87 protein-coding genes, 2 tRNA genes, 18 pseudogenes and 2 riboswitches (2 of these 109 only partly in view) are annotated in these 115,343 nt (G+C 62.7%); of the genes and pseudogenes, 44 read left to right on the forward strand and 63 right to left on the reverse strand.

Translation table 11 applies throughout. From position 1 onward, the window contains the following. From ACHMW6_RS18825 to rpsB, 6 genes and pseudogenes are all read right to left on the reverse strand, one after another. A pseudogene (locus tag ACHMW6_RS18825) lies at window positions 1–549 on the reverse strand (phosphatidate cytidylyltransferase) (it extends 286 nt beyond the left edge of the window). A 9-nt stretch (window positions 550–558) separates the two neighbouring features. Beyond that, window positions 559–1,305 carry a polyprenyl diphosphate synthase gene (gene uppS, locus ACHMW6_RS18830; RefSeq protein WP_395398880.1) on the reverse strand — a complete coding sequence of 249 codons (747 nt, stop codon included), beginning with the start codon at window positions 1,303–1,305 and terminating at the stop codon, window positions 559–561. Between the two features lie 69 nt (window positions 1,306–1,374). Continuing rightward, window positions 1,375–1,936, reverse strand: a pseudogene (gene frr / locus ACHMW6_RS18835) (ribosome recycling factor). A 37-nt stretch (window positions 1,937–1,973) separates the two neighbouring features. Further along, a complete protein-coding gene (pyrH, locus tag ACHMW6_RS18840) occupies window positions 1,974–2,690 on the reverse strand; it encodes a UMP kinase (protein WP_395398882.1) in 717 nt (238 codons plus the stop codon). A 213-nt stretch (window positions 2,691–2,903) separates the two neighbouring features. Beyond that, the gene (gene tsf, locus ACHMW6_RS18845; protein ID WP_395398884.1) at window positions 2,904–3,818 is read right to left on the reverse strand and encodes a translation elongation factor Ts; all 915 of its coding nucleotides are present in this window, start codon (window positions 3,816–3,818) and stop codon (window positions 2,904–2,906) included. 143 nt (window positions 3,819–3,961) lie between these two features. Further along, window positions 3,962–4,714: a 30S ribosomal protein S2 gene (gene rpsB, locus ACHMW6_RS18850; RefSeq protein ID WP_395398886.1), complete on the reverse strand. Its 753-nt coding sequence runs from the start codon at window positions 4,712–4,714 to the stop codon at window positions 3,962–3,964. A gap of 826 nt (window positions 4,715–5,540) precedes the next feature. Here rpsB and ACHMW6_RS18855 point away from each other — a divergent pair. Together ACHMW6_RS18855 and ACHMW6_RS18860 are read left to right on the forward strand one after the other, a co-directional pair. Beyond that, a pseudogene (locus tag ACHMW6_RS18855) lies at window positions 5,541–5,988 on the forward strand (SRPBCC family protein). A 227-nt stretch (window positions 5,989–6,215) separates the two neighbouring features. After that, window positions 6,216–6,485, forward strand: coding sequence for a hypothetical protein (locus ACHMW6_RS18860; RefSeq protein ID WP_395398888.1), 270 nt, complete (start codon window positions 6,216–6,218; stop codon window positions 6,483–6,485). Window positions 6,486–6,589: 104 nt separating this feature from the next. Here ACHMW6_RS18860 and ACHMW6_RS18865 read toward each other — a convergent pair whose 3' ends face one another. Beyond that, a complete protein-coding gene (locus tag ACHMW6_RS18865) occupies window positions 6,590–6,760 on the reverse strand; it encodes a hypothetical protein (protein WP_395408794.1) in 171 nt (56 codons plus the stop codon). Here ACHMW6_RS18865 and map point away from each other — a divergent pair. The 5 genes and pseudogenes from map to ACHMW6_RS18890 all read left to right on the forward strand — a co-directional run bounded on the left by map (window position 6,692) and on the right by ACHMW6_RS18890 (window position 11,637). Further along, window positions 6,692–7,248 (forward strand): annotated as a pseudogene (gene map / locus ACHMW6_RS18870) (type I methionyl aminopeptidase). The gene ACHMW6_RS18865 and the pseudogene map sit on opposite strands and share 69 nt — an antisense overlap. Beyond that, window positions 7,232–7,441, forward strand: a complete 210-nt coding sequence (locus ACHMW6_RS18875) for a hypothetical protein (RefSeq protein WP_395398890.1) — start codon at window positions 7,232–7,234, stop codon at window positions 7,439–7,441. The pseudogene map and the gene ACHMW6_RS18875 overlap by 17 nt, the downstream one beginning before the upstream one ends. A 30-nt stretch (window positions 7,442–7,471) precedes the next feature. Continuing rightward, the gene (locus tag ACHMW6_RS18880; protein WP_395398892.1) at window positions 7,472–10,039 is read left to right on the forward strand and encodes a [protein-PII] uridylyltransferase; all 2,568 of its coding nucleotides are present in this window, start codon (window positions 7,472–7,474) and stop codon (window positions 10,037–10,039) included. Further along, on the forward strand, window positions 10,039–10,788 hold the full coding sequence (locus ACHMW6_RS18885; protein WP_395398894.1) for a pseudouridine synthase: 750 nt from the start codon (window positions 10,039–10,041) through the stop codon (window positions 10,786–10,788). The genes ACHMW6_RS18880 and ACHMW6_RS18885 overlap by 1 nt, the downstream gene beginning before the upstream one ends. 93 nt (window positions 10,789–10,881) lie before the next feature. Then, window positions 10,882–11,637 carry a flagellar brake protein gene (locus ACHMW6_RS18890; protein WP_395398896.1) on the forward strand — a complete coding sequence of 252 codons (756 nt, stop codon included), beginning with the start codon at window positions 10,882–10,884 and terminating at the stop codon, window positions 11,635–11,637. Here the strand turns inward: ACHMW6_RS18890 and ACHMW6_RS18895 are convergent. The 3 genes from ACHMW6_RS18895 to ACHMW6_RS18905 are packed head-to-tail and all read right to left on the reverse strand — an operon-like array spanning window position 11,634 to window position 13,709. Next, complete coding sequence (locus ACHMW6_RS18895; RefSeq protein WP_395408652.1) at window positions 11,634–12,365, reverse strand: sensor histidine kinase; 732 nt, start codon at window positions 12,363–12,365, stop codon at window positions 11,634–11,636. The two genes, ACHMW6_RS18890 and ACHMW6_RS18895, sit on opposite strands and share 4 nt — an antisense overlap. Continuing rightward, the gene (locus ACHMW6_RS18900) at window positions 12,310–13,041 is read right to left on the reverse strand and encodes a hypothetical protein (RefSeq protein WP_395398898.1); all 732 of its coding nucleotides are present in this window, start codon (window positions 13,039–13,041) and stop codon (window positions 12,310–12,312) included. Before ACHMW6_RS18900 ends, ACHMW6_RS18895 begins: the two co-directional genes overlap by 56 nt. Next, complete coding sequence (locus ACHMW6_RS18905; RefSeq protein ID WP_395398900.1) at window positions 13,038–13,709, reverse strand: response regulator; 672 nt, start codon at window positions 13,707–13,709, stop codon at window positions 13,038–13,040. Before ACHMW6_RS18905 ends, ACHMW6_RS18900 begins: the two co-directional genes overlap by 4 nt. Before the next feature lie 132 nt (window positions 13,710–13,841). Between ACHMW6_RS18905 and ACHMW6_RS18910 the strand changes: the two genes are divergently transcribed. After that, window positions 13,842–14,609, forward strand: coding sequence for a MipA/OmpV family protein (locus tag ACHMW6_RS18910; protein ID WP_395398902.1), 768 nt, complete (start codon window positions 13,842–13,844; stop codon window positions 14,607–14,609). Between the two features lie 3 nt (window positions 14,610–14,612). On the opposite strand, the pseudogene ACHMW6_RS18915 reads toward ACHMW6_RS18910, so the two are convergent. From ACHMW6_RS18915 to ACHMW6_RS18960, 10 genes and pseudogenes are all read right to left on the reverse strand, one after another. Next, a pseudogene (locus ACHMW6_RS18915) lies at window positions 14,613–15,435 on the reverse strand (aldo/keto reductase). 11 nt (window positions 15,436–15,446) lie between these two features. Further along, a complete protein-coding gene (locus ACHMW6_RS18920) occupies window positions 15,447–16,154 on the reverse strand; it encodes a hypothetical protein (protein ID WP_395398904.1) in 708 nt (235 codons plus the stop codon). 13 nt (window positions 16,155–16,167) lie between these two features. Continuing rightward, window positions 16,168–18,153 carry an OPT family oligopeptide transporter gene (locus ACHMW6_RS18925; protein WP_395398906.1) on the reverse strand — a complete coding sequence of 662 codons (1,986 nt, stop codon included), beginning with the start codon at window positions 18,151–18,153 and terminating at the stop codon, window positions 16,168–16,170. A 64-nt stretch (window positions 18,154–18,217) separates the two neighbouring features. Beyond that, window positions 18,218–18,754 (reverse strand): peptide deformylase, encoded by a 537-nt coding sequence (def, locus tag ACHMW6_RS18930; RefSeq protein WP_395398908.1) that lies wholly within the window; start codon window positions 18,752–18,754, stop codon window positions 18,218–18,220. Continuing rightward, window positions 18,751–19,626: a UTP--glucose-1-phosphate uridylyltransferase GalU gene (galU, locus tag ACHMW6_RS18935; protein WP_395398910.1), complete on the reverse strand. Its 876-nt coding sequence runs from the start codon at window positions 19,624–19,626 to the stop codon at window positions 18,751–18,753. Before galU ends, def begins: the two co-directional genes overlap by 4 nt. Beyond that, complete coding sequence (ligA, locus tag ACHMW6_RS18940) at window positions 19,623–21,965, reverse strand: NAD-dependent DNA ligase LigA (RefSeq protein ID WP_395398912.1); 2,343 nt, start codon at window positions 21,963–21,965, stop codon at window positions 19,623–19,625. Before ligA ends, galU begins: the two co-directional genes overlap by 4 nt. A gap of 6 nt (window positions 21,966–21,971) precedes the next feature. Continuing rightward, window positions 21,972–23,093: a cell division protein ZipA C-terminal FtsZ-binding domain-containing protein gene (locus tag ACHMW6_RS18945; RefSeq protein ID WP_395398914.1), complete on the reverse strand. Its 1,122-nt coding sequence runs from the start codon at window positions 23,091–23,093 to the stop codon at window positions 21,972–21,974. A gap of 11 nt (window positions 23,094–23,104) precedes the next feature. Then, a pseudogene (gene smc / locus ACHMW6_RS18950) lies at window positions 23,105–26,640 on the reverse strand (chromosome segregation protein SMC). A gap of 59 nt (window positions 26,641–26,699) precedes the next feature. Beyond that, window positions 26,700–27,131, reverse strand: coding sequence for a phosphatase PAP2 family protein (locus ACHMW6_RS18955; RefSeq protein WP_395398916.1), 432 nt, complete (start codon window positions 27,129–27,131; stop codon window positions 26,700–26,702). Continuing rightward, the gene (locus ACHMW6_RS18960; RefSeq protein ID WP_395398918.1) at window positions 27,098–27,280 is read right to left on the reverse strand and encodes a hypothetical protein; all 183 of its coding nucleotides are present in this window, start codon (window positions 27,278–27,280) and stop codon (window positions 27,098–27,100) included. The genes ACHMW6_RS18955 and ACHMW6_RS18960 overlap by 34 nt, the downstream gene beginning before the upstream one ends. Before the next feature lie 86 nt (window positions 27,281–27,366). Between ACHMW6_RS18960 and ACHMW6_RS18965 the strand changes: the two genes are divergently transcribed. Beyond that, the gene (locus tag ACHMW6_RS18965; protein ID WP_395398920.1) at window positions 27,367–27,849 is read left to right on the forward strand and encodes a low molecular weight protein-tyrosine-phosphatase; all 483 of its coding nucleotides are present in this window, start codon (window positions 27,367–27,369) and stop codon (window positions 27,847–27,849) included. Here the strand turns inward: ACHMW6_RS18965 and ACHMW6_RS18970 are convergent. Then, window positions 27,831–30,584, reverse strand: a complete 2,754-nt coding sequence (locus ACHMW6_RS18970) for a DUF1631 family protein (RefSeq protein WP_395398922.1) — start codon at window positions 30,582–30,584, stop codon at window positions 27,831–27,833. The genes ACHMW6_RS18965 and ACHMW6_RS18970 overlap by 19 nt on opposite strands. A 257-nt stretch (window positions 30,585–30,841) precedes the next feature. Here ACHMW6_RS18970 and ACHMW6_RS18975 point away from each other — a divergent pair, with 257 nt between their 5' ends. Beyond that, window positions 30,842–31,021: a hypothetical protein gene (locus ACHMW6_RS18975; RefSeq protein ID WP_395398923.1), complete on the forward strand. Its 180-nt coding sequence runs from the start codon at window positions 30,842–30,844 to the stop codon at window positions 31,019–31,021. A gap of 88 nt (window positions 31,022–31,109) precedes the next feature. On the opposite strand, the gene ACHMW6_RS18980 is transcribed toward ACHMW6_RS18975, so the two are convergent. Next, a complete protein-coding gene (locus tag ACHMW6_RS18980) occupies window positions 31,110–31,670 on the reverse strand; it encodes an ATP-dependent Clp protease proteolytic subunit (RefSeq protein WP_395398925.1) in 561 nt (186 codons plus the stop codon). Between the two features lie 169 nt (window positions 31,671–31,839). Next, window positions 31,840–31,925, forward strand: a riboswitch (glycine riboswitch). 7 nt (window positions 31,926–31,932) lie between these two features. Continuing rightward, window positions 31,933–32,036, forward strand: a riboswitch (glycine riboswitch). A gap of 45 nt (window positions 32,037–32,081) precedes the next feature. Here ACHMW6_RS18980 and gcvT point away from each other — a divergent pair. From gcvT to ACHMW6_RS19000, 4 genes are all read left to right on the forward strand, one after another. Then, on the forward strand, window positions 32,082–33,200 hold the full coding sequence (gene gcvT, locus ACHMW6_RS18985; RefSeq protein ID WP_395398927.1) for a glycine cleavage system aminomethyltransferase GcvT: 1,119 nt from the start codon (window positions 32,082–32,084) through the stop codon (window positions 33,198–33,200). Window positions 33,201–33,230: 30 nt separating this feature from the next. Further along, window positions 33,231–33,614, forward strand: coding sequence for a glycine cleavage system protein GcvH (gcvH, locus tag ACHMW6_RS18990; protein ID WP_395398929.1), 384 nt, complete (start codon window positions 33,231–33,233; stop codon window positions 33,612–33,614). Window positions 33,615–33,757: 143 nt separating this feature from the next. Then, window positions 33,758–36,637 (forward strand): aminomethyl-transferring glycine dehydrogenase, encoded by a 2,880-nt coding sequence (gcvP, locus tag ACHMW6_RS18995; RefSeq protein WP_395398931.1) that lies wholly within the window; start codon window positions 33,758–33,760, stop codon window positions 36,635–36,637. A gap of 74 nt (window positions 36,638–36,711) precedes the next feature. Then, window positions 36,712–37,032 carry a hypothetical protein gene (locus ACHMW6_RS19000; protein WP_395398933.1) on the forward strand — a complete coding sequence of 107 codons (321 nt, stop codon included), beginning with the start codon at window positions 36,712–36,714 and terminating at the stop codon, window positions 37,030–37,032. An 82-nt stretch (window positions 37,033–37,114) separates the two neighbouring features. Here ACHMW6_RS19000 and ACHMW6_RS19005 read toward each other — a convergent pair whose 3' ends face one another. Both ACHMW6_RS19005 and ACHMW6_RS19010 read right to left on the reverse strand, forming a co-directional pair. Next, on the reverse strand, window positions 37,115–38,635 hold the full coding sequence (locus ACHMW6_RS19005) for a hypothetical protein (RefSeq protein WP_395398935.1): 1,521 nt from the start codon (window positions 38,633–38,635) through the stop codon (window positions 37,115–37,117). Between the two features lie 3 nt (window positions 38,636–38,638). Further along, entirely contained in the window at window positions 38,639–39,874 is a 1,236-nt protein-coding gene (locus ACHMW6_RS19010) for a hypothetical protein (protein ID WP_395398936.1), read from the reverse strand. 279 nt (window positions 39,875–40,153) lie between these two features. Between ACHMW6_RS19010 and ACHMW6_RS19015 the strand changes: the two genes are divergently transcribed. The 4 genes from ACHMW6_RS19015 to ACHMW6_RS19030 are packed head-to-tail and all read left to right on the forward strand — an operon-like array spanning window position 40,154 to window position 44,196. Continuing rightward, on the forward strand, window positions 40,154–42,367 hold the full coding sequence (locus ACHMW6_RS19015) for a transcriptional regulator (RefSeq protein WP_395398938.1): 2,214 nt from the start codon (window positions 40,154–40,156) through the stop codon (window positions 42,365–42,367). Beyond that, on the forward strand, window positions 42,351–43,397 hold the full coding sequence (locus tag ACHMW6_RS19020) for a hypothetical protein (RefSeq protein WP_395398940.1): 1,047 nt from the start codon (window positions 42,351–42,353) through the stop codon (window positions 43,395–43,397). Before ACHMW6_RS19015 ends, ACHMW6_RS19020 begins: the two co-directional genes overlap by 17 nt. Window positions 43,398–43,407: 10 nt before the next feature. Further along, window positions 43,408–43,800 carry a hypothetical protein gene (locus ACHMW6_RS19025; RefSeq protein WP_395398942.1) on the forward strand — a complete coding sequence of 131 codons (393 nt, stop codon included), beginning with the start codon at window positions 43,408–43,410 and terminating at the stop codon, window positions 43,798–43,800. Between the two features lie 6 nt (window positions 43,801–43,806). Then, on the forward strand, window positions 43,807–44,196 hold the full coding sequence (locus ACHMW6_RS19030; RefSeq protein ID WP_395398944.1) for a cupin domain-containing protein: 390 nt from the start codon (window positions 43,807–43,809) through the stop codon (window positions 44,194–44,196). A 65-nt stretch (window positions 44,197–44,261) separates the two neighbouring features. Here the strand turns inward: ACHMW6_RS19030 and ACHMW6_RS19035 are convergent, their stop codons facing one another. From ACHMW6_RS19035 to ACHMW6_RS19075, 9 genes are all read right to left on the reverse strand, one after another. Further along, entirely contained in the window at window positions 44,262–45,914 is a 1,653-nt protein-coding gene (locus ACHMW6_RS19035) for a peptide chain release factor 3 (protein ID WP_395398946.1), read from the reverse strand. A gap of 41 nt (window positions 45,915–45,955) precedes the next feature. Continuing rightward, entirely contained in the window at window positions 45,956–50,581 is a 4,626-nt protein-coding gene (locus ACHMW6_RS19040; RefSeq protein ID WP_395398948.1) for a PilC/PilY family type IV pilus protein, read from the reverse strand. 27 nt (window positions 50,582–50,608) lie between these two features. Next, window positions 50,609–51,193, reverse strand: a complete 585-nt coding sequence (locus ACHMW6_RS19045; protein WP_395398950.1) for a hypothetical protein — start codon at window positions 51,191–51,193, stop codon at window positions 50,609–50,611. Continuing rightward, window positions 51,190–52,359, reverse strand: coding sequence for a PilW family protein (locus ACHMW6_RS19050; RefSeq protein ID WP_395398952.1), 1,170 nt, complete (start codon window positions 52,357–52,359; stop codon window positions 51,190–51,192). Before ACHMW6_RS19050 ends, ACHMW6_RS19045 begins: the two co-directional genes overlap by 4 nt. A gap of 5 nt (window positions 52,360–52,364) precedes the next feature. Then, window positions 52,365–52,784 (reverse strand): prepilin-type N-terminal cleavage/methylation domain-containing protein, encoded by a 420-nt coding sequence (locus tag ACHMW6_RS19055; protein WP_395398954.1) that lies wholly within the window; start codon window positions 52,782–52,784, stop codon window positions 52,365–52,367. Next, entirely contained in the window at window positions 52,781–53,407 is a 627-nt protein-coding gene (locus ACHMW6_RS19060) for a Tfp pilus assembly protein FimT/FimU (protein ID WP_395398956.1), read from the reverse strand. The genes ACHMW6_RS19055 and ACHMW6_RS19060 overlap by 4 nt, the downstream gene beginning before the upstream one ends. Continuing rightward, window positions 53,395–53,820, reverse strand: coding sequence for a type IV pilin protein (locus tag ACHMW6_RS19065; RefSeq protein ID WP_395398958.1), 426 nt, complete (start codon window positions 53,818–53,820; stop codon window positions 53,395–53,397). The genes ACHMW6_RS19060 and ACHMW6_RS19065 overlap by 13 nt, the downstream gene beginning before the upstream one ends. 164 nt (window positions 53,821–53,984) lie before the next feature. Then, window positions 53,985–55,325: a sensor histidine kinase gene (locus tag ACHMW6_RS19070; protein WP_395398960.1), complete on the reverse strand. Its 1,341-nt coding sequence runs from the start codon at window positions 55,323–55,325 to the stop codon at window positions 53,985–53,987. Next, a complete protein-coding gene (locus ACHMW6_RS19075) occupies window positions 55,318–55,992 on the reverse strand; it encodes a response regulator transcription factor (RefSeq protein WP_395398962.1) in 675 nt (224 codons plus the stop codon). The genes ACHMW6_RS19070 and ACHMW6_RS19075 overlap by 8 nt, the downstream gene beginning before the upstream one ends. A gap of 299 nt (window positions 55,993–56,291) precedes the next feature. On the opposite strand from ACHMW6_RS19075, the gene ACHMW6_RS19080 reads away from it, so the two are divergent. Continuing rightward, window positions 56,292–57,101, forward strand: coding sequence for a Crp/Fnr family transcriptional regulator (locus tag ACHMW6_RS19080; protein WP_395398964.1), 810 nt, complete (start codon window positions 56,292–56,294; stop codon window positions 57,099–57,101). Here the strand turns inward: ACHMW6_RS19080 and ACHMW6_RS19085 are convergent. From ACHMW6_RS19085 to ACHMW6_RS19145, 13 genes and pseudogenes are all read right to left on the reverse strand, one after another. After that, window positions 56,998–58,503, reverse strand: a complete 1,506-nt coding sequence (locus ACHMW6_RS19085) for a CHASE3 domain-containing protein (protein WP_395398966.1) — start codon at window positions 58,501–58,503, stop codon at window positions 56,998–57,000. The genes ACHMW6_RS19080 and ACHMW6_RS19085 overlap by 104 nt on opposite strands. A gap of 81 nt (window positions 58,504–58,584) precedes the next feature. Further along, a complete protein-coding gene (locus tag ACHMW6_RS19090) occupies window positions 58,585–59,217 on the reverse strand; it encodes a response regulator (protein WP_395398968.1) in 633 nt (210 codons plus the stop codon). A gap of 143 nt (window positions 59,218–59,360) precedes the next feature. Beyond that, window positions 59,361–59,771, reverse strand: a complete 411-nt coding sequence (locus tag ACHMW6_RS19095; RefSeq protein ID WP_395398969.1) for a MerR family transcriptional regulator — start codon at window positions 59,769–59,771, stop codon at window positions 59,361–59,363. A gap of 15 nt (window positions 59,772–59,786) precedes the next feature. Then, entirely contained in the window at window positions 59,787–60,200 is a 414-nt protein-coding gene (locus ACHMW6_RS19100; protein WP_395408653.1) for an integration host factor subunit alpha, read from the reverse strand. 149 nt (window positions 60,201–60,349) lie between these two features. Next, window positions 60,350–62,777: pseudogene (gene pheT, locus ACHMW6_RS19105) on the reverse strand (phenylalanine--tRNA ligase subunit beta). Between the two features lie 94 nt (window positions 62,778–62,871). Further along, window positions 62,872–63,888 (reverse strand): phenylalanine--tRNA ligase subunit alpha, encoded by a 1,017-nt coding sequence (gene pheS, locus ACHMW6_RS19110; RefSeq protein ID WP_395398971.1) that lies wholly within the window; start codon window positions 63,886–63,888, stop codon window positions 62,872–62,874. Window positions 63,889–63,988: 100 nt separating this feature from the next. After that, entirely contained in the window at window positions 63,989–64,348 is a 360-nt protein-coding gene (gene rplT, locus ACHMW6_RS19115; protein ID WP_050407402.1) for a 50S ribosomal protein L20, read from the reverse strand. A 25-nt stretch (window positions 64,349–64,373) separates the two neighbouring features. Then, on the reverse strand, window positions 64,374–64,571 hold the full coding sequence (rpmI, locus tag ACHMW6_RS19120; protein ID WP_026354218.1) for a 50S ribosomal protein L35: 198 nt from the start codon (window positions 64,569–64,571) through the stop codon (window positions 64,374–64,376). A gap of 289 nt (window positions 64,572–64,860) precedes the next feature. Continuing rightward, entirely contained in the window at window positions 64,861–65,184 is a 324-nt protein-coding gene (locus tag ACHMW6_RS19125) for a hypothetical protein (RefSeq protein WP_395398974.1), read from the reverse strand. A gap of 567 nt (window positions 65,185–65,751) precedes the next feature. After that, window positions 65,752–66,273 carry a translation initiation factor IF-3 gene (gene infC, locus ACHMW6_RS19130; RefSeq protein ID WP_395408654.1) on the reverse strand — a complete coding sequence of 174 codons (522 nt, stop codon included), beginning with the start codon at window positions 66,271–66,273 and terminating at the stop codon, window positions 65,752–65,754. A 51-nt stretch (window positions 66,274–66,324) separates the two neighbouring features. After that, window positions 66,325–68,232, reverse strand: a complete 1,908-nt coding sequence (gene thrS / locus ACHMW6_RS19135) for a threonine--tRNA ligase (RefSeq protein ID WP_395408655.1) — start codon at window positions 68,230–68,232, stop codon at window positions 66,325–66,327. Window positions 68,233–68,414: 182 nt separating this feature from the next. Beyond that, window positions 68,415–68,491, reverse strand: a tRNA-Val gene (locus ACHMW6_RS19140). A 29-nt stretch (window positions 68,492–68,520) separates the two neighbouring features. Further along, window positions 68,521–68,597 (reverse strand) — tRNA-Val (locus ACHMW6_RS19145). 92 nt (window positions 68,598–68,689) lie between these two features. Between ACHMW6_RS19145 and ACHMW6_RS19150 the strand changes: the two genes are divergently transcribed. Beyond that, window positions 68,690–69,607: a cation diffusion facilitator family transporter gene (locus ACHMW6_RS19150; protein ID WP_395398976.1), complete on the forward strand. Its 918-nt coding sequence runs from the start codon at window positions 68,690–68,692 to the stop codon at window positions 69,605–69,607. A gap of 1 nt (window position 69,608) precedes the next feature. After that, a complete protein-coding gene (locus ACHMW6_RS19155; protein WP_395398978.1) occupies window positions 69,609–70,277 on the forward strand; it encodes a hypothetical protein in 669 nt (222 codons plus the stop codon). Here the strand turns inward: ACHMW6_RS19155 and ACHMW6_RS19160 are convergent. From ACHMW6_RS19160 to ACHMW6_RS19180, 5 genes and pseudogenes are all read right to left on the reverse strand, one after another. Continuing rightward, a complete protein-coding gene (locus ACHMW6_RS19160) occupies window positions 70,274–70,810 on the reverse strand; it encodes a porin (RefSeq protein ID WP_395398980.1) in 537 nt (178 codons plus the stop codon). The genes ACHMW6_RS19155 and ACHMW6_RS19160 overlap by 4 nt on opposite strands. Continuing rightward, window positions 70,794–71,291: a porin gene (locus ACHMW6_RS19165; RefSeq protein WP_395398982.1), complete on the reverse strand. Its 498-nt coding sequence runs from the start codon at window positions 71,289–71,291 to the stop codon at window positions 70,794–70,796. The genes ACHMW6_RS19160 and ACHMW6_RS19165 overlap by 17 nt, the downstream gene beginning before the upstream one ends. A 41-nt stretch (window positions 71,292–71,332) precedes the next feature. Next, window positions 71,333–74,948 (reverse strand): annotated as a pseudogene (locus tag ACHMW6_RS19170) (hydantoinase B/oxoprolinase family protein). Window positions 74,949–74,979: 31 nt separating this feature from the next. Continuing rightward, window positions 74,980–76,254, reverse strand: a complete 1,275-nt coding sequence (locus tag ACHMW6_RS19175) for an MFS transporter (RefSeq protein WP_395398984.1) — start codon at window positions 76,252–76,254, stop codon at window positions 74,980–74,982. An 82-nt stretch (window positions 76,255–76,336) separates the two neighbouring features. Then, window positions 76,337–77,128 carry a putative hydro-lyase gene (locus ACHMW6_RS19180; RefSeq protein ID WP_395408656.1) on the reverse strand — a complete coding sequence of 264 codons (792 nt, stop codon included), beginning with the start codon at window positions 77,126–77,128 and terminating at the stop codon, window positions 76,337–76,339. Between the two features lie 121 nt (window positions 77,129–77,249). Here ACHMW6_RS19180 and ACHMW6_RS19185 point away from each other — a divergent pair, with 121 nt between their 5' ends. Continuing rightward, complete coding sequence (locus ACHMW6_RS19185) at window positions 77,250–78,185, forward strand: LysR family transcriptional regulator (RefSeq protein WP_395398986.1); 936 nt, start codon at window positions 77,250–77,252, stop codon at window positions 78,183–78,185. Here the strand turns inward: ACHMW6_RS19185 and ACHMW6_RS19190 are convergent. From ACHMW6_RS19190 to ACHMW6_RS19200, 3 genes and pseudogenes are all read right to left on the reverse strand, one after another. Then, window positions 78,186–80,434 (reverse strand): annotated as a pseudogene (locus tag ACHMW6_RS19190) (RelA/SpoT family protein). It abuts the gene before it with no gap. A gap of 32 nt (window positions 80,435–80,466) precedes the next feature. Then, window positions 80,467–80,817 (reverse strand): RidA family protein, encoded by a 351-nt coding sequence (locus ACHMW6_RS19195; protein WP_395398988.1) that lies wholly within the window; start codon window positions 80,815–80,817, stop codon window positions 80,467–80,469. 9 nt (window positions 80,818–80,826) lie between these two features. Beyond that, a pseudogene (locus ACHMW6_RS19200) lies at window positions 80,827–81,710 on the reverse strand (alpha/beta fold hydrolase). Between the two features lie 109 nt (window positions 81,711–81,819). On the opposite strand from ACHMW6_RS19200, the gene ACHMW6_RS19205 reads away from it, so the two are divergent. The 5 genes from ACHMW6_RS19205 to ACHMW6_RS19225 all read left to right on the forward strand — a co-directional run bounded on the left by ACHMW6_RS19205 (window position 81,820) and on the right by ACHMW6_RS19225 (window position 85,393). Then, window positions 81,820–82,614, forward strand: a complete 795-nt coding sequence (locus ACHMW6_RS19205) for a 3-hydroxybutyrate dehydrogenase (RefSeq protein WP_395398990.1) — start codon at window positions 81,820–81,822, stop codon at window positions 82,612–82,614. A 2-nt stretch (window positions 82,615–82,616) separates the two neighbouring features. After that, entirely contained in the window at window positions 82,617–83,150 is a 534-nt protein-coding gene (locus ACHMW6_RS19210) for a hypothetical protein (protein ID WP_395398992.1), read from the forward strand. Continuing rightward, the gene (locus ACHMW6_RS19215) at window positions 83,134–83,496 is read left to right on the forward strand and encodes a hypothetical protein (protein WP_395398994.1); all 363 of its coding nucleotides are present in this window, start codon (window positions 83,134–83,136) and stop codon (window positions 83,494–83,496) included. Before ACHMW6_RS19210 ends, ACHMW6_RS19215 begins: the two co-directional genes overlap by 17 nt. A 329-nt stretch (window positions 83,497–83,825) precedes the next feature. Beyond that, the gene (locus tag ACHMW6_RS19220) at window positions 83,826–84,515 is read left to right on the forward strand and encodes an MCP four helix bundle domain-containing protein (protein WP_395398996.1); all 690 of its coding nucleotides are present in this window, start codon (window positions 83,826–83,828) and stop codon (window positions 84,513–84,515) included. A gap of 5 nt (window positions 84,516–84,520) precedes the next feature. Then, window positions 84,521–85,393 carry a methyl-accepting chemotaxis protein gene (locus ACHMW6_RS19225; protein ID WP_395398998.1) on the forward strand — a complete coding sequence of 291 codons (873 nt, stop codon included), beginning with the start codon at window positions 84,521–84,523 and terminating at the stop codon, window positions 85,391–85,393. Window positions 85,394–85,425: 32 nt separating this feature from the next. Here ACHMW6_RS19225 and ACHMW6_RS19230 read toward each other — a convergent pair. Further along, window positions 85,426–85,952, reverse strand: a pseudogene (locus tag ACHMW6_RS19230) (gamma carbonic anhydrase family protein). Window positions 85,953–86,053: 101 nt separating this feature from the next. On the opposite strand from ACHMW6_RS19230, the pseudogene ACHMW6_RS19235 reads away from it, so the two are divergent. After that, window positions 86,054–87,375 (forward strand): annotated as a pseudogene (locus ACHMW6_RS19235) (dicarboxylate/amino acid:cation symporter). Between the two features lie 143 nt (window positions 87,376–87,518). Here ACHMW6_RS19235 and ACHMW6_RS19240 read toward each other — a convergent pair. Together ACHMW6_RS19240 and ACHMW6_RS19245 are read right to left on the reverse strand one after the other, a co-directional pair. Then, window positions 87,519–88,169: a 3-oxoacid CoA-transferase subunit B gene (locus tag ACHMW6_RS19240; protein ID WP_395399000.1), complete on the reverse strand. Its 651-nt coding sequence runs from the start codon at window positions 88,167–88,169 to the stop codon at window positions 87,519–87,521. Window positions 88,170–88,179: 10 nt separating this feature from the next. Further along, entirely contained in the window at window positions 88,180–88,878 is a 699-nt protein-coding gene (locus ACHMW6_RS19245) for a CoA transferase subunit A (protein WP_395399002.1), read from the reverse strand. Window positions 88,879–88,990: 112 nt separating this feature from the next. On the opposite strand from ACHMW6_RS19245, the gene ACHMW6_RS19250 reads away from it, so the two are divergent. Continuing rightward, complete coding sequence (locus ACHMW6_RS19250; RefSeq protein ID WP_395399004.1) at window positions 88,991–89,557, forward strand: LuxR C-terminal-related transcriptional regulator; 567 nt, start codon at window positions 88,991–88,993, stop codon at window positions 89,555–89,557. 95 nt (window positions 89,558–89,652) lie between these two features. Here the strand turns inward: ACHMW6_RS19250 and ACHMW6_RS19255 are convergent. Next, window positions 89,653–90,430 (reverse strand): annotated as a pseudogene (locus ACHMW6_RS19255) (SDR family oxidoreductase). 201 nt (window positions 90,431–90,631) lie between these two features. Between ACHMW6_RS19255 and ACHMW6_RS19260 the strand changes: the two are divergent. The 3 genes and pseudogenes from ACHMW6_RS19260 (at window position 90,632) to ACHMW6_RS19270 (ending at window position 94,396) form a co-directional block, all read left to right on the forward strand. After that, window positions 90,632–92,249: pseudogene (locus ACHMW6_RS19260) on the forward strand (electron transfer flavoprotein-ubiquinone oxidoreductase). A gap of 219 nt (window positions 92,250–92,468) precedes the next feature. Continuing rightward, window positions 92,469–93,338, forward strand: coding sequence for a flagellin (locus tag ACHMW6_RS19265; protein ID WP_395399006.1), 870 nt, complete (start codon window positions 92,469–92,471; stop codon window positions 93,336–93,338). A 101-nt stretch (window positions 93,339–93,439) separates the two neighbouring features. Next, a complete protein-coding gene (locus ACHMW6_RS19270) occupies window positions 93,440–94,396 on the forward strand; it encodes a hypothetical protein (RefSeq protein WP_395399008.1) in 957 nt (318 codons plus the stop codon). A gap of 178 nt (window positions 94,397–94,574) precedes the next feature. On the opposite strand, the gene ACHMW6_RS19275 is transcribed toward ACHMW6_RS19270, so the two are convergent. Next, window positions 94,575–95,483 carry a LysR substrate-binding domain-containing protein gene (locus ACHMW6_RS19275; protein ID WP_395399010.1) on the reverse strand — a complete coding sequence of 303 codons (909 nt, stop codon included), beginning with the start codon at window positions 95,481–95,483 and terminating at the stop codon, window positions 94,575–94,577. 116 nt (window positions 95,484–95,599) lie between these two features. Here ACHMW6_RS19275 and gcl point away from each other — a divergent pair, with 116 nt between their 5' ends. The 5 genes and pseudogenes from gcl (at window position 95,600) to pyk (ending at window position 101,764) form a co-directional block, all read left to right on the forward strand. Continuing rightward, window positions 95,600–97,342 carry a glyoxylate carboligase gene (gene gcl / locus ACHMW6_RS19280; protein WP_395399012.1) on the forward strand — a complete coding sequence of 581 codons (1,743 nt, stop codon included), beginning with the start codon at window positions 95,600–95,602 and terminating at the stop codon, window positions 97,340–97,342. Between the two features lie 11 nt (window positions 97,343–97,353). Next, window positions 97,354–98,134, forward strand: a pseudogene (gene hyi / locus ACHMW6_RS19285) (hydroxypyruvate isomerase). A gap of 28 nt (window positions 98,135–98,162) precedes the next feature. Then, window positions 98,163–99,050, forward strand: a complete 888-nt coding sequence (gene glxR, locus ACHMW6_RS19290) for a 2-hydroxy-3-oxopropionate reductase (RefSeq protein WP_395399014.1) — start codon at window positions 98,163–98,165, stop codon at window positions 99,048–99,050. Window positions 99,051–99,055: 5 nt separating this feature from the next. Further along, a complete protein-coding gene (locus tag ACHMW6_RS19295; protein WP_395399016.1) occupies window positions 99,056–100,324 on the forward strand; it encodes a glycerate kinase in 1,269 nt (422 codons plus the stop codon). Window positions 100,325–100,342: 18 nt separating this feature from the next. Further along, window positions 100,343–101,764 (forward strand): pyruvate kinase, encoded by a 1,422-nt coding sequence (gene pyk / locus ACHMW6_RS19300; RefSeq protein ID WP_395399018.1) that lies wholly within the window; start codon window positions 100,343–100,345, stop codon window positions 101,762–101,764. A gap of 174 nt (window positions 101,765–101,938) precedes the next feature. On the opposite strand, the gene guaD is transcribed toward pyk, so the two are convergent. Together guaD and uraH are read right to left on the reverse strand one after the other, a co-directional pair. Further along, a complete protein-coding gene (gene guaD, locus ACHMW6_RS19305; protein WP_395399020.1) occupies window positions 101,939–103,249 on the reverse strand; it encodes a guanine deaminase in 1,311 nt (436 codons plus the stop codon). Between the two features lie 2 nt (window positions 103,250–103,251). Continuing rightward, window positions 103,252–103,605: a hydroxyisourate hydrolase gene (uraH, locus tag ACHMW6_RS19310; protein ID WP_395399022.1), complete on the reverse strand. Its 354-nt coding sequence runs from the start codon at window positions 103,603–103,605 to the stop codon at window positions 103,252–103,254. A gap of 129 nt (window positions 103,606–103,734) precedes the next feature. Here uraH and ACHMW6_RS19315 point away from each other — a divergent pair, with 129 nt between their 5' ends. After that, window positions 103,735–104,532: an outer envelope protein gene (locus tag ACHMW6_RS19315; RefSeq protein ID WP_395399024.1), complete on the forward strand. Its 798-nt coding sequence runs from the start codon at window positions 103,735–103,737 to the stop codon at window positions 104,530–104,532. Between the two features lie 182 nt (window positions 104,533–104,714). Here the strand turns inward: ACHMW6_RS19315 and hutH are convergent. Both hutH and ACHMW6_RS19325 read right to left on the reverse strand, forming a co-directional pair. After that, window positions 104,715–106,336: pseudogene (gene hutH, locus ACHMW6_RS19320) on the reverse strand (histidine ammonia-lyase). A gap of 18 nt (window positions 106,337–106,354) precedes the next feature. Continuing rightward, entirely contained in the window at window positions 106,355–107,620 is a 1,266-nt protein-coding gene (locus tag ACHMW6_RS19325) for a urate hydroxylase PuuD (RefSeq protein WP_395399026.1), read from the reverse strand. 273 nt (window positions 107,621–107,893) lie between these two features. Between ACHMW6_RS19325 and ACHMW6_RS19330 the strand changes: the two genes are divergently transcribed. From ACHMW6_RS19330 to xdhA, 6 genes and pseudogenes are all read left to right on the forward strand, one after another. After that, window positions 107,894–108,829, forward strand: a complete 936-nt coding sequence (locus ACHMW6_RS19330) for a LysR substrate-binding domain-containing protein (protein ID WP_395408657.1) — start codon at window positions 107,894–107,896, stop codon at window positions 108,827–108,829. Between the two features lie 130 nt (window positions 108,830–108,959). Continuing rightward, window positions 108,960–110,776, forward strand: a pseudogene (locus ACHMW6_RS19335) (allantoate amidohydrolase). Window positions 110,777–110,858: 82 nt separating this feature from the next. Next, window positions 110,859–112,160 carry an NCS2 family permease gene (locus tag ACHMW6_RS19340; RefSeq protein ID WP_395399028.1) on the forward strand — a complete coding sequence of 434 codons (1,302 nt, stop codon included), beginning with the start codon at window positions 110,859–110,861 and terminating at the stop codon, window positions 112,158–112,160. A gap of 31 nt (window positions 112,161–112,191) precedes the next feature. After that, on the forward strand, window positions 112,192–113,550 hold the full coding sequence (locus ACHMW6_RS19345; RefSeq protein ID WP_395399030.1) for a nucleobase:cation symporter-2 family protein: 1,359 nt from the start codon (window positions 112,192–112,194) through the stop codon (window positions 113,548–113,550). 8 nt (window positions 113,551–113,558) lie between these two features. Then, a complete protein-coding gene (locus ACHMW6_RS19350; protein ID WP_395399031.1) occupies window positions 113,559–114,947 on the forward strand; it encodes an 8-oxoguanine deaminase in 1,389 nt (462 codons plus the stop codon). Between the two features lie 14 nt (window positions 114,948–114,961). Next, window positions 114,962–115,343, forward strand: a pseudogene (gene xdhA, locus ACHMW6_RS19355) (xanthine dehydrogenase small subunit); its annotated part runs 1,085 nt beyond the window's last position; the annotation flags it as partial.

Here is a 115,343-nt window from a genome sequence, read left to right on the forward strand (position 1 = left end):
CAGCACGGCGATCCAGCCGCCGATCGCGCCCTCCCAGGACTTGCCCGGAGAAATCGAGGGCGCCAGCTTGCGCTTGCCGAAAGCCTTCCCTGCAAAGTATGCGCCTATATCGGCGATCCACACCAGCGCCATCGCCGAGATCAGGTAGACCGGCGAGCGCTGGTACAGCACCAGGATGGCGACGAAGCAGGACACCAGGGTCACCACATACACCATGCTCAGCATCAGGTTGCCCACGCCTTCCAGCGGCGGCAGTCCCAGCTTCAGCGACGGCGCAAAGCGCAGCAGCCAGATGGCGGCGCCGATGGAGACCCAGAAGCGGGCCTGCTCCAGGCCATTATTGAAGAAGAAGGTGTAGGCGAAGGCGCCCGCCCAGAACAGGGCAATGACGATGGCGGCGCGGTTCTTAAAGAGGCGGAATGCCTCCCAGGCCGCGGCGCCGAAGAACAGCGTGACCACCACGGCCACGGCCGGGTAGTAGTTGGCGAAGAGTACTGGCAGCAGCACCGCCAGCAGCAGTACGGCCGTGATGACTCGGGTCTTCAGCATAGTTTTTTATTATTTCTTTGCTACTTGGTCGCCGGTGCGGCCGAAGCGGCGCTCGCGGTTCTGGTAGGACTCGATGGCCGCGTCCAGGCGGTCGGCATCGAAATCGGGCCAGTAGGTATCCGTGAAATACAGCTCCGTATAGGCGAGCTGCCACAGCAGGAAATTCGAGATGCGCTCTTCGCCGCCGGTGCGGATGAACAGGTCCGGCTCCGGTGCATAGGCCATGGAGAGGTAAGGCGCCAGCTGTTCTTCGGAGAAATCGGACTGCCCCGGATGCTCCTTCACCATCTTGCCGATGGCTTGCATGATATCCCAGCGTCCGCCATAGTTGGCGCACACGGTGACCGTCATGCGGGTGTTGGCGGCGGTCTTGCGTTCGGCGGAGGCAATCATGTCCTGCAGCTTGCTGTCGAAGCGGCTCAGGTCGCCCACCACCTTGAGGCGGATATTGTTGGCATGCATCTTCGCCACTTCGCGCTCCAGCGCGGTGACGAACAGTTTCATCAGCAGGGAAACTTCCTCTTCCGGACGGCGCCAGTTCTCGGAACTGAAGGCAAACACCGTCAGGTACTCGATACCGCGCGTGGCGCAGGCTTCCACCACCGTCCGCACGGCTTCCACGCCTTTGACGTGGCCGGCAACGCGCGGCAGGAAGCGCTTGGTTGCCCAGCGTCCATTGCCGTCCATGATGACCGCCACATGGCGAGGCACCTTGGGCGCTTCTGGAACCGCAGTCGTCGAACTCGAATATTTCATAGATTCGTATACTTAAAAAACCGGGGACGGCGGGGGCAATGCCCTCGCCTGTCCCCGGTTTCGCAACCTTTAGACGGTCAGGACTTCCTTTTCTTTTTCAGCGACGACCTTGTCGATATCGGCGATGAACTTGCTCGGTCAGCTTCTGCACTTCGTCACCGGTGCGGCGCTCTTCGTCTTCCGAGATGGCCTTGTCCTTCACCAGTTTCTTCAGGCCTTCGTTGGCGTCGCGGCGGATGTTGCGCACGGCAACCTTGGCGTCCTCGCCCTCGCCCTTGCACAGCTTGACCATTTCCTTGCGGCGCTCTTCGGTCAGCGGCGGGGTCGGCACGCGGATGGTGTCCCCCATGGCGGACGGGTTCAGGCCCAGGTCGGCATCACGGATGGCCTTCTCGATCGCGGCGCCCATCTTCTTCTCGAACGGGGTCACGCCGATGGTGCGCGCGTCCAGCAGGGTCAGGTTGGCGACCTGGTTGATCGCGGTCGGGTTGCCGTAATAATCGACCATTACGTGGTCCAGGATGCCGGTGTGGGCACGGCCGGTACGTACCTTGGCCAGATCGCTCTTCAGCGTCTCCAGCGATTTACCCATCTTATCCTGTGCGTTTTTCTTGATGTCAGCGGTAGACATTGCTGCTCTCCTGTTACTTGGATTTGCTTAATATTGTTTATACGTGAACAAGTGTACCCTCTTCCGCACCCATGATCACGTTCATCAACGCGCCAGGCTTGGTAATGGAAAACACTTTGATCGGCAATTTCTGGTCGCGGCACAGCGCGAAGGCGGTGGCGTCCATCACTTGCAGGTGCTTGGCGATGGCTTCGTCAAAGCTGATCTTGTGATACAGGGTGGCGTTCGGGTCTTTCTTCGGATCGGCGGTGTACACGCCGTCCACCTTGGTGGCCTTCAGCACGATTTCCGCGCTCATTTCCGAACCGCGCAGCGCTGCGGCGGTGTCGGTGGTGAAGAACGGATTGCCGGTACCGGCGGCGAAGATCACGACCTTGCCTTCTTCCAGGTACTGCAGTGCCTTCGGGCGCACGTACGGCTCGACCACCTGCTCGATGCTGATCGCGGACATCACGCGCGCAGTCACGCCGATATGGCGCATCGCATCGGCCAGGGCCAGTGCGTTCATCACGGTGGCCAGCATGCCCATGTAGTCCGCGGTGGCACGGTCCATGCCTTGGGCGCCAGGCGCCACGCCGCGGAAGATGTTGCCGCCGCCGATCACGACAGCGACTTCCACGCCCAGTTTCGCGACCTCGGCCACATCAGCCACCATCCGCTCGATCGTACCCCGGTTGATGCCGTAGGGATCGTCACCCATCAGGGCTTCGCCAGACAATTTGAGGAGGACGCGCTTGTAGGCAGGTTTAGACATGAGCTGGGGCTCCTTTTCAATGTATTCGGTGAGGCTACGGCGGCAATGATAACGGAAATACCACAAACCGCCGGGAAATTCCGGTTTGCAAGGCTTAAAAAAGGCTTAACAAACCTAAAACCCGAGGCTTAAACCTGGTGTCTGCCACGATGTGGCAGACACCCGCTTCTGCCCTGGGTTAAAAAAAACGGGCCTTGCGGCCCGTTTTCTTGATTAAGCGCCTTTGGAGGCAGCCATCTGGGCTGCAACTTCTGCTGCGAAATCGTCTACTTTCTTTTCGATACCTTCGCCAACCACGTACATGGTGAAGCCCTTGACGGTGGTGTCGGCGGCTTTCAGCATCTGCTCAACGGACTGCTTGTCGTTCTTCACGAAAGCCTGGTTCATCAGCGACACTTCTTTCAGGTACTTGGCCACGGCGCCATCGATGCGCTTGGCAACGATGTCGGCGGACTGGGCTGGCTTGCCTTCGGCAGCAGCCTTAGCCGCATCTTCGTCGGACTTGGCCTGGGCAACCGAACGCTCCTTGGCGATCAGGTCAGCAGGAACTTGCTCGGAGGACAGAGCGACCGGCTTCATTGCAGCGATGTGCATGGCCACGTCCTTGCCAACTTGCTCGTCGCCGCCGTCGAACTCAACGATCACGCCGATCTTGGTGCCGTGCAGGTAGGAAGCCAGCTTGCCGGTGGTTTCGAAACGCTGGAAGCGACGGATGGACATGTTCTCGCCAATCTTGCCAACCAGGGCGGAGCGCACTTCTTCCAGGGTCTGGCCGTTGCCGGACTGCAGGGCGCCCAGGGCAGCCACGTCAGCCGGGTTGTTTTCGGCAACCAGCTTGGCAGCCAGGTTAGCCATCGACAGGAAGTCGTCGTTCTTTGCCACGAAGTCGGTTTCGGAGTTCACTTCGACCAGCGCGCCAACGTTGCCGGCGATGTAAGCTGCGACCACGCCTTCGGCGGTGATACGTGCGGATGCCTTGGCAGCCTTGCCGCCCAGCTTAACGCGCAGAATCTCTTCTGCCTTGTTCATGTCGCCGTCGGCTTCGGTCAGTGCCTTCTTGCACTCCATCATTGGCGCGTCGGTCTTTGCGCGCAGTTCGCCAACCATTGCTGCAGTAATTGCTGCCATGTGTTTCTCCTGTATTCGGTGGGTACTGTTTTTGCCGCGCTGCCCGCTTTTGGCTGCAGCGCGGCGGAATCTCGTTTAAAAAAAAGGGGAGCTGTCGGGCCACCCCTTTTCAAGCTGTTATCCGCCTTGCGGCGGATGGACAATTACGCCTGCTCGTTCACTTCCACGAACTCGTCGCCGGCTGCAGCCTTGATGGACTCCAGCACTTCGGTCGACGCGTTTGCACGGCCTTCCAGGATCGCATCTGCCACGCCGCGGGCGTACAGGGTGATCGCTTTGGAGGAGTCGTCGTTACCAGGGATGACGTAGGTCACGCCTTCTGGGGAGTGGTTGGTGTCGACCACGCCGATCACCGGGATGCCCAGCTTGGCAGCTTCGGTGATTGCGCCCTTGTGGTAGCCAACGTCCACCACGAAGATCGCGTCAGGAACACCGCCCATGTCCTTGATACCGCCGATGGACTTTTGCAGTTTTTCCAGTTCGCGACGGAACAGCAGCGCGTCTTTCTTGGTCAGCTTTTCCACGGAACCGTCTTCGATCGCGGCTTCCATGTCTTTCAGGCGCTTGATCGAGGTCTTGATGGTCTTGAAGTTGGTCAGCATGCCGCCCAGCCAACGCTGGTCAACAAACGGAACACCAGCGCGCTGTGCTTCAGCGGCGATGATGTCGCGGGCCTGACGCTTGGTGCCCACCATCAGGATGGTGCCACGGCTGGCAGCGATTTGACGCACGGTCTTCATCGCTTCCTGGTACATGGCCAGGGTCTTTTCCAGGTTGATGATGTGAATCTTGTTGCGGTGGCCGAAGATAACGGAGCCATCTTTGGGTTCCAGAAAACGGGTTTGGTGACCGAAGTGGACGCCGGCTTCCAGCATTTCGCGCATCGTTACAGACATTTTTTACTCCAGGGTTGGGTCTCGAATCCTCCCAGTCACCCTTGCGGGCACCCTTTTTGGGGGGATTCGGGTTTATAAATGAGAAATTTTACAACATTGCAAGACACGAGGTCAGGCAACCATAGATTTCTACTCTGGAATTACCCTCCCGGGCAAGTTCGGCGACCGTTGATGCCGCTCACGATGCCCTCGCTCTGCCCGGCGCAAAATGGACTTCCAACCCGTCGCGCGCTGCCATGAGCTTGCTTGACAGAGACAATCCGGACGCCGAGGATTCCAGCATGAGTCCCGAGGACAAGAACGCGTGTCGCTCCAGATCGCCGCCACCGAGGCGCGAACGGAGGCGCACATGGCCGAGATTCGCGGCACTCTGCCGTTATCGACCAGCGCCTGGCCGACCGCGACCATGCCTACGACACGCGCTTCGCCGCCATCGATGCGCGCTTCGCAACCATCGAACAAGCGATTCGAGATCTGGTGCAAGCCATGGCGCGCCTGCGGGCGACCGTTATCGTCACGGCAATTACCGCCGCGCTGACGACGATCTTTGGTGTCGCGGCATTCGACGCGACTTTGTTGTGCCGGCATGGTCACATCTTTCGACTCGGGACGCGACATTGGCGGCACGCACGCCGAACTGCAGCGCCGGATTGCGGGACATCAACGCCACCCTGAAGCGGCTCGAAGCGCGCCAGACGGCCGAGGCGCCGCCGACTGCGCCCCCACCAGGCGGCCGGCGATAATATTTTTACATTTCGTGTCGATTTCCAGTATTCTGCCTCGTCGTGGAGTTACAAACCCCTCAACTTTCACGAAAGGTTCCGCCATGTCCACGAATACCATCCGCCTGCACCGCGTACTGCGCACGACTCCGGACAAGGTCTACAAGGCCTGGACCACGGCCGCCGCCTGAACAAGTGGCTGCCGCCGTTCGGCTATGTCGGCGAAGTCCATGAACTGGACCTGAAGGTCGGCGGCAGATACCGCATGTCCTTCACCGACATCGGCACCGGCTTCACCCACTCCTTCGGCGGCGAATACAAGGAACTCAATCAGAACGAGCGCCTCAGCTACACGGCCGTGTTCGACGACCCGAACCTGCCGGGCGAAATGCGCACCACCGTCGAGCTGAAGGCCGTTTCCTGCGGCACCGAGATCCACATCGTGCAGGAAGGCGTCCGGCCGTGATCCCGGCCGAGCAGTGCTACCTGGGCTGGCACCAGTCCCTCATCCAGCTGGGCCTGCTGGTCGAGAACCAGTTGAAACGGCCCTGATCCACCGCAACCTTCCGCCCGCGGCCGCTTGAACTTGCGGACCGACAGGCGGAAGATGGTACACATGGATCCTGGCGCCGAAGACTATATCGACTCCCGCGACGGCGCCGTTGAGTGCGCGCCTGGGCATCTTCGCAGGACAACAAAGCCCATCTCGAGGCGATGGAAAAGTGGTTTGCCGCGTCCCAGGCGGAATTCATACGGGTCAACCGGAGCATCGAGCGCGAATGGACAATATTGAACGCGAAATGACATCGGTAAAAAGAACGGTGGTCATTTCCTGCATTACCGCCACGCTCAGCACAGTCTTCGGCGTCGCAGCGTTCAACGCCGCCCTGCTGTCAATCTGCAATCCGCATTCGAGTCTGGCCGGCTCGTTTCAGCCGTGCAGGCCGACATTCAACGCCAGGTCCGCGAAACCGACAGTGCGCTTAAAACCCTCGGGCGAGGGTCGAGGACACAAACAAGGCCGTGATTTCAATGCAAGGACAAATTGAAAACCTGAACGGACAGTTTGCGCCGCGGCCTCAGAAAAAATAGCCCTGCCGGGCGGCACCACCCTCTGCGCCCGATGTTTGCCGGTCGTTTATAATCGTGTACTTCAAAGAGCAGCATTACCGGCAAAGCATAAAAAATGACCATTTCCATCAAAACGCCCGAAGACATCGAAGGCATGCGCCTGGCAGGCCGCCTTGGGTCCGAGGTGCTCGATTACATCACCCCCTTCGTCAAGGCCGGCGTCACTACCGGCGAACTGGACCGGCTGTGCCATGAGTACATGGTCAATGTCCAGGGCACCATCCCGGCGCCGTTGAACTACTGCCCGCCGGGCTACACGCCCTACCCCAAAGCCATCTGCACTTCTGTCAACGACGTGATCTGCCACGGCATCCCGGGCGACAAGGTGCTGAGAACGGTGACGTGGTCAACCTGGACATCACCGTCATCACCAAGGACGGCTACCACGGCGACAACAGCCGCATGTTCTTCATCGGCGCCCCGTCCATCCTGGCCAAGCGCCTGTCCGACGTGACCTATGAGTGCATGTGGCTGGGCATCGAGCAGGTGAAGCCGGGCGCCACCCTGGGCGACATCGGCCACGCCATCCAGGTGCACGCCGAAAAAGCCGGCTACAGCGTGGTGCGCGAATTCTGCGGCCACGGTATCGGCAAGGGCTTCCATGAAGAGCCGCAAATCCTCCACTACGGCAAGCCGGGGCACCGGTCCAAAGCTGGAAGCGGGCATGATCTTCACCATTGAGCCGATGATCAACGCCGGCCGCCGCGAAATCAAGGAAATGCCGGACGGCTGGACCATCAAGACCAAGGACCGCAGCCTGTCCGCCCAATGGGAGCACACCGTGCTGGTCACCGAAACGGGCTATGAAGTACTGACCCTGTCGGCCGGCAGCCCGCCGCCGCCGGCTTTCGTCACCGAAAAAGCAGCAGCTTAATTCCCCATTACGCGCATGCCCCACGCCTCGATGAAGAAGGACCTTCGGGAATCGCTGAAGACACGGCTGAAGGCCGACCGCCAGCGCATCATTGCCACCTTCCACGAAGACGGCAAGCCCGAAAAGCTCTTGCGCTGCCTGCGCCAGAGCGTAGACGACGTGCTGATCTCGGCGTGGGAAAACGCCGACCTGCCTCCGCAATCCTCGCTGGTGGCGGTGGGCGGCTACGGCCGCGGCGAACTGTTCCCGTATTCGGACGTCGACGTGCTGATCCTGCTGCATCAAGCGCCGGACCAGCAAACCCGCGCCCGGCTGGAGGAATTCGTCCAGCTGCTGTGGGACCTGGGCCTGGACGTCGGCCACAGCATCCGCACCGTGGACGAATGCATCACCGAATCGAAGGCCGACATCACGGTGCAAACCAGCCTGCTGGAAGCGCGCCTCATCACCGGCAATATGGTCCTCTTCGGCCAGCTGGAGGAAGCCTACGACAAGGCAATGGATCCGCGCGCCTTCTTCGAGGCCAAGACCATCGAGATGCGCCAGCGCCACGCCAAGTACGAGGACACGCCTTTCAGCCTGGAGCCCAACGTCAAGGAAAGCCCGGGCGGCCTGCGCGACCTGCATGTGATCCTGTGGCTGGCCAAGGCGGCCGGCCTGGCCAATTCCTGGCGCACCCTGGCCGTGCGCGGCCTGATCACCCAGACCGAGGCGCGCCAGCTGATGGAAAAGGAACGCGCCTTCAAGGACATCCGCGTGCGCCTGCACCTGGTGGCCGGCCGCCGCGAAGACCGCCTGGTGTTCGACGTGCAGACCGCCGTCGCCGAAACCCTGGGACTGAAGGCGACCGGCAGCGGCGTCCACATGCGCCGCGCCAGCGAATACCTGATGCAGCGCTATTACTGGGCCGCAAAGACGGTGGTGCAGCTGAACACCATCCTGCTGCAGAACATCGAAGGCCAGCTGTTCCCGCACGACGAAGAACCGGCGCCGATCAACGCCCGCTTCTGCGAAGTGAATGGCTTCATCGACATGAATGCGGACGACACCTTCATCCGCACGCCGTCCGCCATCATGGAAATCTTCGTGCTGCTGTGCGAGCGCCCTGCCCTGAAAGGCATGACGGCGCGCACCATGCGCGCCCTGTGGCATGAGCGCTTCAAGATCGACGCCGCCTTCCGCGCCGATCCCGTGAACAAGGCTTACTTCCTGCGCATCCTGCAAGCGCCCCAAGGCATCATCCACAATATGCGGCGCATGAACGAGCTGTCCATCCTGGGCCGCTACCTGCCAAGCTTCCGCAAGATCGTGGGCCAGATGCAGCACGACCTGTTCCACGTCTACACGGTGGACCAGCACATCATGATGGTGCTGCGGAATATGCGCCGCTTCACGATGACGGAGCATGCCCACGAATATCCCTTCTGCTCGCAGCTGATGGCGAACTACCCGCAGCACTGGCTGCTGTATGTCGCGGCACTGTTCCACGACATCGCCAAGGGCCGCGGCGGCGACCACTCCAAGCTGGGCGTGGGCGACGTAACCCAGTTCTGCCAGGAGCATGGCATGAGCGCCGAGGAGACCGAACTGGTCGCCTTCCTCGTCGAGCACCACCTGACCATGTCCCAGGTGGCGCAGAAGCAGGACCTCTCCGATCCGGACGTGATCAAGGCCTTCGCCACCACCGTGCGCGACGAGCGCCACCTGACCGGCCTCTACCTGCTGACTGTGTCCGATATCCGCGGCACCAGCCCCAAGGTGTGGAACGCCTGGAAGGCCAAGCTGCTGGAAGACCTGTACAAGATGACCCTGCGCGTGCTGGGCGGCGAGCCGCATTCCGCCGACCGCGAGCTGAAGAACCGCCAGCAGGAAGCGCTGGCCACGCTGCGCCTGTATGGCCTGCCGCCGGACGCCCACGAGGCGCTGTGGAAGCAGCTCGACATGGCCTACTTCCTGCGCCACGACGCCAGCGACATCGCCTGGCAGACGCGCGCCCTGTGGGACCGCCTGAACAGCGAACAGCCCGTGGTCAAGTGCCGCCTGGCGCCGATCGGCGAAGGCTTGCAGATCGCCGTCTATATCAAGGACCAGCCCGACCTGTTCGCCCGCATCTGCTCCTACTTCGACCGCAAGAACTTCAGCATCCTGGATGCGAAGATCCATACGACGAAGCACGGCTATGCGCTGGATACCTTCCTGGTCACCGAGCAGAGTTTCGCCAAGAGCTACCGCGACATCATCAGCCTGATCGAGCACGAGCTGTGCGAGCTGCTGCAGTCGCAGGCGCCGCTGCAGGCGCCGACCAAGGGACGCCTGTCGCGCCTGTCGCGCACCTTCCCGATGCAACCCATCGTGGACCTGCGTCCGGACGAAAAAGGCCAGTACTACCTGCTGTCGGTGGCGGCCAACGACCGCACCGGCCTGCTGTATTCGATCGCGACGGTGCTCACCAAATACAAGATCAACCTGCACACCGCAAAAATCATGACGCTGGGCGAGCGCGTGGAAGACGTGTTCATCATCGATGGCGCTCCGCTGGCCAATACGCGTGTGCAGCTGCAACTCGAAACCGAATTACTGGAAGCTTTGAAAGTCTGATGTCTGAAGAATTGTTACGCCTGTCCAAGCGCATGTCCGAACTGGGCCTGTGCTCCCGCCGTGAGGCCGATGAATGGATTGCCAAGGGCTGGGTGCGCGTGGACGGCCAGGTCGTGTCCGAACTGGGAGTGAAGGTCTACCCCAGCCAGAAAATCACCGTGGAGCGCCAGGCCGCAGCCGAGCAGTCCAAGCGCGTGACCATCCTGATCAACAAGCCGGTCGGCTATGTCAGCGGTCAGGCGGAGGACGGCTACAAGCCCGCCGTGGTGCTGGTGACGCCGGAAAACCACTGGGAAGAGGACACCTCGACCGAAATCTTCCACCCCAAGCAGCTGCGCAGCCTGGTGCCGGCCGGCCGCCTGGACATCGACTCCGTCGGCCTGCTGGTGCTGACCCAGGATGGCCGCGTGGCCAAGCAGCTGATCGGCGAAGATACGAATGTGGACAAGGAATACCTCGTCCGCGTGCAGTACACCAAACCCGGCACGCTGCCGGACGAATCGCTGAAAAAGCTGAACCACGGGCTGTGGATGGATGGTAAACCGCTGCTGCCGGCGAAAGTCCGCTGGCAAAATGATGATCAGTTGAGCTTTACCCTGCGCGAAGGCAAGAAGCGCCAGATCCGCCGCATGTGCGAAATGGTGGGCCTGAAGGTGATCGGCCTGAAGCGTGTACGAATTGGCAAGGTTAAGCTGGGGGAACTACCACAAGGAAAGTGGCGTTACCTTCTCCCAACAGAACGCTTTTAAGTAGTGCAATTTACAACAAGAATATAGATTTTTCTTGCTGCAGGGCAAACACTGGCCGAGTAAACACGGTAAAGTACGCGCATGAATAAACCTATGCCTATCGACACCCGCAAAGGTCCGCCCCGTATCGAGGAGGCTGTCGAGCCGATGCTGGGCAATGCCCAGCCGCACGACATCGTCGATCCCGAAGCAATCGCCGACGCCCTGAGCCAGCTGGCCGAGCGCGGCGATGCTGTATCCGTCTATCCGGAGTCGACGCGCGAGGTGGTGATGGCCCGTATCCTGTCCGTCGATCCGGAACTGCCCCATTTCGTCATCCAGCTGAATGAGGGCGGCGAGCTGCCGCCCGGCGAGTGCACTTTCGTCTGCTGGCTGAATAATGCCAAATTCCAGTTCCGCCTGAACGACCCGCACTGGAACGCCCTGCCCGAACACCCCACGCTGATTCCGGCCCAGTTTCCAGAGCGCGCCCAGGTGCTGAACCGCCGTTCCGCGCCGCGCCTGGAAACACCGCTCGGCACCTATTACACGGCGTCATTCGTCCTGAACGGCAAGCCTTTCGAGCTCCAGCTCTACGATTTTTCCGTCGGCGGCGTGGGCATGCGTTGCGCACCGCGCGAGGCCCAGGGCCTGCATGTGGGACGCAGGCTGCAGCGTGTGCGCCTTGAGTTGGGCCAGGACACCGTGGTCATCTGCGACCTGGATATCCGCCTGGTGCGCCAGTACCGCTCCTTCCTGCTGGGCGAACAGGTGCAGATCGGCTGCCAGTTCCAGAACATGCCCGCCAATACCCAGGAACAGCTGCGCAAGGCGCTGGACCAGTTGAACGCCACGCGCATCACGCGCTAAGCGCCGCCCGGCGCGTGCTGCGCCAGCGGCAGGCGCACGGCCACCAGCAGGCCGGCGCCGCCATCCACCGAATCCAGGACGATTTCCCCGCCGTACTGCACGGCCACCGCGCGTGCGATCGCCAGTCCAAGACCGCTGCCGCTCTGCGTCTGGCGCGGATCGCGGAAGAAGCGGTCGAACACCCGCTCCCTCAGCTCCGGCGCGATGCCCGGCCCCTGATCGGCGATGCGCAGCACGGCGCCGCTTCCCTCGCGCCGCAAGTCCACATGCACGGCGCCCTGGTCGCGACTGTACTTGATGGCGTTATCCAGCAGATTATCGACCAGCGACACCAGGCTTTCCTTGTGGCCGGCCACAGTCAGCCCGCTGTCGCCACTCAGCTCAAGTTCGACGCCGCGTGCATCGGCAATGCCGGACAGCGCCGCCATGCGCTCCTGCACCAGCCCATCGAAGGATAGCGCCTCTTCCATCTCACCGGCCGTGGCGTCGCTGCGCATCAGCCGCAGCAACTGGCTCACCAGCCGGGTGGCGCGCGTAGCGCTGCTGATGATGCCGTCCAACAGCTGCTGCTGGCGCGGATCGGCGGCCTGCCGCTGCAGCGCTTCCACGTTGACCCGCATGGCGGCCAGCGGCGTACGCAGTTCGTGCGCCGCGTCCGCGATGAAGGCGCGCTCACGCTCCGCGCTTTCGCTCACGCGCAGCAGCAAAGCATTGATGGTCTTCAGCATGCCTTTCAGCTCGCGCTGGCGGTCGTGCAGCACCAGCGGCGTCAGGTTGTTCGGCCCGCGCGTGCCCAGTTCCGCCATGGCGCGGCTCCACGGCCCCTGTGCGACCCGTGCCGCCACCCCAGGCCGGCAGGATGAGGAACGGCAGGCTGACCAGCAGCGGCAGGAGCAGCGTGCCGCGCGAGCCCAGTGTCAGGAAGATATTCATGCCGTCGGCCGGCACGATCATGGTCACCCGCACGCCGGAACGGGGCGATTCCAGCGCGCGGGTGCGCCAGCGCCGCCCGTCCACATTCCGGGTTTCGATGCGGTCCAGGCTTTCGGCAGCCACACCGGCCGGCGCACCCTGCGAGCGGTACAGGGCCTGCCCGGCGCGCTCGACAACCAGCGTCGGACCCAGCGCCGGATCGGCCTCCGTGCCGGTCGCAGTGCGCATGGCGCGCTCCATGGCGGCCATCGTCGCGTGCATCTTCTCCGGTTGCCCCTCCAGATTCTCCGCCGCCGAGAACATGGCCTCATAGAGGGCGTTTTGCCGCAGGGTGGTTACGTCCTTGCTTGCGTCGTACACCAGGAAGACCACCAGCAGCAGCCAAAGAAGGCAGAGCACAGCCATCTGGGCCAGCATCGATCGCCGCATCATGCTTGGCTCGGCCACAGCGGCCCACATTCGGCGGATCATCTGGACGGCTCCTTCTGGTCGATCACGTAGCCTACGCCGCGCACCGTGCGCACATAGCCCTCGCCGATCTTGCGGCGCAGGTTGGCCATGTGCACGTCCAGCGAATTGCTGGCGATGGCTTGCGAGCCGGGAAGCGCCTGTTCTTCCAGGCTGCGGCGCGTCACGACCCGGTCGGCGCGCATCAACAGGGTTTTCAGCAGCTCGTACTCGCTGGCGGTCAGGTCCACGGGCTTGCCGTGCACCGTCACGCGCCGCGTGGGCACGTGCAGCACGATGCCGCGCAGTTCCAGCGTTTCGCCGTCGAAGCCATAACTGCGGCGGGCCAGTGCCCGCACCCGGGACAGCAGCTCGGCCAGCTCGAATGGCTTGACCAGGTAATCGTCCGCGCCCGTGTCGAGGCCGCGCAGGCGGTCGTTCAGCGCGTCGCGCGCACTCAGGATCAGCACCGGCAGCGACTGCCGTTCGCGGCGCAGGCGGGCCAGCAGCTGCAAGCCATCGCCGTCGGGCAGGTTCAGGTCCAGCAGCACCAGGTCGCAGCCGCCCGTCAGCAGGTGGGCTTCGGCATCGGTGAGCTGGCGCACCCAGACCACGTCCATGCCCTGGTCGCTCAGGGCAATGCGCACGCCGTTCCCCAGATCCAGATCGTCTTCTATCAACAGGATTTTCATGGGCTCTATTTAACCACCCTTGCCTGAAGATCAGCTAAAGACCGGCCTTCATCCAATCTTCATCAAGGGATCAGATTTCCTTCATCCAGCCTGACGATACTTGCGGCTCCAACAACTCTTTAGTACCTGATCATGAAATACGCACTGCTTTCCCTGCTGCTGGCCGCTGGAGCGGCTTCCGCTGCCGACGATAACTTACTCACCCTGGGTGGCGGGGTGGCCGCCGTGGCCCGCTACTCCGGTTCGGACGAACTGCAGGCCGCCCCCATCATCGCCATCGACTACCAGATGGCCAACGGCTTCTACGCCAGCACCATGCGCGGCCTGGGCTATGGCCGGCAATTCGGCAAGCTCAGTGTGAACGCCGCCATCGGCTACCGCGGCGAGCGCACGGACAAGGAGGAAACCACCTTCGGCGCCCGCCGCGGCAGCGATAAGCTGAAAGGCATGGGCGTGGTGAAGGGCAGCGCCACCGGCCTGCTGGGCGCCGGCTACAGCATTGTCGATGGGCTGGTCTTGAGCGGCCAGGTGGAAATGCCGCTGTCCCACCGCGAAAACGGCCGCAGCGGCGGCATTGCGCTGACCGGCACCCTGATCGAAGACAAGACCGACCAGGTAACCATCAGCCTGGGAGCAAATTTCTCGGACCGCAAATACGCCCAGACCTATTATGGCGTGTCCGCTACTCAAGCCGCGCGTACCGCGTTCAAGCAGTTCACGCCCAAGGCGGGCATGCATGAAGCCACGTTCAATATGAGCTGGCGCCACAAGCTGGACGAGCGCTGGTCCGTGACCGCCATGGCGGGTTTCAGCACCCTGGTGCGCGATGCGGCCAAAAGCCCGATCACCCCGCGCGACCATTCGCCGACCGCCGCGGTGTATGCCAGTTACAGCTATTGAGCGCTATATCACATCCAGCGGCGTCGCGCGGCGTGGTGGCGGGAAGGACTTGTCCAAGGTGGCAAAGTCTTCCTGCCGCAGCGTGATCGCCATCGCGCCCGCGTTTTCCTTCACATGCTCCTCGCTGGCCGCCTTCGGGATCGGCACCACTATGGGATCGCGCATCAGCCAGGCGAGCGCGATCTGGGCCGGCGTGGCCTTGTGGTGCGCGGCCACCGCCAGCAGCGCCGGATCGTTTCAGCAGCGCGCGCTGCTCGTTGCGGTCCGATTCCAGCGGCGAATAGGCCATCAGCGGGATATCGCGCTCGCGGCACCAAGGCAGCAAATCCCATTCGATGCCGCGCCGGCGCAGGTTGTACAGCACCTGGTTCGCAGCCATCTCGTCGCCGCCGCGCAGCTGCGCCGCATCGCGCATATCGTGCGCATCGAAATTACTGACGCCGAATTCGCGGATCTTGCCGGCCTTTTTCAGCTCCAGGAAACCCGACAGGGTATCCTGCAGCGGGTGCGATCCCTGCCAGTGCAGCAGGTACAGGTCAATGTGGTCGACCTTCATCCGCTGCAAGCTGCGCTCGCAGGCCGCGATCACCCCCTTGCGGCTGGCGTTCTGCGGCAGCACCTTGCTGACCAGGTAAATCTCGCTGCGCCGTCCGGCAATCGCTTCGCCGACCACGCGCTCCGAACCGCCATCGGCATACATTTCTGCGGTGTCGATCACCGTCATGCCCAGATCCGCCCCCAGCTGCAGCGCCCTCACCTCCTGCGCCTTGTTCGCGGGAACTTCGCCCATATTCCATGTGCCCTGCCCCAGTACCGAATTCATCATCCGCTCCCGTTTCAAAGGCCGAAGGCCCGGATACTTAGTGTATAGGTAAATGCGAAAAGAAAGTCCATGAACAGCACCAGCAAGGGGATGGACAGCGTGGCCGCTACCTTGCGCGGCAGGACTGCCGGCAGGCGCCCCATCATGAACTCGAAGGCGGCCGACAGCAGCATGATTGCCAGCAGCGAGGGCCAGTACAGCAGCCCGGCGACCAATCCCTGTTCCAGCGCGTTGCCGCCGATCTGGCCCTTCAGCACCATGGCCGGCGCTACATAAGTGAAGGGCACAGCGCCGAGCAGCATGATGATCTTGAAGATGAGGAAGTGCTTCGCCTCGGGCGGCTTGGTGCGGAACACATTGCCGAAGAAGAAGCGGAAACCGTCCGCCCGGCGCGTCAGCGCGAAATAGGAAAGGCCGATGAAGAAAGGCAGCAGCGCGCAGCCGAACAGCACCAGCATGGACGATGGCGGCAGGTACACCGCTTCGGCCAGGATGCGCAGCTTGGGCACTTCGCCCATGGCCGCCACACGCAGCACCACCAGCATCTGCGCGGCCAGCAGGCTGGCCACGCAGAACTTGAGGATGAAGCCCACGCGGGGAATCAGCATCAGCGCCTCGGACACCATGATGAACACGATGGTGGCCAGCAGCAGGCGCAGGGGGAACGCGGCCAGGAGCCCGAAGGCTTCAGCCGCGCTGCGGAAGATGTCGAGGGCGCTCATGGGCCCTCCCCGCTCAGGCCTCGATGGCGCGGGCCGAATTGGCCGACCAGCGGTACAGGCCCACCACCACGGCAGCGCCGACGGCAATGGCGATCAGCATGCCGGCAGCCTCGCTGAGGTTATTGGCAATGGCCAGCGGCTCGCCTTTGTTGGTCAGCACGATCAGGCCGGCCAGCGCCACATTGAACAGGCTTTCGCCCACGATGAAGCCGGACATGATCAGCACACCGAGGCGCGAAGCCGCTTCGCCGTGCTTCTTGCCGTGCATGGCCTTCTCGAAGAAGTAGCCGGCTACGGCGCCCACCACCACCGGCGCCGTCACGGCCGACGGCAGGTAGATCGCCAGGCCCACGCCCAGCGGGGGCAGGCTGTATTTCTTGTTGCTGACCGTCTTCAGCAGGAAATCGATGGCCACCAGGCCCAGGCCGATCAGGGCGCCATAACCGATCAGGTGCCACTGCAGGTCGCCGCCTACCACCCCCTTGGCCAGCGTGGAAATCAGCGTGGCCTGCGGCGCAGCCAGCGGCTGGTCCGAAATCGCATTCACGTTTGGCGCGCCGGCAAAACCGTTCGCATGATTCAGCAGTTCCAGCACTTGCGGCACCACGCAGGAACCGGCAAACACGCCGATGATCAGCGCGACCTGCTGCTTCCACGGCGTTGCGCCCACCAGCTGGCCGGTCTTCAGGTCCTGCAGGTTGTCGTTACCGATCACGGCCACCGCCAGCACGACGGTAGTGACGAACAGCGCGTACGCGATCAGGGCGTTCGCAGTGTCCGGCCCCATCACGTGGCGGCCCACCATGCCTACGGTGGTTGCGGCACCGAGGATGGTCAGGATAGCCAGGCCGGAAACCGGCGAATTGGAAGAACCGATCAGGCCCGCCATATAGCCGCAGACGGCGGCAGCCAGCAGGCCCGCTATCAGCACGTAGCCGATACCGACGGCCACCAGCGGCGTAGAGATGGAACCGAGAGGGCCGCCTTCCAGGAAGGAGGCCAGCAGCCAGCCCGCAGGCACCATGGAAACCAGGGTCACCAGGCCGACAACGAAGAGCGGCAAGTCCTGGTCTTCGCGCGGCACTTCGGCGCCGCCATGCCTGGCGCGCTTCGAAGCTTCCAGCGCCGACTTCAGGCCGCCCACCACCGGCTTGACCAGTGTAGCCAGCGTGACGATGGCGGCAGCGCCGATGGTGCCCGCGCCGATCATGCGCACATCGGTGCGCCAGATCTTGGTCGCGAACGCGCCCACTTCAGCGCCGGCCGGCATGCCGGCCCAGTTGGTCAGCAGCGGCACCAGCACGCCCCAGGCGATGACCAGGCCCACCAGCATGGCGATGCCGACGGTGATGCCCATCAGGTGGCCGGCGCCGACCAGGGCCAGCGAGCTGGAAGCACCGATGCCGGTGGCGCCATTGCCGACTCGGACAAAGGCCGCCACTTCCGCTGCAATCAGCTTGGCGGCGGCGAGGAATGCGAACAATGCGGAAGCGACCGAGCCCCAGATCACGGCCCACAGGCCAGCCTTGCCTTCCTGGGCGCCGGAGCGCGTTGCGGTGCCGACCTTCAGCACTTCCGCAGCGGCCACCCCTTCAGGATAGGGCAGGTCCGATTGGGAAACGAGGGCGCGGCGCAGCGGCATGGTGTACATCACGCCCAGCACGCCGCCCACGGCGCAGGCGCCGAAGGTAGGCCAGAACGGGATCTTGGACCACCAGCCGATCATCAGCAGGCCTGGCAGCACGAAGATCACCGAGGCCAGCGTGCCCGCTGCCGATGCGATGGTCTGGACGATATTGTTTTCCTGGATCGTCGCATCCTTGAATGCGCTCAGCAGGGCCATGGAAATCACGGCGGCGGGAATGGAAGTAGCGAAAGTGAGACCGACTTTCAGGCCGAGGTAGACCTGGGCGGCAGTGAAGACCAGTGTGATCAGCACGCCAAGCACGATGCCACGGACAGTAAATTCCACCGGGTTGTTGCGGTTTGTTTTGTCCATATTAGTTCTTGGGTAATTAAACTTGCACGGATATTACGCCAGAATCGGACCGCCGCCAACGCTCTCAGTCGTCCTCGTTCGGATCGAGGTCGGGGAACAACACCGAGGTGTAGCCGAACTTGCTGAAGTCGCGGATGCGCATCGGGTAGAGGATGCCCAGCAGGTGGTCAACCTCGTGCTGCACCACGCGCGCGTGGAACTCTTCCGCATCGCGCACGATGCGATTGCCGAACTGGTCGAAGCCCTCGTAATGCAGGCGCGCGTGACGCGGCACCACGCCGCGCAGGCCGGGCACCGAGAGGCAGCCTTCCCAGCCATCCTCCATCGCCTCGCCCACCGGCGTGAGGACGGGATTGATCAATACTGTTTCCGGCACCTGGGGCGCGTCCGGATAACGCGTGTTCGACTTGAAGCCGAATATCACGACCTGGAGATCGACGCCGATCTGCGGCGCGGCCAGACCGGCGCCGTTGGCGGCGTGCATGGTATCGAACATGTCGTGGACCAGCGCATGCAGCTCGGGCGTGTTGAACTCCGCAACCGGCTGCGCCACGCGCAGCAGGCGCGGATCGCCCATCTTCAGGATTTCGCGTACCGTCATTTGCAGACCTCAAGTTCGCTCAGGTATTGGCGGAAGCCTTCGCCAGTTTCCGGATGCTTCATGCCCATCGCCACGGTGGCCTTCAGGTAACCGAGCTTGGAACCACAATCATAACGCTGTCCTTCATAACGGTAGGCCAGCACGCGTTCCGCCTTGAGCAGCGCGGCAATGCCATCGGTCAGCTGGATCTCGCCGCCAGCGCCGGCGCCCAGGTTTTCCAGGAATTCGAAGATGCGGTTGGACAGCACATAGCGGCCCACCACCGCCAGCGTGGACGGCGCCACCTCGGGGTTCGGCTTTTCCACGATGCCGTTCACGATCTCCATCTGCTCGCGATAAGGCGCGGCGCTGACGATGCCATACTGCCGCGTGTGTTCGCGCGGGACGTCCTGCACGGCCAGCAGGCTGGCGCGCTCGTAGTCGTAGCGTTCCGTCATCTGCGCCAGCACCGGCTTGCTCGCATCCATGAAATCGTCCGCCAGCACCACCGCGAAGGGCTCGTTGCCCACGATCGAACGCGCACACAGCACGGCATGGCCAAGGCCCAGCGCCGCAGGCTGGCGCGTGTAGATGCAGTTCACATTTTTCGGGATCACGTTGCGCACGATCTCCAGCAACTGCTGCTTGTTCGACGCCTCCAGCTCGGATTCCAGCTCGTAGGCCTTGTCGAAATGGTCCTCGATGGCGCGCTTGTTGCGGCCCGTGACAAAGATCAGCTCCGTGATGCCGGCTGCAACGGCTTCTTCAACGGCATACTGGATCAGCGGCCGGTCGACGATGGGCAGCATCTCCTTCGGCTGCGCCTTGGTCGCGGGGAGGAAGCGGCTGCCGAGGCCTGCGACGGGGAATACGGCTTTGCGAATGCGCGTCATATTTTCAGTAGAGCGAGCAAGCCCGCTTCATCAAGGATCGTAATGCCCAATTCTTCCGCCTTGGCCAGCTTGCTGCCGGCTTCGGCGCCCGCTACGACATAAGAAGTCTTCTTCGATACGGAACCGGAAACCTTGCCGCCCGCAGCCTCGATCATGGCCTGCGCTTCGTCGCGGCCCATGTTCGGCAGCGTGCCGGTCAGCACGAAGGTCTTGCCGCTCATCGCGCCTTCCGTATCTTCCACTTCAGGCAGCTGCGCCAGCAGCTCGGCGCGCAGTTCCTCCAACGCTTCCAGCTTGGCAGCGTTGCCCGGCGTGCGCACCCACTGCTCCAGCGACTCCGCCACATTGGCGGGCAGGCCGAAGACATTGAATACGCCGAGGTGCGCGATCGCCGCCAGCGTCAACCCTTCCTGGATCAGCTGCCTGGCGCGCGGTTCGGTGAGCTTCGGGATGTCCAGCGCGGCCAGCAGCTTCACCAGCTCCAGCTTCTCACGCAGCTGGGCTTTCGGCGCGTGTTCGCCCTTGGGCGACACATGCTGCAGCAGCGCATCGATCGCCTGCTGGTTCTTCGGCTCGGCAAAGAAGTCGGCAATCGACTCGGCCACCGTGCCGCCGATATCCGGCAGCACGCGCAGCAGCGCGGCCGGCGCCTTGCGGATCAGCTCAAGCTTGCCCAGCCAGTCGGCCAGGGTTTTCGCGGTGGACTCGCCAACGTGGCGGATACCCAGCGCGAACAGCAGGCGCTCCAGTGGCGGATTCTTGCTGGCACCGATGGCTTCCAACAGGTTATCGGCCCACTTGGTGGCGACCTTGCCCTGCGCGACCGTTTCCGGCGTTGTGCCATCGCGCTCGTCGGCCAGGCGCTTCATTTTCAGCAAGTCGTCCAGCGTGAGCTTGTAGAGGTCCGCCACGCCGTGCACCAGGTTGCACTCGACCAGATTGTCGATATAGCGGTCGCCTAAGCCTTCGATATCCATCATGCGGCGGCCGGAGAAGTGGCGGATCGCTTCCTTGCGCTGGGCGGAGCAGAACAGGCCGCCCGAGCAGCGTGCCACGGCTTCATCTTCCTCGCGCACCACATGCGAGCCGCAGACGGGACAAGTCTTGGGCAGCGACCATGCCATCGGTTCCGGCGCGGGGCGGCGCTCCAGCACCACGGACAGCACTTCCGGAATCACATCGCCAGCGCGGCGCACGATCACCGTATCGCCCACGCGCACATCCTTGCGGCGCACCTCGTCCTCATTGTGCAGCGTGGCGTTGGTGACGGTCACGCCGCCCACGAACACCGGCTGCAGGCGCGCCACCGGCGTGATGGCGCCGGTGCGGCCCACCTGCACTTCGATGGCCTGCACCGTGGTTGTCGCTTCCTCGGCGGGGAACTTGTGGGCCAGCGCAAAGCGCGGCGCCCGCGACACGAAGCCCAGCGTGCGCTGGTCTTCCACATTATTGGTCTTGTACACCACGCCGTCGATCTCGAAGGGCAGCGTGGGACGGGCCTTGCCGATGTTTTCGTAATAGCCCAGCAGGCCGTCCCTGCCGCGCACTACGGCGCGCAGGTCGTTCACGGGCAAGCCTAGCTGCTCGTACCAGTCCAGCAGCGCGGAATGGGACTCGGGCATATCCGCGCCAACCAGCTCGCCGATGCCGTAGGCAAAAAAGCTCAGCTTGCGCTGCGCCGTGATGCGCGAATCCAGTTGGCGCAGGCTGCCCGCCGCCGCATTGCGCGGATTGACGAATTCCTTCTGCCCCTGCTCGCGCTGGCGCGCATTCATGGCCGCGAAATCAGCCTTGAACATCAATACTTCCCCGCGCACTTCGAGTACGGATGGATGGTTCTTGCCTTTCAGGCGCAGCGGGATGGCCTTGATGGTGCGGATATTGGTGCTGACATCCTCACCGGTATAGCCGTCGCCGCGGGTGGCTGCCTGCACGAACACGCCGTCTTCGTAGCGCAGGTTGATGGCCAGGCCATCGAACTTCACTTCGGCCGCGTATTCGACCTGCACTTCATCAAGGCCTTCGCGCACGCGGCGGTCGAAGTTGTCGATGTCCTCATCGGTGAAGCCGTTATTCAGGGACAGCATCGGCACCGCATGGGTAACCGCATCGAAGGCGGCCAGCGGGGGCGCGCCGACGCGGAAGGTCGGCGAGTCCGGCGCCACCAGTTCAGGGTGGGCCGCTTCGATTTGCTGCAGTTCGGCGAAGAGCTTGTCGTACTCCGCGTCCGGAATGGTTGGTGCGTCCAGCACATGGTAGGCGTGCAGGTGGCGATTCAGTTCTGCCGTCAGCCAGGCGGCGCGTTCGGCTGGGGTTTGTTGTTGTTCTTTGTTGCTCATTACTGCTTAGCTGAACAGGCGCAGTGCGCGGGTGGAACCGGCAGGAATATCGGAGGCTTCCATGTCGGCGTAAAAATCCTTGACCTGGTCGGCGATGCTGGCCAGCGCTTCGTCGGACAGCGGCTGGTTGTAATCGTCGACGATGGTCGCATCCAGGCGGCCCATCAGCGACTTGGCGCAGCCGATCATGGAACCGAAACCGTCACGCGCCGGCGAGACGCAGGGCACATCCAGCAACAGCGTCAGGCGCGACGTGGTTTCCTCGGCCAGGGTGACGTTGGTGGACAGCGTGAACAGATAGCCGCCCTCGCCGTCCGGCATCGCGTAGCGGCCATCGGGACGCACATCGAAGCCCAGCTTTTCCAGTGCCCCGAGCAGGGTCGAAATCGCCCAGGGAGCGCCATTGCTGGCCAGGTTCACGCCCAGCTGGGCGTCGTGGTTGGCGACGAAGCGGTGCAGGTTTTTCGCTTCCTGCATGACTTCGATCATGTCCGGAATTTGCGGTTCGGCGGCGATTTCATCTGCCACCGCGCGCAGGCGGGTGATCAGCTCCGAGTATTCAAGTTCGTTCAGCGCCGTCGTGCGGCTGGCCAGCTGCACGCCGCCCTGCAGCTTGGTGTAAACGGTGCCGTGGCGGATTGGTTCCCAGTCGCCGCTGACGGCCAGGCCGATGAAGTGCACCGGCTTGCTGCCCACAAAGCGCAGCTTTTGCAGCACGGGCAGCAGCTTATCGCCGCGGATCGGGGCTTCCAGTTCCAGCGGCAACAGGCAATCGATCAGGGGATCGACCAGGCAAGTCGCCAGTTCGGCCGGCGGCACCGAAGCGTCGGCGCTGCGCACAGGGACGGGCGGCGTGTCATCGTCGGGGGTTACGCTTGGCCCGGGCACGGCGCCGGCCGGATGGTCGGGCGCAGCGTAGGCGCCGGAGCCGGCGTCGGGCATCGGCACGTCGCCCAGGTGGAAGCTTGGCTCGGCGCGTTCCGCGGGTACATCGCCCTGGCGCATCAGCACATCGTCATGTTCGACGCCGAACACGCGCTCCATGCTCTTGCGGGCCTTGTACTCCTGCCATTTGTTGTAGGTGAAAACGCCGGCGATAAACACGCCGCCGGCGGCGATCAAGCTCATTTGAAAATCTGTCATGCTGCTTGGGCCTCAGTAGCAAAAGATGCGGCGGCTTCCATGTCCACCGCCACGATGCGCGATACGCCCTGCTCCTGCATCGTCACACCGATCAGTTGATTGGCCATCTCCATCGCAATCTTGTTGTGCGAGATGAAGAGGAATTGGGTCTGGTCGGACATGCGCTTCACCATGCGGCAGAAGCGCTCCGTGTTGGCGTCGTCCAGTGGCGCGTCCACCTCGTCCAGCAGGCAGAATGGCGCCGGGTTCAGGCGGAACATCGAGAACACCAGGGCCGTTGCGGTCAGCGCTTTTTCGCCGCCGGACAACAGGTGGATGGTGGCGTTCTTCTTGCCCGGCGGCTGGGCCATGACCTGCACGCCGGAGTCGAGGATTTCCTCGCCCGTCATGGTCAGCTTGGCCTGGCCGCCGCCGAACAGGATCGGGAACAGCTCGGAGAAGCTCTGGTTGACGCGGTCGAAGGTATCCTGCAGCAGGTCGCGGGTTTCCTTGTCGATCTTGGCGATCGCGTCTTCCAGCGTGTTGATGGCTTCCGTCAGGTCCTTGTTCTGCGCGTCGAGGAAGTTCTTGCGCTCGGAGGCCGTCGCCAATTCGTCCAGCGCGGCCAGGTTGACCGCGCCCAGGGCGGAGATGGCGTTGGTGAGGCGCGTGACTTCGCCCTGCAGGTAGGACGCTTTCATGTCCGGGTGCAGCTTCTCGGCCAGCGCGGCTTCGTCGGCCTGCACTTCCGCCAGCTGCTGCGCGAACTGTTCCTGGTTCAGGCGCGCAGCCTGTTCCTTCAGCTGCATTTCCGTGATCCTGTCGCGCTGCGGCTGCAGGCTGCGTTCGGCCGACATGCGGCCTTCTTCGTGATGGCGCAGCTGCTGCGTGATCTGGTCGAGTTCGTGGCGGGCGTCGGCCAGGGCGCGCTCCTGCTGCGTGCGACGGTCCAGCAGGTCCTGCAAACCTTCGTTGGCCGTGCCGGACTCCAGGCCCGCCAGTTCCGCCTCGCCGGCCCTCAGGCTTTCCGTCACCTGCGCGACTTGCGCGGTGGCGGTGGCGATGCTGCGCCGCAGTTCGTCGATGCGGTTGCGCGCGGACTTTTCGGCGAATTCCGCTTCCTGGGCCTTGCGTTCCAGTTCGCGCAGGGCTTCGCGGGCGTCGGCCAGGCGCTGTTCCTTGAGCAGGAAGGCGGTCTGACCCTCTTCGTGCTCGCCTTGCAGGTTGCCCAGTTCCATGTCCAGCTGCTCGAACTTTTCTTCCGACTCGAGCTTGACCTGCATCTGCTCCGCTTCCTGCGCGGCGATTTCGGCGAGGTCGGTCTCGATCTGGTTGCTGCGCTGGTTGAAGCGCGCCTGCACTTCGGACAGCTTGACCACTTCCAGCTGCAGCGTATGCACGCTGGCGGTCAGGCTCTGGACCTTCTGGCGCAGTTCCGCGACCTGGCGCGTGTGGTTCGACACCGCCGCATCGGCACGCACCGCGCGCGCCCTTGCCTCCTCGGCCAGCATCGATTGCGCGCGCAGCTGCTTGGTGATGTTGTCGATTTCGTGCTGACGTCCCAGCATGCCGGCTTGCTCGTCATCTGCTGCGTAGAAGCGCACGCTGGACTGGCTGATGATGTGGCCTTGTTTCGTGACGAAGCAGCCGCCGGCGGGAAGCTGGGCCCGTGCTGCGAAGGCCGCGGCGTTGTCGTCGGCGTAGAAGGCGTTGTGCAGCCAGTCCTGCAGCACGCCGCGCAGGCCGGGGTCGTTCAGCTTCAGCAGGTCGATGAAGGGGCGCAGCGCGGCGCCGGGACCGGCGGGTGCGGTCGACACGGCAGCGGCGGTCATCGGCGCGAACAGCGCCAGCTTGGCCGGCGGCGCGTCGCTGAAAAAGTGCTTCGCCCACTCGATATTGGACACCTGCAGCGCCGACGTGCGCTCGCGCAGGATGGCTTCGAGCGCCGTTTCCCAGCCCTGCTCGATATCCAGCTTCTGCCACAGGCGCGGCAGCTCGTTCAGTTCATGCTTCTGCAGCCACGGCGTGATCTTGCCCTCGGTCTGCACGCGTTCCTGCAGCTGGCGCAGCGCGTTCAGGCGCGCTTCCAGCTGGTGGTTGGCGGCCGTTTCGGCCTGCACGGCAGCCTGCGCCGCCTGGCGTTCCTCTTCCAGGCGAGGCTGGAGCTCATTGGCCTCTTCGAGCATGAAATTCTGCTCTTCCAGCGTGTGCTGCTTCTCCTCCAGCTGCATCTTGAGGTTATCGAGATGCGTGGAATCCGGCATGGACAAGCCGTTCTTCTCCTGCTGCAGGCGTTCGCGGCGCGTCGCCAGTCCGGAAAGGATGTTCGACGCGTTGCGCTGGTGGGCCGACTCCAGCTCCAGCTGCTGCTGCGCCTGCATGATGCGCGCACGCGATTCGGTGGACTTGGTCTGCGCCTCGCGCCACTCGGCTTCCAGCACCGGCAGCAGCTCGGACTTCTGCTCCGCGACCATCCTGGCTTCTTCCACCTTGGCGGACAGCTCCTCCAGATTGATCTCGGCTTCCTCGACCTGCGAGGAATAGTCCTCCGCCTGCTGCGCCCACTGGTCGCGCTGTGCGCCCAGCGCCGTCAACTGGTTCTGCAGGCGGGTGCGGGACTCGATGACGAACTTGATCTGCGCCTCCAGGCTGCCGATCTCGGAGTTGGTCTGGTACAGGTGACCCTGTGCCTGGTGCAGGCGGTCGCCGACGGCAAAGTGAGCCTGGCGCATCTGCTCCAGCGACAACTCCACGTTGCGCAGCTTGGCGGTCTGCTCTTCCAGGTCGTTCTGCGCCTGTTCCATCTCGCGGAAGTACTTGGCCTGCTCGTTCTGGGCCTCGGTCTTGCGCAGCAGCCAGAGCAGCTTCTGCTTCTCGTCCTGGTCCGACTGCAGCTGGTGGAACTTGTTGGCGACAACGGCCTGCGCCTCCAGCTTTTCCAGGTTGGTATTCAGCTCGCGCAGGATGTCTTCCACGCGCAGCAGGTTTTCGCGCGTATCCTGTAGGCGGTTTTCCGTTTCGCGGCGGCGTTCCTTGTACTGGACACGCCCGCTGCCTCTTCCAGGAACACGCGCAGTTCTTCCGGGCGGGATTCGATGATGCGGGCGATCATGCCCTGGCCGATGATTGCGTAGGCGCGCGGACCGAGGCCGGTGCCGAGGAAGATGTCCTGGATGTCGCGGCGGCGCACCGGCTGGCCGTTGATGTAGTAGGTCGACGTGCCGTCGCGCGTCAGCGTGCGCTTGACGGCGATTTCGGCGTACTGACCCCACTGGCCGGAAGCGCGGCCTTCGTGGTTGTCGAACACCAGCTCAACGGAGGCGCGGCCGGCGGGCTTGCGCAGCGTGGAACCGTTGAAGATCACGTCCTGCATGGACTCGCCGCGCAGCTCCGAAGCCTTGGACTCGCCCAGCACCCAGCGCACGGCGTCGATGATGTTCGACTTTCCGCAGCCGTTGGGCCCTACCACGCCGACCAACTGGCCGGGCACCTGGAAATTGGTTGGATCGACGAACGACTTAAATCCCGACAATTTAATGGAAGATAGACGCACGTTGTATCAGTTCTTCGCCCGCACAGGCATAGTTTCAAAAGTGGCTAATCATAACATTTCTACCAGCGGCGCTCGAAGGGTTTTTCGTGGCCGGACAGATAGAGCGCCAGCCGTGTCATCCAGCGTTCCGTGGGCAGCGGCTCGGCGTGCGGCACGACCAGCAGCACCGGCAGCACCACCCCGGCCAGCACCCGGCCGAACTGCAACGGACGTGGGCTGTGGGCGATCGAAATGAAGGCCGCGGACACCGCCAGCCCCACCACGGCGCCCAGCACCACCTCCGACCAGGAATGGGCCAGCACCGGCACGCGCGACGCGCTGACCAGCAGGGCCAGGACCACGCCGCCGACTGTGGCGAGGCGCCGGGTGGACTCCTCGGCGGCATGAAAAGCCAGGTAAAACGCGACCGGGAAAACGGCGCAGGCCCGCATGGAATGGCCGCTCAGACCACCGAACTTCATTTCCGGCACACCCACGCCCAGCCTATCCAAGCCACCTTGGTGGCGACTACCAGCAGCATGCCCAGCCCAAACAGCAGGCACCAGCTCAGGCTCAGTCGCCAGGAACGTCCCGCCAGCAGCCAGGCGGCGATGGCGACGCCGATCGGGCCCGTTACGGGCAGGCTGCCAAGCATGCTCAAGCCGTTCCACCAACTCATCATCCGTGAGCGCTCCCAGGGTTATCGATGCTATATTGAAACACAAACCCCGACTTTTACCGAACCAAATGCCGCAAAGTAAAACTTCCATACTCTTCGTTTGCATGGGCAATATCTGCCGTTCCCCCACCGCAGAAGGCGTTTTCCGGCACCGCGCCGAGGCCGCGGGCCTGGAGCTGCATATCGATTCGGCGGGCACCCACGCCTACCACATCGGCGAGGCGCCGGACGCCCGCTCCACCCGCCATGCCGCCCAGCGCGGCTATGACCTGAGCACGCAACGGGCGCGCAAGGTCGCCGCCGCCGATTTCGAGCGCTTCGACCATGTGCTGGCCATGGATCATGAAAACCTGGAGATCCTGCTGCGTTCCTGCCCGCCACAGTACCGGCACAAGGTGGGCCTGTTCATGCGCTACGCCACGCGCTCTTCTTCGGAAATCGTGCCCGATCCCTATTACGGCGGCGCGCAGGGGTTTGATATGGTGCTGGACTATATCGAGGATGCGGCGGACGGGCTGATTGCCGTCCTCCGTCAGGCCACGCCGGCCTGATCGTGGCTTGGGTCGTTGACGGCGGCCATGGCGCCCATGGCTACGGACAGCGCCTGCGCCACCACTCCCTCAGCGCGGATCAGCCGCACGGTCCCGTCGCGGAACTGCTGCGCCAGCGCCTCGCCGGATATGGAGAACGCTTCCTGGCGTGAACTGGTGGAGAAGATATACAGGGTCTTGAGTGGGCTGATCCAGGCCAGCTTGACCTTGCGCGAGCCCTCTTCCTGGTCGAATTCCAGCCACATGCCGCGCGCCAGCGAATCCACTTCGATGGATGCGTCGTCATCCTCCGGCAGCGGCGCATCGGATTCGGCTTTGGCCTGCAATTCCAGGCGGCGTTCGGCGTCCTTGCGCGCCACTTCCATCGCGATTTCAACCTGGCGTTCCGGCGAGATCTCCAGCGGCGCGCGCACGATGGACGCGTGGCATTCTGCCAGTTCGGCGAAGAATTGCAGGCGGTCGGCGTCCTGCCACTTGATCACATCCAGCCACTTGTTCAGGGTGGACAACAGGCCTGGCAGCTTGGCGATCAGTTTCTTGCGATCGTCCGGCGTGATCTTCGGGCGCACGGACCAGATCAGGTCTTCCATCGTATCGGTGGCGTTCTTCACGGCGCCGGGGCGCTCGTCTTCCACGCTGTAGGCGATGGTCAGCACCGAGACCCATTTGTTCTCCAGGAAGGCTTCGACGATGGCGACCACTTCACCGGTGCCGATACGCAGGGCGACGGCGTCCTTGGCGGATTTCGCGGCCACCGCCATCTTTTCCTGCTTCAGCGCCGCGGCGATCGGCTCCGCAATCGCGGCCGCCGCTGCGGTTTCCTCGGCTTTCAGCGAGGCTTCCAGCTCGTTCACGGCTTCGGTGAAAACCGACAGTTCCTGTTCGTAGTCCTTGCCTACCTTTTCCACGCTCTTCTGCATGGCCTGGTAGAGCGGATCATCCGGGCCTTTCTTCTGCTCCCAGCCCATGCGCGACATCAGGTCGATCATTCGGCGGGCCGGGTGCGCCTCCTGGAAGAAGAAGTTCTTGTCAACCAGGGCGGCCTTCAACACGGGGATCTGCAGGAAGCGGATCAGGTTGCGCGTTTCGGGACTGATGGTCTGGTCGCGGAAGACCGTGTCGAACACCGCGGACAGCAGGTCGATCGTGCTTTCGTCGGCGCGCGTAAGGCTGCCTTGGGGGGCGTGCTGCTTGATCTGCGGCAGGAAAAATACGTTACCCGTGGAAGTCACATCCGCCGTGCCTGCGCTCACGGCCCCCGCCGGGGCGCTACCACCGGACGGACCCGCGCCCTCACCTGTTCCACTGAACACAAAGCCCGGCAGCCCGCCAATGGCCGTGCCGCCGTCGCCGACTGCCATCACGGCGCCGCGCTGCACCTGGGCCAAATAATTCATCAGCGGCTCTTTGGCGCTCAGCATCGAGAGCTGCTGCGCCACTTCATTATTCGCGCCGCCGTGGAAGCCCTGCGCGGGACCTTGCACCCAACCGCCGGCCGGCACCGCGACGCCGCCCTGCACGCCCGGCACGGCGATTCCCGTCATCATCTCACCAGCAACTGCCGGCGCCGCAAACATCATCCCGGCCGGCGCTGCGCCGCCAGGATGCCCTCCGACATACGCGGCCGCGCCAACAACGCCTGCTGGTCCGCCAGCCGCCAACCCTGCCCCGCCGACTTGGCCGACCGCCATGCCGGCCGTGCCAGCCGCGCCCGCATGCGCGCCGAGCGCCACTCCTGGCGCGCCTACGGCCATCCCTGGCTGCACGCCGGCGGCTGTTGCCGCCGCGCCGGGAGCACTGGACGCAGCGGGCGCCGCGGCGGACCGGCCATCGGCCAGATGTCCTGGCGCGCCATACAGACCCGGCGCCACAGCCAACGTGGGCAAGCTCAGATCCAGGTCGCCCAGCTGGTCAAAGCCGGTCGGTGACTTGGATGGCGCCTCGGACCCGGCCGAGCCGGCGAAGAACTGGCGCAACTGCTCCGCCAGCGCCGCCTGCTGATTCTTCTTGCGCGAAGGCGCCATGGACGCGTCATGCGAATCCGCCCTGCGCATCTTCATGCGTCCTTCCCCGCCGGGACCCGCGCCCTTGCGCTCCAGGCCAAGATTCAGCGCTTCCAGCAGCGGCCCCATTTCGAAGAAGGAATCCGGCTTCAGCAAGGGCGTTAGGAAATCCTTGCAAGCCTCGTCATTGACGAATTCCGTCCATGCCGTATTCACCGCATTCAGGAACACTTCCGGACGGAAGGGATTCTGGCTCACGCGCAGGATGTCCCGGTCCAGCAGGAAAGCCAGTCGCACGTTGAGCGTAGCCAGCACATCGGAATTCCTGACTTCGAAGGGCTTGGCGATCGCGCCCATGGTGACCTTATTGTCCATCTCCTCGAATGGCACCAGGGACAGGGCATCTTCCATCACGCGCGGCGCAGCCTTGCGTCCCGGCGCCAGGTCGGCCAGGTCCTCGCGGATGCTGCGCTCGAGCTCCCTGGACACCAGGTTCATGTAGGCGAAGTGATTGCTGCGCAGCAGATTGCCGGCGCGGATGCGCGCCTGGACTTCCTTCACATCGCCGTTCATGTTCTCGCTGTCGACCAGGGCGCCGGCGAGGTTGATCGAGAAATCGTGGAATTGTTCGCTGACGTGCTTGATCGCGATGCTGATCAGGTTCTCCAATAGCGCATGCCGCGGCGTGACCGCATTTTTCGGCAGCGATGGCTTGGGAGGCTCTGGAAGCATGATGGGACCTGGGTTTAAGGCTTGTACCTATTGTGGCAGATTCTTTCCACAAGGCAATAGGCATTTGGAAAGAATTCGTGAAAATGTTGGGAAATTGTATGCAACTGTCGAGTTGCACCAGGATAGTGCAAGGCCAAGTCCTACATGCGCCCCCGGATAATTCTGATAGAAGATTGTTCGGCAAATCCGCATCATGCCCCTACCGGACGGCCAATCAGCGCAGTGCCGGCGTTTATTCAAACGGAAAGGAGTTCCACATGAAAACGAAAGCCAAGAGCAGCAGCAGCGGCAGCAAACAAAGTTCCTCCGCAGGCAGCAAGCAGTCGGGAAGTCAGGGCTCGCGCACCGGAACCCAAGGGGGCACCCACGAGCAGCATGTGGAAGCCGGCCGCCAAAGCCACAAGAACGACAACAAGCGTTCTCGCAGCAGCCGCTAAGCGCGGCTACACCGCGGCGCGGACATGATGCCGCCGCCGTACCATGAACAGGGCCTGGCCGCATATGCGCACTAGGCTCTTTCTCTATCTAGATATTGGTGACCCGCTTGCCCTTGGGCGGCGTGAAATCCTTGATCGCCTGCACCAGCGCCACCTTCTCCGCATCGCGCGCCGTCAGGTGCAGGTCGGACATCGAATGCACCAGCCAGTGGTCGTCTGTCAGGTTCACGTACTGGCGCAGGATGGACTCGGTGCGGGCATCGTCCGCCTGCAGGCCCTCGACAATGATCCGCAAAGCGTCCGGCCGCGCGCCAGACGGTGCACTGGCATGCGACTTGTGGATCATGAAGCGCGCCGTCTCGCTGGCATAGCGCTCCTCGCCGGCCAGGAACAGGATCACTGCAATCGAAGCCACGGCCCCGCCGTTATAAGTGACGATCTTGATCGGCAGGTTGCGCAGGTAGTTGTGCAGGCACAAACCGTCGCTCACATAGCCGCCATTGGACTGGATCAGGATGTGGGCTGTCTCCACCCCGTCCTCCGTCATGTCCGCCACCGCATCGAACACACGGTGCACCATATCGCTGTTTACATCGCCGGACAGGGTGAACCAGGCCGCCCCATCAAGCTTTTGCTTGTCGTTATCCATGGTATGCGCTCGCTGAGTTGATAAGAATATTCTATCAAAGCTCGCGTGCCCGGGACGCACGCCCAAAACCGACGGCGTAACCCTGGTGGCGGCCACATCGTGGCAGCCACCTGCTCCTGCCGTGGGTTCTGCTCAGATTGACATTATGACCCTCTTGCCATATAGTCCCGAGTCTTGATCGGGAGAGCGCAGAAACGTCTGCCGCCGAAGGGGCACCACCCAAAAACTCTCAGGCAAAAGGACCGGTCAAGGGGCCAGCATTGGCCCAAACTCTGGAGAGCGGCTGCCGCCACGAGCAGCCCACCGAAGGGGCGTGCAGGATTACCTTCCTGCTATCTCTCAGGTACCAAGGACAGAGGGGTAGGCGTATCTATGTTCAGTTAACCCTACTCTTTTCGGCACCGAGGTACCATGACGCTCAAAGCAACCCCACTTAACAACGCTCACCGTGCCCTCGGCGCCCGTATGGTCGATTTCGGCGGCTGGGACATGCCCGTCAACTACGGCTCCCAGATCGAGGAACACCACGCAGTGCGCAGCGACGTCGGCATGTTCGACGTTGCCCACATGTGCGTTGTCGATGTCAAAGGCGCAAACGTGCGCGGCTTCCTGCGCGGCCTGCTGGCCAATAACGTCGACAAGCTGCAGGTATCGGGCAAGGCCCTCTACTCCTGCATGCTGACCCCGGATGGCACCGTGATCGACGACCTGATCGTCTACTTCCTGACCGAAGACTGGTTCCGCATCGTCGTCAACGCCGGCACCGCCGAAAAGGACGTAGCCTGGATGCAGAAGCATAACGAAGCCACCGGCGCCGGCCTGACCATCACCCAGCGCCGCGATGGCGCCAATGCGATGGCCCTGATCGCCGTGCAAGGCCCGAACGCCCGCGCCAAGGTATGGGAAGTGATCCCGCAGGCCAAGGAAGCCACCGCTGAAATGAAGCCCTTCAATGTGGCCCTGGTGCCAGGCACCGCTTTCGGCGAAGCCATGGTTGCCCGCACCGGCTACACCGGCGAAGACGGCTTCGAGATCGGCGTGGCGGCGGAACAGGCGGAAGCCCTGTGGAATGCGCTGGCCGCGGCAGGCGTGAAGCCGGCCGGCCTGGGCGCGCGCGACACCCTGCGCCTGGAAGCCGGCATGAACCTGTACGGCTCCGACATGGACGAAACCGTAAACCCGCTGGACGCAGGCCTGGCCTGGACCATCGACCTGGTTTCCGAGCGCGACTTCATCGGCAAGGCAGCCCTGCAGGCCAAGGGCCAGAACCAGCAGTTCCTGGGCCTGATCCTGCGCGAAAAAGGCGGCGTGCTGCGCTCGCACCAGAAAGTCATCGCCGCCAATGGCGACACCGGCGAAATCACTTCCGGCACCTTCTCCCCCACCATGCAGCAGGCCATCGCGCTGGCGCGCCTGCCAATGAGCGTGCAAGTGGGCGACACCGTGCACGTCGAGATCCGCGACAAGAAACTGGCGGCAGGCGTTGTCAAGCTGCCTTTCGTGCGCAACGGTAAAATCCTGGCTGCCTGACCCCGAACAACAACCCTACTGGAGCAAAACATGAGCAACATTCCTGCAGACCTGAAGTACACCGAGTCCCATGAGTGGGTACGCGTAGAAGCCGACGGCACCATCACCGTGGGCATCACCGAGTACGCGCAGGAAGCGCTGGGCGACATCGTGTTCGTCGAACTGCCGAAGGTCGGTGCCACCTACACCGCCGGCGACGACGCCGCCGTGGTGGAATCCGTGAAGGCCGCTTCCGACATCTACGCTCCGGTTTCCGGCGAAGTGACCGCCGTGAACGACGCCGTTGTGGCTTCGCCTGAGTCGATCAACGCCGACGCCTACGCCAACTGGATGTTCAAGATGAAGCCGAGCGACGCCAACGCCGTCAACGGCCTGCTGGACGCCGCCGCTTACGGCAACACCACCGGCGCATAACAACGTATCACCATTGTTGACGCGTAGGGCGGATCATTGATCCGCCATAGCGCCGCCGCGATGCATGCACGGCGGATCAATGATCCGCCCTACGCGGCGCTGCCCAACGAGCTTTCCCAATCTGGCCCTGAGATTTCTCCACCATGACCCGCACCAGCCTGACCCAACTTGAAGCCCGCGATGCCTTCATCGCCCGCCACATCGGCCCGGACGCCGCCGAACAGCAGCAAATGCTCGAAGTACTCGGCTACGCCTCGCGCGCCGCGCTGATCGATGCCATCGTCCCGCCAGGCATCCGCAACAAGAGCGCCCTGCCCCTCGGCCAGTTCTCCGAGCCGATGCCGGAACAGGAAGCGCTGGCCAAACTGAAGGGCATCGCCGGCAAGAACAAGGTGCTGAAATCGCTGATCGGCCAGGGCTACTACAACGCCTACACCCCGGGCGTGGTACTGCGTAACATCTTCGAAAACCCGGCCTGGTACACCGCCTACACCCCGTACCAGCCGGAGATCTCCCAGGGCCGCCTGGAAGCGATCCTGAACTTCCAGCAGGCCGTGACCGACCTGACCGGCATGAACATCGCCAACGCGTCCATGCTGGACGAAGGCACGTCCGCCGCCGAAGCGATGACGCTGATCCAGCGCGTGGGCAAGTCCAAGTCGAACACCTTCTACGTCGCCAACGACGTGCTGCCGCAAACCCTGGAAGTGGTGCAGACCCGCGCCGAGCCGCTGGGCATCACCGTGAAGACTTTCAACCCGGCCGAACTGGCAGGCGTGACCGATGCATTCGGCGTGCTGCTGCAGTACCCGGGCGCCAACGGCGTAGTGCGCGACTACCGCGCCGACGTGGAAGCCGTGAAGGCCACCGGCGCGATGGTGGTGGTTGCCGCCGACCTGCTGGCCCTGACCATGCTCACGCCTCCGGGCGAATGGGGCGCGGACGTCGTTGTCGGCAACTCGCAGCGCTTCGGCGTCCCGCTGGGCTTTGGCGGCCCGCACGCCGGCTACATGGCTACCCGTGACGAATACAAGCGCTCCATGCCGGGCCGCCTGGTCGGCGTGACCGTCGACCAGAACGGCAACAAGGCTTACCGGCTGGCCCTGCAAACGCGCGAACAGCACATCCGCCGCGAAAAGGCGACCTCCAATATCTGTACCGCACAAGTGCTGCTGGCCGTGATGGCCTCCATGTACACCGTCTACCACGGCCCGCAAGGCCTGCACAACATCGCCAAGCGCGTGCACCGCTACACCGGCGTGCTGGCAGCCTACCTGCGCACGGCCGGCTACAACTTCAACGAAACCTTCTTCGACACGCTGACCGTCAAGACCGATAAGGCCGACGCGCTGCACGCAGCCGCAGTTGCCAACGGCATCAACCTGCGCAAGATCGACGCGCACCACGTTGGCGTGTCGCTGGACGAAACCTGCGACCGCTCCACCCTGTCCGCCCTGTGGGCAGTGTTCGGCAACGGCGCCGCCGAGCCGGACTTCGACGCCGTGGAAGCCACCGTCGAGCGCAACATCCCCGAGTCGCTGGGCCGCACCTCGGCTTACCTGACCCACCCGGTCTTCAACCGCTACCACAGCGAAACCGAGATGCTGCGCTACCTGCGCTCCCTGGCCGACAAGGACCTGGCGCTGGACCGCACCATGATCCCGCTGGGCTCCTGCACCATGAAGCTGAACGCTACCAGCGAAATGATCCCGGTGACCTGGCCCGAGTTCTCGACCATCCACCCATACGCGCCGGCGGACCAGACCGTGGGCTACCGCGAAATGATCGACCAGCTGGAAGCCATGCTGTGCGCCGTAACCGGCTACGCGGCCGTGTCGCTGCAGCCTAACGCCGGCTCGCAGGGCGAATACGCCGGCCTGCTGGTGATCAAGAAGTACCACGAATCCCGCGGCGAAGGTCACCGCAATATCTGCCTGATTCCTTCGTCTGCGCACGGCACCAACCCGGCGTCCGCCGCGATGGTGGGCATGCAGGTGGTGGTGACCGCCTGCGACGACAAGGGCAACGTTGACCTGGCCGACCTGAAAGCCAAGGCCGAACTGCACTCGAAGAACCTGTCCTGCGTGATGGTGACCTACCCATCCACCCACGGCGTGTTCGAAGACGGCATCCAGGAACTGTGCGACATCATCCACAAGCACGGCGGCCAGGTGTACGTGGACGGCGCCAACATGAACGCGATGGTCGGCGTGGCCGGCCCGGGCTCCTTCGGCGGCGACGTGTCCCACCTGAACCTGCACAAGACCTTCTGCATTCCGCACGGCGGTGGCGGCCCGGGCGTCGGCCCGATCGGCGTCGGCGCTCACCTGGCGAAATTCCTGCCGAACCAGCGCTCCAACGGCTATGTGCGCGGTGAAGACGGTGTGGGCTCGATCTCGGCTGCGCCTTTCGGCTCGGCTTCCATCCTGCCGATCTCCTGGATGTACATCGCCATGATGGGCGACGCCGGGCTGACCGCCGCCACCGAAGTCGCAATCCTGAACGCGAACTACATGGCGCGCCGCCTGGCGCCGCACTTCCCTGTGCTGTACTCGGGCCACGACGGCCTGGTGGCGCACGAGTGCATCCTGGACCTGCGTCCGCTGACCGATGCTACCGGCATCAGCAACGAAGACGTCGCCAAGCGCCTGATGGACTTCGGCTTCCACGCCCCGACCATGAGCTTCCCGGTGCCGGGCACGCTGATGATCGAGCCGACCGAATCCGAATCGCTGGCAGAACTGGACCGCTTCATCGACGCGATGATCGCCATCCGCGCCGAAATCGCCAAAGTGGAATCGGGCGATTTCGACAAGGCGGACAATCCGCTGAAGTTCGCGCCGCACACCGCTGAAGTGCTGACCGCCGACAAGTGGGAGCGCAAGTACAGTCGCGAAGTGGCAGCCTACCCTGTGGCGTCGCTGCGCAAGCAGAAGTACTGGCCGCCGGTTGGCCGCGCCGACAATGTGTATGGCGACCGCAACCTGTTCTGCTCCTGCATCCCAGTGAGCGATTACGAGTAAACTGTAGCTCGCCTCGGGCACAGAACGCCGGCCACCGCGAGGTGCCGGCGTTTTTTCTTTATCGGGAGACTTGCATGAAACGTTCAGTTGTCGCCGCCCTGCTTTCCGGGCTCGTGTTGCCGGGCCTGGGCCAGATGGTCGTATTCAAGCGCTGGCTGCGCGGGCTGCTGTTCATGGCGCCCTCCGGCGCAGCCCTGCTGTGGATCATGCGCGGCATGGTGATCGGCGCCACTGACTTGCTGGACCAGGCCGCGTCCGGCCGCGCGCCAATGGACCCGGTGGCGATGGCCGAGCAGATGTCGGCCAGCGGCGGCGCGGGCGTGGGCATGGCCTCACTGGTGCTGCTGGTGTGCTGGATCGCCAGCATCGCCGATGCGTTGCTGACGCGCGAATAAAACCCACGGCGTAAAACTAGTGTCTGCCACATCGTGGCAGACACTTGCTTTCTGTCTTTGGTTCTAAAAAGGCCAGCGGCGCCTAAGCAGCAACCGGCCCCGCCAGCGTCTCCAGATCCACCGACTCCTCCTCCCACACAGCGCACTGCGCAATCTCCTCCGCCCCCACCTGCGCCCCCTGAGCATTGAAGCGCAGCCACGCCAGCGCGCCGCCCGGCGTCACCCCGATCGCATGCACGCCCCCATGCAAGGCCGTGCCAAGCAGGGTCGCCATCACCAGCGAACCCGCCACGGCAACCGGTTTGCCCCACGCCTCGCCTGGCTGGCGCATCACAAGCCACAGCTCACCGCCCGCGTCGCCGTACGCCAGATACTCACCCGAAGGCCCGGACTCGCACCACACCAGGCGCCCGCCAGTCACATTCACCACATGCTGCGGCACTGCCTGCCCGCCGCGGTAGACCACGATGCCATCCCCGGCCACAAACACGTCCGGTACATTCGGCACCGCGCTTGCGGCCAGGTACACGCTGTTGGCGCGGCGCGGCAGGCCGCTGTAGTCGATCTGCGTGTTGCGTCCGGCCGGCACGGCAAAAGCTTCAAAGCGCAGGGCGCGGCCCTTGGCGCCATCCTGCAGCAGCCAGGCGCCCGGCACGCGGTAACTGCCAATGGCGCAGCCCCAGGACGGCAGCGGACCGTCCTTCAGCGCCAGCAAAGTCAGTGCGCCACTGGATGCGGCATTGAAATACCAGCAGCCGTCGCCGTCAACCAGCACCAGTGGCGCGGCTCCCGATTGCAGCAAGCCGAATTCGATCTGCGCGATCAGCGGGCCGGCCGAGCCGGCGCTGCGGCCCTCCATGCCGTTGAAGACTTCGACCCAGCCTGTTTCGTCCAGCGCATTCGAAATGCCCACCGCCACGTGCAGCGACGCCGACTCCTCGCCTGCGCGCGGCGCCACGGCCAGCGCAATGGCGATGCTGCCGTCCGGCGCCTGCTTCACGTCCGCACACTGGATGCGGCGCGCGCCATTCATGGGCAGCCTGGAGCTCAGGTCCGTCTGCGACCACCGGCCAAAAGGCGTGCGGCGGAACATATACAGGCGGCCATTGGCGGCCAGCGAGAACACCAGCGGCAGGCCGGCGGCATCGCGCACGGCGAACAGCGGACGGCGCGCGGCGGCAGGCGCACCACAGGCGGCGGCACGGTAGCCGGACTCGCACAGCGGCACCAGCTGGCGGCGCACCAGGTTTTCCATCTTCTCGCCGGCGCGCAGCTGGCTGACCCAATACGCCAGATCCGGCGGACGGCTCGCATCGTAGCGGTCGAACACGGCGTTGTAGACGCGTGCCATGCGCGTGGCGTCATCCAGCTCCTCGGCCTCGGCGCGGTTCAGCAGGCACAGGGCCAGCTCGGCGCGGCCGCGCACCGGATCGGCCTGGCAGCTGTACAAGGTGGTCCACGAAAGCGCTTCGGACGCCAGCGGTTCGCGCTGCAGCACGATGCGCGCCACGCGCGCCGCTGCATAACTTTGCGCCCCCGAGGCGCACGCCGTGCCCCACTGGCGCACAGGCGCGCCGGGCATGGTAGTGATCAGGCCAGACATTGCTTACTCCCCCAATTCCATTTCGATGTCGCCACGTTCATTGATGCGCAGGCCGCGGCAGTGGCGGTTGCCGTCAGGCGCCAGCGCTTGCACGATCCGTTCGAAGACGGTCGTGGTAGCCGCAGCCAGGGGCTCGGCCAGTTCGCTTCTCACCGGCGCCAGGCTGGCGGAATGGTTCTCCCACCACTGGCAAATGCGGTGCACATTAATCAGGTGAGGCAAGGGATCAGAGACCACATAGATGCCCGTGGTGCCCGCGTCTGTGCGCGGCATGCCCTTGCGCTCTTGAACCGTCATGCGGATGCTGCCATCCGCGGCCGCCAGCCATTGAATCCGCAGCGACCATTGCAGCGTGGCCCGTGCCCACGCCTTGCCCATATAAGTGCGTTGCCGCGACGCGGGCAGCTCCTGCTTCACGCTGTCCCATTCATAGCGTGTAAGCGTGGAGATGATGTCCAGCGTCGCATGCGGGCGGCCATCCTCTCCCGGTTGGGTGGCCAGCGCCAGCGTGCAGTGCACGTCCTGCTCCGATTCCCGGTCGTGCAGCGTGCGGTTCGCTTCCTGCCAGTGCAGCAGTACGTGATCGCGATACTGCCAGCCGGCCTTGGTCGGCACGAATTCCGCGCGCGCCCCGTTGTACAGCGTCGCTTCGACGCCGGACTTCTCGTTCAGACATTCCGATGCCTTCAGTTCGCCCGCCAGCCCCTCGCGGGAATGGATGAAATCGGGCAGTTCGTCGAGCCGGACCTGCAACGGTTCCAGCAACAGGGGCCGCAGATAGCAGCGCAGGAACTCATTGCGCGGGATCACGGCGAAACGTCCTTCGGTACGCGCCAGCACATTCTGGGCCTGGCCGCGCAACCATTCAGTCATCGCCGCGACAAAGTAGTTCTTTAACAACACGTTGTCGCATGAAAGCTGGCCCTGTTCCGGATTCGCCTCCGCTTCCGCCAGTGCCAGGCCGCCGCGGTCGCTGATGCGTGCGGCGAACTCTATCTTCCAACCAGCAACGTTCTGACGCAGCAGCTGGCCCTTCGGCCCGTACCCATTCAGGAAACGCAAGTTGCCGGATAACACTTCGATAATCACGCGCGCCGCCTCCGGATTTGCCGGGTCGGTGTCCACCCGGATGGGCTGGATCAGCACGCGGTCGACGCCATCGCCGCCGAGCGCCATCCCTGCTTTCGTCATGAGCTGGTCCACATCGACGTTGTCGGGCAGGCTGCCATCCTTTTGCATTTTGACAAGTTCAGCGCTCAACAATTGGCCGGAAGATTGCCACTTGGCAATCAACCCAGGCAATTCGGATACTGTTTCGTCGGAAACAAAAAAAGCAGCTTCAGTAGTGAACATATTTGCTATCAGGAATGTTAATATTTGCCGAACGGTACGGGATGAACTTTATACAAGCCTTTCTTCCGATGCCTTCCGGAATTCTTCCGGACCGGAAGATTTCTTCTTCGCGTCCGGAAGGTTTCCCTAAGCTACTGATTAAAAAGAACAATTGTGGTGAACGGTATGGGAAATACGGGCTTTCGCTTCGGCGACTGGGATGTGGATCCGGCAGGCAACGCGGTCAGCGACGGCAATGTTCGCACGGCGCTGGAGCCGCGAGTGATGGCCGTTCTGCGCTATCTCTGCCGCCATCCGGGGGCGGTAATCCCGGCGGAAGAGTTGCTGCAGGCTTGCTGGGGAAGCAATGAATTGGGCGACAACCCCGTCCACAAGGCCATCACCCAGTTGCGCCGCGCGCTCGGCGATTCCAGCACCGATCCGCGATATATCGAAACGATCCGCAAACGCGGCTACCGCGCCATCGCCACCGTGGTCGAGGCTGCTGAGGCGGCGCCGGTGGGCTGGACAGGCGGCTCGCCATTCCGCGGCCTGGAAGCCTTTCAGGAAAACCACGCCGCCATCTTCTTTGGCCGCGTCACCGCCACGGCACACTTGCGCGCAATTGCAACTGCCCAGGCTGCGGCCGGCTGCGCGATGGCCCTCGTGCTCGGCCCCTCCGGTTCCGGCAAAACATCCCTGGTGCGCGCCGGCCTGCTGCCGCAACTGACCGAGGGCGTCGCCCGTCCGGACGAACCGATCGTTCTATCCAGCAACACTTATCTTGATTGCGCCGACCTCGGCGGAAGCAATCTGTTCCAGTGCCTGGCCGCCGCCCTGCTCGATGCCGAGCTGGATAACCAGCCCCTGTTCGACGGCGAAAGCGCCGCCACTCTCGGCCGACGCCTGGCGCAGGATGCCGCCGGCGTAGGCGCCGACGTCGCCAGCAGGGCCGGCCCCAAGCTACGCATCGCCGTATTCGTCGACCGGCTGGAGGCAATCTTCCGCAGCCCGGCGGCCGAGCGCACCGCTTTCGTGGACGCGCTCGAAACGCTGGCGCGCAGCGGCGGCATGCTGGTCGTGATGGCCTGCCGCAACGACTTCTATCCTGACATCGTCGCCCTGCCGTCGCTGATGGCGCTCAAGGCGCGCGGCGGCCACTACGACCTGACCACGCCCGACGGCGCCGACATCGCCCAGATCGTCCGCCAGCCCGCCCGCGCCGCCCAACTGACTTTCGAGCAGGATGCAAAAAGCGGCGCCAGCCTGGATGACGTGCTGTGCGATGCCGCCCGCGGCAGTCCGGACACCCTGCCCCTGCTGCAATACTGCCTGAACGAGCTCTACCGCTTGCGCAGCGATGATGGCGTCCTGCGCTTCGATGCTTTCCATGAACTGGGCGGCATCGAAGGCGCCATCGGCATTCGTGCCGAGCAAGTCGTCGCCGCCCTCAAGCCTGAGCAGGTGGCGGCACTGCCCCATGTACTGTCCCTGCTGGTGAATATCGGCGACGAGCAGGCCGCCGTTACTGCCCGCCGCAGCCCCTGGTCCTTGCTGCGCAGCGATGCAGAGAAAGAGCTCGTGCGCGCGATGGTCGAAGCGCGCCTGTTCGTCAGCGAACTGGCAGGCGACGTGCCCAGCTTCGGCGTCGCCCACGAAGCCCTGCTGCGCCGCTGGCCGCGCGTGGCCGACTGGATCGAGCGCTACCGCCACGCCCTCCAGCTGCGCACCCGCCTCAGCGGGCAAGCCACCCGCTGGGTCGCCTCCCGCCGCGCCCGCGACCTGCTCATCCCCCGCGGCAGCCAGGTCAGCCAGGCAGCCGAGCTGCTGACGCTCGAAGACTTCTCCCTCGCGCCGTTGGAAGCCGAATACGTCCGCGCCTCCATCGCCCGCGCCCGCCTTGGCGAGCGCATCCGCAACGCCGTGGTCGGCCTTATCGCCCTCCTCGCCATCCTCGCCACCACCCTCGGCCTCATGGCCCGCAGCGCCCAGCGCGACGCCGAGCACAACCGCAGCGAAGCCGAAGGCCTGATGACCTACATGCTCGGCGACTTCGTGGAAAAGCTGCGGCCAATCGGCAAGCTCGCCCTACTGGACGACATCAGCAAGAAGGCAATGGATTACCTGGGCAAACCCGGAGACTCCGACGCAAGTGAAGCGACGCTGATCCAAAGGGCCCGGGCATTGCGCATCATCGGCGAAGTGAATATGAGCCGGTCCCGCCTGGATGAGGCCCGGGCCTCCTGGACCACGGGGCTGGAAATAATGCGCAAGCTGGGGTCAGGCCAGGATCGCGTGCTACTGCGCGAGCACGGTATTACCGCCTTTTTGCTGGGGCAATACCACTTGTCGCAAAATCGAGCTCGACTCAGCCGAGCCTCTGATGCAAGAGTACCGTGAATTCAGCGACCGCTTTGCCGCAGCGGATCCGACCGATGCCGATGGATGGATGGAGCAATCCTACGCACACAACACGCTAGGCGTCATCGCCATGAAGCGCAGCCGCTACCAGGAAGCCAGCAAAGAATTCGAACTCTCCCTGCAACTCAAGCAGCGTGTGCTGGCGCAGAAGCCCAATAAGTCCGGCCTGCACTCTGACTTGGCCAACGGTTACTCCTGGCTAGCGGAAAGCAAGCTCAAACAAGGCCATCTGGAAGAAGCAATGCGCCTCTACCGTGAAGAAGAACGCTTGCTACAGCCAGATCATGAAAAAGACGCGCACGCGGCGTCGCGCCTGGCACTAGCACTAATGCGCCAAGGCATGCTCTATGCAGCCTTGGGCCAGCGCACCAATTCGCTCGAAAAACTCGAAGCGGCTGAAAGTGTTCAGCAGAAGCTAGTAGACATCGATCCAACCAACCGCCAGTGGCAAGCACGCTTGTATGCGGCGAAAGGCAGGCAATTCGAATTGTTCGAGCAAACTGGCGATCCACGCGAGATGCTGCAGCGCCTGCAGGCTATTATCGAAAAGATGGCTGCACTCAGCGCTCTCGATCCCAAGAACAGCACGCTTGCTTTCCAATCTCTCAAGTTCAGGCAGGCCCAGACGCCGTTGTTGCAAAAGCTCGGCCGCCAGAATGAAGCACTGCAGAATATGGAGAGCGTGATCCAAGCCTTGGAAGCGCAATATGCAAAGGCGAAGACAGATAGCGCCGCCGTCTCCATTCTGGCAGACGCGCTGCTGGCACGCGCTGAAATCGCCCAACGCGCCGGCGTGGAAGGACCAATGATCGACTACTGCAACCGTGCATTGGATGTGCTGCACCCCTTGCTCACCGACACCACAGACTATTCCCTGCTTGCCCTGCAAGTACGGGCCAAAATTTGCATTGGCGACGGAAAGCTGGTTGCCAATCAAATCCGGCAGCTCGATTCAATGGGCTATCGGGAAGCACGTTACAGGCAGTACGTTTCCAACAACCTTCGATGAAAGATAGAAGATGAATAAAAATAAGCAGGAAGATCCGCCTATCAAGCATTGCGAGATCACGGTAACTAAGCTCGATGACGGCAGCTATGAAGCGAGTTACGAGCCCAAGGTAATCACCGTCACCGATAATGACACCATTCTCAGTTTCAAGCTGGTACAAGCGCCGGCCGACGTCATTATCCGTTCCGTGTCCATCAATCCGGAAGATCAGGATCAATTGAGCACGCCATCCATCAGCCGGCACGGCAATCACGTCACCCTTAGCGACGTGAACACCCAGCGCGACACCTTCCACCTGGACTTCACTTACGGAAGCAAGAAGGGCGAAAAGCTGGCGGTTGCCGCTGCGAAGATGGGTGTAATGGGTGGTCTGTATCCAGAAATTAGTAACGATCCGCCCTGATCTATCATGAATGCCCGTCAATTGCTGGCAGCTGCGGCTGCGTTAGTGGTAATGGGCCTGGGCGTCGCTCAGGCTCAGGGCATCAAGCGGACTGTCGTCACCAGGGCGGATGTATCGGTCGAGGGCCGCGAGGCGGTGGTGGCGAAGGTGGAACTGGAACCGGGGGTGATGGCGGGACGCCATTCGCATCCGGGGGACGAGATCAGCTACATTCTCGAGGGTGAAGGGGAGTTGCTGATCGATGGAGAACCGCCGCGCAAGGTGAAGGCTGGGGAGGCGTTTGTGATCCCGGCTGGGAAGGTGCATGATGCGCGGAACTCAGGACCGGGGACGATGAGGTTGATTGGGACCTATATCGTCGAGAAGGGGAAGCCGTTGGCGACGCCGGCGAAGTGACTAAAACCCAGGGCAGAAGCTGGTGGCAGCCACGATGTGGCTGCCACCTGTTTTAGGCCGCGGATTTAATCGAGCTTGGTGGCGTGCTCGCGCGTGGCGTGGAAGGTCAGCTTGGGCCAGCGCTCTTGCGTGAGGCGCAGGTTGACGCCGGAAGTGGCGAGGTAGGCCAGGTTGCCGGCTGCGTCGTAGGCGACGTTGTGGCCGAGGGCCGCTTCGAAGTCCGACAGGGCTTTCTTGTCGTCGCTGGAGACCCAGCGCGCGGTGCTGATGCTGGTGCCTTCGAACACGGCGTCCACGCCGTATTCGTTCATCAGGCGGCTCGCCACCACTTCAAACTGCAGCACGCCGACTGCGCCCAGCACGACGTCACCGCCGCTAACGGGTTTGAAGACCTGGACAGCGCCCTCCTCGCCCAGCTGCTGCAAACCTTTCTGCAGCTGCTTGAGTTTCAGCGGGTTGCGGATACGCACTGAGCGGAAGAAGTCCGGCGCGAAGTACGGGATGCCGGTGAACTGCAGCATTTCGCCTTCGGAGAAGGAATCGCCGATCTGCATATTGCCGTGGTTCGGCAGGCCGATGATGTCGCCTGCGTAAGCCTCTTCCACTTGTTCGCGTGAAGACGCCATGAACGTCACCACGGACGATACCTTCACCTCGCGCCCCAGGCGCAGGTGCTTGATCTTCATGCCGCGCTCGAAACGACCGGAGCAGACGCGCAGGAAGGCGATACGGTCGCGGTGGGCCGGGTCCATATTGGCCTGGATCTTGAACACGAAGCCGGAGAACGGCGTTTCGGTCGGCTGCACGGTGCGCACAGAGGCGTCGCGGCTGCCCGGCGCAGGCGCCCAATCCACCAGGGCGGACAGGATTTCGCGCACGCCGAAGTTGTTGATCGCGGAGCCGAAGAACACCGGCGTCTGCACACCGGCCAGGAAGTCTTCCAGCTTGAAGGGATGGGAGGCGCCATGCACCAGTTCCACTTCCATGCGCAGCTGGTCCATCTCCTGCGGGAACATTTCCTGCAGCTTGGGATTGTCGATGCCCTTCACCACTTCGAAGGTCTGGCTGGCGCTTTCCTCGCCGGCGCGGAACAGCAGCACTTCATCGCGCAGCAGGTGGTACACGCCGCGGAAGTTCTTGCCCATGCCAATCGGCCAGGTCACCGGCGCGCACTGGATCTTCAGCACGGACTCGACTTCGTCCAACAGTTCCAGCGGATCGCGACATTCGCGGTCCAGCTTGTTCATGAAGGTGACGATGGGCGTGTTGCGCATGCGGCAAACGTCCAGCAGCTTGATGGTCTGCGCTTCAACGCCTTTTGCGGCGTCGATCACCATCAGGCCGGAGTCGACGGCGGTCAGCACGCGATAGGTGTCTTCGGAGAAGTCCTGGTGGCCGGGGGTGTCGAGCAGGTTGATGATGTGATCGCGGAAATCGAACTGCATCACCGACGAAGCCACGGAAATGCCGCGCTGCTTTTCGATCTCCATCCAGTCGGACGTGGCGTGGCGCGCGCTCTTGCGCGCCTTCACGGTGCCGGCCATCTGGATCGCGCCCGAGAACAGCAGCAGCTTTTCGGTCAGCGTGGTTTTACCCGCGTCCGGGTGGGAAATGATGCCGAAGGTGCGGCGGCGCTGCACCTCCTTCGCAATCAGCGCGGGCGTCTTGCTGCTGGAGGCAGCGCTTTCATTCTGATCAACTGCGGTTTCGTCGGTCATGTTCGGGGGTGAGGCAAAGCGGGAAAACCCGCTATTTTACCTCAATCCCCCTTCACGCGGCGCCATCCGACGGGGTGGGCCGGCTCGGCATCGCCATCCGGGAAGTTATCCTTCAGCATGTCGCCTTTTGCCGTGGTGGTAATGATCTTCTTCTCGCCGCCCGGCAGACGGATGATGATGTAACCCACCGCTGCCGAGGTGTTGGACAGCGTACCGCCCACCACGTTGTCATTCACGCCATTACCAGTGCAGACATCCAGCGCGTACAAGTTACTGGTGCCGCCCACCGAACAGGCGGACGAGGAGCTCGGGATGTTGGTGACCACGCCCGCCACACCGCTGACGATCTGCGGATCCAGGTTCATACGCTCACCGGCCGTCAGTTTCCAGTCGAAGAACCAACCGTTCTGCGTGCGCAAGTCGACCGGCTTGTTGGTGCTGGTGAAGACCTGGGTATTCGAGCCGGTAGCGGACAGCACCTGCTCAACCATGCCCGTGCCGCGGATATTGACGGCCACGCCGGTATCCTTGACCAAATAGAGGCTCTGGATATCGGTGTTGGTGGTATCCGGCACGTCCAGCAGGCGGCCGGTGCCGAACAACACCACGCGCTGCGCCTGCAGGCTGCCGTTCGGCTGCTTGACCGCGCACAGGGTCACGTCCGGACGGGCCGTGATCGGCTGGGTCGTGCCGGCATCGCCCAGCTTCAGCACGCCCACATTGGTGGACGAGGTATCGGTCAGGTCGAAGCGCCACATCTGGCCGAGGTTGTCACCGCCGTAGATGTAGGTCACCACCGGGTCGGTGTTCGGATCTTCCGTGATGGCCGTGATCTTGGCAAAGCCTGATGGCGTGGCCGCGTCGCCGGAGCCCGTCCCGACTTTCTTCAGGATCTGGCCGGTGGCCACGTCCACGATGAAGAGATAGCCCTGGCCGTTGCCGCTGTTGACGCCGTCCACGCCCGGGACATTGTTGTAGCCGGAGGTGATGAACACCACCCACTTGCCCTGCCATTTGCCGAATTGCGGATTGCCGAAAGTAAGACCGATATCCGGGTCGCTGTTCGAGCAGATGGCCGGATCGGCACACAATTCCCATTTCACGGTCGGAGTGCCGGTCGCGGTGGGTTCGTCCGTCACGTCCAGCGCATAGTAGCCACGGCCGCCGCCGTTCAGGCCAGCAACCAGCATGGTGCGCCAGTTGCCGCCAATCTGCACATCCGCCACTTCGGGCGAACCATCGGTGGTGAAGATATGGTTGGTGCCGTAGGTCGTGCTGGCCAGCTGCCACAGCTTCTTCATCGTAATGCGCGGCACGTAGGCCATCAGCTCTTCGCCAGTGGCGGCATCGAATGCATGCAGCATGCCGTCATTGGCTGCGGTGTACACGATGGGCTTGCGGCCCGCCTTAGCCGTTTTGAAGGTCTGGTAGCTGGCTTCCGTGTAATTCTTGCGCGGTTCGCGCACATAGGCCGGCTTGGACGACGCGATGTCGCCCAACACGATCGGGATCGGGCCGGTGGCGCCGGGCGGTGTGTTCGGCGTCATCGTATAGGCACGGAAGCGGGTGTCGTCCGAATATTGTTGCTGGCCGCGCAGCCAGTTCACCAGGTTGTCACCGCTGTTGACGATGGCGCGATCGGTTAGGCCAAGCATCGTGCACTGGGCCAGCGAGGCGCACTTATTGTCGAACCAGCCCTTCATCATCGCGCTCATATTGGCGTACTTGAACGCGACAACCGTGCCGGAATCGTTGATAGTGTAGATATTGCGCGTATCCGTGCTGGCGCCGACTTTCTTGCCTACGATATTGGAGCTGGTCCAGACGGCCGTGGTGCCCACATCGCCGGTGGTCGGATCGAGCTTGCGCGCCGTCAGTTCGCCATACCATTTCACGGTGGTGAAGGTATCGGAAAAGATGTCGTTGTCCTGCTGCGTGATGTTCGGGGTGGACGTTGCCGCCGCTGCCGCGGCGCCAGGGCTGATCTGCATCTTGGCCAGCGCGGCGCTCAGGCCATCCACGACTTCCTTCGGCTGGTTGGCGCTGAAGTAGCGGCCGTGGCCATTGACGGCCGCGTGCCACAGGTCGTCCACGCGTTCCTGCACGGTGCTGCCGGTGTTGGTGGTGTCCGGGTTCGGCCACACATAAGCACCGCCGCCATTCCACGGGCAGCCCGTGGTCACGCCGGTGATCAGGTTGTAGAAGTCGCCATTCGCCTTGGGCGAAGTGTCGTAGTTCGGGTCATAGGTCATCACGCCGTCCATGCCCAGGCCCAGGGTGAAGGTGTTCACGTGCAGGTGGGTGTTTTCGCCGGCCTGCGCCGGCACCTGGCCAGGCTTGGTCATATCCGGCTCCAGGCCGGGACGCAGCGACACGGTGCCGGTCGAGGAACCGCCGTTGTACCAGTGCAGGGCCACGTCCGAGATCGAGGGCTGGGTCTGGGAGCGCGTATCGACGCAGCCGCGCGCCTTGGTGCAGAAGCGGCTGGTACTCTCCACATTATCGTTGTTGACAACGTTATTGGTCGACGCGCCGTTCCAGTAGCCGTCCGTGGTCAGGATCATGAAGTTCTGCTGGCACGGGTACTGCACCACTTCCTCGCCTGCCGGGTAGTTGTACGGGCCCAGGTTGGCGAACATGCGGCCCACGTTGTCCATCGCGGTACGGGTAGGCGTGGAACCGCTGGTCGTGGTGTTGTACAAGAAGGTGTACCAGTCGGAGCGGTTGGTACCGGTGAAGTCCTTCGGCTTCTGGTCAACAGCGCCGCCAGCGCCCAGCAGGGACAGGCGCGAATAGCCAACGCGATAATTGCCCGTGACGGCCGAGAAAGCGATGCCCACCGAAGTCTTCATCATTTGCAAACGGGTTTTGTAATACGAGTACCAGTTCGCGAAGTTGGTCATTTCCTCGTTGTAGGTGCACACGCCAGCCTGCGCCACGCAGTCGCTGCGGTTCAGGCCTTTCGGATAGGTCTGGCCGGAGACGATATTCACGCGCGAGAAAGCGCTCGGCGCGCTGGCGCCGCTGGACAAAGGAATCGTGGTGATCGGCACCAGGTCCTGAGCCGGGGCGGCAGCGATAAAGTTGATCGTATAGCCGCCCAGGCCGGTGGGCGAACTGGTGAACGAAGGTACCGCGCCGCTCGACAGCGAGCCGTTATCAACGATACAAACAGAGGTCGTGGGCTCCAGCGCGCAGCGCGGCGTGACCGAGTTGCCGCCGGTGTAGGCCTTCACCGTATTGCCGGTGCCGATGGCGCTGACAATTTTGGCGACGAGGTCGTTATTGTCCGTGCTGTTCTTGGTAATCGTGAAGGAATTGCCAACCGTCGAAGAACCGAGCTTCACACCGTCCACGGTACCGTCCTTGCTCGCCTTGCCGCTTGGCACCTGGATGATGGCCGTGGGACGGTTCGTGCTCGAACCGGCTGGAGTAGTGCTGGGGGTGACGGCCGACAGCGTCCAGCCCGCGCGCGGGTTATTGCTGCTGTCATTGATCGCCGTGCAGGCCGACATATTCTTGGTGCTGGTCGGGCAGTTAATCGGGATCACCGCCACGACGTTATCGGCCGTCAGCGTCAGGTTGAAGGGCGAGGCCGAGCAGGCAGTTACGCCGTAGCCGCTGATCGGGGTCTTCACGCATGCCCAGTAGGCATCGGTGCCAAGCGTGGTATTGGCGTTGATGCTGGCGGCCAGCGCGGTCGCCAGGGTCTGCTGCTTGATCGCGGTATCAGTGCCGGTCGGTGCACTGACGGTGCCGTTCGTGATGACTTTTGAAGTATTGGTCAGCGGGTCCGTGATGGATACCGAGGTCACGCTCAGCGCGCTGGCGCCGTAGGACTGGCCGATCGTGAGCGTGCCATAGGCGACGGAAGCGCCGGCCGGCGTGGAATACTTCGGATAGATGTAGGCGCCAACGTGCTTGGCCTGGCAGTTCATCAGCGAAGTGGAATTGCACCAGCGGATCTTGGCCGGCACCGGATAGCCGCTAGGTGCGGCGCCGCCAATGGCCACCGACTGGCAGCGGGTCATCGAGTCATCCGTGCAGTACTCGGAGACATTGATCACATAGTAGTAAGGCTGGGTCGAAATCTGGGTCGCGTTGTAAAACGTGTTGTCCGGATAGCTGTAGCTGGTATTGGTCCGGCAGCTGGACGAGTTGCTTGGATCGCACCACTTCAGGTCCGGGAACTCGGTGGTGAGGTTGATGGCGGTGTCGCTGTTGCCATACAAATTGGTGTTCTGCTTGCCGAAGCCATCGCTGACGACACTGGTCCAGTTGGTGGTGTTGGTGGCGTTCTTCTCCGGATAGGAGCTGCCGTCCCAATACACCGGCGGCTGGTAGCGGATGGCCGGGTTGTAGTACTGGCGGTTGAAGTCGGAGCTCATGAACGGCGGATGGCCGACATTGCAACCGGTAACGCCCAGCGCCAGCGTGGCCCGGGAGCGGCAGATATTGTCGTTGATGTAGTCCGGCGTATACGTCTGCTCCATCGAGCCGGAGTTATCGAACAACAGCATCAGGTTCGGCTTCACCGAGCCGGTGCCAGAGATATTCAGCAGCGGCACCTGGGCGATATTGGTGGGAGCGGCAAAGGTGGCCGCAGGCAGGACGGCCAGTGCCAGCGCGGCGATGGGCGCCGCCAGCTTGCTCAAGATTTTGTTCATATTGGTATCCATCGTGGTCGCGGCGCCTTACGGCCCCATCATTACTACTGCCTGATTCATGACATTGCCACCGCGCGCGCCGGCGATGCGTGCGGTGATTACATAGTGCAATTGCGGCGAGCCCTGGAAGACCTGGGACGAGGTCGACAGCGAAGAGCCGATCGGCGTCTTGGCCGCCACATTCTGCTTGGCTGCCGTGGTGGCGCAATTATTCGGTGCAGTGAACGGACCGGTGAAGGCGCACAGCCGGTGAATCACGTATTCGATGCGGTTGCCGGCGTTGTCGACCAGGGTGCGCGAGCCATTCCAGAAGGCGGGATTGCTGACGCCCTGGGTGGCGCCGACCGCCATCGTGGCCACGTAGCCATTGGGGGCGTCGTCGTTCCACAGCATATTGCGGTTGGGAACGGTGCTGAGATACTGGTAGGCCGTATTGATGCCGAGGTCGGCCGCCTTGCTCAGCGCCGATTCATAGGCCAGGTTGGCCGTGGTCAGCGTGGTCGAAGTGCTGGAGCGCAGCAGGAAGATACTGCTGACCATCATGACGACCAGGATGATCATCATGACCGGCATGGCCACGCCGGCCTGGAAGCGGGAACGGTACTGCATCATGGTCTCCACCCCGAATTGCGGATCGGGACGATGGTTTCAAAAGCGCGGTAGCGATAGCAGGTCCAGCTGATCGGGTCATTGGCCACATCGAGCGCCACGGTGACCGGCACGGCGGCCACGCCGGCGGGCGCGGCGCCGGCAAACACTTGGAGGCCCGCGGTAGTGGCGGTGCACTGGCCGGAAGTGGGATCGGGCTTTTCCGCCACGCTGCTACGGGCAATGACAGCCAGCCGGATGCCGGCGATGCGCTGGTAATCGCTGGCGCCGCCCACCAGGCCGTCGTTGTCGGCATCGACCATGGTGGCGCTCCATTGCGTCACTTGTGGACGCGGATCGGCAATCACGGCGGCCGGCAGGCGCGTGTCAAATCCGTACTGGGCCTTGATGGCCACCACATTGTCGATCACCGACTGCGGATTGCGCGCGGTGCCCGCCAGGTCGGTCGCGCGCAGCATCAGCACGCCGTTGGTCACGGACCAGGTGTGGAAGGCCAGTTTCTGCGGCTGCCCCAGGTTGAACACGCGGGCCTGGCCCGACTGGTAATTGCCGCCCTGCAGGGAGCCGGAATTGAAGCGGAAGCTGGCGTTGTTGACGAAGCCCAGCACATTGGTGGTGGGCGTGGCGTCGAGCTGGGCCAGGCTGCAGTTGCCGCCGGCCGGCTCCGGCGCCACCAGCAGCACGTCACCCTGCAGGAAGTTGAACGGCGTGTTGACGTTGATGGTGATCGAGGAGCCACCCGTGTAGGCCGCGCCCACGCCCACATTGCCCACGCCGCTGATGGCGCTGCCCGAATAGATGCTGATCACGTCCGAGCGCGTGGCATTGCTCTGGATGACGATGGGCGCCAGCGGCGTGATGTTGGCGCCGCCGCGCGTGGCCTGGGTCAGCTGGAAGCCATCGGTATCCGACATCACCGTGTTGCAGCCGTTGACCAGCGCATCATTGATGCCCCACCCTGCCTGCGCCGCATCGGTATTAATCTGGAACATGGCCAGCATGCCGTTCTGCATGCTGTCCGAGCCGCCGACCGCTGCGGACTTTTGCTGTTCGGACGTCACCAGCAAGCGCGTGGCAAAGATCACCGCCAGCATGCCCACCACGACGGCGACCATCAGTTCGATCAGGGAGAAGCCGCGTGCGCGGCGAATGGTGTAGGAAAGGCGCATGGTGCTCACATGATGTAGGAGGTGACCAGGTGCTGGTTCTGCTGGTCGCCCTGCCGGCGCGTCCAGCGGATCGTGACATCGACGCGGGCGCCTACCGCGCCGGGCGTGACCACCACACTGTATTTGGCGCCTGGAATGCGGCCATTGGTCTTGGTGGCCCAGGGTGCCAGCGCGGCCGGCGGCGTGGCGTTCTCGGCGACGGCATAGGCCGCGATATTGGCCTGGTCATTGTTCATGATGCCCAGCAGCTCCTCGGCCGCCAGGGTCGCTTCCGCACGCTGGCCCGCGTCGGAGATGGCGGCATAGGAACGCGCCTGCAGGCCCACCGTGCCCAGCAGGCCAATCGCGAGGATGACAGCGGCGATCAGGGCTTCCAGCAGGGCTACACCCTGCTGCTGCTTGGTCGTACGCAATGGCTTTTTCATGGTGGGCAGGCCCTCGAATCGGTACCGGTCTTGGTGGGGTCGCATTTGGATGCCATGCCGGCCAGCGAGATAGCGAGCGCCACAGTGGGAACGTCGCCCTGGTAGCGGGCATTCGGGTTGAGGCGGATGCGGCGCATGCGGTCGGGGTCGGTGGTGTCCACCCAACCCACCTCGGTGAAATAGACCGTGGTCGTGCCTTCAGGTTCCAGCACCGGAGAGATCACGTCCGTCGTCGGCAGGCGGTCGGCCGAACGGAATACGGACTTGAAGCCGTTGGCGCCTTCCGGATCGCCGGTGGCGATGGCGGCCGTGGTGGACCAGACACCGGTGTCGGCATTGCATTGCACGGTCGCGGTCGGGAAGCAGATATCGACCTGCCAGTCCATCTGGCCATTGGTGGCATTCGGGGTCAGCACGAAACGGCTGCGCGCATTATGGTTCACGGCCTGGCGGCGCGCCATGCTGAGGCCCTCCGCATAGAATTCGGACGCGCCGCGCGCCTTGTTGGCCACCATCCACTGTCCCATCGACGGGATGCCGACCGCGAGCAGCAGGCCGAGAATGGCCACGCCGATCATCAGCTCGGTGACGGTGAAGCCGCGCTGTGCCCTTAGTTGGAACATGCGCCGCCCTTCTTGTCCACCCAGCAGTTGGTGTTGGTGCCCCAGCCGGTGGGGCTGCCGGTGGTCTTGCGGGTGCCGCTCTGGTCGATCGTGTAGACAAAGCCATTCATCTTGCCGATGCCGGTGGCCGTGATGGTGTAGCCGGAGGCGGTGTCGTTGGCGATCGCGTACGTGAAATTGCTGCTGTTGCGCGGGAAGCTGGCGCTCAAACCGAAGCCGGCGTAGGTGCGGTTATTGGCCCAGAACTGCTCGGCCGCCGCCTGCGCGCCGCCCAGGCCGGTGAACGCTTCCGTCAGGCGGCCGCGCGTGACGTAGTCGGTATAGGCCGGGATCGCCACCGCCGACAGAATGGCCACAATGGCCACCGTGATCATCACTTCTATCAGCGTAAAACCTTGTTGTGCGCGTTTCATCCTTTTGCTCCGGGCTGGACTTTGATGAGCGTAGTCTAGCCAGCGAAGCTTGCATTTCCCTGAGGAAACCCTGACAAAAGGCTGACAATGTCACTTTTTTTACCCCCACGGCAGATGCAAGTGTCAGGCACGTCGTGCCTGACACTAGGGTTACGCCTTGGGTTCTAAGAAGGGAAGCGGACGGTGAACAGCGCGCCCTCGCCGCCCGGGGCGGCATCCACATTGACGCTGCCGCCGTGAGCGGAAGCGATATCCCGCACGATCGCCAGCCCCAGGCCGCTGCCTGTGGTCTTTTCATCCAGCCGCACAAAGCGGCTGAACACGGCCTCGCGCTTGGCCGGCGGGATGCCGGGCCCGGAATCTTCCACCGTCAGCAAACCGCCGCCCTTGTGCGGGAAGCAGGACACGGTCACCGTGCCATGCGGCGGCGTATAACGCAGCGCATTGTCGACCAGGTTGTCGATCAGGTCGCGCAGCAGAAAGCGGTCGCCGCGCACCCTGGTGGGCTGCAGCTCGAAACCGAGGTCGATCTCCTTGCGCCCGGCCTGCTCGACGAAATGCTGGATCGATTCGCCCACCAGCTGGTCCAGCGACAGCGGCTCCAGCCGCCGCTTCTCGAAATGCGCAGGCTCGGCGCGCGCCAGCGCCAGCAGCTGGTTGACCTGGCGGATCATGCGTTCGGTGGAGGACAGCATCAGGTCCAGCGAATGCGCGGTGGCGGGCGAGCTGTGATGCTGCTCCAGCCATTCGAGCTGGGTGCGCAATCCCGCCAGCGGCGTGCGCAGCTGATGCGCGACATTGGCGAGAAAGTCCTGCTGCGATTTCGCGCCTTCCTGCACCCGGTCCAGCAGTCCATTGAAAGCGCTCACTACGGGCGCCAGTTCCTGCGGCACGTCGGCCGGCGGAATCGGCGACACATCATCGGCCGCACGGGCCTTGATATCGGCCCGCAGGCGCTGCAGGGGCTGCAGGCCGCGCGTGACGGCAAACCAGGCCAGCCCGGCGGAAGCCAGCGTCAGCAGCGCCGCCAGCGGCAGCATGGCGCGCACGATGGCGGCGCGGGTCTGGGTGCGCTTGCGCAGGGTCTTGGCGACCATGATGGTGGCGCGCTGCCCACCTACCGACTCGGCGACCGATACCATGCGCACCGGCTCGCCATTAATTTCGCTGTCGAAGCCTTGCGGCGTGGAGCGGGCCGCTTGCGGCGGCAGCTGCGCGTCGCCCGCCACCAGCCTGCCGCCCGCATCGCGCACGGCAAAATAGACGGCATCGGTATCGTCATTGCGCAGCACCTGTTCGGCCTGGCGCGGCAAGTCTACTTCCAGCCGCTCGCCGCGCAGCTGCAGGCGCGCGCCTAGGGCGCTGGCCGCGTCCGCCAGACTCTGGTCAAACGCCATCTGGGCCGGCAGCCAGGCCAGGCCATAGACCAGCGCGCCACCTGCCAGATTCAGCAGCAGGATGGGGCCGATCAGCCACTTGAGCAGCCGCAGCCGGATGCTAGGCATGGCTGGCAGGTTCCAGCATGTAGCCGAAGCCGCGGATCGTCTTGATGGTGATGCCCGCATCGGCGGTTTTCTGGCGCACGCGGGAGATATAGACTTCGACGGCATTCGGCGTCACATCTTCGCCCCAGGGCAGGATGGCGTCGATGATCTGCTGTTTGCTGACCACGCGCGAGACGTGCTGCAGCAGGTATTCGAGCACGGCCCACTCGCGCACGGAAAGGTCGATCACCTTGTCGCGCACGCGGGCGCGCTTGGCGCCGGTATCCAGCACCAGGTCGCCGATCGCCAGCACGGAAGGCTTGGGCGCATTGCGCCGCGCCAGTGCGCGCACGCGCGCCACCAGTTCGGGCGTGGCAAAAGGTTTGACAAGGTAATCGTCCGCCCCCGTTTCGAGGCCGCGCACGCGGTCTTCAACGGCATCGCGCGCCGTCAGCAGGAGCACGGGCAACTGGCTGCCGCGCGCCCGCAGGCGGCGCACCACTTCGAAACCATCAATGCCCGGCAGGCCGATATCGAGTACGGCTACGTCGGCCGCATCGGGGCGCTGCAACGCCAGGTCCGCTTCGCTGCCGTTGCGCAGCACGTCGACGGCCATGCCGTGGCCCTGCAGCACCCGCGCCAGGCCGTCGGCCAGCACGGCATCGTCTTCCACCAGTATTACGTGCATTGGGGCATGCCTTGAGTTCAGATGAGCGCCATTATGGGGCAATCAGGGGCGCCGTCCCAATAGTGCGCCGCCAAAAATCGCTTTGCGGTATTGAATTAGAGAGTTGCTGTAGGACTATGCTCACAAATCCTTATGTTACCAGCCTACATTTGGGCGGAAGCCCGTCTTATGTTCGCGGACGACATAGGAAATTAAAGTAATACCAACGCGATCGGCTTTGTGTGGAACGAATTCACACCCCGCGATGTCCAAAACCGGGTGCCGAAGCATCAGATTACTTTAAGTACTGTGAGGAAAACATGAACAACACTCAACTTGGCGCTTCCGTAAAGAGCTCGCTGACCCATGCGATGCCCGTTGGTTCCCAGGAATTTAAAGTTGCGTCCCGTCCCGTTGTCAGCTACAGCGGCACCCAGCAGAATGAGTTGCTGGCGGCCCTGCCTCGCGATGTCCTGGAGTCGCTGTTTGAACACCTTGAACTGGTTCAGCTGCCGTTCGGCAAGGAACTCTTTGAATTCGGCAGCAAGCTCGAATACGTGTACTTCCCCACGACGGCCATTATCTCGCTGCTGTATGTGATGGAAGACGGCGCCACCACCGAGATTGCGGTGGTCGGCCACGAAGGCGTGGTGGGCGTGTCCCTGTTTGCCGGCGAGCGTGCGATGAGCTCCGCTGTCGTGCAAAGCGCCGGCTATGGCTACCGGCTGAAGGCCCAGGCCCTGCGCGATGCGTTCAACCAGGGCGGCGCCCTGCCCCAGCTGCTGATGCGCTACAACACCGCGCTGTTTGCCCAGATGGCGCAGAACGCTGTCGGCGGCCGCCACAGCTCGATAGAGCAGAAACTCTGCCGCTGGCTGCTGGACCGCCTGGACCGCTCGCCGTCGAACGAATTGAAAGTGACTCAGGAAATGATTTCGATCATGCTGGGTGTACGCCGCGAATCGATCACCGCCGCCGCCGGCAAGCTGCAGGAAGACGGCATGATCACCTACCGCCGCGGCAATATCACCGTGCTTGATCGTGAAGGTCTGGAACGCTACGCGGGTGAGTGCTATAAGGTGGCGAAAACGGAATACGATCGCCTGCTCGCTGATGTAGCGTGCTGCTAGTCTTCTCCCCGACCGGGACGCCCTTCAAGGGTATGAATACCTCGATGCAGGTGCCCCGGTCCTCCCTCCCGCGGCGGATGTTCAGCGAACCGCCCAACAGCAAGGCCCTCTCCCGCATTCCCAGCAATCCATGCGACATCGGCTTGGCCAGCGTATGGGGCGCGATGCCGATGCCATCGTCGATAATGCGCAACACCAGCTGATCGTTATTGCGGCGCAGCGACACCGAGACGCTGCCGGCGCGTGCGTACTTGCGGATATTGGTCAGCGATTCCTGCACGATACGGAACAGCGCGATGGACAAGGTCGCCTCGCCCGCCTTGGCAATCCCATCCACCTCGGGCCCGATCTGGGTCTCGACCGGGATGTTGGACAGGCGGCCGAACTCTTCACAATAACTGTCGATCGCCGCGCACAGGCCCAGGTTATCCAAGAGGCTGGGACGCAGGTTTTCGATGATGCGGCGCTTCAGTTCCACCGTATCGACCAGGGTGCTGCGCGCGCGGCGCAGCTGATCCGCCAACTCCGGCTGGGTCTTCTGCAACTGCTGGACGACGGCCGCGATATCCATGCTGATCGAGGTCAGGTTGGCGCCCATCTCGTCATGCAATTCGCGCGACAGCCGCTTCTTCTCTTCTTCGCTGATCGAAATCAGGTGGCGCGACAGCACGGATAGCTGCTCGGTACGCTTGGCAACCTGCGATTCCAGGCTCTCGTTCGAAAGCTGCAACTGATGCTCGACTGCCGCGCGGTGCACGAAACTGCGCCGCACCAGCTGGTAGAACATGATCAGCACCACGATGGCGACGGCATTGATGCCGGCGCCCATGATGACGGCCTTCTGGTATTCCTGGTAGAAGCTGGCGCTGCGGGCAGCCGATGCTTCGCTCTGCTCGCGCGACATGATTACCGCTTGCAGGCGGATTTCATCCATGCCGCTGCGCTCGTCGCTGACACGGGCAATATTGACGACTTCATCAAGCCCCGCCTGGCGGTAGACGTCGATGGTCTGGTTGATGGTGGCCAGGCGCTTGCGCACCAGCGATTGCAGGTGCGTCAGGTTCTTCAGCTGGGCCGGATCGTCGGCCAGCAGTTTTTCCAGCTCGCGAAATTCGGCTTCGGTCTCGGACACCACGGTGCGCGTAGGTCCGAGGTATATTTCATTGCCTGAAATGAAATAGCCGCGCGCGCTGCTGTCGGCATCGAGCACCAGCACGTTCAGGTATTGCAAGCGCTCCGTCACCTTCGCGCTGCTTGCAAGCTGTTCGTTGGCGCCCTTCAGCGACTGCAGGTTCTTGAACAGGCTGAAGCCGTTAACAATCAGGATCAATGCGCAGGTCACGCAGAGAAGTGTCTTGTAAAACGGAAGCCTGTGTTGGGCTGGTTCAACAGTGAAGTACATCCTGCCCATTATAGACCCATGGCAATGTACTGCTGTCAGGTAATTCTGCAGTGCAGCAGCAGAAAGATGTAACGAGTCGTTTCAGTCCAACAGGTTGTTTTTCATCGCATAGTAAGTCAGGTCACTGTTCGACTGCAGGCCCATCTTTTCCATGATGCGCGTCCGATAAGTACTGACAGTCTTGATACTCAGCGAGAGCGCCTGGCCGATGTCCGACACGGTGGCGCCACGCGCCAGGCGCAGGAAAACCTGGAACTCGCGGTCCGACAATTCGGTGTGCAGGGCCGTGTTCGGATCACGGTCGAAGCTTTGCGCCAGCAGTTCGCCCACTTGCGAACTGACGTAACGACGGCCCTGGAAAACAGTGCGCACGGCGGTGATCAGCTCGTCCGCATCGCATTCCTTGTTCAGATAGCCGTTGGCGCCCATCTTGAACAGGTTCAGTGCGTATTGCTGGGCTGGGTAGCCCGACAGAATCAGGACCGGCAGGTCCGGTTGTCCCTGGCGGATCGTGCGCAGGGTGTCGATGCCGCTCTGGTCGGGCATCGCGATGTCCAGCAGGAGGACATCACATATCTCTTTGCGGGCAATATCAAGCGCTTCGCGGCCGGTACTACCCTCTGCCACCACACTGAATTCGTCCGACGACGAAAATATCTGCTTGAACCCTGCTCGTACAATCTGGTGGTCGTCACAGATGGCTACGCGTATCATTGTTTTCCCTCGTGTGTTTCCTAGTTTGGGAACGAAGCCAGCGTCTGCATTATCACTAGCAAAAACCTTAACATTAATATTGTAGCACCAAACTTTTAACAGTTTAGGCGAAAAAAAAGAGGCAGCAAAGCGCCTCCCCCGCCTTATTTCAGGAGCTCAAGAATGGCCTGCAGTTCACTGCGGATCATCTCGCGGTCCAGCGGCGGCGCTGTCTGCTCCCGGACCACGCCATTGAGCGCCTGATTTTCATCATACTCTCCCTGGACAGAATCGGTTGCACGGCTATCGAGCTTGTTGCGGGCGCCGCTGATAGTGAAGCCCTGCTCGTACAGCAGCTCACGGATGCGGCGGATCAGGAGCACTTCATGGTGCTGGTAATAGCGGCGGTTGCCGCGGCGCTTGACGGGCTTGAGCTGGGTGAATTCCTGCTCCCAGTAGCGCAGCACGTGCGGCTTCACACCACACAGCTCGCTTACTTCTCCAATGGTGAAGTAGCGCTTCGCCGGAATCGGCGGCAGCACTACCAGTTCAGCCTTGCCTGCGCGGTCGTTCATTCACGCACCTGCGGATCAGGCTGCGCGTGGCAGGCCGGTGCTATCTTCGACCATGCCTTTCAGCTTCTGGCTGGCGTGGAAGGTCACCACGCGGCGCGCCGTGATCGGGATTTCCTCGCCAGTCTTCGGATTGCGGCCCGGACGTTGCGGCTTGTCGCGCAGCTGGAAATTGCCGAAACCAGACAGCTTCACCGCCTCGCCTCGTTCGAGCGCATTGCGGATCTCGTCAAAAAAGGTCTCAACCATATCCTTGGCCTCGCGCTTGTTCAGGCCGACCTGTTCGAACAATAGTTCAGCCAGCTCCGCCTTGGTCAGCGTAGGCAAATCTTTTTCAGCTTCCTGGCGTACCTTCGCGCTATTGATGGCGCTATGCAGTTCGGCATCCAATGCGGAATCGAGTACGGCGGAATCGATGTCGTTGTTGTTAATTTTGCTGCCCTGCCTTCTAAAGTACACGAGTCCGGGTGAACCGGACTCTAAAAGATGTATCCAAGTGTTAAATGTTGCCGGAACACACACCGTTCCAGCCGACGATCCGTCGCGCCGCGTAGGGCGGATCATTGATCCGCCGTGCATGCTCAGCTGCGAACCCGTGCCCCTGCTTTTTCAGTCGCCGCAGCAGCAAAACTTGCCATCAGACTATCAACGACATCGTCCTGCAGGGTGTTTTGAGTATCTTGCAAGCTAAAGCGGAAAGCAAGCGATTTTTCGTCGTTTTCCAGACCTTTGCCGCGATATTCGTCAAACAAAACAATGGCTTGCACGATGCGGCCTGCGGCGTGGGAGGCTGCCGCGCCTTTGAAAGCGTCGAGCAGATCCTGTGCCGCCACCTCATGTTTGACCACCAGGGCCAGGTCGCGCGTGGCGCCTGGGAACTTGGAGATCTCTTCATATTTTGGCACAGCGCGTTGCTGTAACGCAACAGCGTCAACTTCGAACAGCACGGGCGCCTTCGGCAGATCGTATTTCTGCAGCCAGCGTGGATGCAGTTCACCGAGGAAACCAACGACCTTGCCATTCAGCTCGACCGATGCGGCACGGCCCGGATGCAGGGCCGGGTGCGACAGCTTGGCGAAGCGCAGTTGGGCCGGCGCGAACAGCGCTTCCAGGTCGGCTTTCACGTCGAAGAAGTCCACCTCGCGGGTATCCATGCCCCACTGCTCGTCAGCCACCGGGCCGTAAGCCATGGCGGCCACACGCTGCGGCTGGTCGTAGCCGGCCACGGTCAGCGGGCCGTCGGCCACGGACGTATCGCGCTTGTACACCGCGCCGACTTCAAACACGCGCACGCGCGGCTGCTTGCGATTGACGTTGTAGCGCACGTTCGCGACCAGGCTGCCGATCAGCGAGGAACGCATCACGGACATCTGACTGGCGATCGGATTCTGCAGCTTGATCGGGCTGTCGTTGTCGTTGAAGTCCAGTTCCCACTGGGCTTCCACAAAGCTCATGTTCACCACTTCCTGGAAGCCCAGGTCGGCCAGCTGGTGGCGCACGGCGAAGATGGAGCGGGTGTCTTCGTCTTCGATGCGCATCTCGTTGGCGGCAACCGGCGGCCGGGTCGGGATGTTCTCGAAGCCGTAGACACGGGCCACTTCCTCGATCAGGTCTTCCTCGATTTCGATGTCGAAGCGGTAGGACGGCGCGGTCACGCTGAATACACCGTTTTCCAGCGTGAACGGCAGCGCCAGGCGCTTGAAGATGTCCGCGATGACTTCATCGGTCAGCGCCACACCGATCACTTTCGAGGCGCGGGCGGTGCGCATGATCACCGGAGCGCGCTGCGGCAGATTGACAATCTGGTCATCGATCGGGCCGACCTTGGTGCTCTGCGTGCCGCAGATTTCCAGCAGCAGAGAAGTAATGCGCTCCAGGTGCTCCGGAATGGACGCGTAATCCACGCCGCGCTCGAAGCGGTGCGCGGGCATCGGTCGAGAAGTTGTAGCGGCGCGCGCGGCCCTGGATGGCGTTCGGCCACCAGAATGCGGCTTCCAGATAGATGTTGGTCGTGTCGTCCGACACGGCGGTAGCGTCGCCGCCCATGACGCCGGCCAGCGATTCCAGTTCCTTGTCGTCGGCAATCACGCCAACCCACTCATCGACTTCGACGGTGTTGCCGTTCAGGAGCTTGAGCTGCTCGCCCTTGCGGCCCCAGCGCACATCGAGGCCGCCGTGGATCTTGTCCAGGTCGAAGACGTGGGAAGGACGGCCCAGTTCCAGCATCACGTAGTTGGAGATGTCCACCAGGGCGGACACCGGGCGCTGGCCCGAGCGCTCCAGGCGCTGCTTCATCCACTCCGGCGTCTGCGCCTTCGCGTTCAGGCCGCGGATCACACGGCCCGCGAAGCGGCCGCACAGGTCCGGCGCGCTCACTTTGGCGCGCAGCTTTTCGTCCGTGTTGACGGGCACCGTGCGGTACTGCGGCACGCTCAGCGTCGATCCGGTGAGCGCGGACACTTCACGCGCCACGCCCAGCACGGACAGGCAATCCGCCTTGTTCGGCGTCAGCTTGATGGTGAATTTCAGGTCGTTCAGGGCCCAGTAGTCGCGGAAGTTCTTGCCGACCGGTGCGTCGTCCGGCAGCTCGATCAGGCCGGCGTGGTCTTCGGACAGATGCAGTTCGCGCGCGGAGCACAGCATGCCCTGCGACTCCACGCCGCGCAGCTGGCCCACCCTGATTTCAAACGGCTTGCCATCCGCGCCCGGAGGCAGCACGGCGCCCGCCATCGCGCACACGACCTTCAGGCCGGGGCGCACGTTCGGCGCGCCGCACACGATGTTCAGCAACGTGCCGGTGCCCACGTCCACCTGGCAGACGTTCAGGCGGTCGGCGTTCGGATGCTTGGCCATTTCGCGCACGTGGCCCACGACCACATTCGTGAACGGCGGAGCGACAGGATCAACCTCTTCCACTTCGAGGCCGGACATGGTCAGCAGATGCGCCAGCTCGTCCGAAGTCATCTTCGGATCGACCATGGTGCGGAGCCAGTTTTCGGAGAATTGCATAGTATTGGTGCCTTCTTCGTTATCTTGTTTAAAACCCTGGGCGGAAATCTGGTGTCCGGCACGGCGTGCCCGACACCTGCTTCGCGCCGTTGGTTTAGTTGAACTGTTTCAGGAAGCGCAAATCGCCTTCATAGAACAGGCGCAGATCGTTAACGCCATAGCGCAGCATGGTCAGGCGCTCAAGGCCGGAGCCGAACGCGAAGCCGATGTACTTCTCCGGATCGAGTCCGAAGTTGCGCACAACGTTAGGATGCACCTGTCCCGAGCCGGAGACTTCCAGCCAGCGCCCCTTGAGCGGGCCGCTGCCGAAAGCGATATCAATCTCCGCCGACGGTTCGGTAAACGGGAAATACGAAGGACGGAAGCGCACCTGCAGGTCGTCCGTCTCAAAGAAAGCCTTCACAAAATTCAGGTACACGCCCTTCAGGTCGGCGAAGGAAATGTTCTCGGCGATCCACAGGCCCTCGACCTGGTGGAACATCGGCGAGTGCGTGGCATCGCTGTCGACGCGATAGGTGCGGCCCGGCGCGATCACCTTGATCGGCGGCGTATGGCTGCGCGCATAGCGCACCTGCATCGGCGAGGTATGGGTACGCAGCAGCAGCGGCTTGCCTTCGCTGTCGTTGCCTTCGATGTAGAAGGTATCCTGCATCGAACGGGCCGGATGGTTTTCCGGCGAATTCAGTGCGGTAAAATTGGTCCAGTCGTTCTCGATCTCGGGACCGCCGGCAACGTCGAAACCGATGGATCGGAAGATCGCTTCCACGCGTTCCCAGGTGCGCATCACGGGGTGGATGCCGCCCGGAGCACGGCCGCGGCCGGGCATCGTCACGTCGATGGCTTCGGCATTCAGGCGTTGCTGGAGCTGGGCTTCGGCCATGGCGTCACGGCGCGCGTTCAGCGCGTTCTCGATCTGCACCTTGGCTGCATTGATCAGGGCGCCCTGGGTCTTCTTCTCTTCCGGAGTCAGCTTGCCCAGGCCCTTCATCATTTCGGTGATCTGGCCGGTCTTGCCAAGATACTTGGCTTTGGCGTTTTCAAGTGCGGCAGCGTCTGCGGCGGCGATAAAGTCAGCCTGCGCGGAGACGACAAGTTCTTCGAGGGAGTTCATCCGACTGTTTTCCTGTTTTGGAAATTAAAAACGGGACCTGGCTCGCACCATGTCCCGCTTCTTATGAGCGCCGCCCGAAGGCAGCGCGCATCACTGGCAATTAAGCAGCGATCTTGGCTTTGACGACGTTGACAATCGCTGCAAATGCAGGCTTGTCCATCACAGCCATATCAGCCAGGACCTTGCGGTCCAGTTCAATCGCGGCCTTCTTCAGACCATTCATGAACACGCTGTAGGTCAGACCGTGCTCGCGGGAAGCCGCGTTGATACGGGTGATCCACAGGGCGCGGAAGACGCGCTTCTTGTTACGACGGTCGCGGTATGCGTACTGGCCAGCGCGCATAACTGCTTGCTTGGCAATACGGTAAACCTTGCTGCGACGACCGCGGTAACCCTTGGCCAGGTTCAGTACTTTCTTATGACGGGCACGCGCAGTAACCCCACGTTTTACTCGAGGCATAGTAGCTCCTTAAATGAGTGTGAGATTAAGCGGACGGCATCATGCGGTAGACGCTCGTTACGTCCGACGCATTGATGTTACGGGTGCCACGCAGTTGACGCTTGTTTTTGGTGGTCTTCTTGGTCAGGATGTGACGCTTGAACGCCATACCGGACTTAACGGTGCCACCTGGGCGAACGCGGAAACGCTTCTTCGCGCTGCTCTTGGTTTTCATTTTTGGCATGTGAATGCTCCAAACATGACCGGATTGCAGGTGGCAGCCCTACGCTGCGCTTTCGGTGCCTGCTCTCACGGGAACCTCGGATTGTAGCACAAAGCCTTCGGGAAATGTAGGGCACATCACCACCCCGCCAAAGTTCGGGGTCAGCTCTGTCATTCGGACATCCAAGCCGGATGTTTGAGCCAGATCAATACGCAAATTCCCTGGATTTTTCGTATTGATCTCGATCAAAGACAGGCGTCGCATGTCCGAATGACAGAGCTGACCCCGAATTGCGGGACGTTAGTCCTGCTCAATGGCGGACTTGATAGATGACGCCGCCTGCGGTGTCGGAAATTCGGTTCGTAGTGAGGAAAATATACCCATCGCTTTCCGCGCGGGTTTTATAGGACTCATTTTCAACGGCTTCGGTTATCCATTTTTCGACAGTAGCCGGTTGGCCAAACATCATCCGCGTTTCACGCCAACGCAAGCCGACCAGGCCATCAGCCGGTTTATTCACGATTTCAACGGAGAGAATGCCGCTGATGATTTTGGCGGCATTTTCGATATCGCTTATTGCGGCCCATACAGCCGGCCTGGAGCCGTTAATATTTAGCTGTGCGTCAACGATCATGATTTTCCCAACATGAGCTTGCCCCCCCCCGGAAGCTTAACACTGATCGCGCAAGGATTTGGCGCGATAATGCCAGAATGTGGCGGACCTGGAGGAAGAATGAATCGCAGACTGATGGTTATGTCGCGGGATCAGCGATGGCGTGCGCAACCCTCGCAGCCCGTGCGCAGGAAATGCCTCAGGAAGAGTATGCGCGTCGATGCGAAGTTTTCACCCGGCCGAGGGGGGGCGATGTCGAGACTTATCAGTTTATGCCGGAACCAGACGTTACTCTGGTTATTGCGCTAGACGACGATAATAAGAAGATGGTGGCTGCGGCGCATCTTGGGGAGGCATATTTGGTGAGGAACCATATTACGGCCGAAAACATTAAAAAGGAGTTGGGAATTGACCTGTGGGCCAAATTGCCGGAACTTGTGTGCGGAAGATTTTTTTTGAGGGGAATGCCGATTAAAACCCAAGGCAGAAGCTGGTGGCAGCCACGATGTGGCAGCCACCTGTCCGGAGCAGGAGGAAATAAAAAGGGCCGGCGATTTGCCGGCCCTTTTGGGGAAGGAGGAGGAAGAATTACTTCTTCTTTTTCGGCGCCAGGACCATGATCATCTGGCGGCCTTCCATTTTCGGGAACTGCTCGACCTGGCCATGCGGCTCCAGGTCGGCTTTCAGACGCTCGAGCATGCGCATACCGATGTCCTGGTGGGCCATTTCACGGCCGCGGAAACGCAGGGTGATTTTGGTCTTGTCACCCTCTTCCAGGAACTTGATCAGGTTGCGCAGCTTGATGTTGTAGTCGCCATCGTCGGTACCCGGACGGAATTTGACTTCCTTCACGGAGATTACCTTCTGCTTCAACTTGGCTTCGTGCGCCTTTTTCTGTTCCGAATACTTGAACTTGCCGTAGTCCATCAGGCGGCACACCGGCGGAGTCGCGTTGGGAGCGATTTCCACGAGGTCCACGTTCGCCTCTTCCGCCAGGCGGAAAGCTTCGGCCAGGCTCACGATGCCCAGCGGTTCATTTTCCACACCCGACAGACGCATTTCGGGATAGGTGATCTCGCCATTGATGCGATGTGACTTTTCAGTAGCTATTGCAGTTTCCTTTAATGTTTGTTTGCTGGCCGGTTGCGGAGTAGTCCCGCATCAGGCTTTGGTAGCGACGTCTTGCTGGAGTCGCTCCACCAGGGCATCGATGGACATGACGCCCAGATCGACATTGCCCCGGGCACGCACGGCCACGGTGTTGGCATCCCGCTCTTTATCGCCGACAACCAGAATGTACGGCAGTTTTTGGACGGAATGTTCGCGTATTTTATACGTGATCTTCTCGTTGCGCAAATCAGCATCAACGCGGAAGCCCAGCTTGCGCAGCTTGGCAGCGAGGTCCCTGCAGTATTCCGCCTGTGCATCGCTGATGTTGAGAATCGATACTTGCACAGGTGCAAGCCACATCGGCATCGCGCCGGCGTGGTTCTCGATCAGGATGCCGATGAAGCGCTCCAGCGAACCGACGATTGCACGGTGCAGCATCACCGGCGTCTTGCGGGTGTTGTCGACCGCCACATACTCGGCGCCCAGGCGGCCCGGCATGGAGAAGTCCACCTGCATGGTGCCAACCTGCCACGGACGGCCCAGCGAATCCTTCAGGTGATACTCGATCTTCGGGCCGTAGAAAGCGCCCTCGCCCGGCAGCTCAGTCCAGGTCACGCCGCACGCGCGCAGTGCAGAGCGCAACGCTTCTTCAGCGGCATCCCACACCTCGTCGGAACCGATGCGGTTATCCGGACGCAGCGCAATCTTCACGTCGATGTGTTCGAACTTGAAGTCCTTGTAGACATCCATCGCCTGGGCGTGGAAGTCCGTCACTTCGGACTCGATCTGCTCTTCGGTGCAGAAGATGTGGCCATCATCCTGGGTAAAGCCGCGCACGCGCATCACGCCGTGCAGCGCGCCGGACGATTCATTGCGGTGGCACTGACCAAACTCGCCGTAGCGCAGCGGCAGGTCGCGATAGGAATGCAGGCCGGAGTTGTAAATCTGCACATGGCCCGGGCAGTTCATCGGCTTCAGCGCGTAGGAACGGTTCTCGGACTCGGTCGTGAACATATTCTCGCGATAGTTCTCCCAGTGGCCGGTCTTTTCCCACAGGGTGCGGTCCAGGATCTGCGGCGCCTTCACTTCCTGGTAGCCGTTTTCCTGGTACTTGCGGCGCATGTACTGCTCCACCTGCTGCCAGATGGTCCAGCCCTTCGGATGCCAGAAGATCAGGCCCGGTGCTTCATCCTGGAAGTGGAACAGGTCCAGCTGCTTGCCCAGCTTGCGGTGATCGCGCTTCTCGGCTTCTTCAAGCATGTGCAGGTACTGCTCCTGGTCTTCCTTCTTCGCCCAGGCGGTGCCGTACACACGCTGCAGCATTTCATTCTTGGAGTCGCCACGCCAGTAGGCGCCAGCCAGCTTCATCAGCTTGAAGACTTTCAGCTTGCCGGTGGACGGCACGTGCGGGCCGCGGCACAGGTCGGTGAAGCCGCCTTCGCTGTACAGGGAAACGTCTTCATTGGCCGGAATCGAGGCGATGATCTCGGCCTTGTAGTGTTCATTGATGGACTTGAAATAGGCCACGGCCTCGTCGCGCGGCAGCACCTTGCGGGTCACCTGCTCGTCCTTCTTCGCCAGCTCGCCCATCTTCTTCTCGATCGCCACCAGGTCTTCCGGGGTGAACGGACGCTTGTAGCTGAAGTCGTAGTAGAAGCCGTTCTCGATGACCGGACCGATGGTCACTTGCGCGTCAGGGAACAGTTCCTTGACGGCGTAGGCCAGCAGGTGGGCGGTGGAGTGACGGATGACTTCCAGGCCTTCCGGATCGCGCTCGGTCACGATGGCGACATCGGAATCCTTGTCGATCAGGAAGGAAGTGTCGACCACCTTGCCATCGACCTTGCCTGCCAGCGCGGCTTTGCCCAGGCTGGTGCTGATATTGGACGCCACCTGTGCCACGGTGACGGGCGCTTCGAATTGACGGATGGAGCCGTCGGGCAGTCGGACTGAAACCATCATGATCTCCAGTTTGAAAATTAATTCGGGAAAAATCGGGACGAAAAAAAACGCGGACTAGCCGCGTTTTTTCTTCAATTTGAACAAGCAAAAGAAAGCCGATCGACTAGCGTCACTCACCAACCGTCATGGTAGTTCGCGGTGTCATAACCGGTGTGCCTTTCTCGCTCTTACAAAGTGTCTGGTGGGCGGTGCAGAATTCGAATCTGCGACCCCCTGGATGTCGACCAGGTATTCTAACCAGCTGAACTAACCGCCCGTTGTCTTTTGCAATCGTACTACATGTTCTGGTGGGCGGTGAGGAATTCGAATCCCCGACCCCTTGGATGTCGACCAAGTATTCTAACCAGCTGAACTAACCGCCCGAGGACTCGCATTATAGAGAGGCCGCCCTCCTGTGACAAGTATTTTCCTATGAAAACATTGTGAAATATTCCCATGTTATAGTCGCCGGGCTATGCAGACCAAGAATCCCTCCCCCTCCGCCCACTTGCACGCCCACCTGGATGGCGATGCTGAACACGCCCATTTTGCCGAACACCGCAGCCAGACCGCGCTGGCCATCGCCCTCGCGCTGACACTGGGATTTGCCTTTGTCGAAGTCGCCGCCGGCTTCATCGCCAATTCGCTCGCCCTGATCTCGGACGCCGGCCATATGGTGACCGACGCCGCCTCGCTCGGCCTGGCCCTGCTGGCGCAACTGATCGCCAAACGCCGCCCGTCCGCCCGCTATTCCTTTGGCTATGGCCGCGCCGAGGCGCTGGCCGCTTTCGTCAACGGCCTGGCAATGCTGGCGGTCGTGGCCTGGATTTTTGTCGAAGCCGTACAACGCTTTGCCGATCCGAAGCCGGTACAGGGCAATACCGTCCTGCTGGTGGCGGGCATCGGCCTCGCCATCAACCTGGTTGTGGCATGGACGCTGTCGCGCGACCAGGGCAGCATGAATACCCGCGCCGCCCTGGTGCACGTGATGGGCGACCTGCTCGGCTCCGTGGCTGCGCTGGCGGCCGGCGGAGTGATCATGTGGACCGGATGGATGCAGATCGACCCGCTGCTTTCGGTGCTGGTGTCGCTGCTGATCCTGAAGTCCACCGTGAGCGTGCTGCGCGAGTCCTATCATCACCTGATGGAAGCGGTGCCGGACGGCGCGGACTATCTGCAGATCGGCGCGGACCTGGCCGCGATGGATGGCGTGGTTTCCGTGCACGACCTGCACGTATGGGACATGTCCCCCGGCCACCCTGCCCTGATCGGCCATCTCGAAATCCGCGACCTGCAGGAATGGCCTCGCATCCTGCACAACGTGAAAGCCATGCTGCTGGCGCGGCACGGCATCGACCACATCACCTTGCAGGCCGAAGTAGCCCATTCCTGATATGCGCCGGCTCCACCCTTTGCCGCTGCTCGCTCTCGCCTGCACCCAGGCGCACGCCGGCCGTCCCATGACGACGGATGACGCCAGCATCCTCGACCCGAACAGCTGTCAGCTCGAAACCTGGACACTGCGCAGCCGCGCCAGCAATGAATTCTGGGCGATGCCTGCCTGCCGCGTCGGCGAGTTCGAACTGGCGGCAGGTGCAGGCCGCGCGGGGACGTCCGACGCCAGGAAGACCTATGGCGTCTTGCAGGCCAAGACGGTATTCAAACCGCTGGACGTCAACGACTGGGGCATCGGCCTGGCCTTCGGCACCCAGTTCGACACACGCAAGGGCCTGAGCGGCGACCGCTATGCCTATGTCCCCATCAGCTGGTCGCTGAACGACGACCGCCTGCAGCTCCACACCAACCTGGGCTGGCTGCGCGAGAAAGCCACGCAGCGCGATTTCGCAACGTGGGCGCTGGGCGCCGAAGCCCAGGTGGCGGAGAACGGCTGGCTAAGCCTGGAGTCTTTCGGCCGCAATGACGGCCGTCCGTCCTACCAGGTGGGCGCGCGCATGTGGCTGGTGCAGGACCGCATCCAGCTGGACGGCTCGCTGAGCGACCGCGTGCACCACAGCCACCCCGAGCGCGCCCTCACCCTCGGCCTGAAGTTCGTCACGCCTTAAAACGTATGGCGCACGCCCAGGTTCACCGCGCGGTTGCCGCTTCCCCCTTCAATTGAACTGCCCACCGTGTAGCCGGCACCATTGTGGTTGCGGATGTAACCGTACACGCCATACAGGTCGGTGCGCCGCGACAGGAAGTAGCGATAGCCGGCGGCCAGCTGCTCGGCATCCTGGTTGAAACGGGTCCTGTCGTTCTTGCGGATATAGGACGCGAGCCAGGCGCCGGCGCCCTGCGGCACGGTGAGACCGAGCAGCAGCACATTGCTGTCCGTGCTGGGCGTCGGCGCGACTGCATAGCCGAAGGGATTGCCGCTATTACGCCGCGGCGCGCTGTTCGGCCCCTTGTCCACGCCGTAGGCGAAGTGCGCCTTCGCCATGCCGAAGTCATAGACCGCTACCAGCACCGTATTGCGCGCGCTGGCCGTGCCGGTGTCGTTGTTGCGCCGGTGATGGGCCAGGCGCAGCACCAGCGGACCGTTCACATAGCCCAGCGCGCCACCCAGTTGGCGGTTGCCGCTATTGTTGCCGGCCACCTCGCCCGCGCCGTAAAACCAGCTCCAGCTGCGCACCTTGCAGCGTGGGCGACGTGTACTTCACCGCGTTGTCCATGCGGCTGGCGCTGTTGCCGGTTGCCGCCATCAGGTTTTTGGTGTCGCCCGCCGTGCCGGAACCGAAGGGATCGGCCGTCACCACTGCCACATACTGCGGCGTGTACTGGCGGCCCAGCGTGACCGTGCCGGCCCGGCTTTGCAGGCCAACGTAGGCCTGGCGCCCGAACAGCAGGCCGCCCTGCCCCATTGCTCCCGTGTCGGCCTGGTAGCCGCTCTCCAGCAGGAAGATTGCAGCCATGCCATCGCCCAGGTCTTCGGTGCCTTTGAAACCAAGGCGCGATCCGGACTCCACGCCGCTCGTCACCTTGGTAACGGACGCCGTACCGCCACTCTCACGTACCAGCCCCATATCGACAATACCGTACATCAGCACGCTGCTTGGGCAGCAGCCGCCCCTGCCCATGCGCCCAGCATGAGCATCAACAATTTTTTGGTCATAAAGTGTCAGGCGCCGAAGCCGCCGCCTCCCGGAGTCTCGATCGCGAACACGTCGCCGGCGCGCATCTCGGTGCTGTGCGTGGCGCCGAATTCCTCCACCGTGCCGTCGCTGCGTTCGACCCAGTTGCGTCCCAGGGCGCCGGCCGCGCCGCCGTTCAGGCCAAATGGCGGCACACGGCGATGGCCTGCCAGGATGCTGGCGGTCATATCCTGCAGGAAGCGGATGCGGCGCACCGCGCCATCCCCGCCCTGCTGCGCGCCCGCGCCGCCACTGCCGCGCCGAATGGCGTGGGTTTCCCACGCGCACCGGGAAACGCCACTCCAGAACTTCAGGATCGGTCATGCGCGAGTTGGTCATATGGGTCTGCACCGCAGCCGTGCCAGAGAAGCCCGGCCCTGCGCCGGAACCGCCGGCGATGGTCTCGTAGTACTGGTGCTCTTCATTGCCGAAGGTGAAGTTGTTCATCGTGCCTTGAGACGCCGCCATCACACCCAGCGCGCCGTACAAGGCGTCAGTCACGTACTGAGACACTTCCACATTGCCCGCCACCACGGCGGCAGGGTAGCGGGGATTCAGCATCGAGCCCTCCGGCACGATCAGGTTCAGCGGCTTCAGCACGCCTTCGTTCATCGGAATATCGCAATCGAGCAAGGTGCGGAACACGTACAGCACGGCCGCCTTGCACACGGACAGCGGCGCATTGAAGTTCGTCGGCCGCTGGGCGCTGGTGCCTGTGAAGTCCACCGTGGCGCTGCGGCTGGTGTGGTCCACGGTCACGCTGACCTGCACTACCGCACCATCATCCATCTCGTAGGCAAATCTGCCGTCGCGCAGGCCGCCGATGGCCTTGCGTACCGCGGCTTCGGCGTTGTCCTGCACATGCTGCATATAGGCCAGCACCACATCCTGCCCATAGGTAGAAGCGGCCTTCAGCAGCTCGTTGGCGCCGGTCTCGCAGGCGCCCAGCTGAGCGATCAGGTCGGCGATGTTCTGGTCGATATTGCGGCTTGGCAAGGGGCCGGCGCCAAACAGGCCGCGCACTTTCTCTTCCAGGAATACGCCGCCTTCGACGATCTTTACGTTGTCGAGCAATACGCCCTCCTCGTCGATCACCGTGCTGTTGGGCGGCATGGAACCCGGGGTGATGCCCCCCGCGTCGCCGTGGTGGCCGCGCGCAGCGACGTAGAACAGCGGGCCGGCGCCGGCCTGTGCGCCATAGACTGGGCTGACCACCGTGATGTCCGGCAGATGGGTGCCGCCGTTGTAGGGCACGTTCAGCGCATACGCGTCGCCCGGCGCCATGGTGTCGCGGTGCTGGCGGATCACGCACTGCACGCTGTCGCTCATCGATCCCAGGTGCACGGGGATGTGCGGCGCGTTGGCGATCAGGTTGCCGTGGCGGTCGAACACGGCGCAGGAAAAGTCCAGGCGCTCCTTCATATTGACCGAGTAGGCCGTATTTTCCAGCGTGCTGCCCATCTGGCGCGCAATTGCCATGAACAGGTTGTTGAAGATCTCCAGGTGGATGGGATGGACGGCCGTGGTGACCTTGTGCGTGCTGCCAGCCGCTTCACTGCGCTCCAGCAGCAGCGAGTAGTCGGGCAGCACGCGCGCCGTCCAACCCGGCTCCAGCACGGTGGTGGCGATTTCCTCGCGAATCAGCGCCGGGCCGGCCACACGCGCGCCAATTGGCAGCGCGGCGCGCACATGCATGGCGATCTGCGCCGGCTCGCCGTCGACATAGCTCGGCACCTGGCCAGCGACCGCGCCGCCCTCACCGGCCGGCACTTCGATCACATAGTCCGCACCGCCGCCGGCGCCAATCGCCTCGGCCGACACCGATTCGATCACCAGCGGGTGGTCTTCCATCACGAAGCCGAAACGGCTGCGATACTGCTCGGCGAAGGCTGCAGCCATCGCTTCGGCGCTGCCGAGCGGAATTACGAAAGCCGAGTCGCTGCCCTCGTATTTCAGGCGGGCACACAGTTCGACGCGGATATCGCTGGCCGCTACTTGCTGGGCCAGCAATTCGGCACGCGCATCGCCCGACAGGTCATTCAGCTGCGGCTGCAGGGCTTGCAGCGTGGCCGCGTCCAAAGGCTGCTCGACCGCACCTTCGCGCATGGCGCGGATATCGGCCAGGCCCATGCCGAAGGCTGACAGCACACCGGCGAACGGGTGGATCACGATCTGGGTCATGCCCAGCACGTCCGCCACGCGGCAGGCATGCTGGCCGCCGGCGCCGCCGAAACAGCACATGGCGTAGCGGCTCACGTCATAGCCACGCTCGACGGAGATGGCCTTGATGGCTTGCGCCATATTGTCCACGGCGACGGCCAGGAAGCCATCCGCCACGGCAGCGGGCGACATGCGCGTGCCCGTCTCCGCGGCGATCCGCTCGGCCAGGGCGGCAAATTTCTGTTCCACGACTTCCCGGTCCAGCGGCAGGTCGCCGTTCGGGCCGAACACGTGCGGGAAGTGTTCAGGCTGCACGCGGCCCAGCATCACATTGCAGTCCGTGACCGTCAGCGGGCCGCCCTTGCGGTAGCTGGCCGGGCCCGGATTGGCGCCAGCGGACTCCGGGCCGACCTTGAAACGGCCATTCTCGAAGCTGCAAACCGAGCCGCCGCCGGCAGCCACGGTATGAATGTGCATCATCGGCGCGCGCACCCGCACGCCGGCCACCACAGTTTCGAACACACGCTCATAGCTGCCGTCGTAGTGCGCCACGTCGGTCGAGGTGCCGCCCATATCAAAGCCGATCACCTGGCGCAGGCCAAGCGCCTCGCAGCTCTTGACGGCGCCCACGATGCCGCCGGCCGGGCCGGAGAGAATGGCGTCCTTGCCCTGGAAGCGGCCCGCATCGGTCAGGCCGCCGTTCGACTGCATGAACATGATGCGCACGCCGCCCGTGTCGCGGGAAACGCGGGAAACATAATCGCGCAGCACCGGCGACAGGTAGGCGTCCACCACCGTGGTATCGCCGCGGCCCACAATCTTCATCAGGGGGCTGACCAGGTGGCTGACCGAAATCTGCGTGAAGCCGGCGTCTTCCGCCAGTGCGCGCAGGCGCTGTTCGTGGCGCGGATAGCGATAGGCGTGCATCAGCGCGATGGCGATGGCGTCGATACCCTTTTCGCGCAGAGCACGGAACTGGCGGCGCAGCAGCGCTTCGTCCGGCGCCTGCAGCACTTCGCCGTGTGCGCCGATGCGCTCATCGACTTCGATCACTTCCTCATAGATCAGGTCCGGCAAGTCGATGCGCATGGCAAAAATATCGGGACGGTCCTGGTAACCGATGCGCAGCTGGTCGGCGAAACCGCGCGTGATGGCCAGCGCCGTGCGGGCGCCTTTGCGCTCGAGCAGCGCATTGGTCGCCACGGTGGTCCCCATCTTGATCACTTCGATCTGGTCGGCCGGCAGCGGCTCATCCGACTTCAGGCCCAGCAGGTCACGCATGCCCTGGGTGACGGCGTCGCTGTAGCGCTCTGGCGATTCGGAGAGCAGCTTGTGCGTCACCAGCTTGCCATCCGGGCGGCGCGCCACGATGTCGGTGAAAGTGCCGCCGCGGTCGACCCAGAATTGCCAGCGCAGTTGATTGGTGGGGATATCGTTCTTCATGCTCTTGCCTCTATTCGTTATTCAGTAAAAATCAGGATTCCAGTTTCTTGCCGGCCGTTTCGGGCAGCGTGAGTGCGGCGAGGATCATCACGCCGTAGGCCACGCCGGCAAACACGCCAATCGCATAACCCAGGGACATGGACTGGCTGCTCAAGCCGATCATCAGCGGGAACAGCGCGCCGATTGCGCGGCCCATGTTGTAGCTGAAGCCCTGTCCGGAGCCGCGGATGCGGGTCGGGAACAGCTCGGTGAGGAAGGAGCCCATGCCGCTGAACACGCCGGACACGCAGAAGCCCAGCGGGAATCCCAGGAACAGCATGACGCTGTCGTTGACCGGCAGATGGGTGTAAGCGAGTGCGATGGCCATCGAACCGGCGCCAAACAGGATGAAATTCTTCTTGCGGCCCAGGTAATCGGTCAGGAAGGCGCTGACGATATAGCCGACATAGGAGCCGAAAATGACCATGGCCAGATAGCCGCCCGTGCCCAGCACCGTCAGGTGGCGCTCATTTTTCAGGAAGGTGGGCAGCCAGGTGGTGATGGCGTAATAGCCGCCCTGGGCGCCGGTGGTCAGCAGCACGGCGCGCAGCGTCACGCTCAGCAACTTCGGCGAGAAGATTTCCCAGAACGACGTGCGCTCGGCGCTTGCAGCTTCCTTCTTCTGCTGGGCCACGAACACTTCCGGCTCCTCGACGAAGCGGCGCACGAAGATCACAAACAGCGCCGGCAGAACGCCCAACAGGAATAGTGCACGCCACGCCCACTCCGGTGGCAGCAGCGAAAACATCAGCGCATACAGGATGGCCGAAACACCCCAGCCCAGCGCCCATCCGCCTGCACCATACCGACAGCCTTGCCGCGGTCCCTGGCGCGGGATCACTTCACCGATCAGGATGGCGCCTGCCGTCCATTCGCCGCCCATGCCAAAGCCCATCAGGCCGCGCGCTATCAGCAACTGCGTGAAGTCTTGCGCTACGCCGCACAGCACCGTGAACAGGGCGAACCACAGGATGGTAATTTGCAGCGCCTTCACGCGGCCGATGCGGTCGGACAGGATGCCCGCGATCCAGCCGCCGGCGGCGGAAGTCAGCAGGGTCACGGTGCCGATCAGGCCTGCGTCGCCTTTGGACAGGCCCCAGGTCGCGATCAGCGTCGGAATGACAAAGCTGAGGAACTGGGTATCCATCGCGTCCAGCGCATAACCGACCTTGCAACTCCAGAAGGTGCGGCGCTCCTTGCCGGTCAGCGCGTGGTACCAGGCGAAATGCCCTTCCTGCCCGGCCGTCTCTAGTGCTCTTGTGTTCATCGTCTTCTCCTGTCGTTGGGGCAGTACTTCTCCCGGGAACGCGCAGTCCCCTCTGCCACCGCTAATGATTAAGTGTAGAAAGTTAGAACGCGGCCAGCGAGGCGTTCAGGATGTCAGTCACCAGCATGTAACCCGGCTGGTGGGTGATCACCAGGGGCAGCCGCGCGTGGCGGATCGCTTCCTGGGGCGTTACGCCGCAAGCCCAGAAAACGGGAATCTCATCGGGCATGATCTCGACCGGGTCGCCGTAATCGGGCCGGGAAATGTCGGCAATGCCGATCAGCGCAGGGTCGCCCAGATGCACCGGCGCCCCGTGCACGGCCGGGAAGCGGCTGGTGATCTGCACAGCGCGGATCGCATCGGCCGCCTTCATGGGGCGCATGGACACCACCATCTGGCCGGCAAAGGGACCGGCGGCGGCGTTGGCGATATTGGTGCGGTACATCGCCACATTGCGGCGCTGTTCGATGTGGCGCAGCGGTATGCCGGCCGCCATCAGCATGTGCTCGAAAGAGAAGGAGCAGCCAATGGCAAAAGCCACCAGGTCGTCGCGCCAGACCTCATAGAGGTTATGCACCTGCTCCGCCAGTTCGCCGTGACGGTAGATGTTGTAGCCCGGCGTATCGCTGCGCAAGTCCAGGTCCGCGCCCAGCCTGTCGATCTGCCACTGGCCCGGCTCACCCACCGCCAGCAGTGGACAGGCGCGCGGATTACGCTGGCAGAACAGCAGGAAGTCACTGGCATGCTGTGCCGGCAGGATCACCAGGTTGGCCTGGGCGTAGTCGCCGCAATAGCCGGCCGTCGGCTGGCGGAAAGCGCCGCTGCGGACCTGGTGGCGTAATTCGAATGGGTTCATCTCATCTCCGTTTTCCAGTGTATGAGCTAAGAATAGTCAGGAACACCCCATCGCGGCTATCTAGTTATTATTTCCTTACGTGTTAAGATTTTCTGAACAGCTTGCACCAAAGGCGCGCAACTGGTTAAGCTATTCTTCCATGAATACCCGATTTCTCGAGACCTTCGTTACGCTGAGCCAGTTGCGCAGTTTCCGCGCCACGGCCCGCGCCCTGCACGCCACGCCGGCCGCAATTTCCTTGCGAATCAAGACCTTGGAAGAAGAATTGCAGACGGAACTGGTCGACCGCAACAGCAAGGAATTCCGCCTGACGGCGCAGGCCGAGTACCTGCTGGGCCATGCCAAGGCGGTGGTCGATGCCACACGCCGGCTGCAGGCGGCGGCGCACCAGAGCAGTGCAATCTGCGGCCGATTGCGCCTCGGCGTCATCGAATCAGTGGTGCACAGCTGGCTGGCGCAGTACATCCGCGAGCTGAATGTGTTGTATCCGGAACTCGATGTGGACCTGGCGGTGGATACCAGCCACGTACTGGAACGGCGCCTGCATGCCCGGGAACTGGACATGGTCTTCAAAGTGGAAGGAATTGAGAGTGCGGACATCGTCTCCGAAGCGCTGGCCACTTACCCGCTGCACTGGATCGCCCGCAAAGGCCTGGTCGACACGCGCAAGGAAGGCCTGAACCAGCGCCTCCTGCATCTGCCCATCCTGACCTTTGCACGCGGCACGCCGCCGCAACTGGCACTGGAGGACGCGGTGCGCAAGATGGCCAACCTGGCCGCCGTGCCGCTGGAAGAAACGCGCATCACCTGCTCGCCCTCTGTGGCGGCGATTGTGCAATTGGTGCGCGATGGTTACGGCGTGGCGGCCATTCCCAGCCTGTTCGTGGCCAGTTTCCTCGACAACGGTGAGTTCATCGAATTGCCGGTCCATCCGCGGCTGCCCTCGATCATCGTGTCGATGTGCATGCCCGCCGATGCCACGCGGCTGGTGCATGCTGCCGCGAATGCAGCGCGCCAGGCTTGCGCCAATTACTGCGCCCAGGTGGACGCGCGCTACATCACATCATTGTGCTGATCAGGCGCGGCGCGCCTCGATCACGCCCGTGACTTCGGCGATCGCCGCCAGTGCTTTCTGCAGCTGCGCGGTGGCGCCCACTTCGGCGGTAAAGGTCATGCGCGCCTGGCCTTTCGCCGACTGCGTATTCACACCGATCACATTGATCTTCTCGCGTGAGAAGATTTCCGAGATATCGCGCAGCAGCCCCTGGCGGTCGCCTGCCAGCACGAACAGGTCCACCGGATACACGGTATCCGACTTCGCGCTGCCCCAGGCGGTCACAATTACACGCTCAGGCGCCTTCGCGCGCATCTCGGCGAAGTTCTTGCACGAGGCGCGGTGGATGGAGACGCCCTTGCCGCGCGTGACGAAGCCCACTATCGGGTCCGGCGGCGCCGGCTTGCAGCATTTGGCCAGCTGCGTCATCAAGCCATCCGTGCCCACGACCAGCACGCCAGACTTGGCGCCCTGCTCCACGCTCGAAGCGCGGCTCTTGTTGACGGAAACCTGGTCGTCCGTGGCTTCCGGCTCAACCGGCTCGTGCAAGGCCTGTTCGACGTGGCGCAGGCTAATTCATCCTTGCCCACGGCCAGGAAGAGATCATCGACCTTGGAGAAGCCCAGCTTTTGCGCCAGCGTTTCCAGGTTGACGGCGGTCTTGCCTTCGCGCTGCAGCGCTTTTTCCACTGCGGACCTGCCGGCCGACAGCGTGGTCTCCATATCGATCGCATGGAACCAGGCGCGCACCTTGGAGCGCGTGCGGTTGCTGACGGTATAGCCTGGGCTCAGCCAGTCGGCGCGAAGGGCCGGCCGTGCCGGGCGCGCCCTTGGCCGTGATGATCTCGCAGGACTGCCCGCTTTTCAGCGGCGTATTCAGCGGCACCATTACGCCGTCGATCTTGGCGCCGCGGCAGCGGTGGCCTACATCGCTGTGCAGGTGGTAGGCGAAGTCGATCGGCGTGGCGCCCACCGGCAGCTCGATCACACGCGCCTGCGGCGTCAGCACGAAGATGCGGTCATCGAGCGAAGTGGCCTTCAGCTTTTCCACCCATTCGCGCTGCTGTTCCTCATTGCCAACCACGGCGTCCGCCACGTCGGTCTTCCAGGCCAGCAGCTGGCGCAGCCAGGCGATCTTCTCGTCGTACTGTGCGCCTCTGAAATTGGAGCCGCCCTCCTCCTTGTAGCGCCAGTGCGCGGCCACGCCGTATTCGGCAAAGTTGTGCATCTCCTGGGTACGGATCTGCACTTCGAGGGGACGGCCATCGTCCGCCGTCACCACCGTGTGCAGTGACTGGTAGCCGTTCGGCTTGGGACGCGAAATGTAATCGTCGAATTCTTTCGGGATCGGGGTCCAGATATTGTGGATCACGCCCAACACGGTGTAGCAGGTCTTCACGTCCGGCACTATCACGCGGAAGGCGCGCACATCGGTAAGAGTTCCGCGAAGTCCAGGTCCTTGCCGCGCATCTTGTTCCAGATCGAGTAGATGTGCTTCGGTCGGCCCGATACTTCAGCCTGGATGCCGGCGGATTGCAGTTCGGACTGCAGGCGCTCGATCGACGCGGAGACAAAGCTTTCGCGGCTCATGCGCTTCTCTTCCAGCATCTTCGCCACGCGCTTGTAGGTTTCCGGCTCGATGAAGCGGAAGGAGAGATCCTCCAGTTCCCACTTGATCTGCCAGATGCCCAGGCGGTTGGCCAGCGGCGCGTACAGGTCCAGCGTTTCGCGGCCGTAGGCGCGCGTCATTTCGTTGAACAGCTTGATGTCGGCGAAGTAGCGCAAGGTGGTGCAGCAGGAGGCCAGCCGCACCAGGACTACTCGCATATCGGTGGCCATCGCCAGCAACATCTTGCGCAGCGATTCCACCTGGGCCACTGCCTGCTGGACCGCAGTCTTGCTGCGGCCCGCGGCGCCCGGCGCGCTCAGGGTAAGTTCGCGCAGGCGTATCAGTTGGCGCACGCCCGTCACCAGTTCGCCCACTTCCTTGCCGAAGCGGGGCTCGATGGTCGGGGCGGTGTCGGCATCGAGCAGGGTCAGCTCGAACACCAGACCGGCAATACGGGTTTCAACATCGCTGCGCAGGAAGGCCAGCGTGCTGGCGATGCCAACGGAGAACTCGAAAGCGTCCTGGCCGTAGATATTCTTCCTGCCCGCATATGCCTCGCTGGCGAAATCCAGCGCTGACAGCATGCGAGCCCCATCGTCTGCGGACAAGCCCTGGACGAGCTGGTCCGACGTTGCGCTATTGAGAGCCGCGATTGAAACCATGATGAAACCTTTGAAAAACTAAGGGGATTGCTTTACTTCTGGGCTGCCACGATAACGAATTCGACGAGGCAGGCCGGGTTGGCCAGCTTGGCTTCCACGGTAGCGCGCGGCGGGGTTGCGCCTTGCACGACCCAGGCTTCCCACACTTCGTTCATGCCGGCGAAGTTGGCCATGTCGGTGATGTAGATCGCGGTGGACAGGATGCGGGACTTGTCGCTGCCCGCTTCTTCCAGCAGGCGGTCGATGTGGCCCAGCACTTCGCGGGTTTGTTCCTTGATGTCGCCATCGGTCTTTTCAGCGATCTGGCCGGCCAGGTAGACGGTGCCGTTGTGAACAGCGATTTCGGACAGGCGTTTACCTACGTGAAAGCGTTTGATTTCCATTTGGTTCTCTTAGTGGTTCAACAAAAAATCTTTGGCGATGGCGATCTGGTCGTCATGCAGGAAGGTCGGCGCGTGGCCGACGTTCGGAATTTCCACCAGCCTGGCGCGCGGGCCACGCTGGGTCATGGCCATTGCAGTCTCGCGTGACAGCAGGTCCGAATCGGCGCCGCGCACCAGCAGCGTCGGGCACTTGATGGCATCGTAGGCGGCCCACAGCATCGCTTCGTCGGCCTTGGCCGATTCCGGCGTCACGGACTGGAACGGCAGCGCCAGCCCCATATCGTAATGACGCACCCAGCTGCCATCCTTATCCTGGCGCAGCACGTCGCTTGCCAGCTTGCGCCATTCTTCGTCCGTGTGTTCGCCGAAGGTCAGGGACACATCGCGCACGAACTTGGCTCCCGCTTCAAAGCTGGGGGAAGCGCACTTCCTGGCCGATGTAATCGCCGATGCGCTGCACGGCAACAGCATCCAATGTGGGGCCAATGTCATTTAATACAAGCTTGCTGATTCGGGCTATCCGGCAGCGAAGCCAGTCCCATGCCGATCAGGCCACCCATCGAGGTGCCGAACCAGTCAACGGTCTGCCGCTCGCCATTGGCCAGCACGCGCGCCAGCAGGGTCACCATATCGCTCACGTATTGGGGAATGCGATAGAGCTGGGGATTGCGCAGCTTGCCCGAACGGCCGCGGCCCACCACATCGGGGCAGACCACGCGGTAGTCCTTGCACAGGGCGCGCGCGAGGTTGTCAAAGTCGTCCGACACGCGGGTGACGCCGTGCACGCAGAGCAGCACATTCGGATTGTCCGCCTCACCCCACTCCTTGTAGGCCATCTGGTGCAGGCCGGCCATGGAGATACATTGAACAGACTTTATTTTTGCCTCAATCATTCTGCTATTCCTCGCAAGGTGTTACTTTTTGGGCTACATTCTACCTTGGCTTGCACTTAAAATCTGCTGAAGTGTAACCCACCAGACAACTTAACCCTCAGAGGACCCCATGACTACATCCACGCTGCGCGGCAAGACTGCCCTGGTTACCGGCTCCACATCCGGCATCGGCCTGGGCATCGCGCGCTCGCTGGCGGCTGAAGGCGCCAATATTGTATTCAACGGTTTCGGCGACGCGGCCGAGATCGAGAAGCTGCAGAACGAGGTGGCAAAGGAATTCGGCGTGCAGTGCGCCTACCATGGCGCGGACATGTCCAAGCCGGCCGAAATCGAAGACATGATGGCTTATGCGGCCGCGCGTTTCGGCGGCGTCGATGTGCTGGTAAATAACGCCGGCATCCAGCACGTGGCCAATGTCGAGGAATTCCCGGTCGAGAAGTGGGACGCCATCCTCGCCATCAACCTGACCTCGGCCTTCCACACTTCGCGCCTGGCCATCCACGGCATGAAGAAAAAGGGCTGGGGACGCATCATCAATCTCGCTTCCACGCACGGCCTGGTCGCCTCGGCCGGCAAGTCCGCCTATGTCGCCGCCAAGCATGGCCTGGTGGGCCTGACCAAGGCCACCGCGCTGGAACTTGCCCAAACGGGCGTGACCTGCAACGCGATCTGTCCGGGCTGGGTGCTCACGCCGCTGGTGCAAAAGCAGATCGACGCACGCGCCTCGCAGCAAGGCATCAGCAATGATGAAGCCAAGCGCGCCCTGCTCGCGGACAAGCAGCCGTCCGGCGAATTCGTCACACCCGAAGAACTGGGCGGCCTCGCTGTCTTCCTGTGCAGCGACGCGGCCAAGCAGGTACGCGGCGTGGCGTGGAATATGGACGGCGGCTGGGTGGCGCAGTAATCATGGGCGCGCCGATCAGGGTCCTGCTGCAGACGACCATCGAGACCGCCGCCAATGACTGGCACATCGGCCGGTTTTCGATGCTGCGCGACTTCCTCGCAAGCCAACGCGGGTCGGATGGCGCGCCGCTGTTCGAGGTGACGGCGCGCGACCGCGCTGCGGTCGGGCAACCGGATCCCGTGATCTCGACCTTGGGATCGTCCGACTACGACGAGGTCTGGCTGTTCGCGGTCGATACCGGCAACGGCCTGCATGCCGAGGATTGCGCAGGCCTGTCCGCCTTCCACCGCAAGGGCGGCGGCATGATGGTCACGCGCGACCACATGGACCTCGGCTGTTCGCTTTGCTCCATCGCCGGCATCGGCGCCCTGCACCTCTTCCACACGCGCGACGGCGTCACCGGTGATCCCCGCTGCGCGCCGGGACGACCGCGGCACGCCGCAGATCCTCTGGCCCAATTTCCACTCCGGCGCAAACGGCGACGCGCAGCGCGTCACCATCAACGGCGACATCCATCCGGTGCTGCGCGATCCTGATTCGGACGACGGCGCGATACAGTACCTGCCCGCGCATCCCCACGAAGGCGCGGTCGCTGCACCGGCCGACAATCCGCTGGCGCGCGTGATCGCCACCGGCGTCAGCAAGGCCACAGGCAATCGCTTCAACATTGCGGTAGCGGTCGAGCCATCGGCCAGCGGAGGCCCCGTGATCGCCGAGTCCACCTTCCACCATTTCGCCGACTACAACTGGGACCCGGCCACCGGCTGCCCCGACTTCGTCAGCGAAGCCCCCGGCAACACCCTCGCCACCACTCCCGGCGCCATGCGCGCCGTGCACCGCTACGTCAGCAACATCGCCCACTGGCTCGCCCGCCGCCCCTAACCCGATTCCGCGTCCAATTCGGGGTCAGCTCTGTCATTCGGACACGCGGCCCAATCTTTGATCGATATCAATACGCAAATTCGGGCGATTTTGCGTATTGAGCTGGCTCAAATGCTAGCGCTAGCTGTCCGAATGACAGAGCTGACCCCGACTTGCAAGTCAAACGCCGGTAACAATTCGTCGTTATGATTCTCTGCAGCCTCAAATAGGGCTGCAGGGAACACTCGGCTGTCCTTCCAAACTTGCTTCAGCGTTCATAGTCATGTCCTTATTGCATCTCAAGACAGGTCCCAAAGTCCTGTCCTCTTTTCGCCCTCATCCTCTTCATCATGGCTTGTATTACTGGTGTGGCGCTGTGGCGCCTGCACTCGGCCTATCTGATGACGGATTTCCTCGTCAGCGACAAGTTGGCGAAACAGCAGCTTGCGTCGGACTGGCTGGGCGCCGCCAAGCTGAATGGCGTGCGTGCGATTTCGATTGCCAAGAGTGACAGCCTGGAGGTTGCGGACTTTTTCCAGTCGCAACTGGCCGAAGGGGACAAGGTGGCCGATGCGATCGAGAAGAAGCTGCTCACGAAACCGGGCGATGAGCGCGAAACCGCGATGCTGCGTTCGGTCGCGGAAAAGGAACAGGCTTATCTCAACGTCCGCAAACAGGTGTTCACCTTCAAGGACCAGGGCCGCACGATGGAAGTCGAGCAACTGGCCAACACTACCTTGAAAACCACCTTCGCCACCTACACCACGGCGCTGGAAGAGCTGCTGAGCTACCAGACCAGGGAAGCCCAGGCGATGGCCGAGGACTCGGCGAGCGAGTACCGCAGCAGCCGCGCCACGCTGATCGCCTTTGGCGTGCTGGCCTTGGCGCTGGGCGGCGTATTCGCCTGGTTCATTACGCGCAGCGTGGTAGTGCCGCTGAATCATGCGGTGGAGCTGGCGACGCGCGTTTCCGAAGGCGACCTGCGCGCCGTGCACCGCGAGAAGCGCGACGACGAATCGGCCAGCTGCTCGATGCACTGAACAATATGACCGTGCGCCTGGCGGCCACGGTCAAGCAGGTACGCGATGGTGCGCATCTGATCGATGACGCGTCCAACGAACTGGCCGCCGGCAACAGCGACCTTTCGCGCCGCACCGAACATCAGGCAAGCGCGCTGGAAGAAACCGCTTCGTCGATGGAAGAGCTGACTTCGGCCGTGCGCCAGAATTCGACCAATGCACGCACTGCCAATGACCTCGCGCTGTCGGCGTCGGATGTGGCCGGCAAGGGCGGCAAGGTGGTCGATGAAGTGGTCCAGACCATGGACGAGATCAGCGCAGCCGCGAAGAAGATCGTGGACATCATTTCCGTCATCGATGGCATCGCTTTCCAGACCAATATCCTGGCCTTGAACGCAGCCGTGGAAGCTGCCCGCGCGGGCGAGCAGGGCCGCGGCTTTGCCGTCGTGGCAACGGAAGCGCGCAATCTCGCGCAGCGCTCCGCGACCGCCGCCAAGGAAATCAAGGGACTGATCAATAATTCGGCCGAGCGCATCGAAGTCGGCACCACCCTCGCCCACGCAGCGGGCGACACAATGGCAGAGATCCTGACCAGCATCGGCCGCGTCACGAACATCATGGCCGAAATCAGCTCAGCCAGCTCGGAACAGGAAGCGGGCATCCACGAGATCAATGGCGCCATTGGCGACATGGACAGCGTCACCCAGCAGAACGCCGCCCTGGTGGAGGAAGCCGCTGCCATGGCGGAAGCCATGCACAAGGAAGCCAACAAGCTGACCCAGCTCGTCAGCTTCTTCAAGGTCGACGCCTTAGCCGGCCACGCCACCGCCCTCCCGTTCCCGTCCACCCGCACGCCCCTGCTGACGGCTGACGACATCACCGAACTCACCGCAGGTTGATGCGGTACCGCCCGCGGCTCGCTGCGGGCTTCTTATTTCAGATAATTGTTCTTGACCCGCACATAGTGCTCAGCCGAGTAGCGGAGATAGGCGATTTCGGCATCGGTGAGGTCGCGCACGCGGATTGCGGGGCGGCCGATGTACAGGCCGCCGCTCCTGAGCACCTTGCCTGGGGAGACCAGGCTGCCCGCGCCGACCATGACATTTTTCTCAATCACCACATCATCCATGATGATGGCGCCCATGCCGATCAGGCATTCGTCGCCGATGGTGCAGCCGTGCAGCAGCGCGGAGTGGCCGATCGTCACGTAATTTCCTATCCTTAGAGGCGAGCCCTCGGGTTTGGAAGGCGTCCTGTGCGACACGTGGCACATGGCGAAGTCCTGCACATTGCTGCAATCGCCGATCGTGATGCGGTTCACATCGCCGCGCAGTACGGTATTACACCAAACGGATGATTCACGGCCGATGGTTACATCACCGATAATCTGCGCAGAGTCATGGGAGAACACGCCTTCGGCGAGCTCGGGAAGGTGTCGAGGTAAGCTTGGAGTGGCATGCCATGATTATATTGTGGTTTTCCACAATGCGGATAATCACAATGGTGATATCGCAGATCGTTTGCGATGATGAGACCATTGGAGACTAAAGAGGCTCATCATGAAAAAACCCTTCTACAAGATTCTTTACGTGCAAGTGCTGTTTGCAATTGCACTCGGCGTTCTGCTCGGTATCTATCTACCGGACGACGCAGTAGCCATGAAGCCGCTCGGCGATGGCTTCATCAAACTGATCAAGATGATCATCGCACCGGTGATCTTCTGTACCGTCGTTTCCGGCATTGCCAATATGCAGGACGTCAAAAAGATCGGCCGCGTGGGCGGCAAGGCACTGATCTACTTTGAAGTTGTTTCCACCTTCGCCCTGGTTATTGGCCTGTTCGTGGCCAACATCATCCAGCCTGGCCATGGCTTCAATGCCGATCCGGCAACCCTGGACACCAAGGCCATCGCCCAATACACGGAAAAAGCCAAGCACCAGTCCACCGTGGACTTCGTGATGAACATCATCCCGAACACCGTGTTTGACGCATTCGCCAAGGGCGACATCCTGCAGGTGCTGCTGGTCGCCATTCTGTTCGGCTTCGCGCTGTCCCTGTTGGGTGAACGCGGCCGTCCGGTGACTAAACTGATTGACGAGGTGTCGCACGCCTTCTTCGGCATGGTCAACATCATCATGAAGGTTGCTCCGCTGGGTGCTTTCGGCGCCATGGCGTTCACCATCGGCAAGTACGGCATCGCGTCCCTGCTGCCGCTGGCAAAACTGATGGGCTCCTTCTACCTGACCTGCTTCCTGTTCGTGTTCATCGTGCTGGGCACCATCGCCAAGCTGACCGGCTTCTCCATCGGCCGCTTCATCCTGTACATCAAGGAAGAACTGCTGATCGTGCTGGGTACTTCGTCCTCCGAATCCGCCCTGCCTTCGCTGATGCGCAAGCTGGAAAAACTGGGGCTTCGAAGTCCGTGGTTGGCCTGGTGGTTCCGACCGGCTACTCCTTCAACCTGGACGGCACCAATATCTACATGACGATGGCTGCCCTGTTCGTAGCCCAGGCGACCAACACCGATTTGACCCTGACCCAGGAACTGACCATCCTCGGCGTGGCCATGCTGACTTCGAAAGGCGCATCGGGCATCACCGGCGCCGGCTTCATCACCCTGGCGGCAACCCTGGCCGTGGTGCCGACGATTCCAGTGGCCGGCATGGCGCTGATCCTGGGCATCGACCGCTTCATGTCCGAGTGCCGCGCGCTGACCAACTTCGTCGGCAACGGCGTCGCCTCGATCGTGGTGGCGAACTGGGAAGGTGAGCTGGACCGCGAACAGATGAGCAAGGAACTGGCTCACCCGACCCCGCTGACCGACAACCTGCACGCGGAATCCGACGCTGCTGCGGAAGAAGAAGCAGCGCTCGCCAAGTAATACCAGTTGTACCCTCAAGCCCCGCGCCGCAAGGCCCGGGGCTTTTTTTCATTGTAGGGTTGCTGGCCTTGTTAAAACCAAAGGCATAAACCAGGTGTCTGCCACATCGTGGCAGACACCTTTTCATGGTTTGCGGTGGGAAGTTACAGCGAGGAGAAGTCCAGCTCAACGCCGGATGCAGCAATGATCTGCTCTTTGCTGACGCCGGGCGCCAGTTCGGTGACCTTGATGCCGGTGTCGGACACTTCCATCACACCGAGGTCGGTGATGATCATGTCCACCACGCCAACGCCGGTCAGCGGCAGGTCGCATTTCTTCAGGATCTTGTGCGAGGTGGAGCCATCCTTGGCGGTCGCCACGTGCTCCATCAGCACCACGACCTTTTTCACGCCGGCCACCAGGTCCATCGCGCCGCCCATGCCCTTGACCATCTTCCCTGGAATCATCCAGTTGGCCAGGTCGCCCTTTTCCGACACCTGCATTGCGCCCAGGATCGCCAGGTTGATCTTGCCGCCGCGGATCATGCCGAAGGAATCGGCGGAGCTGAAGTAGGCGGAGCCCGGCAGCGCGGTCACAGTCTGCTTGCCGGCGTTGATCAGGTCAGCGTCGATCTCGGCTTCGGTCGGGAAAGGACCAATGCCCAGCAGGCCGTTTTCGGACTGGAGGTACACCTCGATGTCATCCCGCACATAGTTGGCGACCAGGGTCGGCAAGCCGATGCCCAGGTTCACGTAGAAGCCGTCCTGCAGTTCTTTTGCCGCGCGCGCGGCCATTTCATCACGAGTCCATGCCATGTCTGTCTCCTCAGCCCGCACGCACGGTGCGCTGCTCGATGCGTTTTTCCGGGGTCGCGTTCAGCACAAGGCGGTGCACGAAGATGCCCGGCAGGTGGACGGAATCCGGATCGATTTCGCCGGTTTCCACGATCTGCTCGACTTCCACAACGCAGACCTTGCCGGCAGTCGCCACGTTCGGGTTGAAGTTGCGCGCGGTCTTGCGGAACACTAGGTTGCCGGCCTTGTCGGCCTTCCAGGCCTTGACCAGGGACACGTCTGCCACCAGCGCGCGCTCCATCACATACTGCTCGCCGTCGAATTCACGGATTTCCTTGCCGTCGGCCACGATGGTACCCACACCGGTCTTGGTGAAGAAGGCCGGAATGCCCGCGCCGCCGGCGCGCAGCTTCTCGGCCAGCGTGCCCTGCGGGGTGAATTCCAGTTCCAGTTCGCCGGCCAGGTATTGGCGCGCGAATTCCTTGTTTTCACCCACGTAGGACGAAATCATTTTCTTGATCTGGCGGGTCTCCAGCAGTTGGCCCAGGCCGAAGCCGTCCACGCCTGCATTGTTGGAGATCGCGGTCAGGCCCTTGACGCCGGAATCACGCAGCGCTGCGATCAGCGCTTCAGGAATGCCGCACAGGCCGAAGCCGCCGACGGCGATGGTTTGGCCGTCCGCAACGATGCCGGCCAAAGCAGCCTTGGCATCGGGGTAGATTTTATTCATGGCGCTCCTCTATTTTGATAAGCTTGCACTTTTGCACAGATGCTTTCCGAGAATAGAATACGGAGAGACAAAGTACAATACCGTAGAAATACCGCTAGAACTGAACCTGAAGATGAACGCATCATACGCCATTAATTACGAGACAATCTTCAAGTTCGCGCCGGTTGGCATGTGCATTTCCGTCAACCGCGTCATCCAGTCCTGCAACGACGCGCTGACCTCGATGTTCGGCTATGAACATGGCGCGCTCGATGGACAATCCTTCCAGGTACTCTACCCTACGCTCGATGAATTCCTGCGCACGGGCGACCGCATCATCCCCATCATGAATACCAAGGGCCGTTATTCGGACGAGCGCATCATGCGCCGCTCAAATGGTGAGCTGTTCTGGTGCCATGTGTCCGGACGCGCGCTGAATCCGCAGGAGCCTTTGGGCGCGGGCGTGTGGACTTTCGAGGATGTGTCGGAGAAGCGGCCGGTATCGGCGGAGCTCACGCCGCGCGAACGCGAGATCGCGGCCTTCCTTGTCGAAGGCAAGACCAGCAAGGCGATTGCGCGCGAGACCGATTTGTCCCCGCGCACGGTGGAGATGCACCGGGCGAAGTTGATGCGCAAGTTTAATGCTTCAACCTCGTCGGAGCTCGTTCATAAGCTAATGGGTGTGGGCGCGCCGCGTTGACGCATGCACGGCGGATCAATGATCCGCCCTACGCTGCATCTCGACGCATTCAATCGGGCCCCGAAGGGGCTGTAGGGCGGATCATTGATCCGCCGCTACTGAGCCAGCATCCCGTCGTCGGCGGAGATGATCGCACCGTTGATAAAGTGCGATTCTTCGCCCGCCAACAGCAACAGCAAACCATCCAGATCCTCCGGCTTCCCCCGGCCGCTTGCGCGGCAGCAGTTCAACCAGCCGCTTGCCCTGCTCGCTGGCGAAGTAATCCTCGTTGATCTCGGTTTCGATATAGCCCGGGCAGATGGCATTGGTGTTGATATTGTATTTGCCCCACTCCACCGCCATCGCCTTCGTCATATGCACCACGCCGGCCTTGCTCATGCAGTAGACGCCGATCTGCGGCAGCACGCGCAGGCCCGCGACGGACGCCACGTTGATGATGCGGTGCTGCTTGCGCGGATCGCCCTTGGTGCGCGCGATCATGCGTTTGGCCGTTTCCTGCGCGACGAAGAAAGCCCCGCGCAGATTCGTATCCATCACGAAGTTGTAGTCCTCCGGAGTGACATCGACCAGGCGTTGCGTGGTGGATACACCGGAATTGTTGACCAGAATATCAATCGGCCCCGCCTCGGTCTCGGCGTGCGCGATGGCGGACTTGATGCTCGCGTAATCCGTCACGTCGAGCGCGACCACGTGGGCCGCCCCGCCGTCTGCTTCGATCTCGGCGCGCAGTTCCTTCAGGCGCTCGATGCGGCGCGAAGCCAGCACCACCTGACAGCCGGCCTTGGCCAGCACTTTGGCGAATCGTGCACCGAGTCCGCTGGAAGCGCCGGTGATCAGGGCGATCCTGCCCTCAAAATTGACTTCGATACCCACGGGACTGCTCCTTCGCATGCTGAAGCATAATGATTACACAAAAAACCACGTATTAGATTGCGAACACTAATATTGTCCCTCACAATGCAGCCACCATTGCATTCCCGTGCAAAAAAGAGCACACTCGTGCTAATTTTCGTTTTCTGATTCCTATAACAAATTATGACGAACCTTCTTGAGCAGTACGGTCCACGCGAGGCGATGGAGTACGACGTAGTGATCGTGGGCGGCGGCCCGGCCGGCCTGTCGGCGGCTATCCGCCTGAAGCAGATCAACCCTGAAATTTCCGTTGTCGTCCTCGAAAAGGGCGGCGAACTGGGCGCACATATCCTGTCGGGGGCGGTGATGGACCCGCGCGCGATCACCGAGCTTATCCCGGATTGGAAGGAAAAAGGCGCACCGCTGAACACCGAGGTCACCGAAGACCGCATGCTCTTCCTGACCGAGTCCAAGGCTTACAAGACCCCGAACTTCATGCTGCCGGCCTGCTTCCAGAACCACGGCAATTATGTGATTTCGCTGGGCAATGTGGTGCGCTGGCTGGGTCAGCAGGCCGAAGCGATGGGCGTGGAAATCTTCCCGGGCTTCGCGGCGGCTGAAGTGCTATACAACGACGACGGCTCCGTCAAAGGCGTTGCTACCGGCAATATGGGCGTAAAGCGCGACGGCGAAGCGGGTCCGGAATTCCAGCTGGGCATGGAACTGCACGGCAAGTACACCCTGTTTGCCGAAGGCGCGCGCGGCCACCTGGGCAAGCAGCTGATGGCCAAGTACGACCTGAACAAGGGCAAGGATCCTCAGTCCTACGGCATCGGTATCAAGGAACTGTGGGAAATCGACCCGTCCAAGCACAAGCCGGGCCTGGTCATCCACACCACCGGCTGGCCGCTGGACACCAAGACCTATGGCGGTTCCTTCCTCTACCACCTGGAAAACAACCAGGTTGTGGTTGGCTACGTGGTGGGCCTCGACTATGAGAACCCTTACCTGTCCCCGTACGAAGAATTCCAGCGCTACAAGACCCACCCGGCAATCCGCGGCTTCTTCGAAGGCGGCAAGCGCATTTCCTGACGGCGCGCGCGCCATCACGGCGGGCGGTCTGCAGTCGCTGCCGAAGCTGGTCTTCCCGGGCGGCGCGCTGATCGGCTGCGACGCGGGCTTCCTGAACATGAGCCGCATCAAGGGTTCCCACGCGGCGATCAAGTCCGGCATGATGGCGGCGGACGCCGTGGCCGAGGCGCTGGGCGCCGGCCGCACGGGCGATGAGCTGGCCGCTTATCCGGTCGCCTTCGAGCAGTCCTGGCTGAAGGAAGAGCTGCACGTGGCGCGCAATGTAAAGCCATGGCTGAAGAAGGGACTGTACCTGGGCTCGATCATGACGGGCATCGACCAGATCGTCTTCAAGGGCAAGGCGCCCTGGACCTTGCACCACTCGACCCCGGACCACGCCTGCCTGCGCCCGGCTTCGGACTTCACCCCAATCACCTACCCCAAGCCGGATGGCAAGCTGACCTTCGACCGCCTGTCCTCGGTGTTCATCTCGAATACCAACCACGCGGAAGACCAGCCTATCCACCTGACGCTGAAAGACAATTCGGTGCCGGTGCAGATCAACCTGTCCAAGTATGCGGGTCCCGAGTCGCGCTACTGCCCGGCCGGCGTGTACGAGTTCGTGAAAACGGACGAAGGCCAGGACCGCCTGCAGATCAATGCGCAGAATTGTGTTCATTGCAAGACTTGCGATATCAAGGATCCGACTCAGAACATTGTCTGGGTGACGCCGGAAGGTGGCGGCGGGCCGAACTATCCAAACATGTAATCTTCAAAGGGCCTGCGGGCCCTTTTTTACACCCAAGGCCAAAAGCTGGTGGGTTACGCCTCTGGTTTGCTTATATTGCATTGCACAATCGAAAAATCAAAAAAATCAAAAAAATTTCCACTCGGCATTTAATGCTCTCAGGTAAACGGTCGTCTTGTACTTTTGAGAGCGCAAAACAGACCCGCTGCTCTATTTGAACTAACCCAACAGGAGTAATCCATGCTGAGCCTTCACACCAACGCAGCGGCCCTTTCCGCTCAAAACTCGATCACCCGCACTCAGAATTCGCTGTCGACTTCGATGACCCGTCTGAGCACCGGCTACCGCATCAACTCCGCAATGGATGATGCTGCTGGCCTGCAGATCGCAACCCGTCTGAAGACCCAGACCTCCGGTATGGGCGTTGCCATGCGCAACACCCAGAACTCCATCTCCCTGATGCAGACCGCCGAAGGCGCTCTGGACGAGACCACCAACATCCTGAACCGCATGAAAGACCTGGCAACCCAGGCTGCTGACGGTTCCTCCACCTCTGCTGACCAGACCGCGATGCAGAAGGAATTCAACACCCTGTCCGACGAACTGTCGAACATCTTCTCGAACACCAAGTTCGGCGGCACCGCACTGTTCAACAGCGCTGGCGGCAAGCTGACCAGCGCCCTGACCTTCCAGATCGGTGCTGACTCGTCCGAAACCATGACTGGCGACTTCACCACGGAACTGACCCAGGTTGGCACCGACATCGTTGCAGCCGCAACTGGCTTCGTGACCACCGGTACCGGCGCCGCTGCCGGCACCGAACTGACCGCTTCGGCCAACGCCACCATCGGCACCCTGACCACCGCGATCGACACCGTTGGCGCACTGCGCTCCAAGCTGGGTGCCGTGTCCAACCGTCTGGACCACGTGTACAACAACTTGTCCAACATCTCGACCAACACCAAGAACGCATCCGGCCGCATCATGGACGTGGACTTCGCTTCCGAATCCGCAACCATGACTTCGTCCCAGATGCTGCTGCAAGCTGGCACCGCCATGCTGAAGCAGACCAACAGCCAGTCCTCGCTGGTTCTGTCCCTGCTGCAGTAATAAGCGCAGACGATGCCTGACCGCCCAGCGGTCGGGCGGATCAGGAGCCAACCGGACACTCGGTTGGCTTTTTTATTACCGCCGTATTACCATTGGCTTTCATGGCGATAGATCGAGTCACGGCGTCCAATCCGGCGCTCAGCATCCACGACCGGCAGGTCCGCGAGGCCCCGGGCCAGGCGCACGCCCAGCCGGTGCCGCCAGTGGCCCAGCCGCCCGGCGATGCGCCCGACTTCGCCCTGCAGCCAGGTTTGCCGGCCTCAGTCGGCGCCCTGCTCGAAGCTGCCGAAGGCCTGGGCCAGGGCACCGCCTCCACCGCCGTTCAAACCGCCGCTGTACTTGGCGCGCGCGCACTGGTTGACGCCGAACCGGCAGCCATGCAGCCGAATCAGCTTTTCATGTCGCGCCAGATGGTGTGGCACAACCCCGATACCAATGTGATGGCCGCCTCCTGGCAGGTCATGGTGCGCACTTACAGCGAACAGCGGCGCGCGCTGATGGACCAGGCTGAAGGCAAGCATCTTCCAGCCTCCCTGTTCATGGCCGATTCTTCGCCCGCTGCCCTGCGCGAGGGACGCGGCTACCCGCCGCTCACGCACGAAGAGGATGCCTGGCGTTTCGCCGTCTATGCCTGGGGCGCCGAGAAACTGACCCTGCGCGTGGTCGCGCGCGATCCCGGCCAGCCGGGGCCAGGACAGCAACGTCGCCGTCCCCGCGTCGCCGTGCGGCTGGAATTAAATCTGCCTGACGTGGGCAAGGTGGTCGTGCAGCTGGAGCCGGCCGATGGAGGGGTGCTGCTGGAAATCGGGGCCATGAAAAACGAAGCCATGCAGCTGATGCGCGACATGCTGCCGCAGATCGCCAATGTGGTTGGCAACAGCGGCCTGCAAATCGTGCGCGCGCGGCTGATGCGCGATCTCACCCCCGTCAGCGCGGCGGACAATCATCCTACGCGGCTGCAGATTGCCATGCTTTCGCAGTCCATCTTTAAGGCCCTGGCCGAAGTGGCCGTGCTCCTCTCGCAGCCGCGACTCCCGGAGACACGGCGGATCGAATGATCCGCCCTACGCCGCATCGGCGGCACCCGCCGCCGCCATGGTGGGCACCTGCGACACATCGATCACGCGTGGTGGCCGTCCGTCCGACGCAATCACCCGGCGTTGGCGGCCCACCATCGCGTAGGGCGGATCATTGATCCGCCGCGAACGGCCCGCGGTGTCGACATTGGAGTCAGACCTACCCCCGGGTCCAGTACCCGGGCTGGGCGTAGATTGACTTGAGCTCGTCGATGAAGAAGCGAATTTTGGCCGGCAGGTGGCGCTGCTGGAGGTAGACGGCCATAATGTCGTAATCCGGCAGCGCGAAGTCGTCCAGCACTGTGATCAGGCTCCCTTCCGCCAGCTGGGCCTGGATCTCCCACGTTGAGCGCCATGCCAGTCCAAGCCCTTCGCACGCCCAGCGATGCAGCAACTCGCCATCGTTGCAGTCCAGGTTGCCCTGCACCCTGACCGTCACAGGCTTGCCGCCCTGCTGGAAGTACCAGCCGCGCTGCTGGCCGCCCTGCAGGTTGAAGGCCAGGCAGTTGTGGTCGGCCAGGTCGTCCAGGGTGCGTGGCACGCCGTTGCGGTCGAAGTAGTCCGGCGTGCCGCAGACGACACGCCGGTTCTTCGCCAGCCGCACCGCCACGAAACTGGGATCGATCACGCCGCCAATGCGGATGCCCAGGTCATAGCCCTCGCGCACCAGGTCGATCACCTGGTCCGTGAGGTTGAAGGAAATCTGCACGTCCGGATTCGCAGCGAGGAAAGCCGGCCCGTGCGGCGCCACATGCTTGCGGCCGAACGACGCCGGCGCTGACACGATCAGGTGCCCGGTCGCCTTGTGCCGCCCCTCCGAGATATTGCGCTCGGCGATGTCCATATCGGACAACAGCTTGCGGCAATCCTCCAGGTAGACATTGCCCTGCTCCGTCAGCGTCAGATGGCGCGTGGTCCGGTGCATCAGCTTCACGCCCAGGCGCTTCTCCAGCGCGTCGATGCGACGCCCCAGCATGACCGGTGTGATGTTCTGCACCAGCGCCGCGCGCGCCAGGCTGCCCTTCTCCACCACGGCCACGAAGGCCTCGATTTGCTTCAATTTATCCATGCCACCATTATTCCATACCCAGAGTATCGAATAAACGGATTTTTTGTCGTCTTATCAGGGAGGTCCATCCTCGATAGCATACAAAACATCAATAACACGCTCGACAGGAGATAACCATGGCTAAGATGACGGCAGCTGAAGCAGCTGTTCACGTACTTCAGAAGGAAGGCATTTCGGTCGCATTCGGGGTGCCCGGTGCTGCCATCAATCCGCTGTATGCGGCCCTCAAGAAGGTCGGCAAGATCAAGCATATCCTGGGCCGCCACGTGGAAGGCGCGTCCCACATGGCCGAAGGCTACACCCGCGCAGCACCGGGCAATATCGGCGTCTGCATCGGCACTTCAGGTCCTGCCGGCACCGACATGATCACCGGCCTCTACTCCGCCCAGGCCGACTCGATCCCCATCCTGTGCATCACCGGCCAGGCCCCGCGCGCCCGCCTGCACAAGGAAGACTTCCAGGCCGTGGACATCGCCTCCATCGCCAAGCCGGTCACCAAGATGGCCACCACCGTGCTGGAGCCGGCCCAGGTGCCGCGCGTGTTCCAGCAGGCCTTCCACCTGATGCGCTCCGGCCGTCCGGGCCCGGTCCTGATCGACCTGCCGTTCGACGTGATGATGGCCCAGATCGAGTTCGATCCGGAAACCTACACGCCGCTGGACGCCTTCAAGCCGCGCGCCTCGCGCGCCCAGGTCGAGAAGGCACTGGAAATGATGAACGATGCGGAGCATCCGCTGATCACCGCCGGCGGCGGCATCATCAACGCCAATGCTTCCGCCCTGTTGCAGGAATTCGCCGAAATCGTCAATGTGCCTGTGATCCCGACCCTGATGGGCTGGGGCACGATCCCTGATGACCACCCGCTGATGGCGGGCATGGCCGGCCTGCAGACCAGCCACCGCTACGGCAACGCCACAGTGCTGGCTTCCGACTTCATCATCGGCATCGGCAACCGCTGGGCAAACCGCCACACCGGCTCCGTGGACGTGTTCACCGAAGGACGCACCTTCGTGCACGTCGATATCGAACCGACCCAGATCGGCCGCGTGTTCGGCCCTGACCTGGGCATCGTGTCCGACGCCGGCTACGCGCTGGAACTGTTCGTGGAAGTGGCGAAGGAATGGAAGGCCGCCGGCAAGCTGCGCGACCGTACCGGCTGGGTGCACCAGTGCCAGGAACGCAAACGCACCATGCTGCGCAAGACGCACTACAACGAAGTGCCGGTGAAGCCGCTGCGCGTGTACGAGGAGATGAACAACTACTTCGGCCGCAATACGCGCTATGTGTCCGCCATCGGCCTGTCGCAGATTGCAGCCGCGCAATTCCTGCACGTCTACCAGCCGCGCAACTGGATCAACTGCGGCCAGGCCGGTCCTCTGGGCTGGACCATTCCCGCAGCGCTGGGCGTGCGTGCCGCCGATCCGACCACCGACATCGTGGCCATCTCGGGCGACTACGACTTCCAGTTCCTGATCGAAGAACTGGCCGTGGGCGCGCAGTTCAAGCTGCCCTACATCCACGTGCTGGTGAATAACTCCTACCTGGGCCTGATCCGCCAGTCCCAGCGCGGCTTCGACATGGACTACTGCGTGCAGCTGGCCTTCGAGAACGTGAACGCGCCGGAACTGAACGGCTATGGCGTGGACCACGTGGCCGTGGTGGAAGGCCTGGGCTGCAAGGCAATCCGCGTGCACAAGCCGGACGACATCATCCCCGCCTTCGAACAGGCGCGCGAGCTGATGGCCAAGTACAGCGTGCCGGTGGTGGTGGAAGTGATCCTGGAGCGCGTGACCAATATCGCGATGGGCACCGAGATCAACGCCATCAACGAATTCAACGACATCATCGACGCAGCTTGAAGGAGACCGCAATGCCAAAATACGCCGCCAACCTGACCATGCTGTATAACGACGTGCCTTTCCTGGACCGTTTTGCAGCCGCCGCACAAAGCGGATTCAAAGGTGTGGAATTCCTCTTTCCCTACGTCTTCGAGCCGCAGCAGATCCAGGAAAAGCTGGAAGAGTTCCAGCTGGAGATGGTCCTGCAGAATCTGCCGGCTGGCCGCTGGGAAGCTGGTGAGCGCGGCATCGCCTGCCACCCGGACCGCGTGGCGGAATTCGAAGAAGGCGTGCTGTCCGCTGTGCGCTACGCCAAGGTGCTGGGCACCCAGCGCATCAACTGCCTGGTCGGCATCCAGCCGGCCAAGGTGGAACGCGCCGAAGCCCAGGCCACCCTGGTGCGCAACCTGAAGTTCGCAGCTTCCGCCCTGAAGGATGCCGGCGTTCCGCTGCTGATTGAACCGATCAACACCTACGACATCCCGGGCTTCTTCCTGTCCGGCACCCGCCAGGGCCTGGAACTGATCGAGGAAGTCGGCTCGGACAACCTGTTCCTGCAGTACGACATCTACCACATGCAGCGCATGGAAGGCGAACTGGCGAACACGATCCGCAACCACAAGTCCGTCATCAAGCATATCCAGCTGGCCGACAATCCCGGCCGCTTCGAGCCGGGCACGGGCGAGATCAATTACCGCTACCTGCTCGAAACTGCTGGACGACATCGGCTACGACGGCTGGGTGGGCTGCGAATACAAGCCGCAGACCACGACGGCAGAAGGCTTGGGCTGGCGCCAGCAGCTGGCAGCGTAAATCAACAACACCATACGGAGACTAAATCATGCAAAAACTCGGATTCATCGGCCTGGGCATCATGGGCGGACCTATGGCAGGCCATCTGCAGGCTGCCGGCCACAAACTCTATCTGCACGACGTGAAGAACCCGCCGGCCAACCTGGTCGAAGCTGGCGCCACCGTCTGCACCTCCGCCATGGAAGTGGCCAAGCGCGCCGACATTATCTTCCTGATGGTGCCGGATACCCCGCACGTCGAGGAAGTGCTGTTCTCCGCCGACGGCGTGGCGGCCGGCCTCACCGCCGGCAAGATCGTGGTGGACATGAGCTCCATCTCGCCGATCGCCACCAAGGAATTCGCCAAGAAGATCAACAAGAAAAGCTGCGCCTACCTGGACGCACCGGTGTCCGGCGGCGAAGTGGGCGCCAAGGCGGCCTCGCTGACCATCATGGTGGGCGGCCCGCAGGAAGCCTTCGACACCGTGAAGCCCCTGTTTGACCTGATGGGCAAGAACATCACCCTGGTCGGCGGCAATGGCGACGGCCAGACCACCAAGGTGGCCAACCAGATCATCGTGGCGCTGAACATCCAGGCCGTATCCGAAGCGCTGCTGTTCGCGTCGAAAGCAGGCGCCAACCCGGCCAAGGTGCGTGAAGCGCTGATGGGCGGTTTCGCTTCCTCGCGCATCCTGGAAGTGCACGGCGAGCGCATGGTGAAGCGAACCTTCAACCCCGGCTTCCGCATCGCCCTGCACCAGAAGGACCTGAACCTGGCCCTGCAAGGCGCCAAGGCGCTGGGCGTGTCGCTGCCGAATACCGCGGCCACCCAGGAGCTGATGAATGCCTGCGCTGCCAATGGTTTGTCCGGCCTGGATCACTCCGCGCTGTGCCAGGCTATCGAACTGATGTCCAACCATAAGATCGCACAGGGCTAAGTACCATGACCGCGCCACAACCTCGCCAGCTCTTGCTGGACCTCTACGACGCAGCAGTGGGCGCGGTTCATCCGCGCAACCTGGTGCAGGACTTCCTGCCGCCGCCACCGGTGAACGGCAGGACCCTCGTGATCGGCGCGGGCAAGGGCGCGGCGGCGATGGCGCAGGCGGTCGAGCGCAGCTGGACCGGCCCGCTGTCCGGCCTAGTCGTCACCCGCTACGGCCACGGCGCTGAAACGAAGCACATCGAAGTGGTGGAAGCGTCCCATCCCGTGCCTGACGATGCGGGCCAGAAGGCGGCCGCGCGCATGCTGGAAATGGTGCAGGGCCTGGGTGAGGATGATCTGGTCCTGTGCCTGATTTCCGGCGGCGGCTCGGCCCTGTTGGCCTTGCCCGCCGCGGGCATTACGCTGGCCGAGAAGCAGGCGCTGAACAAGGCCCTGCTGAAAAGCGGCGCCACCATCGGCGAAATGAATTGCGTGCGCAAGCACCTGTCCGCAATCAAGGGCGGTCGCCTGGCGCTCGCCTGCGGCAAGGCGCGCGTGGTGACGCTGCTGATCTCCGACGTGCCGGGCGACGACCCGCGCGTGATCGCCAGCGGCCCTACCCTGCCCGACGCCACGTCGAGCGACGAGGCGCTGGCCATCCTGCGCAAATACGAAATCGGGATTCCTGCAAGCGTGCAGGCCCACCTCGAATCGCCCGCCAGCGAAACCCCGAAACCGGGCGACGTACGCTTCGCGGCCCACAGGCACCATGTCATCGCCACGGCGCAGAATGCGTTGGAAGCAGCTGCCGCCAAGGCGCGCAGCGTAGGCATCACGCCCTACATCCTGTCCGACGGCATCGAAGGCGAAGCGCGCGACATCGGCTTGATGCACGCCGCCATGGCGCGCCAGGTGCTGGCGCATGGCCAGCCCTTCCAGCGTCCTTGCGTAATCCTGTCCGGCGGCGAAACCACGGTCACGGTGCGCGGCAACGGGCGCGGCGGCCGCAATGTTGAATTCCTGCTCAGCTTTGCCCTCGCCATGGAAGGCGCGCAGGACGTGCACGCCATCGCCTGCGATACCGACGGCATCGACGGCTCGGAAGACAACGCGGGCGCCGTGTACGGACCGGATTCGCTGGCCCGCGCAAAAACAAAAGGCGTGAGCGGCAAGCACCTGCTGGCCAACAACGACGCCTACAGCTTCTTCAGCGCGCTGGACGACCTGGTCGTCAGCGGCCCTACGCGCACCAATGTCAATGATTTCCGCGCCATCCTGATTCTTTAAATAAGAGAGACTTCCACTATGCGCCGCGAACGCAAAGCAAAGATCGTCGCAACCCTGGGTCCCGCCAGCAGCGAATACGCCACCATCAAGGCATTGTTCGAAGCGGGTGCGGACGTTTTCCGCCTCAATTTCAGCCACGGCAGCCAGGCCGACCACAAGGCGCGCCACGACATCGTGCGCACCATCGAAAAGGAAATGGGCCGGCCGATCGCCATCCTGGCCGACCTGCAAGGCCCCAAGCTGCGCATCGGCCAGTTCAGCGAAGGCAAGGTCACGCTGCGCCCGGGCGCCGAGTTCCAGCTGGACCAGGCGCCCGCGCCGGGCAGTGACGCGCGTGTCTGCCTGCCCCACCCTGAGCTGTTTGCCGCCGTTGGCGCCGGCCAATGGCTGCTGCTCGATGACGGCCGCATCCGCCTCGAGGTGCTGGCCAATGAAGACGGCGTAATCCGCACCCGCGTCGTAAATGGCGGCGTGCTGTCCGACCGCAAGGGCGTGAATGTGCCGGACGCCGTGCTGCCCATCCCGGCCCTCACCGCAAAGGACAAGGCCGACCTCGAATTCGCCCTGAGCCTCGGTGTGGACTGGGTCGCCCTGTCCTTCGTGCAGCTGCCGGAAGACGTGACGCAGGCCAAGGAACTGATCCAGGGCCGCGCGGGCGTGATGTCCAAGCTCGAAAAGCCGGCTGCCCTGGAAAGGCTGGAACAGATCGTGGCCGTGTCGGACGCCATCATGGTGGCGCGCGGCGACCTGGGCGTGGAACTGCCGCCCGAGCGCGTGCCGGGCGTACAGAAGCTTATCGTGCGCATGTGCCGCAAGCACGGCAAGCCGGTGGTGGTTGCCACGCAAATGCTGGAATCCATGGTTACCGCTCCGGTACCGACCCGCGCCGAAGCTTCCGACGTGGCCAATGCCGTGTATGAAGGCGCAGACGCGGTCATGCTGTCGGCCGAATCGGCCAGCGGCGGCTATCCGGTGCACGCCGTCTCCATCATGAACCGCATCATCTCCGAGGTGGAACGCGACCCGCTGTATCCGGCCATGATCGAGGCCCAGCACCAGGCGCCGCTGCCGAACAAGGGCGACGCCATCAGCGCCGCCATGCGCGACGCGGCCAAGATCATGGGTGCGAAGGCGATGGTGGCCTACACCACCTCAGGCCACAGCAGCCTGCGCACGGCACGCGAGCGTCCGATGGCGCCGATCGTGAGCATCACGCCGAAAGATGAAACGGCGCGCCGCCTGTCGTTGGCCTGGGGCGTGCACAGCACCGTCAGCCGTGACGTACGCAATGTCGAGGAAATGGTGGCTGCTGCCTGCAACACGGCGCTGCGCGAGGGCTTCGTGCAGCCGGGCGACCAGATTGCCATCGCGGCCGGCAGCCCGTTCGGCCAGCCCGGCAGCACCAACCTGCTGCGCCTGGCGGAGATATGGGCGCCGTAAGAATCAGCATAAGAATCAGGAATACCTACTTTAACGCCGGCGCATGCCGGCGTCTTTTTTTGCCGAAGCGCCGTGGACGTTCTTAGAACCCAAGACCAAAAGCTGGTGTCTGCCACATCGTGGCAGACACCTGATTTATGCCGTTGGTTTTAAGGGAATGCAGCGGCGCTTTGACTATTCGCCGCGCTGGTGGACCTGCTTGCCGGCCGCATAGGTAGCGGCGATAGCCCGGTCATCGCCCAGCAGCGCCAGCGCAAACAGCAGCTCCTCCAGGCTATTGGTCCGCGTCGTGCGACGCTCCAGCAACGCCGTAGCCTTCGGATCGACAACAATGAAGTCCGCTTCCGCACCTGCCACAAAATTGCCAACCGTCCCCTCCAGCTGCATGCTGCGCGCGCCGCCCAGGGTGGCGAGATAGAACATGCGCAGCGCCGGCAGATAGGTGCCGCCCATGCGCGCCACCTTATAGGTTTCGTTCATCGTCTGCAGCATCGAGAAGGACGTGCCGCCGCCCACGTCCGTCGCCAGGGACAGCGCCACCTGTTGCCGGTCGGCGGCGGCGAAGTCGAACAGCCCGCTGCCCAGGAACAGGTTGGACGTGGCGCACATCGACACGGCGGCGCCGGTGGCCGCCATGCGCGCGCGATCTTCATTATCCAGCCAGATGCAGTGGGCATACATCGAGCGCGGGCGCAGCAGGCCGTACTTGTCGTACACGTCCAGGTAGCTGCGCGCATCGGGGAAGAGCGACTTCACCCACGCCACTTCATCCGTGTTTTCGGCCACGTGAGTCTGCACATAAGTGTCCGGCAAGGCACGCGCCAGTTCGCCGCAGACCTGCAGCTGCGCCTCGGTGGACGTGGGCGCAAAGCGCGGCGTCAGCGCGTACATATTGCGGCCCTTCTTGTGCCAGCGCCGGATCAGCTCCTCGCTTTCGCGGGCGCTGCGCTCGGCCGTATCCTGCAGGAAGTCCGGGCAGTGGCGGTCCATCATCACCTTGCCCGCTGCCATGCGCAGGTTATGCGCTTCGGCGGCGCCGAAGAAGGCGTCCACCGATTCCGGGTGCACGGTGCAGTACACCATGGCTGTGGTGGTGCCACAACGCAGCAGCTCCCTGACGAAGAAATCGGCCACGCCGCGCGCGTGTTCCGGATCGCTGAACTGGCGCTCCGTTGGGAAAGTGTAGGTGTCCAGCCACGGCAGCAGGCCTGGCGCCGGCGAGGCGATCATGTCCGTCTGCGGATAGTGGATGTGAGTGTCGATAAAGCCGGGCATGATGATCTTGCCGCGGTAATCGCGCACCGGCGTATCGGGTGGCAGGGTGTCCTTCAGCTGCGCGTAATCGCCGGCAGCCTGCACGTGGCCGTCCTTCAGCACCAGCAGGCCATCCTCATGCCACTGACAGGCCTTGTCGCTGATGGCCGGATCGGCGGTGAAATGCAGGATGCTGGCGCGGAAGGCCTTGATGCTTGCTTCGCTCTGCATGTTCAGCTACCCCGGTAGGTGGAATAGGCCCAAGGCGAAACCACGATAGGCACGTGATAATTGGCCGTGGCATCCGCGATGCCGAAGGCGATGATCACTTCATCGACAAAGCGCGGCTCCGGCAGATTCACGCCTTGCGACGCAAAGTAGTCGCCCGCCGCGAACACCAGCTCATATTTGCCCCGCTTTACTTCTTCTCCCGCCAGCAAAGGCTGTTCGCAGCGTCCATCCAGGTTGGTGACCGCTGTCTTCAACAGCATCTTCTCGTTGCCGTCCACGCGGAACAGTTTTACCTGCACGCCTGCGCCGGGCTTGCCCTGCGTGATATCCAGGACGTGTGTACTCAGCTTACCCATATTGCCTCCTCTAATGATGGAGACGATCTTATACGGCTGGCGATTGCGTATTATTCACGGCAGCGAATACTAATCATGAGCCGTGTGGACATAATCAAGCTTCCATATCTATAAATCAGGAGACCCACGATGTACAAGAAACTAGCTGTCCTGGCTTTGGCCACGGTTGTCCAGCAAGCCAGCGCCGCTGACTGGAGCGATACCGCCATCGGCTACCGCTACGGGACGAAATTCGCAGAGCCGTATAATCCCAACGACATCAAGAAGCACATCGTGAGCTGGACTTATGCCGACGGTTATAAGTACGGCGGCAATTACATGAACGTGGACTTCCTCACGTCCGACAGCACCGACAACAGCGCGCACGAAGCCTATGTCTTGTATCGCCACACGCTGGACCTGGGAAAGGTCATGGGCAAGGACCTCAAGGTCGGCCCGGTGCGCGGCTTCGGCGTCACGGCAGGATTCGACTGGAACGCCAAGAACGACGATACTTACAACTCGCGCAAGCGCATGGCGGTCCTCGGCCCCACCCTGATGATGGACGTGCCGGGCTTCCTGAATATCAGCCTGTACGCCGTATGGGAGAGCAACCAGCCGCTGGGCGTCTCCAAGCGCTATTCCTACGACACCCGCCCGATGCTCAGCACCGCCTGGGGCATCCCGCTGGGCTCGGGCTTCAGCTTTGAAGGCTATGCCAACTGGATCGGCAAAAAGGGCATCGACGAATTCGGCGGCCCCACCGCGCCTGAAGTGAACGTCGACATGCAAGTGATGTACGACCTGAGCGCCCACCTCGGCGCCAAGCCGAACACCTTCAAGCTCGGCCTGGAGTACCAATACTGGCGCAACAAATTCAGCGTCCCCCACAACATCCCCGGCAGCACCGCCAAGACGCCGATGATCCGCGCTGAGTACCACTTCTAACAACTAATTCGGGGTCAGCTCTGTCATTCGGACACGCAGGCACATTGTTTGATTTAGCTCAATACGCAAAATCCTCTGATTTCGCGTATTGATCCAGATCAAAGCTTCGTTCTGGGTGTCCGATTGACAGAGCTGACCCCGAATTGCGGTGCAAAAAAACGGCCCTTGCGGGCCGTTTTCTTTTATACGAACTCGCCAACCCTGGCTGTTACTGCTTCGCGTACCGAACCGCTGGTGACGAAGCTGTGCGCGACCTGGATGTCGTTGTGGAACCAGCGGTCGCCGTCCAGGCAGGCTGGGATCTGCCGGCGGATCTCGTCATAAGCCGCTTGCGTGCCCTCGCCCAGCGCGAAGCCCGGCAGCAGCTGCTCGGTCATGGTCAGCGCCTGCGCTGCCAGCAGCATCTCCACGCCCACGATGTACTGGGTGTTCTGCACCACGGTATGCGCCTTGCGCGCACACCACGTGGAGTTGGAGATATGGTCTTCGCTATTCGCCTTGGACGGGATCGAATCGACACTGCCGGGCATCGACAAGGTGCGGTTTTCCATCACCAGGGAACTGAGCGAGCATTGCACGACCGGATAGCCGGTGTTCACGCCGCGCAGGCCGGACATCAAATTACGCGGCAAGCCCCAGGACAGCGTCGGATCGATCAGGCGCGCCACGCGGCGTTCGCAAATGCTGCCAAGGTCCGTGATCGCCATCGCCAGCAGATCCATCGCCTGCGCCAGGTACTGGCCGTGGAAATACCGCCCGAGATGATTTCGAAACCGCCGCCGTCCTTGCCAAAGATCAGCGGGTTGTCCGTGGCCGAATTGATCTCGTTCCTGACGATGGTGTCGATGTAGTCCAGCGCATCGAACACGGGACCGTACACCTGCGGCGTGCAGCGCAGCGAATACACGTCCTGGATACGCGGCGTATAAGGAATATCCGTGCGGCGCAATTCATCCGGGAACTGCACGGCGCGCGCTTCATGCGTAGTGCGGGTTGAACCCTTCAGCAGCTTGCGCACTACCGCAGCCGTCTTGATCTGGCCCGGGTGCGGGCGTGCCTGCTGGATGCGCGGATCGAAGGCGGACATCTCGGCCCGCATCGCTTCCAGCGTCAGTCCAAGGGACAGGCAGGCATCCGTCAGCAGATCACGTGCATCCTTCGCAGCCAGCACGGCCACCGCGAGCGAGGCCGTGCAGCCATTGATAAGGGCCGACGCATCCTTGGCCTTCAGGTCGAACTTGACTGGGCCGATTTCCGCCCGGGTGATGGCCTCTGGTGCAGACATGCGCTGCCCCTTGTACATCACCTCCGCCTCGTCGAAACCGGCAATCGCGGCCGCCTGGTAAGCCAGCGGCGCCAGGTCGCCCGATGCGCCGACAGAACCCTTCTGCGGCATGATCGGATGAATGCCGGCGTTGATGAAGGCCAGCAGACGGTCCACCACTTCCACGCGCGGCGCCGAGTAATTACTGGCGAAGGCGTTCGCACGCAGCAGCATGGTGGCGCGGCTCACCTCTTCCGAGAACGGTTCGCCGATGCCGCCACTGTGGGCCTTGATCAGCTGCGTCTGGAACAGTTCGATGTGCTCCACCTTGATGCGGGTATCCTTCAGCAGGCCCACGCCGGTGTTAAAGCTGTACATCATTGGCGCTTCGTCGTGCATCCAGGTCGATTCGATGTAGTCGCGGCTTTCCTTCAGCGCGGCGCGCGAGGTCGCGGACAGTTCCACCTTGGCGCCGCCGCGTGCGACCGCCAGTACTTCTTCCGCGGTGAGATTGAATCCGTCGATAGTTACGGTGCTCATTTTTTAATTCCTTTAGTTTCAGTTGGCGCCGGACTCGAACCAGGTGCCGATCAGCTGGCGTTCGTCGTCAGTCATGTGGGTCATGTTTGCCAGCGGCATGTCCTTGTTCTGCACGGCGCGCTGGTAGATCTTGGCGGCGTGCTGCCTGGTCAGTTCGGGGGTATCGAGCATCACGCCGCCCGGGGCTGATGCGAAACCCGCCTGGGTGGGCGCCGAGGAGTGGCAGGACACGCAGCGCTGCGCCACAACGTGCTGCACGCCCGCGAGACTGGCTTGTGCGGCCGGAGCAGTGCCTTCGGCAGCATGGCCGTCCGCATCAACGGCTGCAGCGGCGGCGGCCGGTGCGGCAACAGCCTTGCGTGGTGCGGGAGCGATGGCAATGGCCACGGCGATCAGCAGGGCCACGCCGGCAATCGGATACGCCGGCGACACCTTGCCCGCATGGCGCAGGTTGAAGAAGTGGCGGATCAGTACACCAGCAGCCATGATGGCGGCCAGCACCAGCCAGCTGTAGGCGTGGCTGTAGGTCATTGCGTAGTGGTTGCTGATCATGATCAGCAGCACGGGCAGCGTGAAATAGTTGTTGTGCACCGAACGCACCTTGGCGCGCTTGCCGTAGATCGGGTCGGGCGACTGGCCCTTCGCCATCGCGTCCACCAGCTTGCGCTGGCCGGGAATGATCACAAACAGCACATTACCCACCATCATGGTGCCCATCATGGCGCCGACGTGGATGTAGGCGGCGCGGCCGCTCAAGGTGTGGGTCAGCACATAGGCTGCAGCCACGATCAGCAGGAACAGCACGGTGCCCAGCACGGCGGGCTTCTCGGACAGCGGCGTCTTGCACAGCGTGTCGTACACCAGCCAACCGCCCACGAGCGTGCCGACGCCTACTGCTACGGCTTGCAGCGAAGTCAGGTCGGCCACGTTCCGGTCGATCATCATCGCCGACGCATTGAAGTAATACACGATGAACAGCATGGCGAAGCCGCTCAGCCACGTGGCATAGGCTTCCCATTTGAACCAGTGCAGGTCTTCCGGCAGTTCAGCCGGCGCCACCAGGTATTTCTGTGGGTTGTAGAAGCCGCCACCGTGCACGGCCCACAGTTCGCCCATCACGCCTTTCTTGGCCAGCGGACTGCCGGGCTTGGGCGGCCGGATCGAATTGTCCAGCCAGACGAAATAAAACGATGCGCCAATCCACGCGATGCCGGTAATCAGGTGCAGCCAGCGTACCAGCAGGTTAAGCCACTCCACTCCGTAGGAACCGAATAAAGTCTCCATGATTTTTCCATTAAGTCTGTTCATCTGCCTCTGGCGGGCACTTCAGATGAGCGAGGAGTTTCACCTCAGAAACGGTCGTTGTGTCGCCGCCGCTACGACCGCGATGGCATGGGAGCACCCTGCCATCAGCTTGGGTGAAACGATATCGGCTTAGGACGCGTCTATCCTTTCGCTACAGATATAAGTCGCATATACGCAGACGTATATATCGAGGGCCCGGTTAGTGCGACCCTGTCATCCATAAAGCCAGATAATTAATATTCGGAGACCATGATGACCAGAATGCCCGAGCACCTGGATATCCACCTGATACGCATCCTCTACTTGTTGCTTTGCGAAAAGAGCGTGTCGCGCGTGGCCCTCAAACTGAACCAGCCCCAGCCTTCCATCTCCGGTTCGCTGCGCAAACTGCGCGACCTGACCGGCGATCCTCTGCTGGTGCGTGGCGGACGCGGTATGGTGCCGACCCAGCACGGCGAGAGCCTGCTGAAGGCCGCCAAGCGCATCCTTGACGAAACGGAAGGCCTGTTCAGCCCCAAGACGGCCTTCGTGCCGCTGGAGCAGGCTCGCACCTTCCATATCGCCGCACCGGACTATATGAATAACCAGTTCTTCACCGAGGTGATCGCCCGCCTGCGCCGTGAATCGCCGAAGAGCCGGCTGGTCATCCATTCGCTGGTGCCGGACGTCGACTATGTGCGCCTGCTGGCGGATGGCGAACTGGACCTGGTGGTCGGCAACTGGGACGAGCCGCCGCAGCACCTGCACATTTCCAAGCTGTTTGACGATCCCATCGTCTGCCTGATGCGCGCGAACACGGCCTACGCCCGCCGCACAGGGAAGGAGGGCATGACGCCCGAGGACTTCCTGACGCTGCCCCAGGTCGCGCCGGCTCAGATCCTGCCCGGCTACCACGGCAATATCGATTCGTTCCTGGAACACCAGAACCTGCAGCGCAATATCGTGGTGGAATCGGCACACTTCCGCATGCTGCCCTACGTTGTCGCGCAGACGGACCTGGTGCTGACAGCAGGCCAGCAGTTCGCCAGTTTCTACGAGAACCTGCTGGGCCTGAAATCGTACAAGGTGCCGCTGAACTTCCCGCCGCTGCGCTTCTACCAGCTGTGGCATGAACGTTCCCAGCACGGCACGGAACACAAATGGCTGCGCGCCCAGGTCAGCGCCGCAGCACGCCTGCTGGCCAAGTAGATATCAGTCCAGGGATTAGCAGATATAGGTCCAGAGCTATATATCCGGCGGGCCGCGCCCCTAATATCGAATTGCCATTTCCCAGATCAACCTTTTTGGAGCGGGCCGCCGGCGGCGGCCTGATTGCACGATGACGAGCCTGAAGCAACTGAACACCTGCGACGCTGGCGCATTCGCCGATATCCTGCATGGCCTGTACGAACATTCCCCGTGGATTCCGCAGCGCGCCGCCGCACAGCGCCCTTTCCGCAGCATCGAGGCGCTGAAACTGGGCCTGCAGCAAGTCGTAGCTGAAGCGACGCACGATGAGCAGCTGGGCCTGATCCGCGCCCACCCCGGAACTGGCAGGCAAGGCCGCCGTAGCAGGCGAACTGACGCCCGAATCCACCGGTGAACAGGCGAAGGCGGGCCTGAACCTGTGCACCCCGGAGGAATTCGCAGCGCTGCAGGAAATGAATTCGGCCTACAACAGCAAATTCGGCTTCCCCTTCATCCTGGCGGTGAAAGGCGCCGACGGCAAGGGCCTGACGCGCCAGGCCATCATCGCCGCCTTCCGCCGCCGCCTGCTGAACCAGGTGGACGATGAGCACCGCGAAGCGTTGCGCCAGATCCACCGCATTGCCGAAATGCGCCTGAACGCACTGCTGCAGCACACGCCGGCGATGGGCCAGTCCATCATGCAATGGGCCGAACAGATCGGCGCCCTGAGCGAGGATGCGCAAGGTCTGACCTGCACCTATATGACTCCCACCCATCGCGCCACCGCCAACCAACTGGCGCAATGGATGAGCGAAGCGGGCATGCATGTGCATATCGACGCTGTCGGCAATGTCGTGGGCCGCTATCTGTCCACCGACCCGCAGGCGCGCACCCTGCTCACCGGCTCCCACTACGATACGGTCCGTAATGGCGGCAAGTACGACGGCCGCCAGGGCATCCTGACCGCCATTGCCGTGGTCAAAAAGCTGCACGAAAGCGGCGAAACCCTGCCCTTCCATTTCGAGGTGATCGCGTTCTCCGAAGAGGAAGGCGTGCGCTTCAAGAGCACCTTCCTCGGCAGCAGCGCCGTGATCGGCCAGTTCGACCCGCGCCTGCTGGAGCTGCGCGACCGCGACGGCGTGGCACTGCGCGAAGTGATGGCCGCCGCCGGCCAGGATCCGAACAGCATTGCTGCCATCGCGCGCGACCCGGCCGATTTGCTGGGCTATGTGGAAATCCATATTGAACAGGGCCCGGTGCTGCTGGAGCGCGGCTTGCCGGTGGGCGTGGTGACGTCCATCGCTGGCAGCAAGCGCTACCTGGTGGAGCTGAAAGGCGTCGCCAGCCACGCCGGCACGACCCCTATGCCCATGCGCAAGGACGCCGCCGCCGCTGCCGCCGAAATCATCCTCTACGTGGAGCAGCGCTGCTGCAAAGACCAGGACTCGGCCCTGGTCGGCACCGTCGGCCAGCTGCAGGTACCCAACGGTTCCACCAATGTGATTCCCGGCGCCTGCACCCTGTCGCTTGATATCCGTGCCGCCAATGACACGGCGCGCGACGCCGCGGTGGCCGACATCCTGGCCCATATCGAAAAAGTGTGCCATACGCGCCACATCAGCTTCGCGATCGAGCAGACCGTTTCCGCCAACTGCGCACCATGCGCCCCCTGGCTGATGGACCAGCTGGCGGCGGCCACGGAGCGCACCGGCGTACCGGCCTTCCGCCTGGCCTCCGGCGCCGGCCACGACGCCATGCTGATGGCGCGCGTGACCGATGTCGCCATGCTGTTCACGCGCTGCGGCAACGGCGGCATCAGCCACAATCCACTGGAAACCATGACGGGACGACGACGCCGATGTCGCCGCCCGCATCCTGCTCGACTTCCTTCGCAATTTCAAGGCCGGTCCCCGCCGCGCCCATCCCGGCAAACACGCCGAAAAGGAGGCCATCGACGACATTCAGTAAGACGGAGCAGCGCGGGACGCCATATTTGTCCGCCCACAGAGGCGGAATTTCGGGCGGAAAAAACTAAACGGAGACACAGCAAATGAACTTTTTGGAAAACTATTTCAAGCTCGGCGAGCACGGCACGAACGTGCGCACCGAGGTATTGGCAGGCATTACCACCTTCCTGACGATGGCGTACATCATCTTCGTCAACCCCTCCATCCTCGGCGACGCCGGCATGCCCAAGGACGCAGTCTTTGTGGCCACCTGCGTTGCGGCCGCCGTCGGCACCATCATCATGGGCCTGTATGCCAACTTCCCCATCGGCCTCGCGCCGGGCATGGGCCTGAATGCCTACTTCGCCTATGGCGTAGTGGCGGGCATGGGCTTCCCATGGCAGGCCGCACTGGGCGCCGTGTTCATTTCGGGCTGCTGCTTCATGATCGTCAGCCTGCTGCGCATCCGTGAAAAAATCATGAACGCGATTCCGCCCTCGCTGCGCATCGCCATCCCGGCCGGCGTGGGTCTGTTCCTGGCGCTGATCTCGCTGAAAAACGCAGGCATCGTCGTCTCCAGCCCGGCCACCTTCGTCACCATGGGCGACCTGCACAAGCCGGCTCCCGTACTGGCAATCGTGGGCTTCCTCGTCATCGTCGCCCTGGACCGCCTGCGCGTCACCGGCGCCCTGCTGATCGGCATCATGGCCGTGACGGTGCTGAGCTTCTTCTTCGGCGGTAACCAATTCCACGGCATCGTTTCCGCTCCACCTTCCATCTCGCCTACCGCCCTGGAGCTCGACATCGTCGGCGCCATGTCGCACGGCCTGTTCAACGTCGTGATGGTCTTCTTCCTGGTCGAACTGTTCGACGCCACCGGCACCCTGATGGGCGTGGCCCAGCGCGCCGGCCTGATGAAGGACGGCAAAATCCCCGCCGCCATGAACAAGGCCCTGCTGGCCGACTCCGGCGCCATCATCGCCGGTTCCCTGATGGGTACTTCCAGCACCACCGCCTACATCGAAAGCGCCGCCGGCGTGCAGGCAGGCGGCCGCACCGGCCTCACCGCCGTCACCGTGGCCGTGCTGTTCCTGGCCGCCCTGTTCATCGCGCCGCTGGCCGGCGTGGTACCGGCCTACGCCACCGCTCCCGCCCTGTTCTTCGTTGCTTGCCTGATGCTGCGAGAACTGGCGGAAATCAACTGGGCCGAAACCACGGAAAGCATCCCGGCCGTCGTCACGGCGCTGGTGATGCCGTTCACGTACTCGATCGCCAACGGCCTGGCGCTGGGCTTCATCAGCTACGCCGGCCTGAAGCTGCTGACCGGTAAATACAAGGAAGTCAGCGCCATGATCTGGTGCGTCGCCGGCGTATTCCTGTTCAAGACCATCTACATCGCAGGCTAAGCAGTTCACATAAAAACTCTTGGAGACGCGCATGAACAACCTGCTATACCAGGTGGAGGACCGTCCGCCGCTGCTGACCAGCGGCATCCTCGCCTTGCAGCACCTGTTGGCCGCGCTCGGTGGCATCATCGCCGTGCCTCTCGTGATTGGCGCCGTACTGAAGCTCCCGGCTGAAGAGATGGTGGCCCTTGTCAATGCAGCGCTGCTGGGTTCCGGCATCGTCACCATCATCCAGTGCAAGGGCGTGGGGCCGGTGGGCATCCGCCTGCCGTGCGTGATGGGCACCAGCTTCGCCTTCGTTGGCGCCGCCATCAGCGTGGGGCTCGAGCACGGCGTGCCCGGCATCATGGGGTCGGCCCTGGCCGGCTCCGTGGTGATGATCGTGGGCAGCTGCTTCATGCCGCAGATCCGCAAGCTGTTCCCGGAAGCCGTGACAGCCGTGGTGGTGACGATGATCGGACTGACCCTGGTGCCGGTAGCCGTGGACTGGGCGGCCGGCGGCCGCAACGCCGGTCCGCTGTACGGCGACCCGACCAACCTGGGCATCGCGCTGTTCGTGCTGGTGGGCGTGATCCTGCTGGTGCAGTTCGGCAAAGGCATGATTTCAGCCGCCGCCATCGTGATCAGCATGTTCGTCGGCTACCTGGTGTGCATCGGCCTCGGCCTGGTCAACTTTGCTCCGGTCGTCAATGCGGAAGTGATCGCGCTGCCCAAGCCCCTGCACTTCGGCATGACCTTCCCGGCCTCCGGCATCGTCGCCATGGGCCTGGCCTTTGTAGTCACGATGGTGGAAACCACCGGTACCTTCATGGCGCTGGGGAATGCCACCCACACCAAGATCCGCGGCAAGACGCTGGCGCGCGGCATGCTGTGCGATGGCGTGGGTTCGGCTTTTGCCGCCGTGCTTTCCAGCCCTCCGGTATCGACCTTCGCCCAGAACGTGGGCGTGATCACGCTGACCGGCGTCGCCAGCCGACACGTGGTGGCGCTCACCGGCCTGCTGCTGGCATTGGCCGGCCTGTTCCCGGTGCTCGGCGCCCTGGTCGTGACCATTCCGCAGCCGGTGCTGGGCGGTGCAGGCCTGATGATGTTCGCCATGATTTTCGCAGCAGGCGTGCAGATGCTGGCCAAGGTGGAACACGACAAGCGCACCTGCCTGATCATCGCCGTGTCGGTGGGCTGCGGCCTGGCAGTGACGGTGCGCCCGGAACTGCTGTCCAAGCTGCCCGCCTTCGTGCATGAAGTCTTCGGCTCCGGCATCAGCACCAGCGCCATCGTGGCCGTGGCCCTGAACCTCGTGCTGCCGGATCGCCCGCAGGTGGTGCAGGAAGACGAAGTGGAAGAAGATTTGCTCCAGCCAATGCTGGTAAGGGATTTGGATAAAGCGTAATCAGAAAAATGACTAAGACTCTCTTGATCAGGAATGCGCGCGTGCTCGTCACGATGGACGAGCAGCGCCGCGAAATCGACAACGGCGCAGTATTCGTGCGTGGGAATGTGATCGAACAGGTGGGTCCGACTGCGGAATTGCCGCAGGAAGCGGACCAGGTGATCGATGCCGCCGGCCAGGTAGTGATGCCCGGCCTGGTGAACACCCATCACCATATGTACCAGAGCCTGACCCGCGTAATCCCTGCGGCCCAGGACGGGGAGCTGTTCAACTGGCTCACCAACCTGTATCCGATCTGGGCCAACCTGACGGGCAAGATGGTGAAGGTGTCCACGCTGACGGCAATGTCGGAACTGATCCTGTCCGGCTGCACCACGTCGAGCGACCACCTGTACATCTATCCCAACGATTGCCGCCTCGACGACAGCATCGAAGCCGCCCAGCAGATCGGCATGCGCTTCCATGCCGCGCGGGGCGCCATGAGCGTGGGCCAGTCCAAGGGCGGGCTGCCGCCGGACTGCGTGGTGGAAGAGGAAGCGGCCATCCTGAAGGATACGCAGCGCCTGATCGAGTCTTATCATGATGCCGACCGCCACGCCATGCTGCGCGTGGTAGCGGCGCCCTGCTCCCCTTTCTCCGTGTCGCGCGACCTGATGAAGGAAGCGGCCAATATGGCGCGCAGCTATGGCGTGTCGCTGCACACCCACTTGGCGGAAAACGTCAACGACATCGCCTACAGCCGCGAGAAGTTCGGCATGACGCCGGCGCAGTACGCCGAGGATTGCGGCTGGGTGGGCCACGACGTCTGGCACGCCCATTGCGTGCAGCTGGACGACGCCGGCATCAATATGTTCGCCCGCACGGGCACCGGCGTTGCCCACTGCCCCTGCTCGAATATGCGTCTGGCGTCCGGCATCGCGCCGGTGCGCAAGATGGTGGACGCCGGTGTGCCGGTGGGCCTTGGCGTGGACGGCAGCGCCTCCAACGACGGCGCCCACATGCTGGGCGAAGTGCGCCAGGCCATGCTGCTGCAGCGGGTGGGCTTCGGCCCGGATGCGATGACCGCGCGCCAGGCGCTGGAACTGGCCACCCTGGGCGGCGCCAAAGTACTGAACCGCGACGACATCGGCGCTTTGAAGCCCGGCATGTCGGCCGACATCATCAGCTTCAGGCTGGACCAGGTTGGCCTGGCCGGCGCCCTGCACGACCCGGTCGCCGCCCTGGTGTTCTGCACGCCGTCCAATGTAACGAACAGCATTATCAATGGCAGGATCGTCGTGCGCGACGGCCTGCTGCAAACGGTGGACCTGCCGCTGGTGATCGAACAGCACAATGCGCTGGCTCGCGACCTGGCCCTGGCAGTGGGCGCAAAAAGGGAAATACGAAATGAGCACTAGCAAGATACGATTCTTTTTACCAGGGCCGCGTACAGGAAGTCGATTCCGCGTCGCCTACCCGCACGGTGCTCCAGCATCTGCGCGAAGACCTGCACTGCACCGGCACCAAGGAGGGCTGCGCCGAGGGCGACTGCGGCGCCTGCACCGTGGTGATTGCCTCGCTGGTGGACGGCGAACTGGAAATGCGCAATGTGAATTCCTGCATCCAGTTCCTGCCTACGCTGGACGGCAAGGCTGTCTTCTCGGTGGAGGACCTGAAGCAGCCGGACGGCGGGCTGCATCCGGTGCAGGAAGCCCTGGTGGAGTGTCACGGTTCCCAATGCGGCTTCTGTACGCCTGGCTTCGCGATGTCGCTGTGGACCCTGTACCTGAAGCAGGAAGGCAAAGCCGCGCCGC

This window comes from Pseudoduganella sp. UC29_106 (assembly GCF_044055365.1).
In the GTDB taxonomy this organism is placed as follows: domain Bacteria; phylum Pseudomonadota; class Gammaproteobacteria; order Burkholderiales; family Burkholderiaceae_D; genus Rugamonas.

Excerpts from the sequence above, each read along its gene's own strand:
- uppS (WP_395398880.1), bottom strand. The coding sequence starts at position 1,305 with ATGAAATATTCGAGTTCGACGACTGCGGTTCCAGAAGCGCCCAAGGTG.
- pyrH (WP_395398882.1), bottom strand. The coding sequence starts at position 2,690 with ATGTCTAAACCTGCCTACAAGCGCGTCCTCCTCAAATTGTCTGGCGAA.
- tsf (WP_395398884.1), bottom strand. The coding sequence starts at position 3,818 with ATGGCAGCAATTACTGCAGCAATGGTTGGCGAACTGCGCGCAAAGACC.
- rpsB (WP_395398886.1), bottom strand. The coding sequence starts at position 4,714 with ATGTCTGTAACGATGCGCGAAATGCTGGAAGCCGGCGTCCACTTCGGT.
- ACHMW6_RS18860 (WP_395398888.1), top strand. The coding sequence starts at position 6,216 with ATGGACAATATTGAACGCGAAATGACATCGGTAAAAAGAACGGTGGTC.
- ACHMW6_RS18865 (WP_395408794.1), bottom strand. The coding sequence starts at position 6,760 with ATGGCACAGCCGGTCCAGTTCGCCGGTAGTGACGCCGGCCTTGACGAA.
- ACHMW6_RS18875 (WP_395398890.1), top strand. The coding sequence starts at position 7,232 with ATGATCTTCACCATTGAGCCGATGATCAACGCCGGCCGCCGCGAAATC.
- ACHMW6_RS18880 (WP_395398892.1), top strand. The coding sequence starts at position 7,472 with ATGAAGAAGGACCTTCGGGAATCGCTGAAGACACGGCTGAAGGCCGAC.
- ACHMW6_RS18885 (WP_395398894.1), top strand. The coding sequence starts at position 10,039 with ATGTCTGAAGAATTGTTACGCCTGTCCAAGCGCATGTCCGAACTGGGC.
- ACHMW6_RS18890 (WP_395398896.1), top strand. The coding sequence starts at position 10,882 with ATGCCTATCGACACCCGCAAAGGTCCGCCCCGTATCGAGGAGGCTGTC.
- ACHMW6_RS18895 (WP_395408652.1), bottom strand. The coding sequence starts at position 12,365 with ATGCTGAAGACCATCAATGCTTTGCTGCTGCGCGTGAGCGAAAGCGCG.
- ACHMW6_RS18900 (WP_395398898.1), bottom strand. The coding sequence starts at position 13,041 with ATGATCCGCCGAATGTGGGCCGCTGTGGCCGAGCCAAGCATGATGCGG.
- ACHMW6_RS18905 (WP_395398900.1), bottom strand. The coding sequence starts at position 13,709 with ATGAAAATCCTGTTGATAGAAGACGATCTGGATCTGGGGAACGGCGTG.
- ACHMW6_RS18910 (WP_395398902.1), top strand. The coding sequence starts at position 13,842 with ATGAAATACGCACTGCTTTCCCTGCTGCTGGCCGCTGGAGCGGCTTCC.
- ACHMW6_RS18920 (WP_395398904.1), bottom strand. The coding sequence starts at position 16,154 with ATGAGCGCCCTCGACATCTTCCGCAGCGCGGCTGAAGCCTTCGGGCTC.
- ACHMW6_RS18925 (WP_395398906.1), bottom strand. The coding sequence starts at position 18,153 with ATGGACAAAACAAACCGCAACAACCCGGTGGAATTTACTGTCCGTGGC.
- def (WP_395398908.1), bottom strand. The coding sequence starts at position 18,754 with ATGACGGTACGCGAAATCCTGAAGATGGGCGATCCGCGCCTGCTGCGC.
- galU (WP_395398910.1), bottom strand. The coding sequence starts at position 19,626 with ATGACGCGCATTCGCAAAGCCGTATTCCCCGTCGCAGGCCTCGGCAGC.
- ligA (WP_395398912.1), bottom strand. The coding sequence starts at position 21,965 with ATGAGCAACAAAGAACAACAACAAACCCCAGCCGAACGCGCCGCCTGG.
- ACHMW6_RS18945 (WP_395398914.1), bottom strand. The coding sequence starts at position 23,093 with ATGAGCTTGATCGCCGCCGGCGGCGTGTTTATCGCCGGCGTTTTCACC.
- ACHMW6_RS18965 (WP_395398920.1), top strand. The coding sequence starts at position 27,367 with ATGCCGCAAAGTAAAACTTCCATACTCTTCGTTTGCATGGGCAATATC.
- ACHMW6_RS18970 (WP_395398922.1), bottom strand. The coding sequence starts at position 30,584 with ATGCTTCCAGAGCCTCCCAAGCCATCGCTGCCGAAAAATGCGGTCACG.
- ACHMW6_RS18975 (WP_395398923.1), top strand. The coding sequence starts at position 30,842 with ATGAAAACGAAAGCCAAGAGCAGCAGCAGCGGCAGCAAACAAAGTTCC.
- ACHMW6_RS18980 (WP_395398925.1), bottom strand. The coding sequence starts at position 31,670 with ATGGATAACGACAAGCAAAAGCTTGATGGGGCGGCCTGGTTCACCCTG.
- gcvT (WP_395398927.1), top strand. The coding sequence starts at position 32,082 with ATGACGCTCAAAGCAACCCCACTTAACAACGCTCACCGTGCCCTCGGC.
- gcvH (WP_395398929.1), top strand. The coding sequence starts at position 33,231 with ATGAGCAACATTCCTGCAGACCTGAAGTACACCGAGTCCCATGAGTGG.
- gcvP (WP_395398931.1), top strand. The coding sequence starts at position 33,758 with ATGACCCGCACCAGCCTGACCCAACTTGAAGCCCGCGATGCCTTCATC.
- ACHMW6_RS19000 (WP_395398933.1), top strand. The coding sequence starts at position 36,712 with ATGAAACGTTCAGTTGTCGCCGCCCTGCTTTCCGGGCTCGTGTTGCCG.
- ACHMW6_RS19005 (WP_395398935.1), bottom strand. The coding sequence starts at position 38,635 with ATGTCTGGCCTGATCACTACCATGCCCGGCGCGCCTGTGCGCCAGTGG.
- ACHMW6_RS19010 (WP_395398936.1), bottom strand. The coding sequence starts at position 39,874 with ATGCAAAAGGATGGCAGCCTGCCCGACAACGTCGATGTGGACCAGCTC.
- ACHMW6_RS19015 (WP_395398938.1), top strand. The coding sequence starts at position 40,154 with ATGGGAAATACGGGCTTTCGCTTCGGCGACTGGGATGTGGATCCGGCA.
- ACHMW6_RS19020 (WP_395398940.1), top strand. The coding sequence starts at position 42,351 with ATGCAAGAGTACCGTGAATTCAGCGACCGCTTTGCCGCAGCGGATCCG.
- ACHMW6_RS19025 (WP_395398942.1), top strand. The coding sequence starts at position 43,408 with ATGAATAAAAATAAGCAGGAAGATCCGCCTATCAAGCATTGCGAGATC.
- ACHMW6_RS19030 (WP_395398944.1), top strand. The coding sequence starts at position 43,807 with ATGAATGCCCGTCAATTGCTGGCAGCTGCGGCTGCGTTAGTGGTAATG.
- ACHMW6_RS19035 (WP_395398946.1), bottom strand. The coding sequence starts at position 45,914 with ATGACCGACGAAACCGCAGTTGATCAGAATGAAAGCGCTGCCTCCAGC.
- ACHMW6_RS19040 (WP_395398948.1), bottom strand. The coding sequence starts at position 50,581 with ATGAACAAAATCTTGAGCAAGCTGGCGGCGCCCATCGCCGCGCTGGCA.
- ACHMW6_RS19045 (WP_395398950.1), bottom strand. The coding sequence starts at position 51,193 with ATGATGCAGTACCGTTCCCGCTTCCAGGCCGGCGTGGCCATGCCGGTC.
- ACHMW6_RS19050 (WP_395398952.1), bottom strand. The coding sequence starts at position 52,359 with ATGCGCCTTTCCTACACCATTCGCCGCGCACGCGGCTTCTCCCTGATC.
- ACHMW6_RS19055 (WP_395398954.1), bottom strand. The coding sequence starts at position 52,784 with ATGAAAAAGCCATTGCGTACGACCAAGCAGCAGCAGGGTGTAGCCCTG.
- ACHMW6_RS19060 (WP_395398956.1), bottom strand. The coding sequence starts at position 53,407 with ATGTTCCAACTAAGGGCACAGCGCGGCTTCACCGTCACCGAGCTGATG.
- ACHMW6_RS19065 (WP_395398958.1), bottom strand. The coding sequence starts at position 53,820 with ATGAAACGCGCACAACAAGGTTTTACGCTGATAGAAGTGATGATCACG.
- ACHMW6_RS19070 (WP_395398960.1), bottom strand. The coding sequence starts at position 55,325 with ATGCCTAGCATCCGGCTGCGGCTGCTCAAGTGGCTGATCGGCCCCATC.
- ACHMW6_RS19075 (WP_395398962.1), bottom strand. The coding sequence starts at position 55,992 with ATGCACGTAATACTGGTGGAAGACGATGCCGTGCTGGCCGACGGCCTG.
- ACHMW6_RS19080 (WP_395398964.1), top strand. The coding sequence starts at position 56,292 with ATGAACAACACTCAACTTGGCGCTTCCGTAAAGAGCTCGCTGACCCAT.
- ACHMW6_RS19085 (WP_395398966.1), bottom strand. The coding sequence starts at position 58,503 with ATGTACTTCACTGTTGAACCAGCCCAACACAGGCTTCCGTTTTACAAG.
- ACHMW6_RS19090 (WP_395398968.1), bottom strand. The coding sequence starts at position 59,217 with ATGATACGCGTAGCCATCTGTGACGACCACCAGATTGTACGAGCAGGG.
- ACHMW6_RS19095 (WP_395398969.1), bottom strand. The coding sequence starts at position 59,771 with ATGAACGACCGCGCAGGCAAGGCTGAACTGGTAGTGCTGCCGCCGATT.
- pheS (WP_395398971.1), bottom strand. The coding sequence starts at position 63,888 with ATGAACTCCCTCGAAGAACTTGTCGTCTCCGCGCAGGCTGACTTTATC.
- rplT (WP_050407402.1), bottom strand. The coding sequence starts at position 64,348 with ATGCCTCGAGTAAAACGTGGGGTTACTGCGCGTGCCCGTCATAAGAAA.
- rpmI (WP_026354218.1), bottom strand. The coding sequence starts at position 64,571 with ATGCCAAAAATGAAAACCAAGAGCAGCGCGAAGAAGCGTTTCCGCGTT.
- ACHMW6_RS19125 (WP_395398974.1), bottom strand. The coding sequence starts at position 65,184 with ATGATCGTTGACGCACAGCTAAATATTAACGGCTCCAGGCCGGCTGTA.
- thrS (WP_395408655.1), bottom strand. The coding sequence starts at position 68,232 with ATGGTTTCAGTCCGACTGCCCGACGGCTCCATCCGTCAATTCGAAGCG.
- ACHMW6_RS19150 (WP_395398976.1), top strand. The coding sequence starts at position 68,690 with ATGCAGACCAAGAATCCCTCCCCCTCCGCCCACTTGCACGCCCACCTG.
- ACHMW6_RS19155 (WP_395398978.1), top strand. The coding sequence starts at position 69,609 with ATGCGCCGGCTCCACCCTTTGCCGCTGCTCGCTCTCGCCTGCACCCAG.
- ACHMW6_RS19165 (WP_395398982.1), bottom strand. The coding sequence starts at position 71,291 with ATGGGCAGGGGCGGCTGCTGCCCAAGCAGCGTGCTGATGTACGGTATT.
- ACHMW6_RS19175 (WP_395398984.1), bottom strand. The coding sequence starts at position 76,254 with ATGAACACAAGAGCACTAGAGACGGCCGGGCAGGAAGGGCATTTCGCC.
- ACHMW6_RS19185 (WP_395398986.1), top strand. The coding sequence starts at position 77,250 with ATGAATACCCGATTTCTCGAGACCTTCGTTACGCTGAGCCAGTTGCGC.
- ACHMW6_RS19195 (WP_395398988.1), bottom strand. The coding sequence starts at position 80,817 with ATGGAAATCAAACGCTTTCACGTAGGTAAACGCCTGTCCGAAATCGCT.
- ACHMW6_RS19205 (WP_395398990.1), top strand. The coding sequence starts at position 81,820 with ATGACTACATCCACGCTGCGCGGCAAGACTGCCCTGGTTACCGGCTCC.
- ACHMW6_RS19210 (WP_395398992.1), top strand. The coding sequence starts at position 82,617 with ATGGGCGCGCCGATCAGGGTCCTGCTGCAGACGACCATCGAGACCGCC.
- ACHMW6_RS19220 (WP_395398996.1), top strand. The coding sequence starts at position 83,826 with ATGGCTTGTATTACTGGTGTGGCGCTGTGGCGCCTGCACTCGGCCTAT.
- ACHMW6_RS19225 (WP_395398998.1), top strand. The coding sequence starts at position 84,521 with ATGACCGTGCGCCTGGCGGCCACGGTCAAGCAGGTACGCGATGGTGCG.
- ACHMW6_RS19240 (WP_395399000.1), bottom strand. The coding sequence starts at position 88,169 with ATGGCATGGACTCGTGATGAAATGGCCGCGCGCGCGGCAAAAGAACTG.
- ACHMW6_RS19245 (WP_395399002.1), bottom strand. The coding sequence starts at position 88,878 with ATGAATAAAATCTACCCCGATGCCAAGGCTGCTTTGGCCGGCATCGTT.
- ACHMW6_RS19250 (WP_395399004.1), top strand. The coding sequence starts at position 88,991 with ATGAACGCATCATACGCCATTAATTACGAGACAATCTTCAAGTTCGCG.
- ACHMW6_RS19265 (WP_395399006.1), top strand. The coding sequence starts at position 92,469 with ATGCTGAGCCTTCACACCAACGCAGCGGCCCTTTCCGCTCAAAACTCG.
- ACHMW6_RS19270 (WP_395399008.1), top strand. The coding sequence starts at position 93,440 with ATGGCGATAGATCGAGTCACGGCGTCCAATCCGGCGCTCAGCATCCAC.
- ACHMW6_RS19275 (WP_395399010.1), bottom strand. The coding sequence starts at position 95,483 with ATGGATAAATTGAAGCAAATCGAGGCCTTCGTGGCCGTGGTGGAGAAG.
- gcl (WP_395399012.1), top strand. The coding sequence starts at position 95,600 with ATGGCTAAGATGACGGCAGCTGAAGCAGCTGTTCACGTACTTCAGAAG.
- glxR (WP_395399014.1), top strand. The coding sequence starts at position 98,163 with ATGCAAAAACTCGGATTCATCGGCCTGGGCATCATGGGCGGACCTATG.
- ACHMW6_RS19295 (WP_395399016.1), top strand. The coding sequence starts at position 99,056 with ATGACCGCGCCACAACCTCGCCAGCTCTTGCTGGACCTCTACGACGCA.
- pyk (WP_395399018.1), top strand. The coding sequence starts at position 100,343 with ATGCGCCGCGAACGCAAAGCAAAGATCGTCGCAACCCTGGGTCCCGCC.
- guaD (WP_395399020.1), bottom strand. The coding sequence starts at position 103,249 with ATGCAGAGCGAAGCAAGCATCAAGGCCTTCCGCGCCAGCATCCTGCAT.
- uraH (WP_395399022.1), bottom strand. The coding sequence starts at position 103,605 with ATGGGTAAGCTGAGTACACACGTCCTGGATATCACGCAGGGCAAGCCC.
- ACHMW6_RS19315 (WP_395399024.1), top strand. The coding sequence starts at position 103,735 with ATGTACAAGAAACTAGCTGTCCTGGCTTTGGCCACGGTTGTCCAGCAA.
- ACHMW6_RS19325 (WP_395399026.1), bottom strand. The coding sequence starts at position 107,620 with ATGGAGACTTTATTCGGTTCCTACGGAGTGGAGTGGCTTAACCTGCTG.
- ACHMW6_RS19330 (WP_395408657.1), top strand. The coding sequence starts at position 107,894 with ATGACCAGAATGCCCGAGCACCTGGATATCCACCTGATACGCATCCTC.
- ACHMW6_RS19340 (WP_395399028.1), top strand. The coding sequence starts at position 110,859 with ATGAACTTTTTGGAAAACTATTTCAAGCTCGGCGAGCACGGCACGAAC.
- ACHMW6_RS19345 (WP_395399030.1), top strand. The coding sequence starts at position 112,192 with ATGAACAACCTGCTATACCAGGTGGAGGACCGTCCGCCGCTGCTGACC.
- ACHMW6_RS19350 (WP_395399031.1), top strand. The coding sequence starts at position 113,559 with ATGACTAAGACTCTCTTGATCAGGAATGCGCGCGTGCTCGTCACGATG.